Annotated in this window: 77 protein-coding genes, 1 pseudogene and 1 riboswitch; of the genes and pseudogenes, 18 read left to right on the plus strand and 60 right to left on the minus strand. The window is 73.1% G+C overall.

All coding sequences use genetic code 11. The features are described from left to right. Positions 1 to 41: 41 nt before the first annotated feature. The 3 genes from AB0D74_RS41940 to AB0D74_RS41950 all read right to left on the minus strand — a co-directional run bounded on the left by AB0D74_RS41940 (position 42) and on the right by AB0D74_RS41950 (position 5,763). Positions 42 to 2,231 carry an RICIN domain-containing protein gene (locus tag AB0D74_RS41940; RefSeq protein WP_362599230.1) on the minus strand — a complete coding sequence of 730 codons (2,190 nt, stop codon included), beginning with the start codon at positions 2,229 to 2,231 and terminating at the stop codon, positions 42 to 44. 28 nt (positions 2,232 to 2,259) lie between these two features. Beyond that, positions 2,260 to 3,621, minus strand: coding sequence for a ricin-type beta-trefoil lectin domain protein (locus tag AB0D74_RS41945; RefSeq protein ID WP_362599232.1), 1,362 nt, complete (start codon positions 3,619 to 3,621; stop codon positions 2,260 to 2,262). A gap of 276 nt (positions 3,622 to 3,897) precedes the next feature. Continuing rightward, positions 3,898 to 5,763, minus strand: coding sequence for an ABC transporter ATP-binding protein (locus AB0D74_RS41950; RefSeq protein WP_362599361.1), 1,866 nt, complete (start codon positions 5,761 to 5,763; stop codon positions 3,898 to 3,900). 237 nt (positions 5,764 to 6,000) lie between these two features. Here AB0D74_RS41950 and AB0D74_RS41955 point away from each other — a divergent pair, with 237 nt between their 5' ends. Beyond that, entirely contained in the window at positions 6,001 to 6,984 is a 984-nt protein-coding gene (locus tag AB0D74_RS41955) for a lysylphosphatidylglycerol synthase transmembrane domain-containing protein (protein WP_362599234.1), read from the plus strand. A 23-nt stretch (positions 6,985 to 7,007) separates the two neighbouring features. Next, positions 7,008 to 7,772 carry a crotonase/enoyl-CoA hydratase family protein gene (locus AB0D74_RS41960; RefSeq protein ID WP_362599236.1) on the plus strand — a complete coding sequence of 255 codons (765 nt, stop codon included), beginning with the start codon at positions 7,008 to 7,010 and terminating at the stop codon, positions 7,770 to 7,772. Here AB0D74_RS41960 and AB0D74_RS41965 read toward each other — a convergent pair. After that, a complete protein-coding gene (locus AB0D74_RS41965) occupies positions 7,759 to 8,004 on the minus strand; it encodes a hypothetical protein (protein WP_362599238.1) in 246 nt (81 codons plus the stop codon). The two genes, AB0D74_RS41960 and AB0D74_RS41965, sit on opposite strands and share 14 nt — an antisense overlap. Then, positions 8,001 to 9,452 (minus strand): FGGY family carbohydrate kinase, encoded by a 1,452-nt coding sequence (locus AB0D74_RS41970; RefSeq protein ID WP_362599240.1) that lies wholly within the window; start codon positions 9,450 to 9,452, stop codon positions 8,001 to 8,003. Before AB0D74_RS41970 ends, AB0D74_RS41965 begins: the two co-directional genes overlap by 4 nt. Positions 9,453 to 9,591: 139 nt before the next feature. On the opposite strand from AB0D74_RS41970, the gene AB0D74_RS41975 reads away from it, so the two are divergent. Further along, positions 9,592 to 10,671, plus strand: coding sequence for a mechanosensitive ion channel family protein (locus tag AB0D74_RS41975; protein ID WP_362599242.1), 1,080 nt, complete (start codon positions 9,592 to 9,594; stop codon positions 10,669 to 10,671). A 22-nt stretch (positions 10,672 to 10,693) separates the two neighbouring features. Here AB0D74_RS41975 and AB0D74_RS41980 read toward each other — a convergent pair whose 3' ends face one another. Next, complete coding sequence (locus AB0D74_RS41980) at positions 10,694 to 12,277, minus strand: M1 family metallopeptidase (RefSeq protein ID WP_362599244.1); 1,584 nt, start codon at positions 12,275 to 12,277, stop codon at positions 10,694 to 10,696. 211 nt (positions 12,278 to 12,488) lie between these two features. Between AB0D74_RS41980 and AB0D74_RS41985 the strand changes: the two genes are divergently transcribed. Further along, positions 12,489 to 14,705 carry an NADP-dependent isocitrate dehydrogenase gene (locus AB0D74_RS41985; RefSeq protein ID WP_362599246.1) on the plus strand — a complete coding sequence of 739 codons (2,217 nt, stop codon included), beginning with the start codon at positions 12,489 to 12,491 and terminating at the stop codon, positions 14,703 to 14,705. Positions 14,706 to 14,872: 167 nt separating this feature from the next. On the opposite strand, the gene AB0D74_RS41990 is transcribed toward AB0D74_RS41985, so the two are convergent. Next, positions 14,873 to 15,214 (minus strand): DUF5713 family protein, encoded by a 342-nt coding sequence (locus AB0D74_RS41990; protein ID WP_362599248.1) that lies wholly within the window; start codon positions 15,212 to 15,214, stop codon positions 14,873 to 14,875. Positions 15,215 to 15,295: 81 nt separating this feature from the next. Between AB0D74_RS41990 and AB0D74_RS41995 the strand changes: the two genes are divergently transcribed. Together AB0D74_RS41995 and AB0D74_RS42000 are read left to right on the plus strand one after the other, a co-directional pair. Beyond that, the gene (locus AB0D74_RS41995; RefSeq protein ID WP_362599250.1) at positions 15,296 to 16,087 is read left to right on the plus strand and encodes an N-formylglutamate amidohydrolase; all 792 of its coding nucleotides are present in this window, start codon (positions 15,296 to 15,298) and stop codon (positions 16,085 to 16,087) included. 68 nt (positions 16,088 to 16,155) lie between these two features. After that, on the plus strand, positions 16,156 to 17,433 hold the full coding sequence (locus AB0D74_RS42000; RefSeq protein ID WP_362599252.1) for a cytochrome P450: 1,278 nt from the start codon (positions 16,156 to 16,158) through the stop codon (positions 17,431 to 17,433). Positions 17,434 to 17,448: 15 nt separating this feature from the next. On the opposite strand, the gene AB0D74_RS42005 is transcribed toward AB0D74_RS42000, so the two are convergent. Genes AB0D74_RS42005 through AB0D74_RS42015 form a run of 3 tightly spaced genes read right to left on the minus strand, consistent with a single transcriptional unit; the run spans position 17,449 to position 20,062 of the window. After that, positions 17,449 to 17,943: a hypothetical protein gene (locus AB0D74_RS42005; protein ID WP_362599363.1), complete on the minus strand. Its 495-nt coding sequence runs from the start codon at positions 17,941 to 17,943 to the stop codon at positions 17,449 to 17,451. A gap of 41 nt (positions 17,944 to 17,984) precedes the next feature. After that, on the minus strand, positions 17,985 to 18,623 hold the full coding sequence (locus AB0D74_RS42010) for a sigma-70 family RNA polymerase sigma factor (RefSeq protein WP_293996526.1): 639 nt from the start codon (positions 18,621 to 18,623) through the stop codon (positions 17,985 to 17,987). Next, a complete protein-coding gene (locus AB0D74_RS42015) occupies positions 18,620 to 20,062 on the minus strand; it encodes a S8/S53 family peptidase (protein WP_362599254.1) in 1,443 nt (480 codons plus the stop codon). Before AB0D74_RS42015 ends, AB0D74_RS42010 begins: the two co-directional genes overlap by 4 nt. 151 nt (positions 20,063 to 20,213) lie before the next feature. Between AB0D74_RS42015 and AB0D74_RS42020 the strand changes: the two genes are divergently transcribed. After that, entirely contained in the window at positions 20,214 to 22,778 is a 2,565-nt protein-coding gene (locus tag AB0D74_RS42020; RefSeq protein ID WP_362599365.1) for a CHAT domain-containing tetratricopeptide repeat protein, read from the plus strand. Between the two features lie 209 nt (positions 22,779 to 22,987). Here the strand turns inward: AB0D74_RS42020 and AB0D74_RS42025 are convergent, their stop codons facing one another. Beyond that, on the minus strand, positions 22,988 to 24,757 hold the full coding sequence (locus tag AB0D74_RS42025; RefSeq protein ID WP_362599255.1) for a LuxR C-terminal-related transcriptional regulator: 1,770 nt from the start codon (positions 24,755 to 24,757) through the stop codon (positions 22,988 to 22,990). Between the two features lie 94 nt (positions 24,758 to 24,851). On the opposite strand from AB0D74_RS42025, the gene AB0D74_RS42030 reads away from it, so the two are divergent. From AB0D74_RS42030 to AB0D74_RS42055, 6 genes are all read left to right on the plus strand, one after another. Continuing rightward, positions 24,852 to 25,931, plus strand: a complete 1,080-nt coding sequence (locus AB0D74_RS42030) for a M12 family metallopeptidase (protein ID WP_362599257.1) — start codon at positions 24,852 to 24,854, stop codon at positions 25,929 to 25,931. A 678-nt stretch (positions 25,932 to 26,609) separates the two neighbouring features. Further along, positions 26,610 to 27,530, plus strand: coding sequence for an ABC transporter substrate-binding protein (locus AB0D74_RS42035; protein ID WP_362599259.1), 921 nt, complete (start codon positions 26,610 to 26,612; stop codon positions 27,528 to 27,530). A 107-nt stretch (positions 27,531 to 27,637) separates the two neighbouring features. Further along, on the plus strand, positions 27,638 to 28,675 hold the full coding sequence (locus tag AB0D74_RS42040) for an ABC transporter substrate-binding protein (RefSeq protein WP_362599261.1): 1,038 nt from the start codon (positions 27,638 to 27,640) through the stop codon (positions 28,673 to 28,675). Then, positions 28,672 to 29,433 (plus strand): ABC transporter permease, encoded by a 762-nt coding sequence (locus AB0D74_RS42045; protein WP_362599263.1) that lies wholly within the window; start codon positions 28,672 to 28,674, stop codon positions 29,431 to 29,433. The genes AB0D74_RS42040 and AB0D74_RS42045 overlap by 4 nt, the downstream gene beginning before the upstream one ends. Then, positions 29,430 to 30,191: an ABC transporter ATP-binding protein gene (locus AB0D74_RS42050; protein WP_362599265.1), complete on the plus strand. Its 762-nt coding sequence runs from the start codon at positions 29,430 to 29,432 to the stop codon at positions 30,189 to 30,191. Before AB0D74_RS42045 ends, AB0D74_RS42050 begins: the two co-directional genes overlap by 4 nt. Beyond that, positions 30,188 to 31,258, plus strand: a complete 1,071-nt coding sequence (locus AB0D74_RS42055; protein WP_362599266.1) for a phosphotransferase — start codon at positions 30,188 to 30,190, stop codon at positions 31,256 to 31,258. The genes AB0D74_RS42050 and AB0D74_RS42055 overlap by 4 nt, the downstream gene beginning before the upstream one ends. A gap of 3 nt (positions 31,259 to 31,261) precedes the next feature. On the opposite strand, the gene AB0D74_RS42060 is transcribed toward AB0D74_RS42055, so the two are convergent. From AB0D74_RS42060 to AB0D74_RS42110, 11 genes are all read right to left on the minus strand, one after another. Beyond that, entirely contained in the window at positions 31,262 to 32,386 is a 1,125-nt protein-coding gene (locus AB0D74_RS42060; protein WP_362599268.1) for an LLM class flavin-dependent oxidoreductase, read from the minus strand. Continuing rightward, a complete protein-coding gene (locus AB0D74_RS42065; RefSeq protein WP_362599270.1) occupies positions 32,379 to 33,461 on the minus strand; it encodes an LLM class flavin-dependent oxidoreductase in 1,083 nt (360 codons plus the stop codon). The genes AB0D74_RS42060 and AB0D74_RS42065 overlap by 8 nt, the downstream gene beginning before the upstream one ends. After that, complete coding sequence (locus tag AB0D74_RS42070) at positions 33,458 to 34,831, minus strand: NtaA/DmoA family FMN-dependent monooxygenase (protein ID WP_362599272.1); 1,374 nt, start codon at positions 34,829 to 34,831, stop codon at positions 33,458 to 33,460. Before AB0D74_RS42070 ends, AB0D74_RS42065 begins: the two co-directional genes overlap by 4 nt. A gap of 22 nt (positions 34,832 to 34,853) precedes the next feature. Continuing rightward, positions 34,854 to 36,068 (minus strand): LLM class flavin-dependent oxidoreductase, encoded by a 1,215-nt coding sequence (locus AB0D74_RS42075; RefSeq protein WP_362599274.1) that lies wholly within the window; start codon positions 36,066 to 36,068, stop codon positions 34,854 to 34,856. Positions 36,069 to 36,134: 66 nt separating this feature from the next. Beyond that, positions 36,135 to 36,230 carry a putative leader peptide gene (locus AB0D74_RS42080; RefSeq protein WP_350785419.1) on the minus strand — a complete coding sequence of 32 codons (96 nt, stop codon included), beginning with the start codon at positions 36,228 to 36,230 and terminating at the stop codon, positions 36,135 to 36,137. 62 nt (positions 36,231 to 36,292) lie between these two features. Further along, complete coding sequence (locus AB0D74_RS42085) at positions 36,293 to 37,051, minus strand: GNAT family N-acetyltransferase (protein WP_362599276.1); 759 nt, start codon at positions 37,049 to 37,051, stop codon at positions 36,293 to 36,295. 48 nt (positions 37,052 to 37,099) lie between these two features. Further along, on the minus strand, positions 37,100 to 38,125 hold the full coding sequence (locus AB0D74_RS42090) for an ABC transporter substrate-binding protein (protein WP_362599277.1): 1,026 nt from the start codon (positions 38,123 to 38,125) through the stop codon (positions 37,100 to 37,102). A 67-nt stretch (positions 38,126 to 38,192) separates the two neighbouring features. After that, entirely contained in the window at positions 38,193 to 38,981 is a 789-nt protein-coding gene (locus AB0D74_RS42095; RefSeq protein ID WP_362599278.1) for an amino acid ABC transporter ATP-binding protein, read from the minus strand. Next, positions 38,978 to 39,961: an amino acid ABC transporter permease gene (locus AB0D74_RS42100; RefSeq protein ID WP_362599280.1), complete on the minus strand. Its 984-nt coding sequence runs from the start codon at positions 39,959 to 39,961 to the stop codon at positions 38,978 to 38,980. Before AB0D74_RS42100 ends, AB0D74_RS42095 begins: the two co-directional genes overlap by 4 nt. 389 nt (positions 39,962 to 40,350) lie before the next feature. Beyond that, a riboswitch (SAM riboswitch) is annotated at positions 40,351 to 40,474 on the minus strand. A 77-nt stretch (positions 40,475 to 40,551) separates the two neighbouring features. Beyond that, a complete protein-coding gene (locus AB0D74_RS42105; protein WP_362599282.1) occupies positions 40,552 to 41,424 on the minus strand; it encodes a glutathione S-transferase C-terminal domain-containing protein in 873 nt (290 codons plus the stop codon). Positions 41,425 to 41,588: 164 nt separating this feature from the next. Continuing rightward, positions 41,589 to 41,720, minus strand: a complete 132-nt coding sequence (locus AB0D74_RS42110; RefSeq protein WP_362599284.1) for a hypothetical protein — start codon at positions 41,718 to 41,720, stop codon at positions 41,589 to 41,591. Between the two features lie 160 nt (positions 41,721 to 41,880). Here AB0D74_RS42110 and AB0D74_RS42115 point away from each other — a divergent pair, with 160 nt between their 5' ends. Next, on the plus strand, positions 41,881 to 42,138 hold the full coding sequence (locus tag AB0D74_RS42115) for a hypothetical protein (protein WP_362599286.1): 258 nt from the start codon (positions 41,881 to 41,883) through the stop codon (positions 42,136 to 42,138). A 118-nt stretch (positions 42,139 to 42,256) separates the two neighbouring features. Further along, a complete protein-coding gene (locus AB0D74_RS42120) occupies positions 42,257 to 43,072 on the plus strand; it encodes a hypothetical protein (RefSeq protein ID WP_362599288.1) in 816 nt (271 codons plus the stop codon). A gap of 1 nt (position 43,073) precedes the next feature. On the opposite strand, the gene AB0D74_RS42125 is transcribed toward AB0D74_RS42120, so the two are convergent. From AB0D74_RS42125 to AB0D74_RS42205, 17 genes are all read right to left on the minus strand, one after another. Next, entirely contained in the window at positions 43,074 to 43,412 is a 339-nt protein-coding gene (locus tag AB0D74_RS42125; protein ID WP_362599290.1) for a DUF2218 domain-containing protein, read from the minus strand. 557 nt (positions 43,413 to 43,969) lie between these two features. Further along, the gene (locus tag AB0D74_RS42130) at positions 43,970 to 44,884 is read right to left on the minus strand and encodes a hypothetical protein (RefSeq protein ID WP_362599292.1); all 915 of its coding nucleotides are present in this window, start codon (positions 44,882 to 44,884) and stop codon (positions 43,970 to 43,972) included. A gap of 126 nt (positions 44,885 to 45,010) precedes the next feature. Continuing rightward, complete coding sequence (ddaH, locus tag AB0D74_RS42135; RefSeq protein ID WP_362599367.1) at positions 45,011 to 45,844, minus strand: dimethylargininase; 834 nt, start codon at positions 45,842 to 45,844, stop codon at positions 45,011 to 45,013. Positions 45,845 to 45,859: 15 nt separating this feature from the next. After that, a complete protein-coding gene (locus AB0D74_RS42140; protein WP_362599294.1) occupies positions 45,860 to 47,149 on the minus strand; it encodes an MFS transporter in 1,290 nt (429 codons plus the stop codon). Further along, positions 47,146 to 54,174: an amino acid adenylation domain-containing protein gene (locus tag AB0D74_RS42145; RefSeq protein WP_362599296.1), complete on the minus strand. Its 7,029-nt coding sequence runs from the start codon at positions 54,172 to 54,174 to the stop codon at positions 47,146 to 47,148. The genes AB0D74_RS42140 and AB0D74_RS42145 overlap by 4 nt, the downstream gene beginning before the upstream one ends. Positions 54,175 to 54,210: 36 nt before the next feature. After that, a complete protein-coding gene (locus AB0D74_RS42150) occupies positions 54,211 to 55,242 on the minus strand; it encodes a TauD/TfdA family dioxygenase (RefSeq protein WP_362599298.1) in 1,032 nt (343 codons plus the stop codon). Positions 55,243 to 55,253: 11 nt separating this feature from the next. Beyond that, positions 55,254 to 55,463, minus strand: a complete 210-nt coding sequence (locus AB0D74_RS42155; RefSeq protein ID WP_361300713.1) for an MbtH family protein — start codon at positions 55,461 to 55,463, stop codon at positions 55,254 to 55,256. 125 nt (positions 55,464 to 55,588) lie between these two features. After that, positions 55,589 to 56,821 (minus strand): cytochrome P450, encoded by a 1,233-nt coding sequence (locus AB0D74_RS42160; protein WP_362599301.1) that lies wholly within the window; start codon positions 56,819 to 56,821, stop codon positions 55,589 to 55,591. Further along, positions 56,791 to 57,585, minus strand: coding sequence for a thioesterase domain-containing protein (locus AB0D74_RS42165; protein ID WP_362599304.1), 795 nt, complete (start codon positions 57,583 to 57,585; stop codon positions 56,791 to 56,793). The genes AB0D74_RS42160 and AB0D74_RS42165 overlap by 31 nt, the downstream gene beginning before the upstream one ends. Continuing rightward, entirely contained in the window at positions 57,582 to 59,459 is a 1,878-nt protein-coding gene (locus tag AB0D74_RS42170; RefSeq protein WP_362599306.1) for a non-ribosomal peptide synthetase, read from the minus strand. Before AB0D74_RS42170 ends, AB0D74_RS42165 begins: the two co-directional genes overlap by 4 nt. Before the next feature lie 38 nt (positions 59,460 to 59,497). Continuing rightward, positions 59,498 to 63,952 (minus strand): amino acid adenylation domain-containing protein, encoded by a 4,455-nt coding sequence (locus AB0D74_RS42175; RefSeq protein ID WP_362599308.1) that lies wholly within the window; start codon positions 63,950 to 63,952, stop codon positions 59,498 to 59,500. Between the two features lie 185 nt (positions 63,953 to 64,137). Beyond that, on the minus strand, positions 64,138 to 68,850 hold the full coding sequence (locus AB0D74_RS42180; protein ID WP_362599310.1) for an amino acid adenylation domain-containing protein: 4,713 nt from the start codon (positions 68,848 to 68,850) through the stop codon (positions 64,138 to 64,140). 190 nt (positions 68,851 to 69,040) lie between these two features. Beyond that, on the minus strand, positions 69,041 to 70,333 hold the full coding sequence (locus tag AB0D74_RS42185) for a glutamate synthase-related protein (protein ID WP_362599312.1): 1,293 nt from the start codon (positions 70,331 to 70,333) through the stop codon (positions 69,041 to 69,043). Continuing rightward, on the minus strand, positions 70,330 to 71,310 hold the full coding sequence (locus tag AB0D74_RS42190) for an asparagine synthetase A (protein WP_362599314.1): 981 nt from the start codon (positions 71,308 to 71,310) through the stop codon (positions 70,330 to 70,332). Before AB0D74_RS42190 ends, AB0D74_RS42185 begins: the two co-directional genes overlap by 4 nt. Next, positions 71,307 to 72,656, minus strand: coding sequence for a methylaspartate mutase (locus AB0D74_RS42195; protein ID WP_362599316.1), 1,350 nt, complete (start codon positions 72,654 to 72,656; stop codon positions 71,307 to 71,309). Before AB0D74_RS42195 ends, AB0D74_RS42190 begins: the two co-directional genes overlap by 4 nt. Next, positions 72,653 to 73,096 carry a cobalamin-dependent protein gene (locus AB0D74_RS42200; RefSeq protein ID WP_362599318.1) on the minus strand — a complete coding sequence of 148 codons (444 nt, stop codon included), beginning with the start codon at positions 73,094 to 73,096 and terminating at the stop codon, positions 72,653 to 72,655. The genes AB0D74_RS42195 and AB0D74_RS42200 overlap by 4 nt, the downstream gene beginning before the upstream one ends. Before the next feature lie 81 nt (positions 73,097 to 73,177). Beyond that, positions 73,178 to 74,434: a helix-turn-helix domain-containing protein gene (locus AB0D74_RS42205; RefSeq protein ID WP_362599320.1), complete on the minus strand. Its 1,257-nt coding sequence runs from the start codon at positions 74,432 to 74,434 to the stop codon at positions 73,178 to 73,180. A 265-nt stretch (positions 74,435 to 74,699) separates the two neighbouring features. On the opposite strand from AB0D74_RS42205, the gene AB0D74_RS42210 reads away from it, so the two are divergent. Next, positions 74,700 to 74,888, plus strand: coding sequence for a hypothetical protein (locus AB0D74_RS42210; protein ID WP_362599322.1), 189 nt, complete (start codon positions 74,700 to 74,702; stop codon positions 74,886 to 74,888). A gap of 96 nt (positions 74,889 to 74,984) precedes the next feature. Here AB0D74_RS42210 and AB0D74_RS42215 read toward each other — a convergent pair whose 3' ends face one another. Further along, positions 74,985 to 78,068 carry a BTAD domain-containing putative transcriptional regulator gene (locus tag AB0D74_RS42215; protein ID WP_362599323.1) on the minus strand — a complete coding sequence of 1,028 codons (3,084 nt, stop codon included), beginning with the start codon at positions 78,066 to 78,068 and terminating at the stop codon, positions 74,985 to 74,987. A 98-nt stretch (positions 78,069 to 78,166) separates the two neighbouring features. Between AB0D74_RS42215 and AB0D74_RS42220 the strand changes: the two are divergent. Further along, positions 78,167 to 78,346: pseudogene (locus tag AB0D74_RS42220) on the plus strand (CGNR zinc finger domain-containing protein); the annotation flags it as partial. Between the two features lie 93 nt (positions 78,347 to 78,439). Here the strand turns inward: AB0D74_RS42220 and AB0D74_RS42225 are convergent. The 20 genes from AB0D74_RS42225 to AB0D74_RS42320 all read right to left on the minus strand — a co-directional run bounded on the left by AB0D74_RS42225 (position 78,440) and on the right by AB0D74_RS42320 (position 98,817). Beyond that, positions 78,440 to 78,715, minus strand: a complete 276-nt coding sequence (locus tag AB0D74_RS42225) for a hypothetical protein (protein WP_362599369.1) — start codon at positions 78,713 to 78,715, stop codon at positions 78,440 to 78,442. A gap of 40 nt (positions 78,716 to 78,755) precedes the next feature. Beyond that, complete coding sequence (locus AB0D74_RS42230; protein WP_362599325.1) at positions 78,756 to 79,727, minus strand: glycoside hydrolase family 25 protein; 972 nt, start codon at positions 79,725 to 79,727, stop codon at positions 78,756 to 78,758. 169 nt (positions 79,728 to 79,896) lie between these two features. Further along, complete coding sequence (locus tag AB0D74_RS42235) at positions 79,897 to 80,715, minus strand: BTAD domain-containing putative transcriptional regulator (protein ID WP_362599327.1); 819 nt, start codon at positions 80,713 to 80,715, stop codon at positions 79,897 to 79,899. A 162-nt stretch (positions 80,716 to 80,877) separates the two neighbouring features. After that, entirely contained in the window at positions 80,878 to 82,533 is a 1,656-nt protein-coding gene (locus tag AB0D74_RS42240; RefSeq protein ID WP_362599329.1) for a hypothetical protein, read from the minus strand. A 40-nt stretch (positions 82,534 to 82,573) separates the two neighbouring features. Further along, entirely contained in the window at positions 82,574 to 86,065 is a 3,492-nt protein-coding gene (locus AB0D74_RS42245) for a hypothetical protein (RefSeq protein WP_362599331.1), read from the minus strand. Between the two features lie 9 nt (positions 86,066 to 86,074). Next, complete coding sequence (locus AB0D74_RS42250) at positions 86,075 to 86,710, minus strand: hypothetical protein (protein WP_362599333.1); 636 nt, start codon at positions 86,708 to 86,710, stop codon at positions 86,075 to 86,077. A 16-nt stretch (positions 86,711 to 86,726) separates the two neighbouring features. Beyond that, positions 86,727 to 87,371 carry a hypothetical protein gene (locus AB0D74_RS42255; protein ID WP_362599335.1) on the minus strand — a complete coding sequence of 215 codons (645 nt, stop codon included), beginning with the start codon at positions 87,369 to 87,371 and terminating at the stop codon, positions 86,727 to 86,729. An 8-nt stretch (positions 87,372 to 87,379) separates the two neighbouring features. Next, positions 87,380 to 87,988, minus strand: a complete 609-nt coding sequence (locus tag AB0D74_RS42260) for a hypothetical protein (RefSeq protein WP_362599337.1) — start codon at positions 87,986 to 87,988, stop codon at positions 87,380 to 87,382. Continuing rightward, on the minus strand, positions 87,981 to 91,220 hold the full coding sequence (locus tag AB0D74_RS42265) for a LamG-like jellyroll fold domain-containing protein (protein ID WP_362599339.1): 3,240 nt from the start codon (positions 91,218 to 91,220) through the stop codon (positions 87,981 to 87,983). The genes AB0D74_RS42260 and AB0D74_RS42265 overlap by 8 nt, the downstream gene beginning before the upstream one ends. Next, the gene (locus AB0D74_RS42270) at positions 91,217 to 92,545 is read right to left on the minus strand and encodes a baseplate J/gp47 family protein (protein ID WP_362599341.1); all 1,329 of its coding nucleotides are present in this window, start codon (positions 92,543 to 92,545) and stop codon (positions 91,217 to 91,219) included. The genes AB0D74_RS42265 and AB0D74_RS42270 overlap by 4 nt, the downstream gene beginning before the upstream one ends. After that, the gene (locus tag AB0D74_RS42275) at positions 92,542 to 92,991 is read right to left on the minus strand and encodes a hypothetical protein (protein WP_362599342.1); all 450 of its coding nucleotides are present in this window, start codon (positions 92,989 to 92,991) and stop codon (positions 92,542 to 92,544) included. The genes AB0D74_RS42270 and AB0D74_RS42275 overlap by 4 nt, the downstream gene beginning before the upstream one ends. Next, positions 92,988 to 93,302, minus strand: a complete 315-nt coding sequence (locus AB0D74_RS42280; protein ID WP_362599344.1) for a hypothetical protein — start codon at positions 93,300 to 93,302, stop codon at positions 92,988 to 92,990. Before AB0D74_RS42280 ends, AB0D74_RS42275 begins: the two co-directional genes overlap by 4 nt. After that, on the minus strand, positions 93,302 to 94,945 hold the full coding sequence (locus AB0D74_RS42285) for a hypothetical protein (protein WP_362599346.1): 1,644 nt from the start codon (positions 94,943 to 94,945) through the stop codon (positions 93,302 to 93,304). Before AB0D74_RS42285 ends, AB0D74_RS42280 begins: the two co-directional genes overlap by 1 nt. Before the next feature lie 34 nt (positions 94,946 to 94,979). Next, positions 94,980 to 95,348: a hypothetical protein gene (locus AB0D74_RS42290; RefSeq protein WP_359218907.1), complete on the minus strand. Its 369-nt coding sequence runs from the start codon at positions 95,346 to 95,348 to the stop codon at positions 94,980 to 94,982. 38 nt (positions 95,349 to 95,386) lie between these two features. After that, entirely contained in the window at positions 95,387 to 95,896 is a 510-nt protein-coding gene (locus AB0D74_RS42295) for a hypothetical protein (RefSeq protein ID WP_362599348.1), read from the minus strand. Between the two features lie 48 nt (positions 95,897 to 95,944). Continuing rightward, a complete protein-coding gene (locus AB0D74_RS42300; protein ID WP_362599350.1) occupies positions 95,945 to 96,259 on the minus strand; it encodes a hypothetical protein in 315 nt (104 codons plus the stop codon). A gap of 3 nt (positions 96,260 to 96,262) precedes the next feature. Further along, the gene (locus AB0D74_RS42305) at positions 96,263 to 96,655 is read right to left on the minus strand and encodes a hypothetical protein (RefSeq protein ID WP_362599352.1); all 393 of its coding nucleotides are present in this window, start codon (positions 96,653 to 96,655) and stop codon (positions 96,263 to 96,265) included. Between the two features lie 41 nt (positions 96,656 to 96,696). Then, positions 96,697 to 97,881 carry a hypothetical protein gene (locus AB0D74_RS42310; protein WP_362599354.1) on the minus strand — a complete coding sequence of 395 codons (1,185 nt, stop codon included), beginning with the start codon at positions 97,879 to 97,881 and terminating at the stop codon, positions 96,697 to 96,699. Further along, on the minus strand, positions 97,856 to 97,981 hold the full coding sequence (locus tag AB0D74_RS42315) for a hypothetical protein (protein ID WP_362599356.1): 126 nt from the start codon (positions 97,979 to 97,981) through the stop codon (positions 97,856 to 97,858). The genes AB0D74_RS42310 and AB0D74_RS42315 overlap by 26 nt, the downstream gene beginning before the upstream one ends. An 11-nt stretch (positions 97,982 to 97,992) precedes the next feature. After that, complete coding sequence (locus AB0D74_RS42320; RefSeq protein WP_362599357.1) at positions 97,993 to 98,817, minus strand: hypothetical protein; 825 nt, start codon at positions 98,815 to 98,817, stop codon at positions 97,993 to 97,995. Between the two features lie 656 nt (positions 98,818 to 99,473). Between AB0D74_RS42320 and AB0D74_RS42325 the strand changes: the two genes are divergently transcribed. Continuing rightward, complete coding sequence (locus AB0D74_RS42325) at positions 99,474 to 99,914, plus strand: hypothetical protein (protein WP_362599359.1); 441 nt, start codon at positions 99,474 to 99,476, stop codon at positions 99,912 to 99,914. The last annotated feature ends 90 nt before the right edge of the window (positions 99,915 to 100,004 follow it).

Below are 100,004 nucleotides of genomic sequence, written 5' to 3' on the forward strand. Positions count from 1 at the left end.
GTACGGCGGACGTCCGCCGTACCGGCCCACAGCCGTTCAGGTCACGGGTACGACTTCAGGTTCGCTACGTTGTTCGACGAGTTCGACGGTCCGCCCGTGTTGTTGACGACATGGCTGATGGTGCCGGTGCCGCCGAGGGAGACCGTCACCAGGCTGGTGAAGCGGACGCCCGAGGTGTTCGGCGCCTCGACGGCGTGCGCCGCGACCACGCCCGGGTTGACGTTGAAGTAGCAGTAGCTGCCCAGGCCGTACACCTGGTGGCTGGTGACCGAGTCGGCGACCTTGTAGGCCGCGTAGCCCTGGGTCGAGCCGTTCATCCAGGCCGCCTGGTTGGGCGGGTCGTAGGGCATCTCGTTCTGGTAGAAGTACGTCCGGCCGCCGTTGCCGTTCCAGAGGGTCTGGTACTTCTGGAAGTGCTCGACGAACAGGCCGTACATGGTGACGTCGTCGCCGTTGACGACCAGGCCGGTGTCCGCGGTGTTGCTGGTCCAGCCGACCCCGCTGCCGTGGTCGGCGCGCCAGATCCACATGTGGTCGCCGATGACGTTGTCGCTGTTGACGACGAGGCTGGTGGTGGCCTTGCCGACGCCCGCGCCGCCGACCCGGAAGTACACGTCGTGCAGGGCGGTCGGGTCCGCCGCGTGCGAGGCCGAGGAGCCGCTCGGGCCGACCTCCACCAGGGTCGAGGAGTTGGTGGTGCCGGCGTCGAAGAGCAGGCCCGCGATCTGGACGCCGTCGACGTCGGCGACCTTCATGGCGGTGACGCCGTTGTCCGGGACGAAGGTGGCGAGGCCGAGGCCGAGGACGACGGTGTCGGCCCGGTTGACCTGGAGCGTCTGGTCGAGGTGGTAGACACCCGGGGTGACCAGGAGGTTCTTGCCCGCCGCCAGGGCCGCGTTGATCTGGGACGCGGTGGCGCCCGGCTTCACGACGTAGAAGCTGTCCAGCGAGAGCGACGAACCGGCCGCGGTGCCCGAACTCCAGCTGGTGCCGGAGGTGTTGGAGCGGGTGGACGGGACGAACACCTGGTAGTTGCCGGAGCCGTCGACGTACAGGAACGGCTTCTCGCGGGTGACCGGGCTCTGCGCGACCGTGGTGTCCGGCGGGCTCGGGAAGGTGGTGCCCGGCACACCGGTGCTGCCGACGAAGACCATGTTCCAGTTGGAGCCGGTCCAGCTGCCGAGCTGCGAGTTGCGGGTCAGCCACTGCTGCTGGCTGCCGGAGTTGACCTGGCCGTCGATCTTGCTGTCGGCGATCAGGCCGCCGCTGGACCAGCCGCCGTCGTCCAGGGCGAGGTTGCCGCGCAGGTGCATCCGGCGGTAGGCCGAGGCCTGCGAGACCGCCCAGCGGTCGGAGCCGCCGGTCGGAGTGACGGACAGGTTCTCCGCGCCCCGCCAGAAGTTCTGGGTGGCGTTGCCCTGGAACCAGTCGGCCTCGGCGTGCACCGCGCCGTTGATGTTGACCGCGTCCGGGGTCAGGCCGAGACCGAGGACCTGGGTGTAGAAGCCGACGTTGACGTTGGCGCTGTAGGTGCCCGGCTTGAACATCACGGCGTAGCGCTGGGAGCCGAACTGGTTCGTCTCCTGCTGCTGGAAGATGGAGTCGAGGCGGCTCTGGATGGTCGACGCCGGCATCGACGGGTCGAAGACGACCACGTTCGGGCCGAGGTCGGGGTTGCCGGACGACGGCGGTGCCACGGCGGTCACCTGGAAGCGCTGGGCCGCGGTGCCGTTGCAGGCGTACTGGACCAGCTGCACGCTGTCCGCGGTCGAGGCGGCCGGGTCGTCGAGGCACTTGCCGCTGTTGCGGTTGACGAAGTGGTAGGCGCCGCCGCCCTCGTCGACCGGCAGCCACTGCTGGTTGGCCCCGCCGCCGTAGGCCCAGAGCTGGGTCGGGGCGTTGTCGGCGGTGGAGACGTCGGTGACGTCGACCACCTGGTTGGTGTTGTTGCCGTTGCCGATCCGGACGTAGCCGTCGCTGGTGGCGGTCAGGCCCCACTGCTGGGCGGTGGTGCCGTTGCAGGTGTACTGCTGGACGGCGGTGCCGTTCGCGGTGGCGGCGGCCCTGGCGTCCAGGCACTTGCCGCTGGCGGCGTTGGTGAGGGTGGCGAGGCCGGTGGGCAGGGCGGTGGCCGCCGCGTGCGCGGACGGGGCGGCGGTCAGCAGCGAGGCCCCGAGAACGGCCAGCACGGCGGCACTCGTCGGTCTGCGGCGCCAGGAAAGGCGGGGCACTGGGTCTCCTAGTCCTTGGTGTGGGGGGTCAGCCGGTGTAGCCGGCGAAGACGCGGGTGTAGTCCCAGTTGGACTGGCTCACGCCCGAGCAGCTGTCGGCGGAGCCGCCGGTGCAGGGCCGGTCGCGGTTGGCGGACCAGAAGGTGAGCCGGGCCAGGTGGTGCTGCTGGGCGTAGGCGAGGATGGTCCGGAAGTCGTTGACGGTCACCGTCTCGCTGTTGTCGGTGATGCCGTTCATGGACGAGATGCCCATGTCCCGGTAGGCGGTGTCGTCGCTGTAGCCGTACGCGGTCTTCAGCGCGTTCTTCAGCCCCTCGGCCGCCTGGGTGGTGAGGTTGCCCATGTTCTGGCCGGCCCCGCCGAAGTCGAACGGCATGATGGCCCAGGCGTCGACGGTCAGCCCGGAGTTCGCCGCCCGGTTGATCAGGCTGGTGTCGGGCCCGCTCTGGCCGGTGCCGATGGTGATGTACACCTTCGTGCCCGGGTTGTTGGCCTTCACCGTCTTCAGCGCGTCCACGACCCGCTGCTGCACGGTCCCGTTGCTGTACGCGTCGGCCTCCAGGTCGATGTCGATCGCCTTGAGCCCGCCGTAGGCGTTGATGACCTTCTGGTAGGCCGCCGCCAGCTCGCCCGCGCTGGAGCAGGAGCTCTCCAGCTTGTTGCCGCTGTAGCCGCCGAAGGACGGGATGACGTCACCGCCGTTGGCGCGCACCGTGTTGACGGTGCTCTGGTCGACGCCGCCGGTCAGCGCCCGGCTGCCGTCCCACTGCGGGTTGCAGTAGCCGTTGCTGAGCACGAACGCGAGCGTGTAGTACTTCACGCCGGTCGCGTTGGTGATGGTGGTCGGGCTCGGCGGGTCGCCCCAGCCGTTGTAGAGGTAGGGCGCCACGGCCATCGGCGAGGACGGGGTGGTGGTGCCGCCGGCCGCCGGGGCGGTCCACTTCTGGTTGGCGGTGCCCGCGCAGGTCCAGATCTGTATCCGGGTGCCGTTGGCGGAGCTGTTGCCGGTGACGTCCATGCACTTGTTCGCCTGCGGGTTGACGATGTCGTTCGCCGACGACACGGTCCACTGCTGGTTCGCGCCGCCGGAACACGTCCACAGCTGCAGCTTGGCGCCGTCGGCGGTCGAGTTGCCGGTCACGTCGAGACACTTGCCGAGCGCGCGGAGGGTGCCGTCGCCGCCGCGGGTCCACTGCTGGGCGGAGGTGCCGTTGCAGTCGTAGAGCTGAACGGCGGTGCCGTCGGCGGAGTTGGCGCCGGCGACGTCGAGGCACTTGCCGGCGAGGCCGGTGACGGTGCCGGTGGCGGCCTGCGCCGGAGCCGCGGTGAGCAGGCCTGCGGAGAGCGTCAGCGCGGCTATGGAGACAGCCGTGGGGAGAGTTCTGGCCATTGCGGGGGGTGGCCTTTCACGCGGGGGGATGCAACACGGTCTGTACGCAACGCCCTTGTTGTCACTGGGCGTTGCGTACATCCGTGAGGCTTTATTTAAGGCGTGAAGCTAAAGGTCCGGACCAGTGCAGTCAAGAGGCCCGCGCCAATTACCCCCGAAGTGGAGCGCCCCGAAAGGGGCGCGGGGCTGTGTCAATTGGCGGCTGCCGCCGCGCGGGCGCGACCAGCCACGGCGAACGCGCACCCGAGAACGGCCCGCACCCCTACGGCGCCCCCCTCAAACCGACCGCACCTCCGCGAACTGCGTCCGGTACAGCTCGGCATACCGCCCCTCCGCCGCCAGCAGCGACTCATGCGTGCCGCGCTCCACGATCCGCCCGCCCTCCACCACCAGGATCTGGTCGGCGGACCGCACCGTGGACAGCCGGTGGGCGATGACCACCGCCGTCCGCCCCTCCAGCGCCTCCGCGAGCGCCTCCTGAACCGCCGCCTCGGACGTGTTGTCGAGATGCGCGGTGGCCTCGTCGAGGATGACCACCCGCTGGCGGGCCAGCAGCAGCCGGGCGATGGTCATGCGCTGGCGCTCGCCGCCGGAGAGCCGGTAGCCGCGCTCGCCGACCACCGTGTCCAGACCGTCGGGCAGCGACCGTACGACCTCGCCGAGCCGGGCGCGGCCGAGGGCCTCCCACAACTCCTCCTCCGTGGCGCCGGGCCGGGCCAGGAGCAGGTTGGCGCGCACGGTGTCGTGGAAGAGGTGGCCGTCCTGGGTGACCATGCCGAGCGTGGCGCGCAGGGACCCGGCGGTCAGGTCACGGACGTCGGCACCGCCGATGCGGACGGCGCCCGCGTCGACGTCGTACAGGCGCGGCAGCAGCTGGGCGATGGTGGACTTGCCGGCGCCCGAGGTGCCGACGAGGGCGACGGTCCGGCCGGGTTCGGCGCGGAAGGAGACGCCGTGCAGGACCTCGCTGCCGCCGCGTGAGTCGAGGACGGCGACCTCTTCGAGGGAGGCGAGGGAGACCTGGTCGGCGGCCGGGTAGGCGAAGCGGACGTCCTCGAACTCGACGGCGACCGGGCCCTCCGGGACCTCACGGGCGTCCGGTTTCTCCTCGATCAGGGGCTTCAGGTCGAGCACCTCGAAGACCCGCTCGAAGCTGACCAGTGCGCTCATCACCTCGACGCGGGCCCCGGCGAGGGAGGTCAGCGGGGCGTAGAGGCGGGTCAGCAGCAGGGCGAGGGCGACCACCGCGCCCGGCTCCAGGGTGCCGCGCAGCGCGAACCAGCCGCCGAGGCCGTAGACCAGGGCGAGGGCGAGGGAGGAGACCAGGGTCAGGGCGGTCATGAACACCGACTGGGCGGTGGCGGTGCGCACGCCGATGTCCCGGACCCGGGCGGCGCGCGCGGCGAACTCCGCCGACTCCTCCTCGGGGCGGCCGAAGAGCTTGATCAGGGTGGCGCCGGGCGCGGAGAACCGCTCGGTCATGCGGGTGCCCATCTCCGCGTTGAGGGCGGCGGCCTCGCGCTGCATGCGGGCCATCCGGCCGCCCATCCGGCGGGCGGGCACCACGAACAGCGGCAGCAGCACCAGCGCGAGCAGGGTGATCTGCCAGGACAGGGTGAGCATGACGGCGAGCGTGAGCAGCAGCGTGACCAGATTGCTGACCACGCCGGAGAGGGTGTTGGCGAAGGCCCGCTGGGCGCCGATCACGTCGTTGTTGAGTCGGCTGACCAGCGCTCCCGTACGGGTACGTGTGAAGAACGCGACGGGCATCCGCTGCACATGATCGAACACAGCCGTGCGCAGGTCGAGGATGAGGCCCTCCCCGAGCGTCGCCGAGAGCCGCCGCCCGAGCACCCCGAGCGCCGCCTCCGCGACCGCGACCAGCGCGATCAACAGCGACAGCCGCACGACCGTGCCGGTGTCGTGCCCCGACACGATCGCGTCGACGACATGGCCGGCCAGCACCGGGGTGGCGACGGCGAGCAGGGCGGTGACCACCCCGAGGAGGACGAAACGGACTATGCCGCCCCGGTGCGGGCGGGCGAAGGCGGCGATACGGCGCAGCGTGGCCCGGTCGAACGGGCGCCGCTCCTGCTGGGCGGTCATCACGCTGTGCAGCTGCGTCCAGGCGGTGGTCTCCATACTCATGAGGGAGAACGTAGGACCTCAACCGTCGTTGAGGTCAATGTCCGCGCGCCGTCGCCCCGTACGAAGGACCCGATGAGCCCTCCGCACGCCCCGTCCGGCCCCGTGAAGCCCCGGGTGGGCCTCCGGTCCGACCTCCCGGTGGACCTCCCCCCTCACCCGCTTCCCGGTCGTCATCCGGCGTCTCCTCTTCCGCCACCCGCAGTTGGGGCGGCGCGGAAAACCTCTCCCGGTGTGACAGCGGTAAGAATCCCCGGCTTCCGTGAGAGCCGTCTCCCCCGGCTCGCCCGCCGTGTCCCCTGGCGGCACATCCTCACGCTCATTCCGCTCGTGCTGGTCGCGGTCATCGCGGTGCAGCACTGGCCGGTCCTCGTCGAGGGCTTCGCCCACCTGCGCGACGCCTCCTGGCCCTGGCTGCTGGCGGCCGGCGGTGCCACCTGCCTGACCTGGGTGGCCGCCGCCTTCACCCGGCAGGGCGCGGTCGTCCAGCCACTGCCCCGCTGGCGGCTGCTGGCCACCCAGCTCGCGGCGGGCTCGGCCAACCACCTGCTGCCGACGGGCCTCGGCTCGGGCGCGGTCAACCTGCGGTTCATGACCGTGTGCGGGGTGCCGCTCGCCACCTCCTCCGCCGCGCTGGCCCTCTACCTGCTCGCCGAGTCGATCGCCCGCGTGGGCCTGATGGCCGTGTTCTTCGTCGCCTTCCCGGACGCCCTGCGGCTCGACGGGCTGCTCCCCGACGGCGACGTCGGACCGGTCCTGGCCGTCGCCGGCGTCCTGGTGGCCGTGGCGCTGGCCGCGCTCTTCCTCGTACGACGGGTGCGCGAGCCGGTGTTCCGCTTCGTGCGCAGCGCCCTGGGCGAGGCCCGCTCGGTGCACACGCGGCCGTCCAGGGCGCTGGCGCTGTGGGGCGGCTCGCTTGCCTTCCCCGCGCTCCAGGCGGGCGGTCTGGTGGCGGTGGGCCGGGCGCTCGGCCTCGACGTGCCGCCCGCGCACATGGCGCTCGCGTACCTGGCGGCCACGGTCGCCGTCGCCCTGATCCCCACGCCGGGCGGCCTGGGTTCGGTGGAGGCGGCGCTGATCGTGGCGCTGGTGGCGGCCGGCGGCCCGGTGGCGGTGGCCACGGCCGTCGTCCTCGCGTACCGGATCATCACCGTGTGGGTGCCGTTGCTTCCGGGAGCCCTGACACTGGGAGCGCTGGTGCGACTGAAGGTCATCTGAGAGCTCGCCGCGGAGGAGAACACATGCCGGTCCGCCTGGAACGCCAGGGTCCTGTCACGACGGTCGTCCTCTCCCGGCCCGATGTCCGCAATGCGGTCGACGGGCCGACGGCGGCCGAACTGGCCGCCGCCTTCCGGGAGTTCGAGGCGGACGACGAGGCCCGGGTGGCGGTGCTGTGGGGCGAGGGCGGCACGTTCTGCGCGGGCGCCGACCTCAAGGCGATGGGCGCCGGGCACGGCAACCGGGTCGCCGCGGACGGTGACGGCCCGATGGGTCCGACCCGGCTGCGCCTGACCAAGCCGGTGATCGCGGCGATCGCCGGGCATGCCGTGGCCGGGGGCCTGGAGCTGGCCCTGTGGTGCGATCTGCGGGTCGCCGAGGAGGACGCGGTGTTCGGCGTCTTCTGCCGCCGCTGGGGCGTGCCGCTGATCGACGGCGGCACCGTACGGCTGCCCCGGCTGATCGGCACCGGCCGGGCGATGGACCTCATCCTCACCGGCCGCCCGGTCCCGGCCCCCGAGGCGTACGAGATGGGCCTGGCCAACCGGCTGGTGCCGCCCGGCCGCTCCCGCGAGGCGGCCGAGGAACTGGCCGCGTCCCTCGCGGCCTTCCCGCAGGCCTGCCTGCGCAGCGACCGGGCGTCGGTGCTGGACCAGGAGGGGCTGGACGAGCCGGCGGCACTGGGCGCCGAGATCCGGCACGGCATGGCCGTGCTGGCGGAGGGCCTGGAGGGCGCGGCGCGGTTCGCGGCGGGCGCGGGCCGGCACGGCTCCTTCACGGGCGACTGACCAGCCGCTCCGGCACCGCCCCGGCCGCCGCGGCGCCCTCGCGGGTGGCGGCCCGGACGTCCGGTCCCGGCCGCCGCAGACCGCCGACGGCGAAGACCCCAGGGCGGTCGGTGACGTCGAGGTGCGGGTGGCGGGCGAGTTCGCGGGCGGGCGCGCTGCCGACGGCTCCGGCGTCGGCGACCGTCACGTCGTACGGGACGGTCGGCAGGGGTTCCGCGGCGGTGACCGTCACCGGGGCGCGCCCGAGCCGGCTCCGGTCACCGGCCCGTCCAGCAGGGCGGCGACGGCGGCGCGGAAGACGCCGAGGCGGTCGGCGGCCTCGGCGGCGGAGATGCGCGGCTCGTAGACGGCCGAGGGGCCGCCGTCGGGCAGGAAGTCGAGCGGGTCGCTGCCGAGGTGGGCCAGCGCGCCCACCCCGAGGGCGGTGGCGTCGGGCAGCGTGGACACCTCGACGGGGCGCTGGAGCAGGTCGGCCTGGGTCTGCATGAGCAGGGCCGAGCGGGTCAGGCCGCCGTCGACGCGCAGGGCGGTCAGCGGGGTGCCGAGGTCGGCCTCCGCGGCCTCGGCGAGCTCCGTCACCTGGGCCGCGAGGCCCTCGCACAGGGCCCGCGCCAGCTGCCCGGGGCCGGTGTCGAGGCCGAGCCCGGTGAGGGAGCCGCGCACCTCGCCGCGCCACCAGGGGGCGGCGAGTCCGGCCAGCGCGGGGACGAAGGTCACCCCGCCCGCGTCGGGGACGGCGCCGCCCACCCGGTCCAGGTCGGCGGGGCCCGAGATCACGCCGAGGTCGGTGAGCCAGCGCACGGCGGAGGCGGCGGTGTACACCTGGCCGTCCAGGCAGTAGCCGGGCTCTCCGGCGAGGCGCCAGGCGACGCAGCCGACCAGTCCCGAGCCGCTGCGCCGGGGCGTGTCACCGGTGTGCGCGAGCAGGAACGCCCCGGTGCCGTAGGTGCACTTGGCGCCGCCGGGCCCGGTGATCCGCTCGGCGAGGAGGGCCGCCTGCTGGTCGACGGCGAGCCCGGTGAGCGGAATCCTGCCCCCGAACTCCTTCGTCGTGCCCACGAGTCGGGCGTTGTCGACGATCTCGGGGAGGCGTTCGGCGGACAGCCCGTAGAGGTCGAGGGCGCGGGAGGACCACTCCACCCGGTCCAGGTCGAGGAGGTGGGTGCGGCTCGCGGTGGCGGCGTCGGTGACGAAGGCGCCGGTGAGCCGGTGGACCAGCCAGGCGTCGGTGGTGGTGACGACCCCCTCGGTGGTGAGGTGCCGGCGGATCCAGGCCATCTTGGGCGCGGCGGAGCAGGGGTCGAGCGGGAGGCCGGTGAGGGCGCGTAACTCCTCGGCGTGGTCGGCGAGTTCGGCGCAGATCGGTTCGGCCCGGCGGTCCTGCCGGACGAGGGCGTCGGTGAGCGGACGCCCGGTGCCGGGGTCCCAGGCGAGGACGGTCTCGCCCTGGTTGGCCAGGCCGAGCGCGGTCACCGGTTCACCGGCCTCGGCGAGGGCCCGGCGCCCGGCCACGAGCACCGACTCGTACAGCTCCACGGGGTCGGCCTCCACCCGGCCGCCGGGCAGGTGCCGGGGCTGTACGGCGACGAATCCGGTGCCGATGACGCCCCGTTCGGGGCAGATCACCAGGGCCTTGGTACCGGACGTGCCCTGGTCGACGGCGAGCACCGGACCTGTCATCGAGCCTCCCTGACGATCACTGCGCGACAGCCTGCCGCAGGGGCCCGGGGCAGCACAAGCGCACCCGGATGCGGCTGGCACGAACCTCCGTGCGGATACGGCAGGATGAGCGGTTGCACGATCGAATGGGAGGTAACCGGTGGACCGAGCGCTCACCGTCGATGACCTGGTCCTGGCCGGGATCGCCCTCGCGGCGGGCCTGTTGCTGGCCTTTCTGTCCCGCGGGATGCTGCGCTGGCTGGCCAAGCACGCCAAGCGGACCCGCTGGAGCGGTGACGACGTCATCGTGGACGCGCTGCGCACGGCGGTCCCGTGGGCGGCGATCACGGCCGGGGCCGCCGCCGCGGCGGCGGTGCTGCCGCTGACCAGAACGGTCCAGCACCACACGAACCAGTGTCTCCAAGTGGTGCTCATCTTCGCGGTGACGGTGTCGGCGGCGCGGGTGATCGCCGGGCTGGTGCAGTCGGTCACCCAGTCCCGCTCCGGGGTCGCCGGTTCGGCCACGATCTTCGTGAACATCACCCGGGTGCTGGTCCTGGCGATCGGCTTCCTGGTGGTGCTGCAGACGCTGGGCATCTCCATAGCGCCGCTGCTCACCGCCCTGGGCGTGGGCGGTCTGGCGGTCGCGCTCGCCCTCCAGGACACCCTGGCGAACCTCTTCGCGGGCATCCACATCCTCGCCTCCAAGACCGTCCAGCCGGGCGACTACATCCGGCTGAGCAGCGGCGAGGAGGGCTACGTGGTGGACATCAACTGGCGCCAGACCACCGTCCGGCAGCTCTCCAACAACCTGGTGGTCATCCCCAACGGCCAGCTGGCGAAGACCAACATGACCAACTACACGCGTCCCGAGCAGCAGTTGACGATCCTGGTGCAGGTGGGCGTGGGCTACGACAGCGACCTGGACCACGTGGAGCGGGTCACCCACGAGGTCATCGCCGAGACCATGACCGAGATCACCGGCGCGCTCCCGGACCACGAACCCGCCATCCGTTTCCACACGTTCGGCGACTCGCGGATCGGCTTCACGGTGATCCTCGGTGTCGGCGAGTTCAGCGACCAGTTCCGCATCAAGCACGAGTTCATCAAGCGCCTGCACCGCCGCTACCGCGAGGAGGGCATCCGCATCCCGGCCCCGGCCCGCACGGTGGCGCTCCAGCAGGGGGCCGTGGTGATCCCGCACCAGCGCACCGCCGAGGATGTGCCGGCCGGCGACTAGCCCAGCCCCCTGCCGGTCGCGGCTACAGCGTGGCCGAGTTGTCGTGGTGGTGGCCGCCTCGCAGGCTGTGCGGGGCGGTGAGGGCCGGGGTGACCGGGGTGACCGTCCAGTCGGGGTGGCCGGGCATGCGCGGGGTCGTCGTGCCGTAGAGCCAGTCGCGGAGGAAGCCGGACAGGTCCTGTCCGGTGACCTCCGAGGCCACCGCGATGTAGTCCGCCGTCGAGGCCGAGCGGCGCCGGAAGCGGTCCAGGAAGGTGCGCTCGACCGCGTGGAAGGCGGCCTCGCCGACCAGCTCGCGGAAGGCGTACAGGACCAGGACGCCGCCGAGGTAGCGCTGGCTGTCGAAGAGGTTGGCCTCGTTCGGGGCGGCGACGGGGCCGGAGTCGTGGCGCCACTGGTCGCCGCGGGCGTAGGTGTCCTTCATCCGGGCCTCCATGGTGGTCATGCCCAGGGAGTCCGGCCAGCCGCGTTCGTAGCGGTAGAGCAGGCCGTAGAAGTCGGCGTGGCCCTCGTTGAGCCAGAGGTCGGCCCAGGTGGCGGGGGAGACCAGGTTGCCGAACCAGGAGTGGACCAGCTCGTGCATCATGTGCGAGCCGATCTTCGCCTCCTCCTGGAGCAGGAAGTTCGGCTTGTAGAGGGTGAGGGTCTGGGTCTCCAGGCCCGTGAAGTCGAACGCGTTCGGGTCGTCGGAGTTGCAGGGCAGCAGGCCGTACGTCTCGAACGGGAAGGCGGCGCCGAGCCGGTCCTCCAGCCAGGCGACCTGGCCCGGGGTGAGGGCGAGCGCCGGTTCCAGGGCGGCGGCGCGGGCCGTGGGGACGACGTCCCGCAGCGGCAGGCCGTGCGGGCCCGGCCGGTCCTTGACCAGGTAGTCGCCGACGGTGATCTGGACGAGCTCGGTCGCGATCGGCGACCGGGACCGGTACGAGTACGCCGTGCGGTCGCCCGGCAGGTTCTCGGTGCAGGTCAGCAGGCCGTTCGCGACGCCCCGCAGGCCGCCGGGGACGGTGACGCGGAAGGTGAAGTCCGCCTTGTCCGAGGGGTGGTCGTTGCACGGGAAGACGGTGTGCGCGGAGTTGGGCTGCGGGCAGATCGCGAAGCCGTCGGGGGTGGGCACCCAGGCGGTGTGCGGGAGGGTGCGGCGCGGGTCGGCCGTGTAGGTCACGCACACGGTGGCGTCGGCCCGCTCGCGCAGCGGCCGGGCGGGCGTGATCCGCAGCTTCTCGTCGGCCTGCTCGAAGGCGGCGGCCCGGCCGTCGACCCGGACGGCCGCTATGTCGAGGCCGAGCGCGTCCAGGGAGAAGCGGGACAGGTCCTGGGTGGTGCGGATGCGCAGGGTCGCCGTGGCGTCGACCAGGCGGGTCGTGGCGTCGTAGGCGAGGTCGAGGTCGTAGGCGTGGACCCGGTAGCCGTCGTTGCCGAGGGCCGGGTAGACGGGGTCGCCGAGGGTCTCAGGGCCCGGGGCCGGCGTGTTGCCCCCGGTCCTCGCGGCGCCGCTTGTCTCCCCCGCGGAGAAGGGACGCGCGAGGGCCGGGGCCCCCGTGGCCAGGACGGTCGCCGTGCCGAGCAGGGCAGCCGCCGGGGCCGTGACTCTGGTGCGATATCTCATGGTCCGCTTTCGCTCGGGCGGCCGGTCGGTCGGTCCGGCCGCCGGTCGATGGTGACTCGTTCGTCTTGACCACCCTTGTGACCGATCCGGTTGCCCGGCGTATGACAACCGGACAAGCGGATCTTCCGAGTCGCGGACCCCTGTCGAGCGAGGGCCGGTCACGAGATATCTTGATGTCGAGCAATGTTGCAGACGTGGAGCGGAGCACCCGGTGACTGACTCGACCATCATCTACACCTACACAGACGAGGCCCCGGCCCTCGCGACGCACTCGTTCCTGCCGGTGATCCAGGCGTACGCCTCGCAGGCCGGTGTCGCCGTGGACATCCGCGACATCTCGCTGGCCGGGCGCATCATCGCCCACTTCCCGGAGTACCTGAACGAGGACCAGCGCATCCCGGACGCCCTGGCCGAGCTGGGCGACCTGGCCAAGACGCCCGAGGCCAACATCGTGAAGCTGCCGAACATCTCGGCGTCGCTCCCGCAGCTCAAGGCCGCCGTCGCCGAGCTCCAGGGCAAGGGCTACGCGCTGCCGGACTACCCGGACGACCCGAAGACCGACGAGGAGCGCGACATCCGCGCCCGCTACGACAAGGTCAAGGGCTCCGCCGTGAACCCGGTCCTGCGCGAGGGCAACTCGGACCGCCGTGCCCCCGCCTCGGTCAAGAACTACGCCAAGACCCACCCGCACCGCATGGGCGCCTGGTCCGGCGAGTCGAAGACCAACGTCACCACCATGGGTGAGAACGACTTCCGCTCCACCGAGAAGTCCGCGGTGATCTCCGAGGCCGGCAAGCTGAAGATCGAGCTGGTCGCCGAGGACGGCACCACCACCGTCCTCAAGGAGTCCGTACCGGTCCTCGCCGGCGAGGTCGTCGACGCCTCCGTGCTGCACGTCGCGCAGCTCAACGACTTCCTGGCCGCGCAGATCGCCCGCGCCAAGGCGGAGGGCGTGCTCTTCTCGGTGCACCTCAAGGCCACGATGATGAAGGTCTCCGACCCGATCGTCTTCGGCCACGTGGTGCGCGTCTTCTTCCCGAAGACCTTCGCCAAGTACGGCGAGACGCTCAAGGCGGCCGGCCTGTCCCCCAACGACGGCCTCGGCGGCATCCTCAAGGGCCTGGAGAACCTGCCCGAGGGCGCCGAGATCAAGGCCTCCTTCGACGCCGAGATCGCCGAGGGCCCGGCCCTCGCGATGGTCGACTCCGACAAGGGCATCACCAACCTGCACGTCCCCTCGGACGTCATCATCGACGCCTCGATGCCGGCCATGATCCGCACCTCCGGCCACATGTGGGGCCCGGACGGCCAGGAGGCCGACACCCTCGCGGTGATCCCGGACTCCTCCTACGCCGGTGTCTACCAGGCCGTGATCGAGGACTGCCGGGCCAACGGCGCCTTCGACCCCTCCACCATGGGCTCGGTCCCGAACGTGGGCCTGATGGCGCAGAAGGCCGAGGAGTACGGCTCCCACGACAAGACCTTCGAGATCGCCACCACGGGCACGGTCCGCCTGGTCGACGCGGCCGGCAACGTCGTGATCGAGCAGCCGGTCGCCGCCGGTGACATCTTCCGCGCCTGCCAGACCAAGGACGCGCCGATCAAGGACTGGGTGAAGCTGGCCGTCACCCGCGCCCGCGCCACCGGCGACCCGGCCGTCTTCTGGCTGGACGAGGACCGCGCCCACGACGCGCAGCTGATCGCCAAGGTCGAGCAGTACCTGACGGAGCACGACACCGAGGGCCTGGACATCCGGATCCTGTCCCCCGTCGAGGCCACCAAGCTGTCGGTCGAGCGCATCCGCCGCGGCGAGAACACCATCTCCGTCACCGGCAACGTGCTGCGCGACTACCTGACCGACCTCTTCCCGATCCTGGAGCTGGGCACCAGCGCCAAGATGCTATCGGTCGTCCCGCTGATGGCGGGCGGCGGCCTCTTCGAGACGGGCGCCGGCGGCTCCGCGCCGAAGCACGTCCAGCAGCTGGTCAAGGAGAACTACCTGCGCTGGGACTCCCTCGGCGAGTTCTTCGCCCTGGTGCCGTCCTTCGAGCAGTACGCCGACTTCACCGGCAACGCCCGCGCCAAGGTGCTCGCCGACACCCTCGACCGCGCCACGGCGACCTTCCTCGACGAGGACAAGTCCCCGACCCGTCGCGTCGGCGGCATCGACAACCGCGGCAGCCACTTCTACCTGTCCCTGTACTGGGCGCAGGAGCTGGCGAAGCAGACCGACGACGCCGAGCTGGCCAAGGCGTTCGCGCCGTTCGCCGAGACGCTCACCGCCAACGAGCAGAAGATCGTCGACGAGCTGCTCGCCGTCCAGGGCTCCCCGGCCGACATCGGCGGCTACTACCAGCCCGAGAAGGCCAAGGCGGACGCGGTCATGCGCCCGTCGGCCACCTGGAACGCGGCGCTCGCGGCCCTCTAGGCCCACGGCCCTCCGGGGCCGCCTCGTTGCCGTCCCCGCCCCGGCAGGCACCCCGCCCGCCGGGGCGGAGCCGTGTCCGGTCCGTCCGGATCCGCTGTGGCTCGCCCCGGCGCAGGAGGGAGACCCGGCAGGTGGGCGCGCCGGTGCGGGAGCCGCCGGCCCGGGGCTCACCACTCCCGGGGCGCGATCAGCTCCTCGATGTCGGCGTCCTCGAAGCCGTAGGCCCGGGCGACGGCCCAGAAGTCGGCGGCTATCTCCTCGCGGGCCACGGTCTCGATCTCGCTGCCGGCCGCCTCGAACTCGGCCTCCAGGGCGTTGAACTCCTCGGTCGCCGCGTGGGTGAGGAGGTACAGCGCGGGCAGGTCGGCGGGGCGGTCCGCCTCGATGCGCTCGCAGAGGCGGACGAGCACGGCACTGCACCGGTCCACCACGTGGTCGGGGTAGTACCCGTCCCGGTAGAGCCCCGCCAGGAACGCGTGGCCGGTGATCCGGGGATTGCTGATCGGCATGCGGCTGCCCCACCCTTGTCGCTCGTCGACGTGTCACCTCGATCCTGCCCCCCGCCACTGACAACGCCCCCGGAGCCGCCCGTGTCCCAGCCGTCGTACGACCTCCTGCCCGGCGCCGCCGGGTCGCCCGTGATCCTCCATGTGCCGCACTCGGCGCGGGCCGTCCCGGCCGGTGTCCGGGCGGGCATCGTGCTCGACGACGCCGGTCTGGAGCGGGAGCTGGACCACATCACGGACGCGCACACGGCCGAGCTCGCGGAGGCGGCGGCGGGGTTGGCCGGGGTGACCCCCTGGCGGTTCGTCAACCGGCTGTCGCGGCTGGTCGTCGACCCCGAGCGGTTCCCGGACGAGCGGGAGGAGATGCTCGCCGTCGGGATGGGGGCCGTGTACACGCGGACCACGCAGCGGGGCGTGCTGCGGGACGAGCCGTACGATCCCGGGCCGCTGGTCGAGCGGTACTTCCGGCCGTACGCGCGGGCGATGACGGAGGCGGTGGCCGGGCGGCTGGCCGCGACCGGGCGGGCCGTGGTGATCGACGTGCACTCCTATCCGAGCCGGGCGCTGCCCTACGAGCTGCACGGGGCGGGACCCCGGCCGCCGGTGTGCCTGGGCACGGACGCCTTCCACACGCCGGCCGGGCTGACACAGGCGGCCCGCGAGGCCTTCGCGGGGTGCGGGGAGACGGGGCTTGACAGCCCGTTCGGCGGGACCTACGTGCCGCTGGAGTTCTACGGCTCGGACGCGCGGGTCGCCGCGCTGATGGTGGAGATCCGCCGGGACCTCTACATGACCGAGCCCGGCGGTCCGGCGGGCCCGGGAGCGGACCGGCTCGCCGCCGCCCTCGCCGCGCTCGTGGACGCCGCCGGGCGTTGACCCGCCCGGGCCCTCCGGCTGGAGCATTCCGGCAGGACACGGGGTGGGGGCCGTACGACCGTGGAGGCATGAGCACGGAGACCACCGAGCCCGCCACGACCACGGAGCCGGCCACGCCCACGGCGACGGGGCCGCTCCCGCCCGTCCGCGAGGCCGCGCCGCCGGTGCGGGACTGGCCCGCGCTCGAACTGGCGGGGACGGACTTCGACCCGGTGCTGGCGTCCCTGATGAGGGAAGGGCCGGTGACCCGGATCCGGCTGCCGTACGGCGAGGGCTGGGCGTGGCTCGCGACCCGCCACGAGGACGTCAGGACCGTCACCAACGACCCGCGGTTCAGCCGCGCCGAGGTCACCCGGCGCCAGGTGACCCGGCTGGCCCCGCACTTCAGGCCCCGGCCGGGCTCGCTGGCCTGGGCCGACCAGCCCGACCACAACCGGCTGCGCAAGCCGCTCGCCGGCGCCTTCACGGTCGGCGCGATGAAGCGGCTGCGGCCCCGGGCGCAGGAGATCCTCGACGGACTGGTCGACGGAGTCGTACGGGACGGGCCGCCGGCCGATCTGGTCGGGCGGGTGCTGGAGCCGTTCCCGATCACCCTGGTCAGCGAGGTGATGGGGGTCCCGGAGGCGGACCGGGAGCGGGTGCACGCCTGGACCCGGCAGATCATCTCCACCTCGGGCGGGGTCGAGGCCGCCGAGGCCGCCAAGCAGGGGCTGTACGGGTGGATCACCGAAGCGGTGCGCGCGCGGGCCGGCAGCGCGGGCGAGGACGTGTACTCGTTGCTCGGGGCTGCGGTGGCCCGGGGCGAGATCGGGGAGGAGGAGGCCGTCGGGCTGGCCGGTCCGCTCCAGATCGGCGGCGAGGCGGTCACCCACAACTGCGGGCAGATGCTGTTCCTGATGCTGACGCGGCCGGAGCTGACGGCGCGGCTGCGGGAGCGGCCGGCGGAACGCGGCCCGGTCCTGGACGAACTGCTGCGCTGGATCCCGCACCGCAGCACGGTCGGGCTCGCCCGGATCGCCCTGGAGGACGTCGAGCTGAGCGACGGCACCCGGATCGCGGCCGGCGACCCGGTGTACGTCTCCTACCTCGCCGCCAACCGCGACCCGGCCGTCTTCCCCGACCCGGACCGCATCGACCCGGACCGCGAACCCGGCGCGCACCTCGCCTTCGGCCACGGTACGCACTACTGCACGGGCGCGGTCCTGGCCCGGCTGGGGGCCGAACTGCTGGTCGACACCCTCCTCGACCGGCTGCCGGGCCTGCGGCTCGCGGTGCCGGCCGAGGGTGTGGCGTGGCGGCGGAAGACGATGATCCGGGGACCGCGGACGCTGCCTGTCACCTGGTGACGCGGGCCCCCAGCCTCAGGCCCGCAGCCACTCCGTCACGATCACGTCCTCGCCCGTGCGCAGCCGGAGCGCGAACGGGCCGGAGGGTGGGGCGTCGGCGGCGAAGCGGCCCATGGAGTCGACCGTGAGCGGACGGGCCGCTCCCGGGCCGCCGAGCACCTCGATGCGCGCGGACTGCGGTGGCAGCAGCTGGCCGAGCAGTCCGTCGCCGGTGACCTCGACGTCCACCGTCAGCGCGCCCGCCTGGAAGGTCAGCATGCGGGGCGGGTCCTCGGCCCCCCTGACCGGGATGGCGTCGACCAGGGAGTCGAAGGTCAGCTCGGCGACCCGGGCGTCCAGGTCGTGCAGCAGGTAGGCGTCCATGGCCAGTTGGAGCAGCTCGGCCGGGAGCGGGTCGAGGACGGCGGCAGCGCCGCGCAGCTCCTCCTCCAGGAGGTCCGCGTCGAAGTCCGCGTCGAAGCCGGCGTCGAACTCGGTGTCGTCCGAGACGCCGTCGAAGGTATCGCCCAAGGCCTCGTCGAGACTCTCGCCGGCCGGGAACTCGTCGTCGCTCACACCGCACCCCTCGCGTCGAGCCGGGCCCGCAGCCGGCGCAGACAGCGCTGGCGCAGCGGGCCGATGCTGCCCACGGCGATACCCAGCGCGACGGACACCTCGACATAGCTGGGCGGCGGCGAGGCCATCAGGACGCGCAGCAACTGCCTGCAACGGTCGCCGAGTTCCTCGAACTCCTGCCACAGCAGGCGGATCCGCTCCGCCTCGTCCGCCTGGTCCTCCGCGTCGATCAGGGACTGTTCCGGCGTACGGTCCTCGCTGATCCGGTCCAGCACCTGGGGATCGTCGGTGGGCAGCAGCCGGGTCAGGCCCCGGATCACCTTCAGGCACTCGTTGCGTGCCGTGCTGGCCAGCCAGGAGCCCGCCTTGTCGGGCTCCCGGATGCGGCCCAGGTGCTGGGCGAACCGGAACCACACGGTCTGGTACACCTCGTGCCCGTCGGCGTCGGAGAGCCGGTGCGCGCGCACCACGGACCACACCAGTGGGCTCAGCCCCTCCACGAGCGCCTTCCAGGCCGCCGCGTCGCCGTCGACGGCGGCCCGGACCAGCGCGCCGACCTCTGCTCGGTCCACGGTCCCACCCCTCGTGTACGGCAAGTCATGGTACGCCGTGGAGGGGAGTGTTCCGGAACTCAGGCCGTGGCAGCCGGCCACACCACCGGGACCGGCTGCCAGCCGGCCGGGCGGAGCACCGGCACATGGGCCCCGCGCACCTCGGCGTAGTCCGCGGTGCTCTGGAGGAGTTGGGCGCCCGCGGCGCGCGGGTCGCGCTCCTCGGCGGTGCTCATCCGGTCGGCGACGAGGCCGGCCACGATGGGGGTGGCGAACGATGTTCCGCTCCACTGTGCGAACCCTTCGAACATCACTTGGTCCGGTTTGCCGGGGCCGGTCGTCCCGGTTTCTGTCAACACGCCGGTGTGGCGCGGGTACTGGCAGGTGCAGGCGTAGGCGAAGCCGAACCGGCAGGCGTCGTAGGTGGTGTGCTGGTACACGTAGGGCACGGGTGCGTCGAAGCCGGCGATGGCGCCGATGAGTTGCTCACCGGGGGCGTAGGCCTTGACCCAGCTGCCGTAGTTGGTGAAGCAGGCGCCGTACTCGCCGTCGCTGCGCAGCGCGCCGACCGAGAGGACCGTGTCGTCGTAGCCGGACAGGTCGGCGCAGGCGGCGGGCCAGAAGTGGGTGGAGCTGCCGTTGTTGCCCGCGGCGGCGACGAGCAGGGTGGACTGGGCGCGCAGGGCGTCCATGAAGGCCTCGACGGCGAGCAGTCCGTCGGCGCTGCCGTTCGAGGTGCCGGCGGAGAGGCTGATGACGTCCGGCCAGCCGTGCTGGTCGATCGCCTCGAAGAGCTTGGCACCGAACTCGGACTCCAGGATGGCGCCCGCGTCGTTCAGGGTGTTGGTGACGGTGATGTCGGTGTTGGGGGCGACGGCGGCGATGAGGCCGGCGATGAACGTCCCGTGGCCGACGTACTGCTGGAGGATGCCGTCCGCGTCCGTCTCGCTGACCTGGAGGTCGCCCTGGACGCGGGCGAGGAGCGGGTAGGTGCGGTAGTCGTGCACCAGACCGGTGTCCATCACCAGGACTTTGACGGCGGTCTCCGGGTCGTAGCTCCCCTCCGCCGGAACGGGGTTGGGAGTCTGGGTGAGCAGGGCGGGGAGCGGTTCGCAGGGGTTGCAGGAGTTGGCGTTCGGGGTGGTGGACACCACGTGGTTGCGGCTGACCAGGCGGCGGCCGGCGCGGCCCTCCGACTCCCGCAGGGCGCGCAGCGCGTGGCCGACGGCGGGGTCGGCGGTGCGGTCGCCGTGGTTCGGGTCGCCGACCCGGATGCGGGTGACGCCGGTGCGGTTGGTCTCCGGTCCCGTCCTGCCCACGTGGTCGGCGACCAGGCCGGCGGTGGCGGTGAAGTGGGCGCGCACGGTGTCCTCGACGACCCGGGCCTCCTCGCCGTCGCGGGCGAGCACCACCCCCTTCTCGTACAGGAACTCGGCCGCGTCGTCCGGCCCCATCGCCAGTGGTACGTCCGGCATGGAGCGCTGGATCTGCTCGAACTGCTCGTGGAATCGCTGCGGTGCCATGGCCTGTCTCCTCCCCCAGAAACGGCGTTCTTCAGTCAGACTCGCGAGGCCGCCGCTTGATACAGCGTCAAACCTGTGGGGCATGTATGCCCAGGCCACTACCATCCGAGGGGTGACTGCGCGAGGCGATTCGGTTACGGAACTCCTGCCGATGGTGTTCGCCGCCCCCGGCGAGGCCCTGGCGCGGGCGGAGCATGTCCTGCGGTCCGATCCGTCACCGCTGGACGCGTCCGTCGCGCACCAGGTCATCGGCATCTGGCAGCGGGACTTCGGGGACCTGGCGGTGGCCCTCGACCATCTGCGGCGCGCCCGGGAGTGGGCGGCGCGCGCGGACTCGGCGGAGCGGGAGGCGGACGTCCTCGGCACCCTCGGGGTCGCCCTGGTGCACGCGGGGCGCACCCGGCAGGGGCTGGACGTGCTGGACCGGGGAGTGGCCCGGGGCAACGGGCACACCAGGGCGCGGGTGCTGTACCGGCGGGCGTACGCCGGGTGGGTGCTGGGCCGGCACAAGGAGGCCCTGGAGGACCTGCGGCGGGCGATCCCGGTGCTGCGGCAGGCGGACGACGTCATCTGGACCGCGCGGGCGCTGAGCGTGCGGGCCACCGTGCATCTGGCGATGGGCGCGGTGGAGCGGGCCGACGCGGACTTCACGGCGGCGGAGCTGCTGTGGGAGACGACGGGCCAGGAGCACGACAAGGCGGTCGCCGTGGAGAACCGGGGCCTGGCCGCGTATCGGTCCGGCGACATTCCGGCGGCGCTGCGGCTGCTGGCCGAGGCCAAGGAGCGGTACGACGAGCTGGGCACGCCCTCGTTCATGCTGTACATCGCGCGCTGCGACGTGCTGATGGCGGCCGGTCTCGCCCCGGAGGCGCTGGCCGAGGCGGACGCGGCGATCGCGGCCCTGGACCGGATCGGCGGGCAGTCCACCCGCAAGGCCGAACTGCTGCTGACCGCCGCCCGGTCCGCGCTGTCGACCGGGGACGCGCAGACCGCGATCGCCCGCGCCGCGGTCGCCGTACGGCTGTTCTCGGGGCAGCGGCGGAGCTGGTGGGAGACGCATGCGCGGCTGGTGCTGATCGAGGCGCGGGTGGCGGGCGGGGCCGCTTCGGGGCGGCTGGTGCAGGACACGGCGGCGGTCGCCGAACGGCTGGCGTCCTTCGGGGCACCGGCCGCGCCGGAGGCCTCACTGCTCGCCGGGCGGGTCGCGCTGGCACTCGGCTGGACGGCGGACGCGGAGCGGCATCTGGCGGTGGCCGCGCGCAGCCGGCACGTCGGCCCGCCGCTGGCCCGGATGACCGGCTGGGCCGCGCAGGCGCTCCGGGCCCGGGCGGCCGGCTCGGGCCGTGGCGTCCTGGAGGCGTGCCGGCGCGGTCTCGACGTCCTGGACGACCACCGGATGACCCTGGGCGCCTCGGAGCTGCGGGCCCGGGCCACCGCGCAGGGTGCCGAACTGGCCGCGCTGGCCCAGCAGGCGAGCCTCGCGCACGGCGGCCCGCGCCGGCTCCTGGAGTGGAGCGAGCGGTGGCGGGCCACGGTGCTGTCCACTCCCCCGACCCGGCCGCCCGCGGATCCCGCCCTGCTCGCCTCGCTGACCGCGTTCCGGGAGATCGCCTCCCGTGCGGAGGAGGCCCGCCGGGAGCGCCGTCCGGTGCCCGCGCTGGAGCGTGAACAGCGGCGCCTGGAGCGGGAGATCCGCGCCCGCACCCACCACACCCGTGGCGACGCCCCCGGCGGCGGGGACCGTTTCGACCCGGCCCGCCTGCTGGACCGGCTGGGCGAAGCCCGGCTGGTCGAACTCGCGGTCCTGGACGGCCGGGTGCACATCCTGCTGTGCGGTCAGGGCCGGGTGCGGCGCTTCGCGGGCGGCCTGCTGGCGGAGGCGGTAGCCGAGGCGGAGCACGTCCAGGCGGGCCTGCGACGGCTCGCGCACCCGGGGGCGGAAGCGCGGCTGCCGGTGGTCGAGGCGGCCGGGCGGCGGCTGGAGGAGCTGCTGCTGGGCGCGGCGGCGGGCCAGCTCGGCTCCGGCCCGGTGGTGATCGTCCCGCCGGGCGCGCTGCAGCGGGTGCCCTGGGCCCTGCTGCCCTCCCTGCGGGAGCGGGTGCTCAGCGTGTCGCCGTCGGCGTCGAGCTGGCTGCGGGCCCGGGAGACCGAGCCGCCGCCGGGAGGCCGCCATGTGCTCGTCCGCGGGCCGGGGCTGGCGACCGGCGGCGCCGAGGTGCCCGAGGTGGCCGGCCAGTACGCGGCGGCGCGGATCCTGGAGCACGACGACGCCCAGGTGCCCCGCGTCCTGGAGGAGTTGGACGGGGCCGCGCTGGCCCACATCGCCGCGCACGGCACGTTCCGCGCGGACAGTCCGCTCTTCTCGTCGCTGCGGATGGCGGACGGTCCGCTGATCGTGCACGACTTCGAGCGTCTCGCCCGCAGCCCCTACCGGATCATCCTCTCCAGCTGCGACACGGCCCGCCTGGCGTCGGTGGGCGCCGACGAACTCCTGGGCCTGGTCACGGCGTTGCTGCCGCTGGGTACGGCCGGGGTGGTGGCGAGCAGCGCCCCCGTCAACGACGCGGCCGTGGTCCCGCTGATGCTGGCCCTGCACAAGGGCCTGGGCGCCGGGCTGTCGCTGGCGGAGGCGCTGCGCGACGCCCGGGCCGCCCTGCCGGGCGACGCCCTCCACCAGGCGACGGGGTGGGCGTTCGCCGCCTTCGGCGCGGCGTGAGAGACGGGCGCCGCCCCCCTGAGGGGCGCGGGGCCCGTGTTGCTGTTGCACATGCGGCTGCCGCCGCGCGGGCGCGACCAGCGACGACGGCGCCGCAAGCGGCTTACGGCTTACGGCTTACGGCTTACGGCACAGCGCAGCACTTCCGGCGGACCGCTCAGGCGGGCCGCCCAAGCCGACCGCTCAGACCGACCGCTCAGGCCGACCGCTCAGGCCGACCGCCGGTCCGGCTGCTCGGTCAGCCACGGCAGCGCCGCCCGGTCGCTCGCGCCGAGGCGGGTGTAGGCGCCGTACAGGTGGTTGCCCACGGTCCGTACGGACAGGGTCAGTTGCTCGGCGATCTGGCGGTTGCTGAGGCCCGCGGCGGCGAGGGTCACGATCTGGCGCTGGCGGGCGGTGAGTTCGCCGAGCACCAGTCCGGACAGGGCCGGGGTGCGCGCGCCCTGGCAGCGGCGGGCGAGGGCGACGGCGCGGGTGCGGGACATCCGGGCGGCGCGCGGGTCCCGGTGGACGCGGACCGCCTGGGCGTGGGCCTCGGCCGCGAACAGCAGCAGACCGCGCCCCGCCAGCGCCTCGGCCGCGCGGTCCAGGGCGGGTCCGGCACCGCGGGCGAGCGCCTCGGCGTGCTGTGCCAGCACGCCGTCCAGCCGCTCCACGGCCCGCGCGGCCCCCTCGGGTTCGCCGAGCCGTACGGGGCCGTAGTGCGCGAGACCCCCGTCCCCGCGCACTACGGCCCCGTCCCCCCACTCGGCGGCGGCACGGGCGAGTTCGGTACCGCAGGAGGCGTCGCCCGGCGCCGCCCGCAGTCCCTCCCTCGCCCAGGCCGCCGCCTCTCGCAGCTCCCCCCGAAGCCACGAGTACCGGGCACGCACGGCCGCGTACCCGGCCGGTACGGGCAGGTCTCCCGCCGCCAGCCACTCCCCCACCGGGGCCGGCACCTCCCGTACGTCCAACCGCTCAATACGCTCGGCCAGTTGTTCCTGTTCGTCCTTGAGGGCGGGCTCGCACTGCTCGGGGGTGCTGGCCAGCCGCCGGGACCGCAGCCGACCCGCCGAGGCGCGCAGCGCCGGGCCGTGCAGGGGGTGGGCGAGGCGGACGGCGCCCCGGTCGTCGGCGTGGATGAGGCCGTCGGTCTCCAGCCGTTCGAGGACGGCCAGGTCGAGGGCGTCGTCGAGGCCGAGAGCGTCGTCGAGGCCAGGACCGAGGCGGAGCGGCAGCGGTTCGGCGAAGGCGAGGCGTTCGAGGGTGTCGCGCTCCCCCGGCCCGCGGCCGTCCAGCAGGGCGGCGATCCGGTCCCGTACGGTCGCGGTGAGGGGCAGCGGACCCCGCCAGGCCCACTCGCCGGTGTCCGGCACCCGGGTCAGCGGGCCGGACTCGCGCAGCGCGCCGAGCAGGTCGCGCAGCAGCCGCAGGTCACCCCGGCACACCCGGTGCAGCCGGCGCACGGTGAGCGGTTCCAGGCCGGCACCGGCGAGCAGCGCGGCCGTCTCGTCGTACGGGAGGGGTTCCAGGGCGAGGTGGGTGAGGAGTTCCCCGGTCCACAGCCGGGAGACCGCGCCGGGGACGGGTGCCGTGCCGGTGGCGGCGGCCACCACGAGCCGGGTGCGGCCGTGCACGGCGAGCTGGTGGACGAGGGCGGCCGAGGCCTCGTCGAGGAGGTGGGCGTCGTCGACGACCAGGAGCCGGACCCCGGACAGGTGCCGGACCGCGCCGGGCAGCGACACGCGGTCGGAGAGCAGGTGCGCGAACGCGGCGAACGGGAGGGCGCTGGTCTCGGGGGTGCCGGTCACCCGGACGCAGTCGGTGCCCCGGACGGCCTCGGTGATCAGCCGGGTCTTGCCGGTGCCGGCCGGGCCGGTCACCACGACTCCCTGCCTGCCGGTCACCGACGACCGCCTGACCAGCTCCAGTTCGTCCTCCCGGCCGGTGAACGGCCAGGGCAGTTCGAGGGTTCGCGCATCCCGTTCGTAAGTCGTCACGTGAGTATGAGTCGCGTTACTCAGCTCTGATACAGGGGGACTTGAGTAGCTTCCGACTCAGGCGTGGGACGGGGTCGAACGGCAGTCTGGGCGCATGACCCGACGCTACTGCTCGCTTCCGCAGCAGCCGGCTCCGGCGTTCGCGCCGGGACTGGCCGCCGAGCGGCTCGGCGCGCTCGTCGGCGGGCGGCGGATGTGGGTCAACGGGACTGCTCTGCACTACTACTTCTTCGACGCCGACACGGACGCCTCGGTGATCCCGGTACCGGGGACCGGGGAGACCCGCCGGGTGCCGTGGGCGGGCGCCAAGGAGCAGCGGGACGTGGTGCGCGAGTGCTTCCGGGAGTGGCAGGACCTCGGCATCGGGGTGACGTTCGCCGAGGTCTTCGACCGGTGCGAGGCCGAGCTGCGGATCGGCTTCCAGCTGGGGGACGGGTCCTGGTCGGCGGTGGGCCGGGACGCGCTCTCGGTGGGCGCGGGCGAGCGCACCATGAACCTCGGCTGGGACCTGACCGAGCCCGGCGGACGCTGGACGGCGCTGCACGAGATCGGGCACGCGCTCGGGATGCAGCACGAGCACCAGAGCCCGTTCGCGGGTGTCCACTGGGACGACGAGGCGGTCTACGCCGACCTCGCCGGACCGCCGAACCACTGGAGCCGGGACCGGACCCACTTCAACATCCTGCGGACGCTGGAGCCGTCGGAGGCGAACGGTTCGGTGTGGGACCCGCAGTCCGTGATGCAGTTCCCGGTCGGTCCGGGGCTGGTCCTGGAGCCGGAGCACTACCACAACGGTCTGTACCCGCCGGGGTCGCTGTCCCCGGCGGACAAGGAGTTCGTGCTCCGCTGGTACCCGCCGGCCGATCCGCCGGCCGTGCTGGTGCCGTTCCGCTCGGCACCGCTCAGCCTGGGGCCCGGCGGACAGGCCGACTTCGCCGTCGAGCCGCCGGAGACCCGCGTCTACAGCGTGGGCACCTTCGGGGAGAGCGACTCCGTCGTCGTGGTCTTCGAGGAGCGCGACGGGGAACCGCGCTACCTCGCCGGCCACGACGACGGGGGCACCCGGCACAACACGAGGATCAGGGTCAGGCTCGTCAAGGGCCGCCGCTATGCCGTCCGCGTCCGTCTCCATTCCACGTGGGGGTCGGGGGAGACAGCGGTCATGTGCTGGTGAGAGCACAGCCGCGACGCGGAGGGTCGGACCACTGTCCGGCGCCGGGGGGGAAGCGGCCGCGAGACGTCACCTTCGGGGGAGGGAGACGTCTCGCGGCCACACCGGTACCTTCTGCGCCGCCGCAGTAGGGGACGACGGGCGACGCGTCACCCGATTCGGCGGCATTTTCTTCGAGTTCGCCTGGCGGAAGCCCCCGTCCGGGAATGTCGGCGCTGCCCGGGACGTGCCCCCGCCGGCTGATCGCCGCCACCTCCTCGGTGTCCGACCACGGTCCGGGCCGCGGCACCGGCGTCACCGGCACGGCCTCGACCTGGCCGTCTCGCCGGTCGGGCAGCGGCGTCCCACATTCCGGATACCGCTTGCACAGCACGCGGGAGCTGCGGTTATGGTTTCGGCCATCTACGCGGGAGCCCCTCCCCGACCGGGCTGAGAGGGCGTCTGGGATCCGTGTGCCGCGAGGGCGGGCACGGTCCCCATGGGGACGCCGACCGCACCAGCAGCGCCATGCGCCCCGCGTAGGAGTTCACGTGTCCACAGCAGTCGAGCCGCGACCCCCGGCGCTTCGCCGAGCCGCCCGCTCCTGTTGTTGTCGCACGTGCTGCCGCCGGTCCCGCTGACCGCCACCGCTCCCTCTTCGCTCACCCCTCCGCGCCCACGCGCGCCGCCTCCGGAGTACCCATGTCGCACATACGGGTCATGCTCGACTATTTCCATCCCTGGCCGAATTCTGCCGGTCTGTACGTCGCCCGTGCCCGCCGCTGGTACGCGCAGGCGGGTCTGGACGTCGAGCTGGTGGTGCAGGACCCGGGCCGCGGGGACACGCTGGAGTACCTGGCCCGGGGCGAGGTGGACCTCGGGATCTTCCCGCCGAACCGGCTGCTCGCCCGCCGTGCGCTGCACGGTCAGCCGCTGATCGCCGTGGCCGCCGTCAACCACCGGGGTCTGGAGGCGGTCCAGACGACGGCCTCGACCGGCATCGCCCGCCCCCGCGACCTCGCCGGCCGGCGCCTCGCCTACAACCCGACCCCGCGCGGCCGGGCCATGGTCCGCCACCTGGTGGCGGCCGACGGCGGCGACCCGGACGCGGTGATCACGGTGGACGCGGGCGCCCGCGAGCTCACCGTGGACGACATCGAGGCGGGCGAGGCGGACGCCACCTTCGGCAACTACTGGTCCTGGGACGCCCTGCGCGGCGACCTCCCGGAGGACCGGCGGGTCACCTGGCCGGTGGACGAGATCGGCGCACCCCGCTACCACAGCTACCTGCTCGGCACGAGCGAGCGACTGCTCCACGAACATCCCTCCCTGGTACGGGAGTTCCTGACCGTGACGGCGCGCGGATACACGGCCGCCGCCCGGGAGCCCGACGCCACGCTGGAGTCGCTGGAGCGGGTCATCCCGTACTTCCCGCGCCCGCTGATCGCCCGTTCCCTCGCCCTGGTGGCCCCCACCTGGACGGACGGCGACGGCCGCTGGGGCGTGATCGACGAAGCCCGGATGGGCCCCTACGCGCACTGGCTCGCGGAGAACGGCGCCATCGCGCACGACCGCGACTGGGACCGGTCCTTCACCAACACCCTGCTGGACGTGACCGCGTGACCTTCCTGACCCGGCGGCTCGCCGTCGACTTCAAGCGGGTGGACAGCGCGCTCTGTCGGGCCTGACCGCCCCGCAGTCCGCCTCCCCTCCCCGTACGAAGGATCCGCATGCTCCGCCGCACCGCGCTGTCCGCCCTGGCCGCGACCGCGCTCCTCACCGTCACCACCGCCTGCTCGGCCGGCGCCGACTCCACTGCCGCCGCCAAGGACGGCACGACCACGGTCACGCTCGCCCTGGACTGGACCCCCAACACCAACCACACCGGCATCTACGTCGCCCAGGCCAAGGGCTGGTTCAAGGACGCCGGGATCGACCTGAAGATCGTGCCCTACGGCTCCACCGCACCCGAGACCCTGATCGCGAACCACAAGGCCGACTTCGGCATCTCCTACCAGGAGGGCATCACCACGGCCCGCGCGGCCGGCCAGGACATCACCTCCGTCTACGCCGTCACGCAGAAGACGGACGTCACCGTCTCGGTGCGCGCCGACCGCACCGACATCACCTCGCCGAAGGACCTGGACGGCAGGACCTACGCCGGGTTCGGCGCCCCCTACGAGAAGCCACTGCTGCAAAAGGTGATCAGGAACGCGGGCGGCACGGGCGACTTCAGGCAGGTCACCCTCAACACCTCGGCGTACGCGGCGCTGTACGCGGGCAAGGCGGACTTCGCGATGCCGATGCCGACCTGGGAGGGCCTGGAGGCCAAGCTCAGCGGGGAGCCGCTGAAGGACTTCCAGCTCTCCGACTACGGGTTCCCGGCGATCTACTCGACGCTGATCGCGTCCTCCGACCGGTTCCTGAAGAAGAACCCGGCGGTGGCGCGGAAGTTCCTCGCGGCCGTCGACAAGGGCTACCGCTACGCGGCCGGGAACCCCGACCGGGCCGCCGACCTCCTCATCGCCGCCAACAAGAGCGTGCTCACCAACACCAGGCTGGTGAAGGAGAGTTCGGAGCTGCTGGCCAAGGAGTACTACAAGGGCGCCGACGGCACGATCGGGACGCAGAGCGCCGCCCGCTGGAAGGCCTTCGCCGACTTCGAGTACGGCGCCGGGCTGCTCGTCGACGCGAACGGCAGGAAGCTGACGAAGGCGCCGGACACCTCGGCGTTCTTCACCAACGCCTACCTCCCGGCCGCCAAGTGAGGTCCGTCCTGCGGTCGTTGTGGCCGCCGCTCCTGGTGCTCGCCGTGGTGGTCGGCGGCTGGCAGCTGTACGTGACGGCGGCGGGCGTCGACCCGACGACCCTGCCGTCCCCCGCCCGGGTCCTGGCGCAGGGCTGGGCCAACCGCGCCGACCTGTGGGACCAGACGCTCCCCACCCTCCAGGAGACCCTGCTCGGCTTCGCACTGTCCTTCGCGGCGGCCTGGCTGGTGGCCGTCCTGCTGGACTTCTCCGCCGCCGCCCGCCGGGGTCTCTACCCCCTCCTGGTCGCCTCGCAGACCGTCCCGATCGTCGCGGTGGCGCCCCTGCTGATCATCTGGTTCGGCTTCGGACTGCTGCCGAAGATGCTGGTGGTGACGCTGACGACGTTCTTCCCGCTGGCCGCCAACCTGGCCGCCGGGTTCGCGGCCACCGACCGCGAGGCCATGCGGCTGCTGCGCTCGCTGGGCGCCGGACGGTGGCGGGCGTTCCGGCTGGTGCGCGTCCCGAGCGCGATGCCGTACTTCTTCGCGGGGCTGCGGGTGAGCATCACCTACGCCGTGGTCGGGGCGGTGTTCGCGGAGTACGCGGGGGCCGAGTCGGGGCTCGGGATCTACATGCAGGCGCAGAAGAGCGCGTTCCGCACGGACCTGGTGTTCGCCGCGGTCGCGGTGACCGCCGCGCTGAGTATCGCCCTGTTCGGGGCGACCTACCTGTTGCAGCGGCTGGTGCTGCCCTGGGAACGGAAGGCCGGCAAATGAGCAGTCTGCGCATCGAGGGCGTGGGCAAGTCCTTCGGCCCGCTCGAAGTGCTGCGTGATCTCGAACTCGCCGTCGAACCGGGTGAGTTCGCCGCCGTCATCGGCCCCAGCGGCAGCGGCAAGAGCACGCTGTTCAACCTGGTGTCGGGCCTGGACCGGCCCACCACCGGCCGGGTGCTGGTGGAGGACGAGCCGGCCGGGGTGGCCTCCGGGAAGGTCGCCTACATGCCGCAGAAGGACCTGCTGTTCCCCTGGCGGACGGTACTGGACAACACGGCGCTCGGTCTGGAGGCGCAGGGGGTGCGGAAGAAGGAGGCGAGGCGGCGGGCCGACGCGCTGTTCGCCGACTTCGGCCTCGACGGCTTCCAGCAGGCGTACCCCTCCCAGCTCAGCGGCGGTATGCGACAGCGGGCGGCGCTCCTGCGCACGGTGGTCCTGGAACGGCCGGTGCTGCTGCTCGACGAGCCGTTCGGGGCGCTGGACTCGCTGACCCGCACGGAGATGCAGCTGTGGCTGGCCGGCATGTGGCAGCGGCACCGCTGGACGGTCGTCCTGGTCACCCATGACATCCGGGAGGCGGTGCTGCTCGCCGACACCGTCCACGTCCTGTCCCCGCGCCCGGCCACCGTGGTGGACCGCGTCGAGGTCCCGCTGCCCCGGCCGCGCGGCGCCGACGACTTCACGGCACCGGAGTTCACGGCGACCGAGCGCCGGATCCTGGACGCCCTGCGCAGTACGACGGCGGTGAGCACGGCGTGAGTGCGCATCTGGCCCACGGTCTGGGCACCGAGTGGGTCGAGCCCGACTGGGCGCCGCTGACGGACGCCGAGGTCACCGGGGTCGTCGGCCCGGCGCGGGTGGTGTGGCGCAGCCCGCGGCCCCTGTCGGCGGCGGCCGTGGTCGAGCGGGACGGGCGCCGGCTCTTCGTGAAACGCCACCACACCCGCGTACGGACCCTCCGGGGGCTCGCGGAGGAACACGCCTTCCTGCGCCGTCTGCGGGAGCGCGGGGCGCCCGTGGTGGAGGTCCTCGACCTGGTGGAGCGCGGCGAGTGGACGTACGAGGTCCACACGGCCGGGACCGGCACCGACCTGTACCGGGACGCCCAGTCCTGGTCGCCCTTCCGGTCGGCCGCGCACGCGCGCGCGGCGGGCGAGGCGCTGGCCCGGCTGCACCTGGCCGCGCGGGACTTCGACGCCCCGCCCCGTCGAGCACAGCCACTGGTCGCGTCGTTCACGGTGTTCGCTTCGGACGACCCGCCCGCGGCGCTGGACCGGTACGTCGCCGCCCGCCCCGACCTCGCCTCCGCCCTGGGGGACTTCCCGTGGCGTGAGGACACCCGCCGCGTCCTGCTCCCCCTCCACGAACGCCTCGCGCCCCACCTCCCGGGCCTCGCTCCCCTGTGGACCCACAACGACTGGCACGCCTCCAACCTGCTCTGGGACGAGGACGGCGAGGTCGCCACGGTGCTGGACTTCGGCATGAGCGACCGCACGACCGCCGTGCACGACCTGGCCACGGCCCTGGTGCGCAACACCGTGCAGTGGCTGGACCCCGCCCGCCCGGTCCAGGAGAAGCACGCGGTCGAACTGCTCCACGGATACCAGTCGGCCCGCCCGCTCACCGCCGCCGAGTCGGCGGCCCTGCCCGCTCTTCTCCCCCTGGTGCACGCCGAGTTCGCGCTGTCCGAGCTGGACTACTTCCACGGCGTCACCCGGTCGCCCGCGAACGCCCGGCTGGCGTACGAGTACTACGTCGGCCATGCCGAGTGGTTCTCGGGAGAAGCGGGCCACCGGCTGCTGGAGCTGGTGGCCGCGCAGGTGTGAGCCTCAGCGCCGGCGCCACTCCGTCGCGAGGAGTTCGTACGAGCGGACGCGGTCGGCCTGGTCGTGGGTGATGGTGGTGATGAGCAACTCGTCGGCGCCGGTGGCCTCCTGGAGCTGTTCCAGGCGGTCGGCGACGTGCCGCGGACTGCCCACGAACTGGGTGTCGAGGCGGTCTTGGACCAGTTCCCGGTCCTCGTCCGTCCAGACGTGGGCGCGGGCCTCCTCGGGGGTGGGGAAGGGGATGGCCCCCTCGCCGGTACGGATGCTGCGGACCCAGGGGCCGTAGCCGGTGGCGAGTTCGCGGGCGGTCGCGTCGTCCTCGGCGACCACGACGTCGGCGGAGACGCTGACGTACGGCTTGTCGAGACCGTCCGAGGGCTGGAAGTACGCCCGGTAGCCGTCCACCGCCTCCAGGACCGTGGCCGGGCTGACGTGGTAGTTGGCGGCGAAGCGCAGCCCCCGCCCGCCCGCGACCCGGGCGCTCTCGCCGCCGCTGCTGCCCAGGATCCACATCGCGAGGTCGGCACCCTCGCCGGGGACGACGTGGGCCTCGACGCCGTCCTGGGTGCGGTAGGTGCCGGCGAGCAACGCGAGGATGTCGTCGACCTGTTCGGCGTACTCCTGGGACTCGGCGTTCGGGAGCAGGAGGAGCCTGCGATGGAGTGCGAACCGCGGGGAGCGGAGGAGGGAGGCGAAGGAGAAGCGGGGCGGGACGACCAGGCCGTTGGGGGCCCGGCCGTCGACCACCGGGGTCGCGGTCGGCGCCGTCGCCTTCTCCGCCGGCGGGCGACCGCCGGAGCGGCCCAGGCCCAGGTCGAGGCGGCCCGGGTACACGGCGTCGAGGAGGCCGAACTCCTCGACCGTCGACAACGCGGTGCGGTGTCCGAGCTGTACGGCGCCGGAGCCGAGCCGGATCGTGGAGGTCGCGGCGGCGGTCAGTGCCAGGACCACCGCGGGTGAGGTGCCGGCCGCCCCCGGATTGAGGTGGTGCTCGGCGAACCAGTAGCGGGCGTAGCCGAACTCCTCGGCGCGCCGGGCCAGTTCCACGGAGTTGCGCAGGGCGTCGGCGGCGGTGCCGCCGCTCGGGACCGGCACCAGGTCGAGGACGCCCAGCGGGATGTCAGACACGGGCGGGCTCCTCGGCGGCCGGGTGCACGGGTGCCCACGGGAAGGGCGGGTCGGGGATGTCCTTGCGCAGCACCGGGGCCACGGCCGACTGGAACAGCTCCAGCGAGTCGCGGTGCTGGGTGTCGGTGAGGCCGCCCGCGTCGGCGTGCAGATGCAGGACCGAGTGTCCCAACTGCTCGTGGTACCGGTGCACTTTCTCGATGACCTGCTGCGGGCTGCCGATCAGCGCAGAACTGCGCTCGACGAAGTCCTCGAAGGTCTCGAAGACGACCGGCAGTCCGGCCCGGCGGAAGAAGGCCAGGTTCGCCTCGAACAGCGGACGGTAGGCGGCCAGCGCCTGTTGGCTGGTGGGCGCCACCAGCAGGCCCGCCGTGCCCGCGCCGACGGCGATGTCCGCCGGGTCGTGGCCGTAGTGCTCCCAGCGTTCCCGGTAGTGGCGGACCAGCTCGGCGTACGGCTCCACCGGGTTGGTGACGTTCGCGGAGAACAGCGGGTCGCCGTAGCGGGCCGCGAGGTCGACGGACTCCTTGCTGGTGGCGCTGCCGTGCCAGACCCGGACCGGTCGCTGGAAGGGGCGCGGCCAGACCTCGGCGTCGGTCAGCGGCGGCCGGAAACGCGTGTCCGCGGTGACCTTGTCCTGCCGCCAGAGCTGCCGGAACACCTCGTAGCTCTCGGCGTTGCGGTCCCACTGGTCCTCGGGCGTGACGTGGAACAGGTCGCGCTGGGCGGAGCCGTTGCCCTTGCCGATGATCAGGTCGAGGCGGCCCTCGGAGAGGTGGTCGAGGGTCGCGTAGTCCTCGTACGCGCGGACCGGGTCCAGCAGGCTCAGCGTGGTCACCGCCGTGAACAGCCGGATGCGCCGGGTGAGGGCGGCGACATGGCCGAGCACGACGGTCGGGGAGGAGGAGATGAACGGGCGCTCGTGCCGCTCCCCCACCCCGAAGCCGTCGAAGCCCAGTTCCTCGGCGAGCACGGCGTTGTCGAGCACCTCGCGGAACCGGTCGTGGGTGGACTTCTGTCTCCCCGTGACCGGATCCGGGCGGTGCACGATCAGGGTGATCGCCAGGAACTTCACGACGCCACCCGCTCACCCCGCGGCTCGTCGGGGTGGGCGAGGCCCAGGTGGTCGCGGAGGGTGGTGCCCTCGTACTCGGTACGGAAGACGCCCTGCTCCTGGAGGAGCGGTACGACCGTGTCGGCGAAGGCGTCGAGGCCGCCCGGGGTGATGTGCGGGACCAGGATGAAGCCGTCGGAGACGTCGGCCTGCACGAAGTCGTTGACGGTGCGGGCGACGGTGGCCGGGGAGCCGACGAAGGTCTGCCGGTTGCCGGTGTTGATCACGAGGTCGCGGATGGACCACTTGTTGGCCTCGGCGAGCTCGCGCCACTCGCGGGCGATGGCGACCGGGTCGCGGTACATCCGGACCTGCGCGCGGCCCCGGGAGATGTGCTCCTCGCCGACGAGCGGGTCGACGTCGGGCAGCGGGCCCTCCGGGTCGTACGACGACAGGTCCCGGTTCCAGACGAACTCCAGGTGCTTGAGTGCCGTCGCGCCGCTGACCTGCTGCCGGCGCACCTGGTGGGCGATTTCCTCCGCCTCCTCGTCGGTGTCGCCGAGGACGAAGCTGGCGGCGGGCAGGATCAGCAGGTCCTCGGGGCGGCGGCCGTACTTGGCGAGGCGGGACTTCACGTCGGTGTAGAAGGCCTGGCCCGCGTCGAGGGTGGCGTACCGGCTGAAGATCGCGTCGGCACTGGAGGCGGCGAACTCGCGGCCCTCGTCGGACTCGCCGGCCTGGAAGATCACCGGGCGGCCCTGCGGGGAGCGCGGCACGTTGAACTGGCCGTGGATGTCGAACTGGGCGCCCTTGTGCACGAAGGAACCGGCCCTGGCGTCGCTCAGGAAGGTGCCGGTGGCCTGGTCGGCGACGATCTCGTCGCCGTGCCAGGAGTCGAAGAGCTCGTTCGTGGTGGCCAGGAACTCCTGGGCGCGGGAGTAGCGCTCGTCCTGCGGCAGGAAACCGCCGCGCCGGAAGTTCTCGCCGGTGAACGCGTCCCAGGAGGTGACCACGTTCCACGCGGCCCGGCCGCCGGAGAGGTGGTCGAGGCTGGCGAACTGGCGGGCGACCTCGTAGGGCTCGTTGAAGGTGGAGTTGATGGTGCCGGTGAGGCCGAGGTGGTCGGTGACGGCGGCCAGGGCGGCGAGGACGGTGAAGGTGTCGGGGCGGCCGACGACGTCCAGGTCGTATATCTTCCCGCCCTGTTCGCGGAGCCTGAGGCCCTCGGCGAGGAACAGGAAGTCGAACCTGGCGCGTTCGGCGGTCCTCGCGAAGTGCGCGAAGGAGCTGAACTCGATGTGGCTGCCCGCGGCCGGGTCGCTCCACACGGTGGTGTTGTTGACGCCGGGGAAGTGCGCGGCCAGGTGGATCTGCTTCAGGGGCTTGCTCATGACGGGGTGCGGTCCTTCCGGCTCAGGCGGTGGCAGCGGCGTAGCGGTTGGCGGGGCGGGCGAGCCCGAGCAGGCCGCGCAGGGTGTCCGCCTCGTAGGCGGTGCGGAAGCGGCCACGGCGCTGGAGTTCGGGGACCAGGTCCGCGGTGACGCGCGGCAGGTCGTGGCCGAGGACGGCGGGCCGCAGCCGGAAGCCGGTGAGGCCCGCGGCGGCGAACTCCTCCAGGAGGTCGGCGAGTTCGGCGGCCGTACCGGTGAAGATCCGGGCGTCGCTGGTGAATTCTCCGCCGTCGAGGGCGTCGAGGCGCTCCTTGCGGGCGGCGGCCGTGGCCCGGTCGTCGTCGAGGAAGACCACCAGGTCGCCGAAGACGTGCACGGTGTCGGCGGTCCGTCCGGCGGCCTCCTGCTCGGCACGGATCTCGGCGACGATCGCGCGGGCGTCGGCGGCGTCCTGCGGGGTGACGTAGCCGACGTCGGCCTGGCGGGCGATCAGCCGGTAGGGCACGGTCTGGTGGCCGAGGGCGGTGACGAGCGGCTGGCCCTGCGGCGGGCGCGGGGTGATCGAGGGCCCCTTGACGCTGAACCTGCCGCCCTCGAAGTCGATGTAGTGCAGCTTGTCGCGGTCGATGAAGCGGCCGGTGGCGGCGTCCCGGATCTCGGCGTCGTCCTCCCAGCTGTCCCAGAGGCGGCGGACGACCTCGATGTGGTCGGCGGCCTCGTCGAAGTGCTCGGTGAGCCGCTGCTGCCCGGCCGGGCTGCCGAGTTCCGCGAGGTCGAGCGGCGGGAAGGCGCGGCGGCCGAAGTGGTCCGCCTCGTGCGGGCGGGCGGAGATCTGCACCCGCAGCCCGGCGCGGCCGGTGCTGACGTAGTCGAGGGTGGCGATCGCCTTGGAGACGTGGAACGGCTCGGTGTGGGTGGCGATCACCGTCGGGACCAGGCCGATGTTTCGGGACAGCGGCGCGATCCGGGACGCGATCAGGACGGCGTCCAGACGGCCGCGGACCTGGTCGGTGCGGCCGTCGACCTCGCCGTAGTGGGAGGACTGCAGGCCGAGGCCGTCCTCGATGGTGACGAAGTCGATCAGGCCGCGCTCGGCCTCGGCGGTCAGGCCGGCCCAGTAGCCGGCGGTGAACAGCTCGCGGGGGCGGGCGGCCGGCTCGCGCCAGGACGCCGGGTGCCAGCCGGTGCCGTCCAGGGCGACGGCGAGGTGCAGGTGGGAAGCGGGAGTCGAGGACACAGTGGTGCCTTCCTGAGGGTCCGTACGAGGGCGCGCCGGAGACGGGGGCGCTGCGGGGACGACTGGTCAGGAACAACAGAGCGCGCCGGCCACGCGCTGGAGGTCGATGTGCGGCCGGGAGTGCAGGACGGTACGGCGGCTGGGGCTGAGGACACGTGTCACGTCCCGCTCCTCCCCGCTCGCCCGGACTGCTCCGCGTGGCTCTCGGCGGATCTCGTCGCGAGTCACAACAGACCGGGTTCGGTGGTTGTTCCCGGGCTGCGCAGCAGCAGGGCGCGACCGCGCAGCCGTTCGGTGAAGCCGATCGACTCGTAGAGCCGGATCGCGTTCGCGTTGCCGGGTGCCGCGTGCAGGAACGGGGTGTCGCCGCGCTCCCGGATGCCGGCGGCGACCGCGCGGATCAGGCGGGTGGCCAGGCCCCGGCCCCGGTGGTCCGGGTCGGTGCAGACGGCGCTGATCTCCGTCCAGCCGGGCAGCCGCAACCTCTCCCCGGCCATGGCGATCAGCCGGCCCCGGTGCCGGATGCCGAGATAGGTGCCCATCTCGACGGTCCGGGTGCGGAACGGGCCGGGTTCGGTGCGGGCGACCAGGTCCAGCATCTCGGGCACGTCGTCCGGCCCGAGCCGTACCGCCTCGGGGGCGGGCTCGGCCCGCAGTGCGGTGCCGACGAACTGGACGCCGGTCCCGCCGCCGACCACCTCCCAGCCGGGCGGTGCCGCCTCGACCGGCTTGACCTTCACGGTCGCTCCCGGGCCGACGAGCGTGCGCAGGTCGGCCCAGGCGGCCGGGTCGGTGGGGTCGGCCAGGGCGGCGTAGGCGTAGACGTCGTCGGGGTACCGGGCCGCCCGCCCGACCCGCTCGGCCAGGTGGGCGTGCGGGCCGGTGAGGGCCGACCAGACGGCGTTGTCGAGCGGGGACGTGCCGGGTGCGACGGGGGCTCTGACGGGGGCCCCGCCTCCGTGGAGGTCGGTCTGGAGGGTCACGGAGGCGTGGTCCTTTCTCGCCTTGCGGCGGTGCTGCTTGACGGGTGGTCAGGAGTTGTCGAGCGGCAGTCCGGGCGGGTTGACCTCGGACTTGGCGACGGCCTCGTCGGAGAGGTTGTAGGCCTTGAGCCACTCGGCGTACTGGCCGTTCTCGATCAGATAGTTGATGGCGTCCGCCAGAGGCTTGGCGAGGCCGCTGTCCTTCTTGGCGGTGGCCGCGATGAGGCCCTGGAGGGTGGCGCCCGCGCCGGAGAAGGTGCCCGCGGTGCGGGTGGCGTTGGGCTTCCCCGCGGTCTGCTTGTTGTGGTAGGCGAAGCCGGGGTTGGGGCCGAAGGAGGCGTCGATCTTTCCGCTGTCCAGCGCCAGGAAGGTGCTGGTGCTGTCCTGGAAGTACTTGACGGTGAGCTTCTTGCCCTCCTTGGCGAGCTTCGCCTTCCACTCCAGGAGGATCTTCTCCTGGTTGGTGCCGGATCCGACCGCGATGGTCTTGCCCGCGAGGTTCTCGTAGTTGCCGTCGAAGTTCCAGGTGCTCTTCTTCGGCACGAGGAAGGCCAGGTTGTCCTGCCGGTAGGAGGCGAACTCGTACTTCTTCTTGCGCTCCTCGGTGTCGGTCACGTTGGAGAAGGCCACGTCGACCTTGCCGCTGTCGATGCCGACGAACATGTTCTCCCAGGTGGCGTTCTGGATCTCGGGCTTGAGTCCGAAGACCGCGGCGACCAGGCGGCCGAGGTCGGGCTCGGAACCGGTCAGGGTCTTCTGGTCGCTGCCCACGAACGCCAGCGGCGGGAATCCGGCCGGCAGGGCACCGATGCCGATCTCCAGCCTGCCGCTCTTCCTGACGGCGGCGGGCAGTTCGGCGCTGATGGACTTGACCTCGGAGACCTTGATGGTGGTCTGGGTGGCGGCGCCGTTGGAGACCTGTCCCACGACGACCTCGCCGGTCTTCGCGGCGGAGGTGGTGGTGGCCGCGTCGCTGTCGCCACCGCAGGCGGCGAGCCCGGTGGCGAGGGTGGCGACGGCGGTGGCCGCGGTGATGCCTCTGATCAGGCTGCGTCGGGTGAAGTGGGTAGACATGGCCGTTCCTTGTCGGTGCTGGTGATGAGGGTGTGGTGGTGTGGGGGGAGGTCTGGGGCAGGGCGGGTCAGAGGACCTTGCTGAGGAAGTCCCTGGTCCGCTCGTGCCGGGGCTTGTCGAGGACCTCGGACGGCGGGCCCTGCTCGACGATCTTTCCGCCGTCGATGAAGACGACCCGGTCGGCTGTCTCGCGGGCGAAGCCGATCTCGTGGGTGACGATGACGAGCGTGGTGCCACTGGTCGCCAGGTCCTTGATGACGGCGAGGACCTCCCCGACGAGTTCGGGGTCCAGGGCGGAGGTCGGCTCGTCGAAGAGGATGACGCCGGGGCGCAGGGCGAGGGCGCGGGCGATGGCGACGCGCTGCTGCTGACCGCCGGAGAGCTGCCGGGGGTAGGCACCGATCCGCTCGCCGAGGCCGACCCGTTCGAGGAGTTCCTTGGCCAAGGCCTGGGCGTCGGGCTTGCTGAGCTTCCCGGTGGCGACAGGCGCGGCGGCCACGTTGTCCAGCACGGTCAGATGCGGGAAGAGGTTGAAGTTCTGGAAGACGAAGCCGATCCGGCTGCGCTGGCCGAGAATGGTCCGCTCGCTCAGCTCCTTGAGCCGGTCGCCCTGCCGCTTCACGCCGATCAGCTCGTCGTTGATGCTGACGTAGCCGATCTCGGGCTTCTCCAGGTGGTTGATGACCCGGAGCAGGGTGGACTTTCCGGAGCCGGACGGGCCGATGATCACGGTGACCTCGCCGGGCCGCACGGTCAGGTCGACGCCGTCGAGGACGCGGTGGGTGCCGTACCACTTGTGGACGTCGTGGATCTCCAGGGCGGCGGGGGCCGTTTCCAGGGTGTCGGTGGTGCTCATACGGCGGCCTCCCGGCGGATGCGGGCGCGCAGGTCGGCGACGCCGGCCCGCAGTTTCTGCAAGGGGGTCGGCGGCAGGGAGCGGGTGGCGCCCCGGGCGTAGTACCGCTCGACGTAGAACTGGATCACGGAGACGATGCTGGTGAGGATCAGGTACCAGACGGTGACCACCAGCAGCAGCGGCACGATGTCGCCCGGGTAGGTGGAGCCCATGCTCTGGGCGGTGCCGAACAGGTCGAGCAGCGAGACGTAGAAGACCAGTGAGGTGCTCTTGATCAGGCCGATCAGCTGGTTGACGTAGTTCGGGGTGATCGACCTGAGCGCCTGCGGGAACACGATCTTCCGGAACTGGTAGCCCTTGGGCAGGCCGAGCGCGGCGGCGGCCTCGTGCTGGCCCTGGTCCACGGAGAGGATGCCGCCGCGGACCACTTCGGCCGCGTAGGCGGCCTCGTTGAGGCTGAGGCCGATGACGGCGATCGCCATGTCGGTGGCGAGCTTCGACTCGTCGAAGGAGAAGAAGGCGGGCCCGAAGGGGACGCCGATGCTCAGCGTCCTGTACAGGGCGCTGAAGTTGTAGAGGAAGAGCAGGACCACGATGAGCGGTATGGAGCGCAACGCCCAGACGTAGGTCCAGCTGACCGCGCGCAGCACGGGGCTCTTGGAGAGCCGGGCCAGGGCGAGCAGGACACCGCCGAGCAGGCCCAGCACCGCGCTGTAGGCGGTGACTTCGAGGGTGATGACCAGTCCGTCGAGGATGGCCGGGCGCAGGAACCAGTAGCCCCAACGGTCCCACTGGTAGAAGGGGTTGGTCACCAGTCCGTGTACGAACTGGGCGACCAGAACCAGGACGACGGCGGTGGCGATCCACCGGCCCGGTTTGCGCAGCGGCTGAACTCGCTGCGCTGTCAAGGGCCTTGATGGTTCGTCGGCGGCGGTCGGCGCGTCGGGGGCGGCGATCGTGGCGCCTGGGGGTTCACTCATGGCGGGCTCCGGCGGAGTCGGACACCCACGTGTTCCCACGGCGGGGGCCGCGCACCGGGCCGTGTGCGGGCACGGAACGGTGCGCGGGGGCGCGCGGGGCACGGGGCGGGGCGGACGGCGGCACACCGGGCGGCCGGTGTTTCGACGGGGACGCTGGGGTGCGGAGCTGCGGGAAACCGGCGGAAAGGCCTGGTCAGACCCGACAGCGGGCACAGCCCGGTGCGGTACACGCGCTACACAGGGCGCTGTTGACACGGAGCAGGTCGACGGCGCGGTCGGCGACGAGCGGGCTCGGGTACGGGCGTACGCAGCCCTCGGCACGGCGCTGGGCCGTCCTGGAAGCTGCGTACATGTCCGTCACCTGTCACTGTCGTGCCGGCCCCGAGGGGCACTCGCGCTTACCGAATCGTCGCTTGCCGAAACGTCGTCGGTCCGGTCGTCACCTGGGGCACCCCACCGCGGTGCGAGGGTTGCCGGTCAGCTAGCCAGGGCTTGATGCTGACGCTCATGACCGTTCTGGTCCGTAAGTAACGCAGTTGCCCGAACGAATGTCAACGCCTGTCCGATGGGCGAAACGGTTCAGACCGCTCTCACCTGCGCCGACCGCGCGGAGCGTCCGCCGCGTGGCCTGCCCAGTCCAGGATCTGGACAGCCGCGCCGGCGGCCTCCAGGCCCTGGCAACGGCCGTGGTGGCGGCGGGCGATGCCGTCGAGGTCGAGGTGCGCGCCGAAGGCCGGACGGGCCGCCAGCCGCCGGGCGTAGGCCCACAGCACCGGATGGCCGGCGATGGCGTGCACGGCGGCGGCGTCCAGGTGGTTGCGGTGCACGGTGTCGAGTTGCACGAGGGTCACCCACAACTCGATGTCCGCGGCGGTGAGTTCTCCGCCGACCAGGAACTCCACCCCGGTCAGCCGGCGCTCCAGCTCGTCCAGGGCGGCGAGCAGCACCTCCAGCGCCTCCGGGTCGCCGCCCTCGCGCCCGGCACGCTGCGCGGCCTGTTCGACGTCCTCGGCGCACAGCCGCTCGACGGCCTCGATCTCGGCCTCGGCGCCGCACGGGTAGAGCCGGGCGACCCCGTCGCCGAAGTGCTGGTCCAGGTCGCGCAGGATGTCCCGGCTGTGCGTGCTGACGATCCGGCCGGACCAGCCGTCGCTGAACACCGGTGCGAGGGCCGGTCCCGAGTAGCGGTGCGCGCTGGCCTCGTACAGCGGGCGCAGCACCGCGTGGCTGCCGTCGGGACAGTCCGGGACGGCGGGCAGGTAGGTGACCGGACAACAGTCGTCCAGGGCGAGCAGGCTGTGGCCGACGGCGATGCGGAGGCCGTCGGGACAGGCCGTGGAGAGGTGCAGCCGGTAGCGGCGCGGCACGGCGTAGTGGCCGCTGCGCGCGTCGCGGCCGATGCGGCCCCGGAAGCCGGGGGCGGTGCGGACGGACGGCAGGGCGGCGAGTGGAGTGATGGACATGCGTCTCCCCGGGGGCGGGCGGGCGCGCGGACGTACGCGCGGCGGAAGCGTTCGTCGGTGGGTTCTCGGTGAGCTCTGGGTGAGCCGTTGCTCGGTGAGCTCTGGGTGAGCCGTGGTGGCTCCCGGCGGGTGGGGGCCCGCCGCGTGCGGCCGGGACCGGGCGCTCAGCCTCTGCGGCCGGTCGCGCCGCACATCCGCAGCAGGTCGATGTGCCGGCGGGAGGTAAGCAGGGGGGCCGTCCAGGGTGCGGGGCTCTCGCGGCGCTGTCTGCCGGTGAGCGTGCGCAGGCGACCCATCGTTCCCTACCTTTTCACTAGGATTCCCACCTGGAGTGTCGATCGGCCCCCGCCCGGCGTCAAGGGGGCGTCCACGCCTGGGACACCCGGCCCCGACTTGCCGTCGGCCCGCAGGGGCGGTGCGCTGGTGGCGGAGGCCGAGCGACAGGAGTCGGAGCCGATGACCGAGCCCCCGGGTCCCGGGCCGGTGCCGGGTGCCGTGCCCGAGACCTTCGCGTTCCGCTGCGGGCGGTGCGGCCACGGCTGGGAGGCCGCCTTCCAGGCGGTGTTCTTCACCGACCCGGTCGCCGATCCGGAGCTGCAGACCACCCTGGAGTACGTCGACGAGGCCGGCCGTGCCGTGCCGTCGCCGCTCTCGGACGCGGTGTGCCCGCGCTGCGGCAGCCGGCGGGTGCGGGTCTCGGCGGCCGGGGCATGACGCCGCTCACCCGAATGGCACGTGCGGGTGGTCGGCGCCCGTGGCCGGTGGTGGCGTGGAGGGACGTACCGGTGTCGTCCGTCCGGCGACGTACCGCGTTCCCGAGGAGGCAGTCGCGATGACCCGTCGTCCGTCCCGACCCGCGCGTGTGCTCGCCACGGCCCTGGCGGCGGGGACCCTGCTCGCCACGGCGGTGGCCTGTTCGGACGGCAGCGGCTCCCCCGAGGCCGCGGCCGTCTCCCCCGCCGCCGAACGCTCTCCGTCCCCGTCGCGCACCCCCGCCCTCACCGGCCCCGGGGCGCAGGCCGCGCTGATCACGTCGGCCGACATCGAGGACGACTGGCAGCCGGCCAACGACGCGGCCACCTGGCGCAACCAGATGCTGGTCGGGAAGGTCGACGTCGCCGACTTCCTCAACGCCAAGTCCGACGCGGCCGACTGCCAGCGGCTGCTGGACAGCCTGTACTCCGACACCCTGCTGGGCCGGGCCACCGGCGCCTCCGGGCTGCGCGGCTTCGTCTCGCAGGACTCCCGGCTGCTCTACCAGGTGGGCGACTACGGCCAGGCCGGCATGGACGCCACCCTCACATGGCTGAAGAAGCTCCCCACGGAGTGCAACCAGTTCTCGGCCACCGGCTCGGACGGCGGCAAGCGGACCGTGCAGGTCGTCGAGTACAAGGAGCCGCCCAAGGCGGGCGACGCGCTGGCGGCGCTCACGGTCACCGTCCAGGGCACCTCGAACGGGCAGCCCGCCACGACCACCCTGGACGTCGTGGCGTTCCGCGTCGGCGCCTCCGGGGCCGCGGTCACCAACGGCGGCCTCTCGGGCGTCGACCACGACAGCACCGCGCTGGCCGTGCAGAACGGCGCCAAGCGCCTCAAGGACGTGCTGTCCGGCAAGACCCCGGCACCGCTGCCGAGTCAGTTCGACTAGGTCAGTGGGGTTCCGGCTCCCCGGAGTTGCGCTGGGTGGTGCCCGGTTCCCCGTTGTCGCGGTGCCAGGCGACGACGAGTTCGTCGCGGGTGCCGAAGCGGACCAGGTGCCGGCCGACGACACCCTCCAGGACATCGAGGTTCTCGGGGTCCGTCTCCACGGTGAGCAGCAGGGCGCCCTCGGTCGCGGTGAGGGTGCCGGTGCCGTTCTGGAAGACGATGCCGCCGGTGCCGCTGTCCTCGTCCCAGCTGGTCTGCGAGCGGCGGCCCAGGTGCGAGGCGAGCTGCTTGGCGTAGCGGGCGGGCCGGTCGGTGGGGACGCGGGCTTCGGAGCGGGCCATCTGGGACTCCCGGTGGTGCGGGGCGGGCGTAGGGCGACGGGCTCACGCTACGTCGGGGCGGGGGGTCCGGCGCCGTACCCGGGGCCGCAACCTTTGCATGCCGGGTGTGTGGGACTGTCCTTCGACGCCGACGGCACCACGCTCGCCGCCCTTGCGGGCCAGGGAGCGGTACGGCTCCGGGACCTGACGGCGGGAGGCATGCCACGACAGCCGGCTCCGCAAGGGGCCGTGCACCTGCGGGACATGACCACGGGTACCGTCCGGCGGACCCTCGGCGGTCCCGAAGGCCCTGTCATCGCAATGGCGTTCGGCGGCCCACGGCTCGCCACCGTCGGCAGCGACGGGACCGTACGCATCTGGGAGGCCCTCACCGGCGAGGTACTCACCAAGATGCGCACGGACACCCCCCCTGCGATGCCGCGTCCGGGCTCCGGACGGGCGAGCGCTGTTCGCCGGTGGCCCGGGAGGTCTGTTCGGCCTCACCTACCGGGCCGGCGCAATCGGCCCGTGACCGGCCGGCGGACGGGCGCCACCGGCCGGAGCGCACGGCGGTGGCGTCATCGAGGGCCGTCGAGCAGCACGACGTGGACCAGGTAGGGAAGTACCTCGTTGACGCGGGGGTCCTGGTCCAGGAGTACCGCGACCGGGGTTCGGCCCTGGGCGCGCAGGGCGTCGAGAGGCCGGGACCAGTGCACGGGGGCGGACGGTCCGGCTCCGGGCGGCGGGAGTTCCCGGTCCGGGCCGATCGCGGGCAGCGGGCGCGGGCCGCGGCCCGCGGCGGCGGCCAGGGCACGCGCGGCGGCACGGCGCAGGGCCTCGGCGCGGGTGGCACCGGTCGCGACGACCGTGTCCGGGCGGGGGTCCAGCCGGATCGCGCAGCCGGGCAGGGAGAGCAGCCCGGACAGGTCGTGGGCGACGGGTTCGCCCGTCGCGTAGAGGGGACGCGAGACGCCTGTGGCGGTCCTGGCGCAGTCGTTGGCGGTGCACCGGCCGTCGCACAGGCCCGCGGCGCACAGGCGGTGCACCCGGGTGCCGGGCTCCGCGAGGCGCCGGGCCAGCAGCGCCTCGCAGTGCGCGGCCATGCCGGCCTCCAGGGCGCCTACCCAGGTGAGGCCCGCCGCCACTCCCACCGCGGGGGTTCCGGCCGGGTCGGCCGGCACGGCCAGCCGCTCGGCGGGGACCCGGCGCAGGACGCCGGTGTCCAGGTCGAGCCCCCACACGGTGGCCTGCGGGGGGACCGTGCCGAGGCGGGACCGGCCGGCCAGCTGCCCCGCCAGCGCGGCCAACAGGATGTCGAGGTCCTCCTCGCCGCAGCCGGTCCGGGCCCGGTCCCCGGTGACGGCGGGCGGCAGCAGGGCCGCGGCCCGGTCGATCAGTACCCCGGCGTCCGCCGCCGCCCCGGCCGCCCGGGACACGAAGGCGGCCCGTGCCTCCTCCTCGGTAGGAGGGTGCGTGAACTCCTCGGTAGTCATGCCTGGTCGTTCCTCTCCGGGCTCCCCCGTCGGAGACCCTCATCGTTCGATGAAACCGGGGAGCGATCTACAGCGGATGGACGCTCGATCCCGCCACCTGTCCGGTACCCGGGTGTCCGCCGCATGTCAGCCGAGCGCGGGGCGGTCACGGATCTCCAGCGTGCAGCACTTCACGCTGCCGCCGCCCTTGAGCAGTTCGGACAGGTCGAGGCCGACGGGTTCGAAGCCGCGTTCCCTCAGGCGCCGCGCCACCCCGGCGGCCGACTCGGGCAGGACGACGTGGCGGCCGTCGCTGACCGCGTTGAGGCCGAAGTGCTCGGCGTCGGCCTCGTCGACCTGGATCGCGTCCGGGTACAGGCGGCGCAGGACGGCCAGGCTGTGCGGGGCGAAGGCGCCCGGGTAGTACATGATCTCGTCGTGGTCGAGGACGGTCAGGGCCGTGTCGAGGTGGTAGAAGCGCGGGTCGACCAGCTCCAGGCCGACGACCGGGCGGCCGAGGAACTCCTCGGCCTCCGCGTGGCTCTCGGGGGCGCTGCGGAAACCCGTGCCGGCCAGCAGCCGGTCGCCGGCGAGCAGGAAGTCGCCCTCGCCCTCGTTGACGTGGACCGGGTCGTGCACCAGGTATCCGCGCTCGCGGAACCACTGCAGGTAGGCCGGTCCCTCGGCCGCCCGCTCCACGTCGCGGAACCTGGCCCCGAGGACCCTGCCGTCCACCACCGTGGCGCCGTTGGCCGCGTACACCATGTCGGGGTAGCCGGGCAGCGGGTCGATGAGCTCGACGTGGTGGCCGAGCCGCCGGTGCAGGGCGAGAAGCTGTTCCCACTGGGTGACGGCGAGTTCGGTGTCCACCGGCTTGCCGGGGTCCATCCAGGGGTTGATCGAGTACGTCACCTCGAAGTGGGTCGGACGGCACATCAGGTAGTGCCGGGTGCGGGCGGAGCGCTGGGTGCTCGGTTCCATGACGGTCATCAGTCCTTACGGCATCCGGGGAAGGTTGCGGAGGGTGCGAAGAGGGCTCGCGAGCAGGACGAGGGCGGCGGACAGCAGCACGCCGGACATGATCCAGATGGTGGGTCTGCTGCCCACGGCGCCGCCCAGCCAGCCGCCGAGCAGGGCGCCGACGGGGATCGCCCCGTAGTTGACGGTCGACGCGCTCGCCCGGACCCGGCCGAGCAGGTGGGAGGGGCAGTAGGTCTGGTAGAAGCCGGCGACGATGACGTTGCCCGCGACCACCCCGCACACCGCGACGCCCCAGGCCAGGGCGCTCACCATGAGCGGCAACTGCCGTCCCGCGAAGGGCAGCAGGAAGATGAAGGGCGCCACGACCAGCATGCACAGCAGCAGTCCGCGTGCGGTGCCGAACCAGCGGGCGACCCGTCCGGCGACGGTGGCCCCGGCCAGGCCGCCGACGCTCACCACCGCGAACACGGTCCCGACGGCGCCCGGTTGCAGGCCGACGTCCCGGACCAGGAAGACGGTCTGTACGGCCTGGATGCCGTTGAGGGCCAGGTTGGCGAGGGCGCCGAAGCCCGCCAGGGTCCGCAGGTACGGGTCGCGGGCCACGAACCGGACGCCTTCGGCGATCTCCCGCCGCAGCGCCCGGCGTTGCGACGGCTCCGGCGGGTTCTCCCGGACGTCGATCCCGCCGAGGCAGAGCGCGGAGACCAGGTAGGTCGCCGCGTCGAGGAAGACCCCGGTGACCGCGCCGAAGGCCTGGGTGACCAGGCCCGCCACGCCGGGTCCGGCGACGTCCGCCGCCGATTCGGCGCCGTGCAGCTTGGCGTTGGCCTCCAGGATGTCGTCGTCGGCCACGAGCGCGGGCAGCAGCGCGGTGTAGGCGGTGCTGAAGAAGACCTTCGCCGCGCCGGAGAGCAGGGCGACGAGCACGACCTGGGCCAGTGTGAGCACCCCGAGCCAGGCGGCCACGGGAACGCTCCCGAACAGGACCAGCAGCGCCAGGTCGCAGACCAGCATGATCCTGCGGCGCGGCCAGCGGTCCACCCAGGCTCCGGCCGGGAGCCCGATGAGCAGCCACGGCGTCCAGGCCGCCGCGGTGAGCACGCCCATCATGAGCGGGGTGGCGTGCAGCGTGACCACCGCGACCAGGGACAGCGAGACATGGCCGACGGCGGTGCCCAGGCCGCTGGTGGTCTCGCCGAGCCACAGGTTGCGGAAGTTCCGTTCGGACCACAGTCCCAGACGGCCGCGGGCGGGCCGCCCCTTCTCCCGCCCGGGTGCGGCGGGACCGGCGTAGGCGCGGCTCATCGGTGGTCTCCCGGCTGTGCGGAGCGGAGTTTCTTGGCGACGGCCTCCGCGATCAGGGCGATCGGGCCGGGCCGGGTCATCGCGCCGTGCTCGCAGGCGAGCAGGTCGTGTTCGATCAGGCCCGTGACGTACGGCCGCCAGGCGCTCTCGTACGGCCAGTCGGCGGGCTTGTCGAGCGCGGCGCCGATGAACAGGGCGTCTCCGCGGTAGACGCCGGGCTCGTGTGCGGCCAGCAGCCTGTCGTGGTCGGCGAAGACCCGGGGCAGGGTGTCGGCGGCGTCGCCGAGCATGGCCCGCAGGGCGTCCGGTACGCCGCCCTCGACGGGAAGGCCGAGGGAGGTGAGCAGGGCGGCGAGCGGGTCGGTCGGCTGCCCGGGGTCCGCGGCGGCGCCGGGGTCGGGGACGGCGGACGGCGGGTAGCCGTCCAGCAGGATCAGGGCACCGGGGTCCTCGCCGGCCGCCCGGAGCCGTACGGCCATCTCGTGGGCGACGACGGCGCCGAAGGACCAGCCGAGCAGGTGGTAGGGGCCACTGGGCTGGACGGACCGGATGTGCCGCAGGTAGGTCGTGGCCAGCGCGCCGACGCTGTCGGGGGTGGCACCGCTCTGGAGGCCGGGGGCTTGCAGGCCGTACACCGGGTGGGCGGCGTCGAGGTGGCGCAGCAGGCCGGAGTAGACCCAGCTGATGCCGGCTCCGGGATGCACGCAGAACAGCGGGGTCGCGGTGCCGCCGGTCCGCAGCGGCAGCAGGATCCCGAGGGAGTCCTGCGGGCCGCGCTCGGTGTCGAGGTGGCGGGTGAGACCGGCCGGGGTGGGGTGTTCGAACAGGGCGCGGATGCCGATGTCCTCGCCGAGGACGGCGCGGATCCGGCTCAGCAGCCGGGTCGCCAGCAGGGAGTGGCCGCCCAGGGCGAAGAAGTCGTCGTCCGCCGAGACCGACTCCAGGCCCAGCACCTCGGTGAACAGACCGCACAGGGTCTCCTCGCGCGGGCTCGCGGGCGCCCGCCCGGCAGCCGTGCCCGCGAAGCGCGGCGCGGGCAGTGCCGCGCGGTCGAGCTTGCCGTTGACGTTCAGGGGCAGCGCGTCCAGCACCGTCACGACCGCCGGGACCATGTACCCGGGCAGCAGGCCCGCCGTGAACTCCCGTACGGCGGTGCCGTCCGCCGTCCCGGTCACGTAGCCGGCCAGTCTCCCCTCGTGGGCGACGACCACGGCCTGCGTCACTCCGGGGCAGCGGGCCAGCACGGCCTCCACCTCGCCGAGTTCGATGCGGAAGCCGCGGATCTTGACCTGGTGGTCGGTGCGTCCCAGGTACTCCACCGCCCCGTCCGGGCGGCGGCGCACCAGGTCGCCGGTGCGGTACATCCGCTCGCCCGCCGCGAACGGGTCGGCCACGAACCGCTCGGCGCTCAGACCGGGGCGGTTCAGGTAGCCGCGGGCGATGCCCGCGCCGGCCAGGTACAGCTCGCCGGCCACGCCGACCGGGACCGGGCGCAGGTTCTCGTCCAGCACATGGGCCCGGGTGTTCGTCAACGGCCCGCCGATCAGCGGGTTTTCGTGCTCGGCCAGCCGGGCGTGGAGGGCGTCGACGCTGTACTCGGTCGGGCCGTAGAGGTTGTGGCCGGTCACGCCGGGGGTCGTGCGCACGGCGGTCCACAGGGCCGGGCCCGCCGCCTCGCCGCCGAGCATCAGGACCGGCAGCCGCCGTCGCTCCAGCAGCCCTTCCTCCAGGAGCTGTTCGGCGTAGGTCGGGGTGACGTCCATCGCGTCGATGCCGGCTTCCGCGACGTAGCGGACCACGGCGGCGGCGTCGCGGCGGCAGTCGTCGTCGAGCAGGTGCAGTTCGTGCCCGGCCACCATCCAGAGAATTCCCTCCCAGGAGGTGTCGAAGGACAGGGACGCGGTGAGCGCGAACCTGAACCGCCGTCCCGGGTGGGCGCGTTCGGCCTCCGCGATGGTGGTGGCCCGGTGGAACGCGTACAGGTTGGCGACGCCCCGGTGCTCGATCACCACGCCCTTGGGCCGGCCGGTCGAGCCGGAGGTGTAGATGAGGTAGGCGGCGTTGCGGGCGCCGGCCCGGGGCGCGGGCCGGGCGGGGTGGGCGGGTACGGAGCCGTCCTCCTCCAGCGACAGAAGGGGCACGCCGTCCAGGATCTCCGGGAGGGGCCAGGGGGCGTGGGTCAGGGCGAGCAGCGGAGCGGTGTCGCGGAGCATGTGGGTGAGGCGGTCGGCCGGGTAGTCGGCGTCCAGTGGCAGGTAGGCGCCGCCGGCCCTGAGCACGGCCAGGATCGCGACGACCGAGTCCGCCGAGCGGTCCAGGGCGAGGGCGACGACCTGTTCGGGGCCGACGCCGGCGGCGGTCAGCCGGTGGGCCAGCGCGTCGGCGCGGGCGTCCAGTTCGCGGTAGGTCAGCGAGGTGTCACCGCTGACCAGGGCCACGGCGTCGGGGGTCCGGGCGGCCTGTGCGGCGAAGATCCCGGGCAGCAGGGCGGGTGCTTCGGGGAGCGCGGTGTCGTTCCAACGCGCCAGCGCCGTACGGTCGTCGGACGTCAGGAGGTCCAGGCTGCCGACGGGCCGTCCGGGGTCGTCGGCGACCTGGGTCAGCACGGCGGTGAGGGCGGTGGTGAGCCGCTCGGCGGTGTCCCGGTCGAACAGGTCGGTGGCGTACTCGAGCGCACCGCCCAGTCCGGTCGTGGTGCCGTCGGATCCGTGGCGTTCGGTGACGTTGAGGCACAGGTCGAACGGGGAGGCCGTGAAGTCGGTGGTCACGTGCTCGGCGTGCACGCCGGGGAAGGAGATGTCCGCCTCGGTGGTGTTGTCGTAGGCGAGCATCACCTGGAACAGCGGGTTGCGGGCCGCGGAGCGGACCGGGTTGAGCTCCTCCACCAGGCGTTCGAAGGGCACGTCCTGGTGGGCGTAGGCGGCGAGGCCGACGGTGCGGACGCGGTTCAGCAGGTCGGTGAAGCTCGGGCGGCCCGAAAGGTCGGTGCGGAGCACGAGGGTGTTGACGAAGAAGCCGACCAGGTCGTCCAGGGCGCCGTCCGCCCGGCCGGCCACGGGGGTGCCGACGGGGATGTCGTCCCCGGCGCCGAAGCGGTGCAGGAGGGTGGCGAACGCGGCCTGGAGGACCATGAACAGGGTGGCGCCGTGGGTGCGGGCCAGGTCGGTGAGCCGGGCGTGCAGGGCGGGGCCGAGTTCGAAGCGGACGGTGTCGCCGCGGTGGCCGGGCACCGCCGGGCGGGGCCGGTCGGCGGGCAGGCTGAGTTCCTCGGGCAGTCCGGCGAGGGCGGTCCTCCAGTGGGCGAGCTGCCGGGTCAGGAGGCTGTCGGGGTCCTGGTCGGTGCCGAGCAGGTCGCGCTGCCAGAGCGCGTAGTCGGCGTACTGCACCGGCAGCGCCCGCCAGTTCGGTGCGGCGTCGGCGCGGCGGGCCCGGTAGGCGGTGGTGAGGTCGTCGAAGAGCGGGCGCAGGGAGGCGCCGTCGGCGGCGATGTGGTGGAGGACCAGGACGAGGATCTGTTCGCCGGGTCCGGCCGGGATCAGGTGGGCGTGCACGGGGATGTCGGTGGCAAGGTCGAAGACGTGGCCTGCGGCGGCGGCGACGGGGATGTCCGCGACGGTCAGCAGCGGGGCGGGCGGTCCGTCGAGGACGTGCTGGTGGGGGACGCCGTCGAAGGTGCGGTAGACGGTGCGCAGGGCCTCGTGGCGGGCGACGACGTCCCGCAGGGCGGCCTCCAGCGCGGTGGTGTCCAGGGCGCCGCGCAGCCGCAGGGCCAGGGAGACGTTGTAGGTGGCGCTCGGGCCCTCGGTCTGGCCGATGAACCAGAGCCGCTGCTGGGCGAAGGAGAGCGGCACCCGCTCCGGCCGGTCGGCGGGCCGGGGTGCCGGGCGGGCCGGGGTGCCCGCGGTGCCGTCGGCGAGCCGGCCGGCGAGGCCCGCGGGCGTCGGTGCCTGGAACAGGTCGGCCAGCGGGATCTCGGCGCCCAGGACGGTGCGGATGCGGCTGACCAGCCGGGTGGCGGTCAGGGAGTGGCCGCCGAGGGCGAAGAAGTCGTCGTCGACGCCCACCGAGGCGAGGCCCAGCAGTTCGGCGAACAGGCCGCACAGGATCTCCTCGCGGGGTGTGCGGGGCGTGCGTCCGCCGGCCGGGCCACCGAGGTCGGGGGCGGGCAGGGCGGCGCGGTCCAGCTTGTCGTTGGCGGTCTGCGGGAGCCGTTCGAGGACCATCACGTGCGGGACCATGTAGCCCGGCAGGGTGTCGGCAGCGTACCGGTGCAGTGCGGCGGCCAGGTCCTGCCGGTCGCCCGCGGGGGTGCAGTAGGCCACCAGCCGCTTGTCGCCGTCGTCCTCGCGGACCACCACGGCGACCTGGCCGACGCCCTCGTGCCGGGCCAGTACGGCTTCGATCTCGCCGGGTTCGATGCGGAAGCCGCGGATCTTGACCTGGTGGTCGGTGCGGCCGAGGAACTCGATGGCGCCGTCGGCTCGGTGGCGCACCAGGTCGCCGGTGCGGTACATCCGTTCGCCCGGCTCGAAGGGACAGGCCACGAACCGTTCGGCGGTCAGGGCGGGCCGGGCCGCGTAGCCGCGGGCGAGGCCGGCTCCGGTCACGTACAGCTCGCCGTGGACGCCCGGCGGCACCGGGCGCAGGCCGCCGTCCAGGACGTAGGCGCGCATGTTGTCGAGCGGGGTGCCGATCGGCACCCGGGCGCCGGTCAGGTCGTCGTCGGTGATCCGGCGGAACGTGGCGAAGGTGGTGGTCTCGGTGGGGCCGTAGCCGTTGCCCAGGACCAGGCCGGGGCAGGCGTCCAGGACCCGGCGCAGCATGGCCGGCGCGGCGGCGTCGCCGCCGGTGGTGACGGCGCGCAGTCCGGCGAGGGCCTGCGGGCTCTCCTCGGCGACGACGTCGAAGAGGCCCTTGGTGAGCCAGGCCGCCGTCACCGCGTGGCGTTCGACGACCGCGCGCAGGACGGCCGGGTCGAGGTGGCCGGGCGGGGCGACGACGACGGTGCCGCCGGACAGCAGGGGTGCCCAGAGTTCGTAGGTGGCGGCGTCGAAGGCGTGCGGCGAGTGCAGCAGGACACGGCGGTGGTCGGCACCCTGCCAGCGGTGGTCGGTGGCGAGGGCGACGACGTCGCGGTGGCGGACCGCGACGCCCTTGGGCAGCCCGGTGGAGCCGGAGGTGTACATCACGTAGGCGAGCTGGTCCGGGTGGGCCGCCGGCGGCCGGAACCCGGGCACCGGATCGCCGTCGGGCCGCATCACCAGGGCGTCCGGGACGAAGCCGAGGTCGTCGCGGTCCGTCAGCAGCACCGGCGCTCCGGCCTGGGCCAGCACCCACTCCAGGCGGTCCGGCGGGAGCGAGGCGTGCAGCGGCACGTACGCCCCGCCCGTCAGCACGATCGCCAGCGTGGCGACCACGACCTCGGCCGAGCGCTCCAGCAGCATGGCCACCGGCGTCTCGGGTCCCACGCCCAGCGCGGCGAGCCGGGCCGCGAGGCTCTCCGCGCGGGCCTGCACCTGCGCGTAGGTGTAGGTGACGTCGTCCGACACGACGGCGACGGCGTGCGGGGTGCGTGCGGCCTGCCGGGCGAACGCCTCGGTCAGGGTGGAGTCGCCCGGCACCGAGCGTGCCGTGTCGTTCCACTCCCCCAGGATCCGGGCCCGTTCGTCCTCGCCCAGCAGGTCGTGCCGGCCGACCGGTGCGCCCGGGTCGGCGACGGCCGCTTCGAGCAGCCGTTCCCAGCGGGTGGCGAACGCCGCGACCGTCCCGGTGTCGAAGAGGTCGGCGGCGAACTCGACGGAGCCGGTGATCCCGGCCGGGGTGCCGTCCGGGGCGTGGTTCTCCTCCAGTCCGATGTTGAGGTCGAACTTGGCGACCCTGAGCCCCAGCGGTTCGGGCGTGAAGTCCAGGCCGTCCGGGCCCGCTTGGGCGCTTTGGGTGTTCTCGTTGCTCTGCAGGACGGCCATCACCTGGAACAGCGGGTGGCGGGCCGTCGAGCGGACCGGGTTGAGTTCCTCCACCAGGCGTTCGAAGGGGACGTCCTGGTGGGCGTGGGCCTCCAGGTGGGTCTCCCGGACCCGGGCCAGGAGTTCGGTGAAGGACGGGTCGCCGGAGACGTCGGTGCGCAGCACCAGCGTGTTGACGAAGAAGCCGACCAGGTCGTCGAGCGCCTCCTCGGAACGGCCCGCCACGACCGAGCCGACCGGCACGTCGGTGCCGCCGCCCAGCCGGGAGATCAGCGCGGCCAGGGCCGCCTGGAGGACCATGAACACGGTCACCCGGTGGGTGCGCGCCAACTCCAGCAGCGCGGCGTGCAGTTCCGCGTCGAAACGGATCGGCAGCGCGTCGGCGCCGCCGCCCAGGGCGCGCGGCCTGGGCCGGTCGGCGGGCAGGGTCAGTTCCTCGGGGAGTCCGGCCAGCTTGGTCCGCCAGTAGTCCAGTTGACGTGCCATCAGGCTGTCCGGGTCGCTGTCGTCGCCGAGCAGTTCGCGCTGCCAGACGGCGTAGTCGGCGTACTGGACGGGCAGCGGCTCCCAGTCGGGGGCGCGGCCCGCGCGCCTGGCCGCGTGGGCGGCGGCCAGGTCGCGCAGGAAGGGTCCCCTGGACCAGCCGTCGCCGGCGATGTGGTGCAGCACGGTCAGCAGCACGTACTCGTCCGGGGCGAGGACGAACACCCATATGCGGACCGGGAGTTCGCCGCGCAGGTCGAAGGGTTCGGCCGCCGCCGCGTCGCGTCGCGCAGGATAGCCGCCGGGGTCGGCCGTGCAGTCGACCACCGTGAAGGAGAGATCCGCCGCCGCCCGTTCGGCGGGCACCAGCTGCTGCACGGGGACGCCGGCCACGGCCGGGAAGACCGTGCGCAGCGCCTCGTGCCGGGTGACGACGTCCACGGCCGCGGCCCGCAGGGCCGCCGGGTCCGGGACGCCGCGCACGCGGACCGCGAACGGCAGGTTGTACAGCGGGCCAGGCCCTTCGATCTGGTCGGTCAGCCACAGACGCTGCTGCGCGAAGGAAACCGGGATCACGGATCTGTCCTTACGTCACGGGCCACGGGGGCCTGGTCAGGCGGTGGGCAGGGGTGCGGCGCGGAACGCGGCGGGCGGCACGCCGGGTCGGCAGTCCAGGACGTCGACGGGCGATCCCATGGCGACCGCGATCTTGCGGTCGCCGCCGAACGGGTCGCGGCCGTGGGCGGCGAGGATGTTGTCGACGAGCATCAGGTCGCCGCGCTGCCAGGGCTCGCGGACGGTGGCCGCCTCGTAGACGGCGTTGAGGGTGTCCACGTCGTCCCGGGTGAGCGGGGCTCCGTCGCCGACGCCGGTGTTGAAGGGCAGGCCGTCGGGGCCGAACTCGTCGGTCAGGGCCTCGCGGATCACCGGGTCGAGCGACCACTCGTTCCAGAACGCGAGGTGGTTGAACCAGACCTCCTCGCCGGTCTCCGGGTGGGTGATCGTGCCGGGCCGCAGCTGGCGGGTGCGCAGCCGGCCGTCCTCCCGCCACTCCCAGGAGACGAGGTTCTCCGCGCAGTACGCCTCGACCTGCGCCGGGTCGTCGGTCGCGAAGGCGGTGCGCCAGTCCAGGGAGACGTACTCCGAGTAGTTCCGGGTGAGCGTCCAGCCGCTGGCGCGCACCCGGTCCACGAGGCCGGCGGGCAGGTTCGCGAGGACCTTGCGGCAGTCGGCGACGGGGGTGGCGCCGCCCTCGGCGGGCGCGGTCAGGCAGGCGAAGAGCAGCTTGCCGGGGAAGGTGAGCGTGTAGCTGTTCTCGTTGTGCATGCGGATCGACTGGTGGGGCGGCAGGTCGGTCGAGGAGAAGATCCCGTGGCCGAAGTCGCTGCGCGGGGTGGCCTTCTCGCGGTACGGGGTGGGCTCCGGCAGGAGCACGTCCCGTACCCGCGCGACGTCCTGGCCGGCGGCGACCGGCAGGCCCCGCAGGAAGATCACGCCGTGCTCGGCGAGGGCGGCCCGCAGGTGCGGGCCGTTGTCCTGGAGCCAGTCGACGGCCGCGTCCATGTCGTGGACGCCGGTCACGTGGGTCAGGGCCGGGCGGCCGGGAGCGGTCTCCCAGCGCGGTGCGGTCGGTGCGGTCGACACGGCGGCGCCTCCTAGCGGCCGAGGGCGGCGAGCAGGCTCGCCGGACGGATGTCGGTCCAGTTCTCCTCGATCCAGGCGAGGCAGGCCTGCCGGTCGGCCTCGCCGAAGGCGACGGTCCAGCCGGCCGGGACGTCGATCCACGCGGGCCACAGAGAGTGCTGGTTCTCGTCGTTGACGAGCACCTTGTAGGTGCCGTTCTCGTCTTCGAAGGGATTCGTCATGATGGTTTTCCTCCGTCGTGAGCGGGGCGGGAGTTTCGGAATTCCCGGAACTCCGTCCGGACTTCTCGAAGTTATCGGCGCACGACCTGACCGACAGGCAGGAGTTCCGGCAGGAGAGCGGAAGTTCATCCGGCTCGGCGGGCGATCAGGCGCACCGGGAAGTGGTCCAGGCCGAAGTTGATGATCGAGCGGTTGTACTGGACCGGTCCGGTCGGCTCGATCCGGTCGACGTGTTCCAGAAGTGCCGTGAAGAGCGCGCTCAGCTCCGTCTTGGCCAGCGGCGCGCCGATGCAGTAGTGGGCGCCGAGGCCGAGCGCCACATGACGGTTGGGGCTGCGGTCGAGCACGATGTCGTGCGGGCGGTCGAAGGCGGCCGGGTCGTGGTTGGCGGCCCACGTCCAGACGACGACGCGCTCGCCGCGCCGGATCTCGTGGCCGCCGAGCACGGTGTCCCGGGTGACGGTGCGCAGGGTGTGCAGGCCGACCGAGGTCCAGCGCAGCAGTTCGTCGAGGGCCGGCCCCATCTCGGCCTCGCCCCTCTGCAGTTGCCGCCACAGCTCCGGGTGCCGCACCAGTGCGAGCAGCCCCATCACGGCAGTGTGACGCACGGTCTGCACGCCGCCGACGACGATGTTGTCGAGGTTGAGGACCACGTCCTCGACGGGCAGCAGCCGTCCGCCGATCCGGTACGTGGCCATCATGCTGATCAGGTCGTCCCGGGGGTCGGCCCGCCGTTTCATGACCTGGTGCATGAGGTACGGGATGAGCCGCTGGTGACCGGCCCTGCGTTCCTGGGCGGTGCGGCCGAGGAAGGCGTCGTCGCAGACCTGTACGACCATCTCGCGGTCCTGGTCCGGGACGTCGAGCAGGTCGCACATCACGGTCAGGGGCAGCGGGGAGACGATGTCGACGAGGTCGGCCTCGCCCTGTTCCACGGCCGCGGTGACGATCCGGCGGGACAGCTCGGTGATGCCGGGCGCCGCGCCGCGGGCGCCGCCGGGTGAGAGGAACGGCGAGGCGGGGGCGCGGAGTTCGCGGTGGCGGGGCGGGTCGGTCAGGGCCATCATGCGGCCCGCGCCGACGGGCGTGTTCCCGGCTCCGGCGCCGAGCAGCGAGCCGCCCTCCGAGCTGTAGGTTGCCGCGTCCTTGAGGACCTCGACGGCCAGGTCGTAGGAGAGCACCGACCAGACCGGCCCGTCGTCGGCGGTCCGGATGCGCTGGACGGGGCCCGCCTCCCGCAGCCGGTCGACGACGGCGGGCAGGTCGGGGCGGGTCCACAGGCCCGGGTCGCTCAGGTCGACGCGGCCGGCCGGTGCCGGGGCGGGGGTCAGCGGACGAGGGACTGTGCTCGTGGCCATCGGGGCTCCCTGGGGGTCGGTTCGGGCCGGTGCCCGACGATCGAGGTCAGCAGGCCCACCGGTCCGGGCCGTTCAACGGTCGCCAGCAGGTGTCCGCCGGGGACCACCGTCCGGTCGAAAGCGCCCGAGGTGTGCTCCGCCCAGCCCGCGAGCAGGGCGGCGTCGAGCAGCGGGTCGGCGTCGCCCGCGACGGCGTGCAGGTCGGTGTCGAGGAGCGGGACCGGCCGGTACCGGTAGGTGTCGCGCACCGCGAGGTCGCTGCGGATGGCCCGCAGCGCCAGCTCCCGCAACTCCGGTTCGGCCTGCACGAGTTCGCTCATGCCGCAGGTGCGCAGCAGTTCCTCGGCCTGGTACTGCGGCGGGGTCGGGGCAGACCAGGTTCCGGGCGCGGACGCGGAGGCGGCGATCACCGTCTCCGGCCGCTGCCCGGCGGGCAGGGCGCGCGCCACCTCGTAGGCCAGCAGGGAGCCGAAGCTCTGCCCGTAGAACCCGAAGCGGCCGTTGAGGTGCGGGAGGAGGGCCTCCGTCACGGTCCGCACCAGCAGGTCGAACGTGGCGGGCATCGGGTGCCGGCTGCGACCGCCCCGGGCCGGCATGCGCAGCGCCCACACCTCGGCGGCCGGGGCGAGCGCGTGGGCCAGCGGGGCGAAGGCGGTGGCGTCCCCGCCGGCGTGCGGGAAGCAGAACAGCCGGTAGGGCCGGTGGTCCTGGGGTGCGGGCACCAGCAGCCAGTCGCCCTCGATCCGCGGTCGTGGGGATGTCACCTGGCACCTGCCGTGCCGCCGACGAGGGCGGGGCGCCGGGGTGCCGGGGCCAGGACCGCCGTGCGGACCGCTTCGGTGAAGTCAGCGAGGTCGCGGGCGTCGAGCAGGTGACGCAGCTGGAGTTCGGCGCCGAGGGTGCGGCGCAGGACGTGGATGACCCGCAGCGCGGCGATCGAGTGGCCGCCGAGGGTGAGGAAGTCGTCGTCGGGGCGGATGTCGTCACGGCCGAGGACGGTCCGCCAGACGTCGGCGACCTGTTCGGCCAGGCCCTTGTCCGCCGCACCGGTGTCCGCGGCACCGCTGTCCGCCGCGCCGTCGGCCGCCCTGTCGGCCGTCTTGTCGGCCGTCTTGTCGGCCGTCTTGTCGGCCGTCTTGTCGGCCGACCCGGGCCGGGACGCGGTGGCGAAGGCCGGTGCGGGCAGCGCCGCGTGGTCGAGTTTGCCGTTGGGGGTGAGCGGCAGCGCGTCGAGGACGACGGCCGCGGACGGGACCATGTGGACGGGGAGCAGGGTGCGAGCGTGCGCCAGGACGCCGTCGGCACCCGGCTCCGCGCTGCCGGACGTGGTGACGTAGGCGATCAGCCGCTGGTCGCCGGGGGCGGCTTCGTGGACCTTGACGGCGGCCTCGCGGATCCCCGGATGGCGGGTCAGGGCGCCCTCGATCTCGCCCGGTTCGATGCGGAAGCCGCGCAGCTTGAGCTGGCGGTCGGCGCGGCCGGCGAACTCCAGGGTTCCGTCGGGGCCGCGGCGGGCCAGGTCGCCGGTGCGGTACATGCGCGCACCGGGTGCGAAGGGGCTGGCCACGAACCGTTCTGCGGTCAGGCCCGGCCGGCCGACGTATCCGTGGGCGACGGCGGGACCGGCGACGTACAGCTCGCCGGTGGTGCCGGGTGCCACCGGCCGCAGCTCCCGGTCCAGCAGGTGCACGGCCGCGAAGGGCAGCGCGTCGCCGAGGTGCGGGCGGGGCCCACCGATCGGGGTGGTGGTGGAGTCGACGGTGCACTCGGTGGGGCCGTACAGGTTGAACGCGTCGGTGCCGCCGGCGGTGATCTCGTCCCAGGTGGCCTGCGGTACGGGTTCCCCGCCCATGAACAGCCGGACCGGGCGGGCCGCCAGCGGCTCGCGCAGCAGCTCCCAGTGCGAGGGCGTGAGGTCCAGGTCGGTGACGCCGTGCGCGTCGAGCAGGGCGGCCAGCCGGACCGGGTCGGTGCGGGTCCTGTCGTCCACCACGACGACGGTGTCGCCCCGGCAGATCCGCGCCCACTGCTGGACGGAGGCGTCGAAGGACACGCTCGCGCTCCAGCCGACCACGCCCGGTGCGGACCGGTACAGGCCGCGTTCCTCCAGGCCGGCCAGGAGGGCGGCGACACCGCCGCGGGTGGCCTCGACGCCCTTGGGACGGCCGGTGGAGCCCGAGGTGTGGATGACGTAGGCCGCGTCCAGCGCGGTGACCGGGGTGTCCGGGCCGGTCTCCCCCGTCGCGTCCGGGCCGAGGACCGGGATGCCGCCGGGCAGCGGGACGGCGCCCGGCTCGGCCGAGAGCAGCAGGGCCAGTCCCGCGTCGGCGGCCATGAAGGCGAGCCGCTCCCGCGGGTAGGCGGGGTCGAGCGGTACGTAGGCCGCGCCCGCCCGCCACACGGCGAGGAGCGCCACCGGGAGGTCGGCGGTGCGGCGCAGGTGGATGCCGACCCGGTCGCCGCGGCCGACGCCGTGGGCGCGCAGGGCGCCCGCCAGCTCCGCGGTGCGGCGGGCGAGTTCGGCGTAGCTGAGCCGGCCGTCGGCGGCCACCACCGCGGTGCGCGCGGGGGTGGCGCAGGCGGCGGCCAGGAACCGGGCCAGCGGGTCGGCCGGACGGGGGCCGTGCATGTCGGTCATGGGGCGTGTCTCGCTCTCTGGTAGGTCTGCGCGGGTGGTCACAGGGCCGCGTCCATCGCGTTCAGGGCCGCCTCGTAGGCGTCGAGGAAGGCCTCGGCGAGCGCGTCCGGCACCACGGACCGCTGGTGGTCGACGGCCAGCAGGACGCGGTCGGAGACGGGGTCCTGGATCAGTGAGGCCCCGAAGGCGAAGCTGTTGGGCTCGTGCCGCAGGGTGGGCTCGCAGCCGATCCGGTCGTCCTCGATCCGGGCGTCGCCCAGGTGTCCGAGGGCGTGGAAGCGCAGGAAGCCGAACTGGCTGTCCAGCCGGGTGCCGGTCATCAGCCGGGCCAGCCGGGCGATCGGGACCCGGCGGTGCGGCATCATGTCCAGTTCCTCGCGGTGCACCTGGCGCACCAGGGCCAGCGGATCGCCGCCCGTGCCGCCCGTGCCGTCGTCCCCGGCCACCAGGGGCACGGTGTTGAGGAACAGGCCGTACACCTCGGTGCCGCCGCGCCGCTCCAGGCGGCCGTTCATCGCCAGTCCCGTGGTGATCCGGCGGCGGCCGGTGATCTCCCGCAACGCGTGCACGTGGGCGGCGAGCGCCACGGACTTGACGGGGACACCCGTGGCGTCGGCGACGCGCCTCAACTGGCCGGGGGCCTTCGGCAGCACCCGTTCCGACACGCGGGCCAGTTCGTGGGTGTCGCCGGCGCCGTCCCACAGCTCGCCGCTGACGCCGTCGAGCTTGTCGCGCCAGTACGCGAGGGACGCGGGGTCGGCCGCGGCCTCCCGTTCGACGGCGACGAAGTCCCGGTACCGGGAGCCCGGCGGGGCGGCCGGGGCGCTGGCCGGGTCGGCCGACAACTCGGTGTGCCGGGCGAGGAGTTCGGCGAGAAGCGAGGTGAAGCTCCAGCCGTCGAGGATGGCGTGGTGCTCGGAGACGGTGAGCTGGAAGGAGACGTCCGTCAGCCGCTGCACGGTGATCCGGAAGAGCGGCGGCGCCAGCAGGTCGAAGGGGGTACCGCGGTGCTGTTCGAAGACCGCGGTGACCGCCTCGTCGCGTTCGCGGGCGGTCAGTCGCCGAAGGTCGCCGAAGGTGACGGGCGGCGCGAGCTCGCCGTGCACGAGCTGGAGGGGTTCGGCGTAGCCGGAGATGTCCAGGCCGGTCCGCAGGACGGGGTGGCGGGTCATCGCCTCGGTCACGGCCCGGCGGAAGGCGTCCTCGTCGAGCGGCGCGCTGATCCGGTAGCTGTTGACGTTGTGGTAGCTGTCGGTCGATCCGGCGATCTCCATGTGGAAGACCATGCTGAGCTGCATCGACACCATCGGGTAGGCGTCCACGACGCCGGCCGGGAGTTCGGCCCGGGTCTCGGCGTCGATCAGCGCGAAGGGGCCGTCGGCGGTGTCCGCGCCGGCCACCGGGCGGGCCAGCAGCGCCAGGGCGGCGATGGTCGGGGCGTTGAAGATGTCCCGCAGGGTGACCGTCCAGCCGGCCTCGTGCAGCTCTCCGGAGAGCTGCACGGCGCGGATCGAGTCGCCGCCGAGGTGGAAGAAGTCGTCGTGCACGCCGATGCCGGTGACGTCCAGGACCCGTGACCAGACGGCGGCGAACTCCCGTTCGGTGGCGTCGCGAGGCACCACGTGTCCGGCCGCCGCCACGGACGACGCGGCGCCGTGCGGGCTCGGGTCCGGCAGGGCGCGGCGGTCGACCTTCCCGTTGACGGTCAGCGGCAGGGTGTCCAGGACGGTGACGGTCGCCGGGATCATGTAGTCGGGCAGGGAACGGGACAGGAACTCGCGCGTCCCGGCCGGTTCGCGGCCGGTGACGTAGGCCGCGAGCCGCTGCTGGTGGACGGTGACCACACAGGTGTCGACGTCCGGGTGGGCGGCCAGCGCGTTCTCGATCTCGCCGAGTTCGATGCGGAAGCCGCGCAGCTTCACCTGGAAGTCCGCGCGCCCCAGGTACTCCAGGCCGCCGTCGGGCAGCCGCCTGGCCAGGTCCCCGGTGCGGTACATGCGGGCTCCGGGCGCGGTGGCGTAGGGGTCGGCGACGAAGCGTCCGGAGGTGAGGCCGGGCCGGTCCCAGTAGCCGTGGGCGAGGCTGCCGCCGCCGACGTACAGCTCGCCGGGCACGCCCACCGGGCAGGGCCGCAGCCAGTCGTCGAGGACCATCGCACTGAGGTGCGGCATCGGGGTGCCGATCAGGCTGCGGTCGAAGTCGTCCGCGGCGGGACCGAGGTCGTGGGTGGTGACGTGGACGGTGGTCTCGGTGATGCCGTACAGGTTGCACAGCCGGGCCGGGGGCAGCGGGTCGAGGGCGTTCCAGCGCTGTACCACGGCGGGGTCGAGGGCCTCGCCGCCGAGCATGATCTGTTTCAGCGCGGGCAGGGCGCGCGGCCGTTGCCGCAGGGCGAGTTCGAGCTGGCGCAGCGCGGACGGGGTCAGGCAGAGGAAGGAGACGGCCTCGGCGGCGAGCAGCTCGGTGAACTCCTCGGGCGAGCGGCTGGTCAGGTACGGCACCACGACCAGCCGTCCGCCGTGCAGGAGGGCACCCCACAACTCCCAGACCGTCCAGTCGAAGGCGTAGCTGTGGAAGAGGGTCCACACCTCGTCGGGACCGAAGGCGAAGTGCCGGGCGCCGGCGTCCATCAGTCGGCTGACGTGTTCGTGGGCGACCGCGACGCCCTTCGGGCGGCCGGTGGAGCCCGAGGTGAAGATGAGGTAGGCGGTGTCCGCGGGACGCACCGTGACGGCGGGGCGAGTGGCCGGAAGCACGGCCGACCCGGTTTCGCCCACGGCCGGTTCGAGGCGCTCCCAGGGGCCGTCCGGGACGCGGTCGGGCCGGTCGGTGACGACGACGCGGACCCCGGTGTCCCCGAAGACCATCGCGGCCCGGTCCGCGGGGGCGGTCAGGTCCACGGGCACGTAGGCCGCGCCCGTCTTCAGCACGCCGAGCACCGAGACGGGGATCTCCTGCGTGCGGTCGAGCAGCAGGCCGACCCGGTCACCGGGGCGGACACCGCGGGCGATCAGCGCGTGGGCCAGCCGGTTGGCCCGCTCGTCCAGCTCCGTGTAGGTCAGCGACAGGTCGCCGGAGGTGAGAGCCGTGCGGGTGGGATGGGCGTCGGCGGCCTCCTCGAACAGGCGGTGCAGGGCCTGGCCTTCGGAGATGCGGACCGGGGCGGCGGGCGGCCTCGGGTCGGCCGCGCGGGTCAGGTCGCGCACGGTACGGCCGGTGTCGTCGAGGGCCGCGGTCAGCAGGGCCCGCCAGTCGTCGGTCATCCGGCGTACCGTCGCGGTGTCGAAGAGGCCGGTGCCGAACTCGACCTCGCCGCGCAGCTCTCCGTCGTCGTAGACGGACCAGGTCAGGTCGAACTTGCTGGTGCCGTTGGCGTGCACCCGCCGGTCGGCCGAGGCGGGCCCGAACGCGAGCGGCGTCCGGTTCTCGGTGTGCGAGCCGAAGACGACCTGGACGAGCGGCGGGTGGGCGGCGGAGCGGTCCGGGGCGAGCTGGTCGACGATCGTGTCGAACGGCACGTCGAGACAGCCGTACGCCTCGAAGGCCACGTCCGAGACGTGGGCGAGGAGTTCGCGGAAGGTGGTGCGGGCGCCGAGCCGGATGCGCAGCGGCAGCAGGTTGACGAAGTAGCCGACCAGGTTCTCCAGTTCGGGCCGGTCCCGGGTGGTGACCGGGGTGCCGATCACCATGTCCTCGGCGCCGGTGTGACGGTTCACCAGGAGTGCGAAGGCGGCCAGTTGCACGGTGAACGGCGTCACCCCCTCGCTCTCGGCCAGCGCGCGGACCCGGGCCGCGGTGCCGGCCGGCAGGGCGAAGGCCTCGGTGCGGCCGTGGTGGTCGCGCTCGGCCGGGCGCGGCCGGTCGGCGGGCAGCTCCAGCAGGCCGGGGGCGCCGTCCAGCCGGTCCTTCCAGTAGGCCAGCTGGTCCTCGAAGGAACGGCTCTCCTCCTCGGTCGCGAAGTCGGCGTACTGGAAGGTCAGTTCGGGCAGCCGGGGCGCGCGGTGCTCGGTGAGGGCGGTGTAGGTCTCCGCGAGTTCCGTCTCGAAGACGTCGGCCGACCAGCCGTCCCAGACGATGTGGTGGACGACGAGGACGAGGGTGGTCTCGGTGTCCGACCGGAGCAGGGCCGTCGCCCGCAGCAGCGGTCCGGCGGCGAGGTCGAAGGGCGCCGACGCCTCGGTGGCGAGCCGCTGCCCGGCCTGCCGTTCCCGCTCGTCCGCGGGCAGCTCCCGCAGGTCGACGACGGTGAGCGGGATCTCCGGGTCGGAGTGGACGAGCTGGCGGGGACCTTCGGCGGTCAGGGTGAAGGTGGTGCGCAGCGCCTCGTGGCGGGCGACGACGGTGCTGAGGGAGCGTTCGAGGAGCCCGGTGTCGAGCGGGCCGGTGAACTCGAAGACCCAGGGCGTGTTGTAGGTGGCGGTCCCGGGGTGCCAGCGGTCCAGGAACCACAGGCCGCGCTGGAGACCGGAGAGCGGTGCGGTCCTGGCGGGCACCGGGACCGACGACGGGACCGGAACGGTCGGCGGGACGGGAGCAGACGGCGCGGCCGGAACGGGCGGCGGGGCGGGAGCGGGCGGTGGAGCCGTGTCCGTGGGCGAACTCACTGTCGTTCTGCCTTCCTTGTCGGGGAGCGGAGGGGCGGGACCGGCGCGGGGCGCGGACCCGGGTTGCCGGGCGCTCAGGCCGGCAGCAGTTCGGCGATCGCGCTCACGGTCCTGGCGCGGAACACCAGGTGCGGCGGGACGCGGGTGCCGGTCTCCCGGGACAGGCGCATCGCGACGCGCACGGCCGACAGGGAGTTGCCACCGATCCGGAAGAAGCTGTCGTGGCGGCCCACCTCGTCGAGGCCGAGGATCTCCCGCATCACGTCGGCGACCAGCCGTTCCCGGCCCGCCAGCGCGGCGTTGCCGCCGTCGTCCCCGCGTCCTCCGGTGGCCGCCGCCGGGGCGGGCAGGGCACGGCGGTCGGCCTTGCCGTTGGCGTTCAGCGGCAGCGCGTCCAGGACGTCGACGGTGGCCGGGACCATGTACTCCGGGAGCCGCCCGGACAGGTATTCGAGGAGGGCGTCGGCCGTGGCGGGAACGCCGGCCGCGGTGGTGACGTAGGCGGCGAGCCGCCGGTCGCCGGGCGAGGGTTCGTACACGGCCACGACGGCCTCCCGGATGTCCTGGTGGCGGGTCAGGACGTCCTCGATCTCGCCCGGCTCCACCCGGAAGCCCCGAATCTTGACCTGGTCGTCGGCCCGGCCGGTGATCTCCAGCAGGCCGTCCGTCGTACGGCGCCCGAGGTCCCCGGTCCGGTACAGCCGCCCGCCGTAGCCGCCGGGGTCGGCGACGAAGCGGGTGGCGGTGAGGCCGGGCCGGCCCGTGTAGCCGAGGGCCAGGCCGCAGCCGGTCGTGTAGAGCTCGCCGGTGACGCCGGGTTCGACGGGCCGCAGTGCCTCGTCGAGGACCAGGACGTCCTTGCCGTACAGCGGCCGGCCGATGGGGACGGACGCGGCGGTGGCGTCCTCGGGCACGACGGTGTGGCAGGTGGTGAGGCCGAGGCTCTCCACCGGGCCGTAGCCGTTGGCGACCCGGAGGCCGGGGTACATCTCCAGCGCCTTGGCGACGTGGGTCACCGAGGCCCGCTCGCCGGCGGTGAAGGCGGTGCGCAGTCCGGCGAAGGTGTCCGGGAACTCCTCCAGGAGGAAGTTGAACAGGCTTGCGGACAGCTGGAGCTGGGTGACCCCGTGGCGGCGGGTCAGGTCGGCCACGGTCTGCGGGTCGGGCCGCTGCCCGGTCTGCAGGACGCAGGTGCCGCCGAACATCAGGGCGCCGTACAGCTCAAGGGCGAAGGCGTCCCACGAGACCGGGGAGCACTGGAGCCAGACCTCGTCCGGGCCGAACCGTGCGTAGTCCTGGCCCGCGTAGGTGCCGGTCAGGGCGCGGTGAGGCACGGCGACGCCCTTGGGGCGGCCGGTGGAGCCGGAGGTGAACATCACGCAGGCCAGGTCGTCTCCGGTGACGGAGAGCACGGGGTCACCCGCCGGCTGCCGGGCCAGCTCCGCGGCGACGGCGTTCAGGTCGATGTGCGCGCCCTGCCAGGCGAACGGCACCGGCCGGCCGCGATGGGTGACCAGGTGTGCGGCGCCGCTGTCGGCGACCGCGCCGGCGAGCCGCTCGGCCGGGAAGTCGGGGTCCAGCAGGGTGTATCCGGCCCCGGTCTTCAGCGCCGCGAGCAGGGCCACGACGAGGTCGAAGCCGCGTTCCACCAGTACCGCGACGACCGTCCCGCGCCCGGCACCCCGCCCGGCGAGGAGGTGGGCGAGCCGGTTGGCGCGCATGTTGAGTTGCCCGTACGTGAGTTCCTCGCCGCCTGCGACGAGAGCGACGGCGTCCGGGGTACGGGCGGCGGCGGCCTCGAACAGGGTGTGCGCGGGGGCGGCGACGGCCGCGGCCAGGGTGCCCAGCCAGCTGTCGCAGAGCCCCGCCATGGTCGTCGCGTCGAACAGGTCGCTGTCGTACTCGAACCGGCCGGTGAAACCGGTGCCGAGGTCGTCGACGGAGACCGACAGGTCGAACCGGGAGACCCCCTGCACGTGGAGCTCACGGGTGACGGGGATGCCGTCGACGTCCAGCGGGCGGGTGTCCAGCGGATGCAGTTCGAGCAGGACCTGGCAGAGCGGGTTGCGGTCGCGGGGCGGGTCGGTGACGGTCCGGTCGACGATCGCGTCGAAGGAGGCGTCCTGGTTGCGGTAGGCGCCCACCGAGACGTCCCGGACGTGGCGTACCAGGTCGCGGAACGGCAGGTCGGGGCCGACGCGCAGCCGCAGCGGCAGCAGGTTGACGAAGTAGCCGATCAGCCCGGCGGCCCCGGCCCGGCCGCGTACGTTCACCGGCGAGCCGATGACCATGTCCCGCTCCCCCGACCGCCGGTGCAGCGTGGTCGCCAGCGCGGCGAGCAGCACCATGAACGGGGTGGCGTCCTCCTCGCGGGCCAGCCGGCGCACCGCCCGCGCGACCGGCTCCGGCATCGTGAAGCCGTGGTGGGCGCCCCGGAACGCCTGCAGTTCGGGGCGCGGCCGGTCGGTGGGCAGCGCGGTGGTCTGCGGCGCGTCCGCCAACTGCCCGGCCCAGTAGGCAAGCTGGGCGTCGGTGGCGGCGGCCACCGCTTCGTCGTGCTGCCAGCGGCTGTAGTCGGCGTACTGGGCGTCGAGTTCGGGCAGCCGATGCGGGCGGCCGGCCCGCAACGCCTCGTAGACCTCCTTGAGTTCGGTCTCCAGGACGGGCAGGGAGCCCTCGTCCCACACGATGTGGTGCAGGACCAGGAGGAGCACGGTCCCGGCGCCCGGCACCCGCCAGACGTGGGCGCGCAGCAGTGGTCCGGTCTCCAGGTCGAACGGCTCGACGGCGGCTGCCGCGACCAGCTCGCCGACACCCTCCGCGGGTGCGTCGCCGACGCTGAACGGCACGGTGACGCGGTCCCGGACGACCTGCCGGGGGCCGGTGTCGCCGAGGACGAAGCAGGTACGCAGGCTCTCGTGCCGCGCGACCAGCGTCTGCAGGGCCCGGTGCAGCAGGGCCGGGTCGGGATCGGCGGCGAAGCGGAACACCCAGGGCACGTTGTAGGTGGCCGAGCCGGGGTTCCACTGGTCGAGGAACCACAGGCCGCGCTGGTACGCCGAGAGCGGTGCCTCGGTGTGCCCCGACCGGGTCAGGGCCGGCAGCCGCTCGCCCTCCGGCGCGGTGGCGACGGCGGCGAACTCCGCGAGGGTCGGCGCCTCGAAGATCGCGTACGGGGAGACCACGCCGAAGACGTCCGCGACCCGCCCGACGACCCGCACCGCGGTGAGCGAGTCGCCGCCGAGATGGAAGAAGTTGTCGTGGACGCCGACGTCGGGCACGCCGAGCACGTCGGACCAGACTCCGGCGAGCAGCCGCTCGGCCTCGGTGCGCGGCGCGACGTACCCGTCCCGCACGCCTGCGTCCGCGCCGGGCCGCGGCAGGGCGGCGCGGTCGACCTTTCCGCCCGCGGTCAGCGGGAAGGCGGCGAGGACGGTGAGGCCGGCGGGGATCATGTGCTCGGGCAGCCGCTCCGCGAGGAAGGCGCGGACCTCCTGGTACGTGGGCGGAACCGGCGCGCCGGAGGTGACGTGGGCGGCGAGCCGGCCCTCGTGGGCAGTCACCACGCAGGCGGCGACCGACGGGTGCGCGGCCAGCGCCCGTTCGACCTCGCCGGGCTCGACCCGGAAGCCGCGGATCTTCACCTGGTGGTCGGTGCGCCCGACGAACTCCAGGGCACCGGCGACCCGCCGCACCAGGTCGCCCGTGCGGTACATGCGGGCACCCGGTACGGCCGAGAACGGGTCGGCGACGAAACGTTCGGCGGTCGCCGCGGCCCGGCCCCAGTAGCCGGAGGCCAGCAGCGGGCCGCCGACGTGGAGTTCGCCCGCCGTGCCGTCGGGCACCGGACGCAGGTCATCGTCCAGGACGTACAGGGCACGGTCGCCGAGCGCGTCGCCGATCGGGACCCGGCGCTCGCCGTCGGCCCCTTCCGGCAGCTCGTGGACGTCCTGGACGGTGGCGGTGACCGTCGTCTCGGTGGGGCCGTAGGCGTTCATGAGCGGCACGCCGGTGAGTGCGGTCCAGGCCGCGGCCGTGTCCGGGTACAGCCGGTCGCTGCCGGAGATCATCAGGCGCAGCGATCCGGGGACGCGGGCACCGGCACGCAGGGCGGCGACGACCTCCTGGAAGTAGCCGGCGGACAGGTTGGCGACCGTGACCTCCTCGGCCGCCAGCAGGTCGAGGAGTTCACCGGCCGCCAGCAGGCCCCGCTCCGGTACGACCAGGCAGGCTCCGCTGGTCAGGGCAGTCAGGACCTGCTCGACGGCCACGTCCACGGAGGGCCGCGCCAGGTGCAGGACGACGTCCCGGTGGGTGATGCCGAACCGGGCGGTGGCGGCCTCGATGTGCCGCGCCAGCACGGACGCCTCGACATGGACGCCCTTCGGACGGCCGGTGGTGCCGGAGGTGTGGACGAGGTAGCCGGAGCCACCGGCCGGTCCGGACGCGGGGGCGGGGGTGGGGGCGGCGAGTTCGCCGTGGGTGAGGAAGGCCGTCGCCCCGGCGTCCCGGACGATGAACTCGGCGCGCTCGGCCGGGGCGTCGGCGTCGACGGGCAGGTGGATCGCGCCCGCCCGCAGCACGGCCAGCAGCCCGACCACGTGGTCGAGCCGGTCCCGGCCGGAGACCGCGACGACCTGGCCCGGGGCGAGGTCCGCCGCCAGGGTGCCGGTCAGCGCGTCGAGTTCCGCGTAGCTGAGGGTCCGGCCCGCACAGCGCACCGCCGGCCGGCCGGAATGGCGGCGTACGGCCGCCTCGAATGCGAAGGGAATACCGTCTGAGGACATGGGTTCACCCCGATGATGGAAAAGCCCGCGGAATGGCGACGCGAAAAACGCTAGGCCGCGCTCATTCGGTGGACGGGCAGTTGGAGAGGAAGAAGAACGGCACTTTCGAGCGCCTGGATCAATTGCTGTCGCCGACTCAATCGCCGTCACGGGCTCAATTGCTGTCGCCGGCCCCATTGCTTTCCCGGGCTCAGCTGCTGTCCTCGGCCCGGTCACCGTCGGGTGCCCAGACGTCCTGCCGGTCGAGGGTGTCCGGGGCGTATTTGCCCAAGGCGCTGATCAGCAGCCGCATTTCCAGGGCGAGGCATTCCGTGAAGCGGATCAGCCCCTGGTCCGGATCCTCCGCGACGGACAGCAGCGCGGCCCGGCCCAGCCCGACGGCCCGGGCGCCCAGCGCCAGGCTCTTGACCGCGCGGGTGCCCTCCCACATCCGGCCCGACACCAGCAGACAGGGCGGCGGGGCGACGGCCAGGCGTCGCAGGCACTCGGCGAGCGGCAGCCCGACCCCGCCGGTGAAGGCGAGGGGCGCCCAGCCGGTGCCGCCCTCGGCGCCGTCCACCGTCACCGCGTCCGCGCCCGCGTCCACGGCCACCCGGGCCGCGTCGGCCACGTCGCGGCCGGGGTGCAGCTTGACCCAGACCCTGGCCCGGGGGAAGTTGTTGCGCATCAGCCGGATCTGCTGGCGCAGGATCTCCGCCGTGAAGGTGCCGGGGCTGCTGGAGCGCAGCACGTGTCGTTCGCCGAGGGCCGTCGCGTCCAGGCCGTAGCGGTCGCCGAACCGCGCCGCCGTCGCCGTGTCGAGGACGGTCATCCCGCCGAGTCCGGGCTTGGCGCCCTGTCCCGTCTTCAGCTCGAAGGCGAGCCGTCCGGAGTCCAGCAGGGGCCGGGCGGCGGGGTCGCTGTAGACGAGGTTCCAGACCTCGGCGTCGGCGTCCTCGGTGCTCTGCTGCACGGCCACCCCGCCGACGCCGTCGGGCAGTTCACCGGCGTAGGCACGCAGCCGGCCGAGCAGGGTGGTCGAGGCGCCGGCCCTCGGTCCGTCCGGTGCATCCACTCCGTCCGGCCTGTCCAGGCGCCCGTAGCCGTGGACCGGGACCACGTTCTCGCCGATGACCATGGGCAGTCCGAGGCGGGCGGCCTGGCGGCTCAGCGCGAGGCCGGGATCGCCGGCGGCGGCCCGGGTGGAGCCCAGTGCCGAGACGTACACGGGCAGTGCCGAGGTGAAGCCGCCGATGCCGGTGGTGAGTTCGACGTCGTCGTACATCGGCTCGCGGCCCAGTTCGATCAGTTTCTTCAGCCGCTCGGGCATGAAGACGGGCGGGACGAGACGCGTCCGGTCCAGGCCGTCCTCGGGGGCGGTGGGCGTGCGTCCTCCGAAGAGCACGTGCCCGTAGTCCTCGGCGGACGGGAACGCGGCGGCCGCTCCGGACCGGGCCCGGCGCCGGACCTCGTCCTCGGGGAAGGCGGGGGCGACGGGGCTCACGGCGAGACCACCCCGGGCAGCTTGGGGAAGGCGCTGGCCTGCCAGACCGCGTCGCGTCCGGCGACGTACCGGGTCAGGCGCTCGACGCCGATGCCGAAGCCCGCGCTGGCGGGGACGCCCTCGCGCACCAGGTCGAGGTACCAGCGGTATTTCTGCGGGTTCTCGCCGGTCTCCCGCATACGGGTGACGATCTGCGCGTAGTCGTTGGTGCGTTCGCTGCCGCTGCACAGCTCGCCGAAGCCCTCGGGGGCGATGAGGTCGAAGTTGCGCAGCACGCCGGGCTCGGTGCGCGACTCGCGGTCGTAGAAGCCGCGGGATCCCTTCGGGTAGTCGGTGACGAAGAACGGGCGCGCGGCCTTGGCCGACAGCAGCGCCTCGCCCGCCCAGTCGATCTCGGCGTCCGGGTTCTGGTCGTGCCCCACGGCCCGCAGTTCGGCGACCGCCTCGGCGTGCGTGAGCCGGCCGAACGACCCGTGCAGCAGCTCGGTGAAGGCGTCGACGTCCCTGCCGAGGTGCTCGAAGTCGGCGGGCAGCGTGTCGCGGGCGGAGCGGACCATGTGGACGACGAGGTCCTCCAGGAGTGCGGTGATCCGCTCCCGGTCCGCGCCCGCCACCTCCACGTCGAGCTGGTGGAACTCCGCGAGGTGCCGGTCGGTGTCGGTGGTCTCCAGCGGCTCCAGACGGACGTTGGGGGCGATGCAGAAGATCTTGCCGAAGGCCAGCAGGGAAGCCTGCTTGTAGAGGATGGCGCTGGTCATGAGCTTGTAGCGGTGGCCGTAGAAGTCGATGTCCACCTGCTTGGAGCCGCGGCTGCCCGGGTCGGTGACCGGCCCGATGACCGGTGCCAGCATCTCGGTGAACCCGGCCGTCGTGAGGTACTCGCGGGCGGCCGCGATCAGCTGGTTCTGGATGCGCAGGGTGCTGCGGGTGGCCGGGGAGCCGAGGTGTGCCCGGGGGTCGGGCAGGTCGTGGTTCATGGTCGCTGATCCCATCTGTCGGTGGTCGGGGCGTGGCCGGGGTGGGACCGGGGCCGGGCGGCCTCGGTCCGGGCGCGCTGGTCGAAGGTGCGCTGTACGTAGGACAGGGCGGCCATCAGGCCGTCCGCGCCGAGGATCGGCGCCCGGCCCAGGTCGGGACGGGCGGGCAGCGGCATCGCTCCGGCGGCGGACCAGTACAGGCGGCCGTCGGCGTCCAGGCCGCTGCGGGCGCGGCCGGCGTTGTCGGGGTGGAGGCAGAACGGCACGTCCAGGTAGCCGCGGGCGAAGGCGGTCACCAGGGCGCGGCCGATGTCCCGGTCCAGGTCCAGGACGGCGTCGACCAGGGCGCTCGCCTCGGCGTGGATCCCGGTGTCCGTGACGTCTGCCGTGCGAGGCGCGGACGCCTCGGCGCGGGCCGCCGCCGCGGCCGTCTCCAGCGCCCGGACGTTCTCGGTGACGGTGGGGATGCGGTGGGCCTCGGCGGTCGTCTTCACGATCAGCCGGGCCGCGCCGGTACGGACCGCCAGCCGGGCCGCCTCTTCCAGGAGCAGCCGCGCTCCGCCGGGGCTCTGCGGGTACATCCCCATGTGCGCGTAGACGACGATGTGCCATTCGACGTCGGGCAGCAGTGCGGCGGCGAGCCGGGACAGCGCGGTGACCGACTCCTCGTCCTGGCGGGCGTTGGCCTGCTGCGCGTAGCTGAGGGAGACACTGCGCAGCCCGTGCTGCCGGAAGAAGAGGGCTTCCAGCACGCTGAGCGCGATCAGCAGGCCGGGCGGGCAGAGCTGGCCCATCATGCAGCCGCCGAACGTCTCCAGGTGCGGGTGGGCGCCGGTGTGCCGGGCCTCGGCGAGCAGCGCGCAGCTGCGTTCCCAGGAGGCCACGGCCACGTTGAGCGGGACCCGGCTGTAGGGCAGGCAGTAGGAGACGGGGCCGCCCTCGGTGGCGTCGAGCCCGGCGGCCAGCAGCGCGGTGACGATCCGCTCCGGGCGGGCCGAGCCGTGCCGGACCTGCACCGGGAATCCGTCGTCCGCGACCCCGCGCAGCACGTGCCGGGTCACGGCCGGGTCGTGGGTGGTGATCGGGTAGCCGTTGAGCGCCACGCCCAGGGTGACGGCTTCGTGGGCCGCCACGGCGTCGCCGGTTCTCGTGTAGCTGTCCACGGTGATGGTGCCGACCGTGGTGGCCGCCGCGCCGCGGGTGGCCCGCAGGCCGTCCCGCATCCGGTCGGGGCGGCTCATGCCCATCCGCGGCTGCACCACCAGCCGGCCCCGGTCCTGTGCCCGGGCCACGAACCGCCCGAACGGCACGGCCGGTGCGGTCGGACGGGCGGTCGCACCGGTCATACCGGCACCGCCCGGGCCAGCGCGCGGACGAACGAGCGCAGTTCGTCGGCGGAGGCGCTCTCCTCGAAGACCTTGTCGAAGCCGGCCGCCCGCAGCGTCCTTGCGACCGACCCGTCGTCGGCACCGGTGATGCCCAGCTTGCCGCCGATCACCACCTGGGTGCGCTCCAGTTCGGGGCAGGCGCGCAGTCCGGGGATGACCCGCTGGGCGTCGATGAACCCGTGTCCGTTGACGCTGCTGAGGACGATCAGGTCGGGGGCGAGCCGCCGGCACTCGCCGATCAGGTCGGCGTCCGGGACGCAGGCGCCCAGGTTGGTGACGCGGTGGCCGAGTTCTTCCAGCAGCAGCTGCAGGAAGACCAGATTCCAGGTGTGTGCGTCCGACGCCATGGTCGAGACGACGACGTCCAGGCCGACGTGCTCGGCCTTGCCCAGTTCCACGGGGATTCCTCGTTGGTTCAGTAGGGATGGGGAGGTGGGGGGGGAACGGCGGAGCGGCGAGGTGAGGGAGCTCGCGGCGGGTCAGGAGACCAGCGCCGCCGGGAACGGGGTGAGGGGCAGGCCGGGGGTCCGGTACCGCTCCCGGCAGACCGTGCGGACGAGGTTGAGCACGGCGAATCTGGCGCCGCCCGGCTCCGGGGCCAGACGCAGCAGACCGCGTGAGAGGAGTTCGTGTACGGCCTGGTGGCAGTGCTGGGCGCTTCGGCCGCCGGCCGCCGCGGCCTCTTCCAGGGACCAGTCGGTCCCCGGGTCGGACAGCAGTCGTACGAAGGCCAGCTGGTCGGCGGTCAGCGAGTGCAGGGCCTCGTCCAGGGCCTCGCGCACGTCACCCCGTTCGCAGTGCGTGACCGGTGGGGCGGCCAGCCCGAACGGGGCGGCGGAGAGGCGTTCGGTCAGCCGGGCCGGGGATTCGAGCAGCGTCCAGCCCGCCGCGTACTCCAGGGCCCGGGGCAGTCCGTCCAGGTAGGCGCAGAGTCCGGCGATGGCCGGGAGGTCGGAGGGTTCCAGGGTCAGACCGGGGCGGAGCCGCCGCATGTGGGCCAGCATCAGCCGCACGGCCGGCACCTCGGCCAGTTCCCGCGCCGCCGTGTCCGGACCGGGCGTGTCCAACGGCGCGAGCGGGACCACCTGTTCGCCGTCGAGCGACAGCGGCGACCGGGTGGTGATCAGTACCCGCAGGCCGGGACGACGGCTGAAGGCCCGGTCCAGCAGGGTGTGGTCCAGCCCGTCGTCGGCCCCGTCGAGCACCAGCAGCGCGGGCCGGACGCCGGCCACCTCCGCGAGACCGGCACCACCGGCGAGCGCGGCCAGGGCACCCCGGTCGCCGCAGGACACCCAGTGCACCGGCCAGCGCCCCGAGTCGTGGACGCGCCAGGCCGCCTCCAGGGCCAGCCGGGTCTTGCCCACCCCGCCCAGGCCGACGACCGACACCAGCCGGTCGCCGTCCCCGGTGAGGCAGTGTGCGAGCGCCGCGGTCTCCCGTTCGCGCCCGACGATCGCGGTGCGCGGCGCGGGCGGGGCCGCGGGTTCCTCGGCGGACGCCTGCCGCCGTGCCGCCGCCTCGAAGGCGGAACGCGCGCTGCCGGTCAGCCGCAGCGCGTCGGCCATCAGTCGTACGGTCCCGTGCCTCGGCCGCCGGACCCGGCCGGCCTCCATGTCCCGTACCGCACGCACGCTCAGCGTCGCGTGATCGGCCAGGCACTGCTGGGTCATCCCGGCGCGTTCACGCCGGTATCTGAGCAGTTCACCGAAGCCGGACACCGGCTGCCCACCATCCATGCCGATTTCCCTTCACATCACCACACCGACGATCGGGCGGAGGCCGGATCCGGTCGCCGCCTGGAATGGATGGTGGTCGGGACGGATATACGGGGGATCATCAGCCGTCCGCGGCGGCGCGGACGCGGCGGTGATCGGGCCTCCATCCCGTGTAGATCGGCCCTCGGCAGTCTTGGACCAGAACGAGGCACACGGCCTCACCGGGGCTCCCCCCGGTACCCGAGACCCAGCTCCTGGGTCCGATCCCGAAGGCGGACGGCACCTCATGAAGGCATTCCCGAAGTCCCTGGTCCCGCGCAAGGCGGCGCTGCTGATCGCCACTGCCGGGTGTGCCGCCGCGCTGACCGTGGCGGTGGCGGTGGACACCCACGCGGACGCCCCGAAGCCGGCCCACCACGCCACGACCGTGCTGGCCGACGGCGGTGCCCCGGACGAGTGGAACAGCACTGGCTGACCCGGGACAGCCCCCGTACGGGTCAGCGGCCCAGCCGGTCTCCGGCTGGGCCGCTTGTTCGTTCAACGGGCGTTCTCCGGTGCGGGGTTCCCGCCGTCACGGGCCCGGTGGGGCCCCCGGCAGCCGGGCCGCCAGCTGCGCCGCCTCGTCGGCGTCGGGCAGTCCCAGGCGGGTGAAGACGGCGACCGCCTGCCGGGCCCGGGACAGCGCCGCCGGGTTGTCGCCGAGGTCGGCGAGCGCCCGGCCCAGGACCAGCAGGGCGTTGCCCTTCTCGCGCTCGGCGCCGAGTTCCTCGCACAGGGCCAGGGCCGCCTCGCCCTCGGACAGCGCGAGGTCCGGCTTCCCCATGACCCGCCAGGTCGCCGCGAGCCGGGACCTGACCTGCGCCTCGCGGCCCCGGATGCGGAGCTCCGTGCAAGCCTCCAGGCACCTGGTGTAGCTGGCGACGGCGTCCGGGTGGCGTTCGAGTTCGTGCAGTGCCATGCCGTGGACGTACCACGCGTAGGAGGTGCCGTGCGGGTCCGCCACGTCCCGCAGTTCGGCCAGGACCTCCTCGCACATGGCGGCGGCCTCGTGCGCACGGCCGCTGCGCAGCCGCGCCTGGGCGGCGTTCAGCCGGGTCACCAACTCGCCCGAGCGGTGGCCCAGTTCCCTGGCGAGTTCGATCGCCCGGTCGTAGGAGTCCGCGGCGTCGGCGTACCGGTGCTGGAACTGGGCTATCAGGCCGCGGTCGTTGAGGATCTGCCGCAGGATGACGGTGTCGCCGGCCCGCCGGCAGGCCTCGGTGGCCAGCCGGGTCTGCGACTCGGCCTCGGCAAGCTGGGTGTTCTGCAGCGCGGCGTTGCCGCACACGAACCGGGCCCGGCCCTCGGCCTGGTCGTCGCCCCGCAGTGCGGCGGCCTCGGCGACCACCCGGGCCGCCGTCGCGAGTTGCGCGAACGGGATGTCCCTGCCGAAGGGGGTGAGCGCGACCAGCAGATCGGTGGCGGTGCGCAGCATGGGGGTGTCGCCGCCGAGCGCGAGCCTGGCGGCGGCGGTGACCGCGTTCGTGGTGCAGTCGAACTCCGAGGTCACCCAGGCACGTGCGTCGGCCAGCGTGGCGAAGCGGTGTCCGGACGGGGCGCCGCCGCCGAGGATGGCGCCGACCGGATCCCCGGGCACCATGGTCTGGAAGGCCGAACAGGCCACATCGAGCAGGTGGCCGAGGAGCCGACCCAGGGCGGCGGTGCCCTCGGCCGCCGCCGGGCCGGACGGCTCTGCGGTGCGCTGTGCCGCGGCGGGGGCCGTCAGCTGGAGCGCGAAGGACCGCAGCAGGTCGTGGTAGCGGTACCGGCCGGGCAGCGGCGCCTCCAGCATGGCCGCGTCGACGACCGACTCCAGCAGGTCCTCGGCCTCGTACTCGTCCAGTTCGAGCACCACCGCGGCGGCCTCGATGCCGATGCCGGGCCGTGCGAGCGGCGCGAGCAGCCGGAAGGCACGGGCCTGGTCGTCCGTGAGCTGGCGGTAACCGAGTTCGAAGGCCGCGGCCACGCCCAGGTCCCCGGCGCGCAGTTCTCCGATGCGCAGCCGTTCGTCGGCGAGGCGGGCGGTCATCGCCTCGATCCGCCACCGGGGACGGGCCGCGAGCCGGGACGCGACGATCCGCACGGCGAGCGGCAGGTGTCCGCACAGGGCCACCAGCTCGGCGGCCGACCCGGGTTCCGCCGCGACCCGCTCCGCTCCGGCGATCGAGCGGAGCAGGGCGAGGGCCTCGTCGGTGTCGAAGACGTCGAGATCGGTCTGGAGGATGGTGGGCAGGCCGCTCAGTCGGCCCCGGCTGGTGATGATCACCCCGCAGTCGGCCGAGCCGGGCAGCAGCGGCCTGACCTGGGCGGGGTCACGGGCGTTGTCCAGCATGAGCAGGATGCGCCGGCCGTCGAGGGTGGTGCGGAAGAGGCGGGCGCGGTCCTCGGTGGCGGCGGGCAGGCTGTGTCCGGGGGTGCCGAGCGCGGTGAGGAAGCTGCCCAGGACGGCTGCCGGGTCGGCGGGTTCCAGGCCGTTGCCATGCAGGTCGGCGTAGAGCTGCCCGCCGGGGAAGTCCGGTTTGGCCCGGTGCGCGCCGCGCAGGGCGAGTGTGCTCTTGCCGATGCCGCCCATGCCGCTGATGGAGACGACGGGCAGGGCCACCCGGGCGGGGTCGGTGAGGGCACTGCACAGCGCCTCGACCTCGGCCGTCCGTCCGGTGAAGTCGGCCGCGTCGGCGGGTAACTGGGCCGGCCGCAGCGGCGGGGCGGGCGCGGGCACCTCGGCGGGCGCGGTGGCTCCAGCGGCTTCGTCCGTGTCGGCCGCGGACTGCGTGACCTTCGTCGGTCCGGCCGCGGCCGGGCCGACCGCCGCCGCAGGCCTGGCGGTGTCCGTGGCACGGCCGGCCGCGGGCCCCATCAGCTGCGGGTCGCCGGCGAGGATCCGGGCGTGCAGGCCGGCCAGTTCCGGGCCTGGGTCGATGCCCAGTTCCTCGGCGAGCACCTGGCGCGCCATGCCGAACACCGCCAGCGCCTCGGCCTGGCGTCCGGCGGCGTAGAGCGCTCGCATCAGGAAGCCGTAGGGTCTCTCCTGCATCGGGTGTTCGTGGGTGAACGCGATGAGGTCCGGGATGACCAGAGCGTGCTGCCCCTCCCGGAGGCGGTGCTCGAATCTCTGCTCCATCAGGGTGAGCCGCAGCGCGCTGAGCCGGGAGCGCTGCTGTTCGGCGAACGGCCCCGGCACACCGGTCAGGGGTTCGCCGCGCCAGAGCCCGAGCGCCTCGTTCAGCAGGCTGCCGCACTCCGTCTCCCGGCCGGCGTCCCGTGCCCGCAGGGCTTCGGCCGCGAGCGTCTCGGCGCGCACCGCGTCCACCGACGCCGGCGGGACCGTCAGTTGATAGCCGTCGCGCAGCGACACCAGGAGCTTGGGCGCGGCCCGGTCCTCCTCCATGACCTGCCGCAGTCTCCACGCGTAGGTGCGCAGCGTGGAGAGGGCGGAGTCCGGGGGTTCCTCGCCCCAGACCGCGCTGATCAGCTCATGGGCGGAGGCCCCCCGGCCGGACCTGAGCAGCAGGGCGGCCAGCAGCGCCTGCTGCTGGGGGGACCTGGTGGGGAGGGCCGCCCCGTTCCGCAGTACCTGTACGGCCCCGAGCACGACGAACCGAATGCCCTCGGCCATTCCCTTCCCCCTGACCCCCAGCCTCCCCGCCGGGCGCATCCCGATGCTCTGCCAGCCCCCACTCACCTGCAAGCCAACAGACCGATAATCGAGATCTTTTGACCGAAAATAGCACTCGATTCCCGCCAGTCCGGCGCCGTCCACCGCACACGCGAAAAGGGCCCCGCAGACTCCCGCCCGCGAAGACCCTTCACACCGCCGGGACGACAGGGGTCGTCGACCATTCCCGGTCGGGAAACCGCCCCTGGTGCGACGAGCCGACCTGCGGCGGGCGAGCCGAGGCCGCACCTGCCGGCGACGTCGTGCGCAGCACCCGCCGCGACGGCCTCACGCGCCCCCGCCGTGTCCGGCAGGGCGGGGACGCCGGTGGGTCACGCGGTGCCCGCGGCGGCCGTGGCCGGGTAGTCCGGCGGGGTCGCCCAGCCCAGCAGGATCCCGGCGACGGCCGCGAGCGGCCGGTTCCGGATCTTCACCGCAAGGGTCTCCAGGAGCCGGAACAGGGTGTAATAGGCGCCCGTCAGGATCGCGGTGACCACGCTGGCCACCGCCGCCGAGTCGAAGGTGACACCGATACGGACCAGCAGGGTCAGTACGAGTCCGGCGACTATCGGTACGACCGTACGCATGAAGCTGACAAAGAGGTTCACCGGGAGAGTCCTTTCCGTGCCTCGCGGGTTCCGGGTGCCGTCAAGGGGCGGTGTCGAGATGTACGACGACCTTGCCCACGGCCGTCTCGATGGCCGCGGTGATGGACGAGACCAGGGCGGCGGGGTCGATGTTCTTGTCGAACTTCGCTATGGCGGCGGCGAGTTGGGTGATGGCCGCGTTCTGCGCCGCCTCGGTCGCCTGGACGGCCCGCAGGCGGAGGTTGGTGTCCTTGATGTAGGACCGGAGCTGCCAGTAAGGGTTGCTCTTCGCGTCGGGGGCGCCGGCCGGGGCGGCGATCAGGCCGTCCATGGTGAGTACCGCCTTCGCGGAAGCGGTGGCGATATTGGCGATGTCGGCCGCGGTGATCGGCATCTCGGTCTCCGTTCCGGCGGCCCACGTGCGCAACGCGGACTCGCTCAGGTAGCAGATGGATCGGTCGAGCGGGGTCGAGGTGAACTGCCAGAACAGCGGCGTACGGCCGGCCGGGACGGGCCGCGCGTGTGCCTCCGCCTGTGCGTAGGTCGCGGCACCGGACCAGGGGTAGGCCGGGTACCACAGCGGCGCGTCGGTGGGAGCGTGGCCGGCGGTCAGGTCGCTGCCCGAGGTGTAGACGCCGACGCGCTGGCCGGGGAACGCGGCTTGGACCGCTGTGATCCACGCCTCGGCGTAGGACAGGATCCCGGCCGCGGAGACGCCCGCGTAGTTGGCTCCGTCGGACCGGCGTTCCAGGTCGAGCCAGTGCACGAAGCCGGGCCGGGCGTGGGGTTTCACGGCGGCCACGTAGTTGGCCGCCTCGGTGGTGGCGCTCTGGTTCGGCCAGCCGAAGTGGTAGGCGCCGGGGACGAGCCCGGCGTCGATGACGGCGGTGATGTGCTGGGCGAAGCGGGTGTCGTGGGTGTGCTCGCCCTCGCTGGCCTTGGCAAAGGCGAAGACGACGCCTTCGGCCTTGCGTGCGGCCCAGTTCTGGGCTGTCTGGTACACGGAGACGTCGACGCCACGGCATGTGGCCATGTGGGCATTCCCCTTTCAGGTCGTCGTACGGCGTGAGTGGTGGCCGGGTCCGGTCGGCGGCCCCTGCGCCGGAACCGGTCGGCCTTCGCCCGTCGCGGGAACGATGGCAGGCACCCCGTGACCGGGACGTCACAGCCGTATCAACACGATGCCGTCGGGCCGGTCCCGGTCATTCCGGGCGGTCGTGCCGCTCGGGTGTCGAGGCCGAGGGCGACGGGGTACGGGCAGCGCCCGTGGCGCGGTACGGAATCATGCCCGCGAAGCGTGCCGAGGGTTCGATGCCCAGCTCCGCACGGAGCAGCCGCCGGAACGCCTCGTAGTGCCGGATCGCCTCCACGACATTGCTCTCGGCCAGATGCACGGTCACCACCGCGCAGTGGGCGCTCTCGCGGAGGGGCTCGATCGCGACGCAGGTGAGGGCGGCCTCCAGCGCGAGTGCGTAGCAGCCGCTGCGGGCATGCCGGGCGCTCAGCGATTCGAGGGCGTGCAGGCGGAGTTGGCGCAGCCGCTCGCGCTCGGAGCAGATCCACTCCTCGTCCCATCCGGGGAGGAGTTCGCCTCTCGCCAGCAGGCCGAGCGGAGGCAGCGCGTCGCCCGGATCGTGCGCGGAGCCGGTCAGGCGCAAGGCGGCCCGGGTGAAGTCGTCGACGTCGACGGACACGCCGTCCGCGAGGTACAGGGTGTCGCCGTCGCTGCCGACCGCCGGGTACCGCACCCGGCGCAGCCGCCAGAGCGTCGTACGGAGGCTGCCCTGCGCGTGCTCCTCGCTGACGTCGGGCCACAGGGTCCCGGCGACCACCGACCGGGGCGCGCGCTGGTGCAGTCCGAGATAGGCCAGCAGCCGCTGCTCGTTGGCCGGGACGGCGATGCCCCCCTCGGTGCCCTCCAGCCTGAAGGCGCCGAACAGACGCAGTCTGGCGAGCCCCGGGGGCTGTTCCGTCGTGTCTTCGTGTCTTCGTGATTGCGCGGTCAGTTCGTTCCAGGCCATCGCCGTCCCCGTCTCCCCGTGTGGCGACCGCCGGTTGAACGGCCCCCGTGTGCTCAGGCCGGCGTTCGCGCGGGTCTGAGATGACCAGCGTGGCGAGGCGGGACAGGGGCTGTCATATGCCGTTCCGCTCATCGGACCGGAAATGGGCCCCTGCCCGCCGGGTCACGGGCTGGGCGGCACGTTGGGGTACGGGAGGGTCAGGTCGTCGCCGGGAGAGAGCCCCAGGTCGTAGAAGAGTTCACGGTGGATGACCCAGGCGATGGTGTTGCGGGTGGCCTGGTCGAGGAGCGGGATCCGGTCGACCGCCGTGAGCATCTCGGCGTACAGCTGCGCGACCTTCACCCGGGTGTCGCCGGCCCGGCGCCGTGCCATCGCCCAGTTCTTCCAGTGCTGGTCGAACGCCGTGTGGACCCAGGCGGGGAGCAGCGCGGTGGGGGCGTCCCGGCGGCTGTAACCGGGCACGTCCCGCAGGAAGGAGGTCGGGCCGGCGTGCGCCGACTGGACCTGTGCGCCCGACACCCCGTACGCGCCCCGGACCGCCGACGCGTCCGCGTGCCGCTGCACCGCGAGATCCGCCGTGCCCGGCGCGCCCTGGGGACCGATCAGCCCCGCCGCCCGCGCGTCGGCCACGGCAGCCGCCGGGCCGGTGCCGCTCGGTGCCGCCGTCGGCAGGTGGGCCAGCTCGTTGCCGATCTGCGCGAACACGTCCTCGGTGGTGAGCGTGGGCTCGGTCAGGTCGAACCGGCGGGCGGCGGGCGCGGTCGGCTCCGGTGCCCGGGCGGCCGGCGCGGGTTCCTGGTCCGGCGCCCGCGGGCTCGTGCCTTCCGGTGGCGCCGGGCGCGGCTCCTGAATACGGGGCGGGGCGGTCGGCGCCGGGCTCGTTTCGGTCGGCGCGGACGAGGACGCCGCCACCCTGGTCGGGGGCAGCGCCGTGTCCGTGCCGACCATCGCCCGGTCCACCCCGACCCGCAGGGCCCACCCCCGCGTCCACGCGAGGAAGCCGCCCGGGGCGGACGGTGTCCCCGGCGGGGGCGGGGGCACCTCGGCGGCGGGGAGCCGGGGCGAGGCGGGAATCTCTTCGGGCGCGGGGGCCCGGCTCCCGGCCGTCGGGACGGATACCGCCAGCGCGGCGAGGGCGAGCGGCTCCAGATAGGTCTTCAGGGCCCGCTGGGCCCGAGCCATGTCGAAGGCCGCCTTGTTCAACCGGGCGAACGTGACCGGCCTGCCCAGCAACTGCTGGCCCTTGAGCCAGCGAAGGACATCCGGCATCGCGGAGACCATGAACGTGCAGAAGTCCCGGTCGTTGGCAGCCGCTTCGTACGCGGGCCCGAGCGCGTCCCGTCGTCCGTTCTGGAACCGGTCGAAGTTGCGGCTGAAGGCAGGGGGATTCCTGCGCCAGACGTCTTCCCTGATCTTCTCGGCGAGCTCGTGGGCCCGGTTGTGACGGGCCGTCCAGTACGCGATCCAGATGTCGTACATCTCGTCGGCCGTAAGGATGTTGTGCGGGTTCGCCGGATCGCGCGGCGACGGTCGGGGGCCGCCGGCCGGGGCCGGAGACGGGGAGGCCACCGGTATGCCGACCTTTTCGCCGCCGTTGTCGTAACTCGGCACGGCGTGAAGGCGGTTGTCGGACCCGGCCGCGCGCTCGCGCGGACGGGGACGCGGGCTCACCGGCGGTGGCACCGTCTGTCCGGGCGCCGTGTAGCGCACCGCGCGGCGTACCGCCGCCAGGACCGTGACGCTCAGCCCTTGGCCGTCCTGGGCCGACAGGCCCTCCGGCAGCGCGATGTCGGTGGGCAGGTGGTAGCGCCGTCGCATGGCCTTCGACCTCCGGGTGGGCAGGGCATCGGTTCGCTGTTCATGGCACCCGCAATCCGGCGCGCAGGCGGTAGACCGCGCTGGTGTCGTCGGCGGTGATCTCGAAGACGATGTCCGGGTGGAGTGCGCTGAGCCGGCTCAATACTCCGGCCCGGGGCCCGCTGCCCAGGCTCGCCGCGCAGATCGAGCAGACCTCCTGGTCGACGCGGATGTACACGGTCCTCCCGGCCGCGGCCTCCCGCTCGGCGGCCGTGAGGCGGGACAGGCGTGCGTCCAGCTGCTGGCCGAGCGCCTGCTCCGCGTGGCCGTGCGCCTGCGGGACGACGACGCCCTCCGGCGGCCTGATGTCGTGTGCGGGGTCGTAGGTGCCCAGGGCCCGGGGCGACCCTCCGGAGAAGCGTTCGCCGTTCAGTGCGGGAATGTCCGAGCGGGCGACCGCGATCGTTCCCTCGTACCCGGCCGCCTCCTTGGCGGTCGGTGGCACGCTCTGTTCGCCCGCCTTGGTCCGGCGGATCCGCCAGCCGGCGCGCTCCCGGGTGGAGGGTTCGCGCAGGCCCGCCTCCTCCAGGCGCCGCCGCTCGGCCTCGACCGTGGCGCGTGCCTCGCCCAGGTCCCCGCGAAGCCGATCCTGCATCGCGGGGTCGGTCGGACGCTCGGGCCGGAAGGGTCTGCGCCGTCCGCCCTGGCGTGCGTCGAGGTGTTCGGCGGCGACCGGGTCATGAGCCTCGCGAGCGCTCAGTTGCTCGTCGCTCGCGGTTTCGTACCAGTTGCTCGTCTGGCCTGCCTCCGGGTCCGTCGCGGCGGCCTCGTCGAGTTCCTGCCGGTTGGGCCGACGGGGCGGGGCCTCACCGCCGCGCTGGGCGGCCGGTGCGGCCTCCGGACGCTGCGGCCCGCCGCCGGTCCTCAACTCCCCTGGTGAAGCTCCGACTTGACCGCCGACGGACTCGGCCGCCGTCCGCTCGGCCGCGGTCTGCCCGGGTGCCGGAGGGCGCCAGGCCCGCATCTCCGTCAGAACACCCTCGAAGGCGCCGTCGCCGGCGGCCCGTCGGGCGGCGAGCCGGTCGATGTACCCCATGAGGGTGGCCTCGTCCATCCCGCGCTTCGTGCCGAGGTCGGCGACCTCCCGGACGTGCCGGAAGGCGAGTTCGAGTTCGGCGCGCTCGGCGCCGGTCAGACCTGTCACGTCGCCCAGGAGCGCGAGCAGCCGGGCGTCCTTGCGGAGTTGGGTGAACCTTCTCGCGCCGGTCCTGACCGCGTAGTACAGGCCCTTGAGCAGTGCGGTCGGGTCCCCTCCGGTGAAGGCCCGGCCGAGGGCCTGGCCGACCGCCCGCTTGAGGTCGAGTGCCGCCGCGGCGTGCGCCCGGAGCGCGGCCCTCACTTCGGGTCGCAGCCCCTCGACCGCGTCGATCCGTTCGGTGAGCGTCCTGAGCCGGGCCGCGGCGGTCTCGGCGTCCGTGGCGGCGGCGAACTCGCGCAGCGGCGCCTCCAGCGCGGCCATTCCCTTCGCCGATTGCGCCATCAGCGCGGCCACCGTGCTGTTGAGGTCGAGCGCCGCCGCCGCGACGGCGATCCCGACCCAGACGAGCGACGGCTCCTGGTCGACGAACGACAGCCGGTACTCGACGGCCTGCTGCCGGTACTCGTCGATCGCCTCCACGGCCTGGTAGGTGCTCAGCGCCGTGTTCGCGAGCAGCGCCGCCGCGGCGACCCAGCCGCCGCCGGGCACGAGTGCCGCGAGGACCAGGGCGAGGATGCCGAGGACGACGGCCGAGAAGATGTGCGCGGACGGCTTGTGGTCGCGGATGATCCAGGCGTAGATGGTGTCGTCCTGCACGCCCTGGTGTTTCCTCGCCGCCTCGATGAGGTTCGGCTCGCTGAAGACGCGTTCGGGGTCCTGCTTGAACTCCGCTCGGGCCTTCGCCGTGTCCGACAGCCGCTTCTGGACGAGGTCGAGCAGGTAGCGCTGGGCGGCCTGCGCGTCGAGTCCGGTGAGTTTCCTGCGGTCGGTGTCCCGGCCGAGCCGCTTGGGGTCTACGAGCGGGTCGCCGCCGGAGCCGGTCACCACCGCCTGTTCGGCCGAGGCCCAGGAAGCGTCGGATTCCACGATGAGGCGGTCGGCGGCTTCCGCGTTGGCCTTCAGCTGCTGGAGCGGCAGCGCGTCGGCACTCTGCTCCAGCAGCTTCTCGGCGAGCGACCGCTGCGTGGCGGCGTTCGCGTAGTCGCCGGCGGCCGTGGTTCTGGCGATGCCGGCGAGCATCTTCTCGACGGTGCGGATGTTTTGGAGCCTGACGCGTTCCTCGTGGAGGGTGTGGTCGTAGTGGGCGAGGATGTCGGTGCCGAGGGTGGCCGCCTCGTTCCGGAAGCGGATCCGGTAGGCCTCCATCGCGTCGAGGAACGCCCGCTCGTGGGGGAACCGGTGGCGTGCCAGCGCGGCCGTCAACCTGCCCTCCGCGTCGATCAGTTCGCCCAGGAGGGCGGCGCCCTCGACGGAGGAAGCGGCCTCGTCGGCGTACGCGGTGCTCGCTCTCAGTTCGTTCCTTCGGGCCCAGAGGAGGTACAGGTCCTCGCACCCGAAGAGCGTGCTCGCCGCCTCGTCGGTGTGGCGGGCGTCCGACCCGTGTTTCCGCTCGGCTTCGAGGTACCGGTCCACGGAGGCGTGCAGTGCGGCCCAGTCGTCCGTCGTCGAGTCGACCCGGGCCAGGTAGTCCTTGCGCTGGGCCTCGGTCAGACCGGTCAGCTTCCGCGCGAGGCGGACTACGGTCCCGTAGTCCTTCGGGGTGATCGGCCGACCGCCCGCGAACAGGATCTTCCTGATGTCGTCGGGCAGGGCGGCGATGTCCCGGCGCAGGCCGTGCTCGTGCAGGACGTCGGCGCGGGCCGCGAGCCAGCGGGCCCGCAGGACTTCGTCCTCGGGGCCGGTGCCGAGCTTCGCGTCGGGCGCGAGAGCGTTGTCCCGGCGCAACCGGTCGTCCGCCGCCGCGTTGATCTCGGCCCGCTCCGCCTCGGACAGCCGGTCCATCGCGGTCTGCGTGACGTCGGTGACGTGCAGTTCGATGAAACCTCGGTCGACGTCCTGGACGGTCGCCGACCGTCCGCGCGGGTTCTGCCAGTGCCACAGGGGCAGCCGCCGGTTCACCTCTGGTTCGTCGGTGGCCCGGTAGTACTGCCGGACGAACTCACGCAGCAGCTCCGGCGGTGACATCACCCCTTTCACCCGCAGCCGGAACGTCCGCGCCCGCCGCCGGGCCGGGGTCCGCGCGCCCTCGCGCACCGGGACCGCGACCGGGTGACCGTGGTCGTCGTAGGAGGGAACGGCGTATCCCCCGGCGCCGTCCCGGCCCGGTTCGTACGGATCCCGGATCTCCAGCGGCGTGGCGCCGCGGTGACCGTGCCGGTCGGCCAGCAGGCGTTCGGCCTCGGTCAGCCGGGCCGTGACCGCGCGGGTCAACGCCCGTCCTGCCGCCTCCAGTTGGTCGTCGGTGGGCACCCCGACGATCCGCAGGGTGATCGGAACGTGGCAGTCGATCCGCATGGCGCCGGCTCAGCCCGCGGTGTAGGCGAGTTGGACGGTGGCGAGGCTGGTGGCGCCGACCACCTGGATGGCCGAACCGGTGGCCACGACACAGTAGCGGTACGTCTGCGGATCGACGGCGGCGAACGCCGCATCGACGGGCACGGTGATGTCGTACGGGTTGGTGATGGCGGACGTCGCCGTACCGATCACGGCCAGCTTGTCGGGAGCGGCGCTCGCGTTCGCCAGCGGGGCCCTGGTCAGGGCGATGCTGAAGGCGGCCGGAGTGCCGAACCAGAGGCCGACCGCGCGGAACGAGACCAGCCTGACGTTCGCCGGCAGGCTGAGGCCCATCACCGCGACGCTGTCGGGGCCGTTGACGGACGGGTACGCCGCCCCGCTCTCGTCGTACAGCCAGCCGTCGCCCGAGCCCGGCAGCGATACGAGGTCGAGGCCGGGCGTGAGCAGTTGCTGGCCGGTCGGCACTCCGACGGGCTGGGCGAGCGCGGTGTCGATCTCGGTGACCACGGCCGCCGCCTGGTGGAGGTCGCTCGCGATCGCGTCGAACCGCACGTTGAAGCCGTTCGGGCCGTCGGCGGTGATGCGGCTGACGTTGTCGATCCAGTCGGTGGGCTTGAACGTGGGGGTGTAGCTGAGGTCGGTCACAGGTGTCCCTTCCCGGTCAGGACGGCGAGGCGAAGGTGAGGTGGACGGCCTCGATCGACATGCCGCCGAAGAGGACGGTCTCGAAGGTCGCCGTGAGGACGTAGCGGAAGACGCTGGTGTCGATCAGGGCGCGTGGCGCCGAGACCGGTATCTGGAGGTCGAAGGGTCCGACGGACGTGAAGTCGTCGTTGACCGCCAGCGGTTCGGGGGCCGGGGCCGGGACGACGAGCCGAATCGGTGTGCGCGCCAGCGAGACGGCACCGCCGACGCCGTGGGAGGAGCCTCTCTGCATGTCGCCCACGACCCGTACCGAGGTCAGCCGAAGCCCGTGGGGCAGGGTGAGGTTGGCCACCCCGGTCATGGCGAGGGAGTTGGCGTGGGCCACGCCGTTCCTGTCGTAACTCCACGCGCCCCCCGACAGGAGTCCGGTGGGCCGGAGGGACGGTGTGAAACTGAGCCGCTGCGGCTGCGGGGGCGGCACGGCGTTCGTCGCGTCGATCGCCGTGCCGATGTCGGTGACCGCGGTGGACAGGTGGCCCAGGTCGCTCGCGATCGCGTTGAAGCGCACGTTGAACCCGTTCGGACCCGCTGCCTCCACCCGGTCCTTGCGGTCCTCCCAGAAGACATGGCGGAACGTCGGGGTGTAGCTGATGTCGGCCACGTTGACTCCTAGCTGCTCGTGTAGGCGATCTGGAAGGCGGCGAGAGTGACCGTGGTCCCGGAATTGATCAGGGAGGCCTGGACGAGGTAGCGGTACGTCGCCGTCGCGGTCACGGCCTTCGACAGGTCCACGTCCGCGGACCTGTCGAAGGGGTCGGTGTCGCCGCTGACCGTCGCCAGCACCTCCGGAGTGCCGCCGGGGATCTTGACCCGGGCGAGGGAGACGGCCAGACCCACCACGTTGACGCCGACCTGGCCCATGACACGGAACGAGGTCAACTGGACGTTGTCGGGAAGCGTCACCTCCATCTGCCCGTACACGTCCTCGTCCTGTGCCTGGGCCGCGCCGCCGGGGGTGATCCTCCAGCCGACGCTGCCCCCGTCGGCGCTCGTCAGCATCGGCGCCAGGGTGAGCACATGCCCGACCGGTCCCGTGCCGCGTCGGTCCACGGCGGCGTCGATCTGGGCGACGACGGTGGACAGTTGGCGCAGGTCGTTCTCGATGGCGGCGAACCGGGCGTTGAATCCGTTCGGTTCGTCGGCCCTGACCCGGTCGCCGTCGGGGCCGTCCACGAACTCCTTGTGGACGAAGGTGGGTTGGAACACGATGTCAGCCATCGGCGGGCCTCCTGGCTCGGGGCGGCAGTGGGCCGCGGACACGGAACCTCGGGTAGGTGTAGTCGGGGTTCGCCAGCGAGAGGTCACCCTGGAGTTCGACCACATGGGCGCGGATCGCGGCGGTGTTGACCTCCACACCGACCGGATGCAGCACATTGAGGACGTTCATGATCAGGTCGTGCTGGTCCTTGGTGATGACCGTCGCCGGGGTGTCCGCCTCCGGCCGCAGCCGCACCTGGAAGGTGTACGGGACCGCCTGCCCGCCGATCAGGTAGCTCGCCTGCACCCAGGCCATGCCGGCCGCGTCGGCCTGCAGGGTGACGGTCTGCCGGGTGCTGGACGCCACGGTGATCGCGGCGTCGTCGTAGGTCCCCGACGCCCAGCCCAGGCGCGGTCCCTCGCCGGGGAACTGGCCGACGAGACCGGCGAGGGCGGCGGGCGGCGGGGTTGCGGTGAGGTCCATGGTGGCGCCCTCGTCCAGTTCGATGACGGCGCCCTGCTCGGTGCCGGAGGGCCCGCGCACCTCGACGAGCTGCCCGGGGGCCTGGCGCACCTCCAGGGCGTCGCCGCTGTTCAGGAGATACCCGAAGCCGACCGCGAACGCGGGCCCGGCCAGCGCTCCGGGGTCCAGGGAGCCGTGCCGCAGGACGAGCCGGCGCCCTGCGGCGGCGGCCGGGTCGGGAGGGTCTCCGGTGGCGTCGAAGCCGGCGGTGACCGTGAGGCGTCCCGTGACCGACCGGCGTGCCAGTTCGGCGAGCAGGGCGTCCAGGAGCTCGGCCACGGCCGGCTGCATCAGGTGGGCGCCGTCGCCGCCGTAGTCGACCCGGGGGTCGTCGTGGCGGACCAGGAACGCCGGGTCGAAGTAGGTTCCCGGGCGCTCCACGCTCGACGCGGGCACGCCGCGCGTTCCGTCCGCGGCGATCGTGGCGCCGTCGTCCAGACCGGCCAGGCCGACCCGCAGGGTGCGGGTCGCCGACGCCGAGACCGTGTGTCTGCCCCGGGCCACATCGGCCTTGACGATCAACTGGCCGGGGGCGGTGGCGTCCAGAGTCGCGGTCCGGTGCCGGGAGCCGGCCCCGCTCTCCGGCGACAACAGGCCTCGCCCTGAACCTCCGGGCACCACCAGCCAGTTGACGAACGCGTCCGCGGGCGGCGCCGGACGCAGGGACAGGGTCACGAGGGTGCCCGGGTCCAGGTCGGTCGGGTTCGGAGTGACGGGGGCGGCGACCGCGGCGGGGTCCGTCGGGGCAGCGCCGCCGGAAGGAACGGCAGTCGGGACGACCGGGACGGGAGTGACGTCGATCCTGAAGTAGTCGCCTTGCGCTGTGGCCGCGTAGACCTCCCCCGCTCCGCCCCGGTAGGTGACGTGGTCGAAGCCCGCCCGGTGGGCCAGCGCCGCGAGTCGCCCCGGGGGCACCGAACTGTGGCGGAGGAGCACCGCCCGGCCTGTTGCCCGCAGGTCGTCCGCCAGGGGGTCGTAGGCGGCGTCGACCAGCAGGCGGCCGGGCGGTGCGGTCTCGGCACCTGCCAGGGTGACCAGCCGGTCGAGACGCTCGGCGACCCCGACCTGGACCAGGTGCGGGTCGGCGGGGGCCGGCGCCGGGGTGAAGTCCACCCCGGCGTGGTCGTACCGGAACAGGTAGGCCGGGTCGAAGGTGTCCTCCTGGGCGGCGGTGCCCACCACGCTCGACTCGGTCGTACGGCGCCGTCCGGTCGCGTCGATGCTCTCGCCGGGCAGCAGGGCGTACGGCCGGATGTGCACGAGCCGGGTGCCGCGGACCAGGGTGGCGTTCGTGTCGTCGACCACCAGGGCGTCGGGCTGCCCGCCGATCGGTCCGGCGAGCCGGTTGAGGAGGGCGGTGAGGTTCGCCGGGGTCGGCAGGGTCCAGCGGCGGAACAGTTCGAGCCGGCGGCGGTAGTGGTCGTCGTCCTCGCCGAGGGCGGGTGCGAAGCCCGTCCTCGGCACAGAACTGATCCGTACCTCGTCGACGACCCCGCGAAAGCCGCCGCCGGCCGCGCCGATGCACAGCGGGGCCGTGTTCGCCACCGCGCCGAGCGGGTACAGGAACCGCCAGTCCCGCAGTCGGCCGTCGAGGAACAGCTTCACCCGGCCGCTGGTGCGGTCGAGCACCGCCGCCATGTGCGTGAACGCGTCGGTCGGCAGACTGGTGTCCGCGAACAGGGTCACGTCGTGGTCCGGGTCGCCGTCGCTGATCGTGAACCGTACGTTGCGCGGGAGCCCGCGTCCGAAGTCGCCTATCGCGAACTCCCAGCCCGGGCCCCGCTTTTTGCCGGGGTCGGGGCGGCGGCCGAGCACCGGCCCGTCGTGGGCGCGGGGGTCGGCATCCGGATCGGGGGCGGGGGCGGGGTCGGGGCGGACGAAGCACTCGAAGGTCGCGTCGTCCCACTCGCCGATGTCGAACGTGGTGTCGGTGTCGGCCACGATCACCGCGTCGGCGGACCGGAAGCCCATCGCCCGCCCGTACCGGCCGGGGAGACCGACCTGCACCGGGCCCTGGAGCACCCCGTGATGCGCGGTCCGGCCCAGGTACGCGGCGGTCGCGTCCGCCACCTGTGGGGTGGCCCCGGCGTCGTCGTCGAGGTGGTAGAGCGCCACGGTGTCGGTGTCGAAGCCGTACGCCAGCGCGGGGAAGCGCGGTACGCCGAGGTCGGCGCCGATCAGGTCGAGACTCAGGCCCAGGGCGGACGGCAGGTGCCGTTGGGCGAGGGTCGTGGCCGCGTGCCGCCGCAGCCGGTCGCGTTCGGCGCCGGTCACCCACAGCAGCTTGGCCGTGGTGCCGAGCAGCGCGGTCAGCGTCCAGCAGTCCTGGGGCCGGTTGTCGAACGGTGACGTGCCCATGGTGAGCAGGAGCAGCCGGGCGGTCGCGGTCACGGGTCGTTCCAGCAGGAACGAGGTGCCGGTGACCGTGCCGGCCGGCACGGTCACCGAGGTGTCCACCGCACGCGCGCCCGGCTCCTCGTAGGTGATCGTCACCGTGATGTCGACGTCGATGTCCCGGGTCGTGGCGAGGACGTAGCGCGGCTCGGGCGGTACGCCGAAGCGGGCCTCGTGGTCGGCGAAGTCGTAGCTCTCCACCGCGGCCTGGGAGCTGTTGAAGGGCAGCAGGCGAAGGTCGAGGACGTCCGCGCCGCGGGCGAACGGTGTGGTGAGCCGACGCGCCATCGTGGTGGCGGCGAGCACGGGTGCCGGGGTGAGCTCCTCGGTGGTCATCCGGTCACCACCGTCACGTCGAAGGCCTCGCCGTCGACCACGAAGGTCGCCAGTTCGGTCGGGCCCATCACCAGGTTCTCGCCCACGGCGCCCTCCGCGAGCACCCGTTGGAAGGGCACGTCGCCGAAGGTGATCCGGCCGAACGCGGCCGGTGCCCTGCGCAGATGCAGCCCCTGGACGTCGAGCACGCCCGGCTGTTCGACGAACGCGCTGACCACCTGCGCGTACAGGACGTCGCCGCCCAGGCGCAGTGCCCCGATGTCCGTCGCCAGCCGGCGGCGCACCGCGGAGAGCAGGGCGACACCGTCCGAGCCGGGCGCGATCACGAGGGTGGCCCGGACCCCGACCTCGATGTGGTCGGCCTCGACGATGTTGGCGTGGATGCCGATCGGCCGTACCGCGTCGACCGCCGCGCCGACCCGCTCGAAGATGCCGGGCACGGAGCCGGTGGTGTGCCACGGCCAGCGGAAGTCGTGCGCGACCACGACGGTGAAGAAGTACTGCTGTCCGACGCGGCGTTCGCTGCTGAACGCCCGCTGGTCGAAGTGGAACAGGTCGAAGTAGCTCTGCGACACGTCGACTCCGCCGAGCGGGTCGGACAGGACGACGTCGAGGACGCCGCGGACGCCCTGGGCCGCCTGCGCCACGGCTTCGACCGTCCAGAGGTTGCGGGCGATCCCGAGCAGCCGGCCGCGGTAGGTCCCGTCCGGTTCCTCCTCGGTGCCGTCGGTCGTCGCGGCCTCGTTGGTCACCTTGAAGTCCGCGGCCCCGAGGTCGGTCAGGTAGACGGACCGGTAGGTCGGGTCGATGGCGGTGATCTTGTCGGCTTCGACGTCGCCGTCGGGTCCCGGCTCGAACGCCACCACGCCGACGTCCGCGGTGGGGGTGTCGCGGCTGTCGAGCACGACCGGCGCCACCGTGCCGAACGACTGGGCGGGGAGGCCGGGTTGGGCGGCGGTCACCAGGATCGCCCCCTGGGGCAGGACGTAACTCCGGCCCTCCACCCCGTTGTTCAGTGTGACGGTGACCGTGCCGGTGCTCGCCAGCGGCGCGCGCTCCAGGCCGGTGTCCTCGCCGAGCAGGTCGAGGGCGTCACCGACCGCCGTGGACATGAAGTTGGCGTAGTAGAGGTCCTCCAGCCGTTTCCACAGCTCGCCGTCCTCGGCGGCGGCCGTCTCCAGGATCTTGCGCAGTGCGCTGGTACTGGTCAGGTCCGCCCCGGGGAACGCCGCCCTGGCCCGGTCGAAGGACTCGCTGAGAATCACGTCGACGGGCTTGAGGACGAACCCGTCGGCAGTCACCCCGTAGTCGGTCACGGTCGTCATACCTCCACGTTCACGCGCAGCGTGACCGGAACCTCGGCCACCGTCTCCAGGTCGGCCTCGACCGTCCACGCGCGGCGGACCTGTGCGGCGCGCGCCTGTGCCATGGCGCCGGGACCGGCGGCCAGGCGTTCGGGATCGTCGTCGAAGGTGACCTGTCTGACCTCGCTGACCCGCGGGTCGGTGCCCAGCGTGCCGACCAGGTTCAGCTTCAGGAGCTGCTTGACGACGCGGGTGCCGTTCGGTTCGGTGAACGCCTGGGTGACGTCCAGGCCGTAGCCCGTGTTGAACCGGTCGGAGCCGAAGGGCGTCAGGACCCGCAGGGTCAGCGCCTGGGTGAGATTGGCGATCCCGGTCAGCTCGGCCAGGTCCCCGCCGTCGAGTACGAGGTCCCCGTCGTCCACGCGCAGGCCGCGCCCGAACGGGTCCGGGGACGTCGGCGTTGTCATGTTGCCTCCAATTTCGTCTGGCCGGCCGAGACGACCCGCCAGGGCGTGGCCGTCAGGGTCGGTCCCTGTGCGGTCTCCAGTGCCACCGGTTCGCCCCCGACCTTCAGCGTCGTGGCGAGGCCGGTGTCGATGGAGGCGACCGCGCCGCACGGTGGTTTGTTCGGGCAGGCCGGGACGGTCGCGGTGAGCAGGTCGGCGCGGGTGAGGACGGGTTGGCCGTCCACGGTGAGCAGGTGTCCGGCGGGCACGATCAACAGCGGTGCGCCGTGCGGGCATTGGAGCGTGGACGCGGCGGTGAGAACGGCGGCCATCACGACACCGCCACGGCGGAACCGTCGAGGGCCAGGCCGACCGTGCCGTTGGTCAGCCGGATCGGCTGGTCCTTGGTGGTGATGGTGACCGCGCCGTCGGCGCCGACCGTGATGGTCGTACCGCTGTGGTGCTCGATGGTGATCGTGTCGTCGTCCGGCGGCTTGGGACGGGTGCCCACTTCGGGCAGCAGGTCCTTGCCGACCACGATGTGCAGGCCGGTCGTCTGGATGATCCGGTGGCCGCCCGCGTCGGTGAGGTCGTTGGCGCCGGGGCCGGCCGGCCGTCCGTCGTCGCCGAGTGCGGTGGGCAGCGCCAGCCAGTAGTCGCCGGGCTCGTTGGCCGGGCGCCGCGTCGCCGGGTTGTCCGGCCAGAGGAACCCGGCCAGGACGGCGTCGTTGACGGCGCCCCGGTTGTGGGCGAGGAGGGCGCGCATGCCGGGGTACACCGGCACGACCAGGCCCGTGCGGTCGAACGCGAACACCGAGGCGATCGGTTTCTCGTGCATGCTCGCGCCGGTGTCGACGGGGCTGGCCACGCTGGGCGCGACCACTCCGGGGTCGGGGACCTGGGCGTAGTGCAGGGACGCGAGGTGCTTGCCGGCGCCGGCGGCGTACTCGGTGACCTCGCCGACGTCGACGGCCGGGTGGTCGTCGCGAGCCCGGTCCACCATCCCCCGCACGCGGTCCACCACGACCTGGACACCGGTGGTGACCTGGGCCCGTTCGCCGGCGGCTGCCGCGATCAGGCCGAGGTCCGCGGTGTATCCGCCGGAGGTGGTGAACCGGTGCACCACCCGGGTCAGCCGCAGGGTGCCGTCGGGCACCCCGGACAGTCCGGTGATCTTCGCGACCTGGCCGACCCGCAGCCGCGGATGCCCGAGCACGGCCAGGTTCACGGTGGCCCGCACCGGCGGCGCCAACACCCCGTCGGTGTCCTCTCCGTACGAGCTGTCCAGCCACACGATGTTGGTGTCGGGGTCGAGCGCCACCGGCGCCGTGTCCCGCGCGGCGCCGACCGCCGCACCGAGGTAGACCGTGCCGTCGCGGACCACCAGCGGCGCGTTGCCCCGTTCGGCCAGGGTGCGCAGCGCGTCCAGGGTGGACCCGCTGCGCACGGTGAAGCCGCTCAGGTCTCCCGGCAGGGTCGACCCCGCCGCGACCGGCACGTCCGCCTTCTTCAGCAGGTTGAAGGCGAACAGCTGCGCGCTCGTGCCGGCCGGGCTGCCGACGGCCACCGGCTTGTTGCGCAGCAGGTAACCGCCCTGCTCCTGCCCGTACAGCACCGTGCGTGCGTAGCCGTCCTGGCCGACGGTGCCGGAGATCCTGGTGACCCGCCCCACGAGGACGCGGCCGGCGTCGCCCGTCGTGGTGGACGGGTCGTCGAAGTACCCGAGCCGGATGGAGACGTTGAGCGCCGTCCGCGCCTGGACCGCGCGGATCATGCCGATCACGTCGGTCGGCAGGTTGATGAGCGTGACCTCGAACGTGTCGGTGGCGGCGCCCTCCGTCATCGTGACGGTGATGTCGGCGTCGAGCACGAAGGAGCCGGCCAGCACGTCGTTGGACACGGTCAGCGGCAGTCCGGGCCCGCCGGGTTCCAGGGGCGCGGAGATCTCGACCTCGTACCGGATGACGAAGCTCATGTCGCCACCTCCCGGCGGGAGTTCGCCCGTTGGTTCATCGCAGGGCCACCCCTCCGACGACCCGGGAGCCGAACGAGCCGGCGCCGTTGAGATTGCGTGGGTCCAGCAGCATCGTGGGGAACGTCAGGGCCAGTTCGGCCGCGTGGTACTCCACCCCGGGCGCCAGCTTGCGCCGCAGGATGGTGGTCAGTCCGGCCGGCTCCTCGCGGTCGACCGACAGGACGAGGAACGCCCTTCGGGCCGGCAGGTCGAGCAGGTCGCCCGAGGCGTCGTCGAGGAGGTCCTCCGCCACGTTGGCGTAGAGCCGGAACCGGTAGGAGCGGACGCCGAGGGAGAGTCGGAACGCCTGCGGGAACCCGTCGGCCGGGTCGATGGGCAGGGCGAGATAGTTCAGGGCCGCCATATCCTGCCTCCTTGGTCATGACGGGGTGCGTCGCGGACTTACAACAGGCCGCCCGGGACACGGGCGATGGGACTGGCCACCGGTCCGGTGGGTACGGCCGCGGTGCCGACGGCGAGGACGAGGTCGCCGATCTCGCCGAGTACCGCGGTGGTGAGGGCCGGCGGGATCTGCTGGAGCGTGATCGACACGTCCAGCGCGTCCCGCTTGGCCACTCCCTGGGTGAAGCGGAGATCGGTGACCTGCATGTTCAGGCTGGTGGTCAGTCCCGACACCACCGGGATGCCGACCGCCGACTCTCCCCGGGCCATGGCGGCGACCAGCAGCCGCGAGGTGAGCGCGAGCGCCTCCAGGGCCTTCTTCTGCTCCAGCCGCTGCGGGCCGAGCAGGACGGCCTCGATCGCGATCGTCTTGTTCGTGGGCTGGGTGGCCTGGGAGAACCGGCTGCCCATGATCCGCTCGATGCGGTAGCCCTCGTTGATGGTCATGCTCTGCACGTACAACAGCTGCACAGGGCCCACCAGCACCGGCAGGTTCACCGCATCAGCCATCGGGTTCCTCCCCCTTCACATCCGTCGGGTCCGGCTCGTCGGCATCGGTCAGATCCGGGTCGCCAGTTCGCGGTCGAGCTGGTCGAAGACGTAACCGGCCACCCGTTGGACCTCGGTGTCCGGCAGTGTCCCCACGACCTCCACCTGGACCGGGAAGTAGTAGTTGACGACCGCGGACTCGCTCTCCGGCGAGATCACGGCCTCGCTGCCGGCCTGCGGGACGATGTACTCGCCCTCGTGCACCAGCGCGATCCCGGTGCGTTCCACCCGGCCGCCGGTCGCGAACCCCGGTACGGGGAACACGTCCTGGCCGCCGGGACCGCTCTCGACGCCGTCGGGACCCTCGTCCGGGTCGCCGTCCACGGGTTACGCCTCGACCCCGACGGAGAGCGCGAGGCAGGTGAAGCTCGCCTGCGGGACGCCGTCGATCACCACGTTGCTGGGGTTCGCCGACGTGACGACGCAGCGGGCGAACTTCATCGAGTTGAAGGCCCAGTCCGTACCCTGCTTCTCGGCCACGATGATCTGGAACTCGGTTCCCTCCGTGGCGAGTTGGGTGAGGTCGGCGACCGCGGTCGCGACCGCCGGCACGCCCATGGTGAACGTGAACGTCGCGGGCTGGCGGACGAACCCGACGTTGTCCGCCTCGACGCTGTGCAGCACGGTGTGCGGCGCGTTGAAGGTCGGGGTGAACGTCGAGATGGGGGTGATGGTGGAGTCCCCGAGTTTCACTTCGAGGCGTGTGTTCCAGTCGGCCATCAGGTGTGCCTTCCTAGTGGGATGTGGCTGGTCGAAGTTCCCTACTCGAACTTCAGGTCGATGGAGATCCGGTGCACGGCGCCCGCGTACTCGACGGCTGCCAGCACCTGCACGAGGCGCTGCACCTCGGCGGTGTGGATCCGGTTCGCCTCGTCGGTGGTGAGCGTGGCCGGGTCCTTGTCCAGGAGGGCGAGGACGGGGACGACGATCTCGAAGCTGTTGAGGACGCCGGCGTCCACGAAGGGGCTGAGCACCGCCTCCATCTGGGCGACCAGGGCGCGCAGCCCGGACCTGCTGATCCGCACGTTCCCGATCGAGCCGATGAGCTGTGCCTTGAGCAGGAAGGACAGGTGGTCGATGAAGCGGCAGACGTCGATGTACTTCTTGGGGCTGCCGGGGTTGCCGGTGTAGCCCTCGCCCATGTAGACGCCGTTGCCGGGGATGAGCGCCGGAGTTGTCAGCCAGTTGACACCGGCTCCCGTCGGGCCCGATCCGGAGACCTCCGTCGGTCCGTTCAGGGTGTCGATGTCGGTGGGGTTGAACGGCGGGCTCTCGATGTTCACCTGCTTCAGCAGCAGCGACACGAAGGGTTCGTAGCCCGCGATGGTGCCGGTCACGGCCACCGCCGCGTCCTCGTCGCTGTTGTGCGCGATGTAGACCATCCGCTCGTTGGGCAGGATCACCTTCGGGTCCGCGCTGCCCTTGGGCAGCATCGCGACACCCATGCGCTCCATCCCGTCGGCACCCGTGTCGGACACCGAGGTGACGTGGGCGGAGAGCAGGCCTATGGGGCCGTCGGGGGCCTTCGAGGTGGCGTCGATCGGGGTGTTGGCGACCACGACGAGCTGGACGTTCAGGCCGGCGACGGCCGAAAGCGCGCCCTTCCAGTCCGGCGCGGTGGCGTCGACCGGGACGCCGTAGACGAGAGTCGGGCCGGGGCTCTGCTTGAAGACCAGCGTGAGAGCCTTGCCGAGTTCCCCCGGGAAGGTCTCCTCCGCCTTGTCCGGGCTGGTGAACGCGACCGGCGTGGGCGGCACGGCCGCTGCCGCGTCCGCGGCGGCCGACTTCTTGGCCGACGCCGACGCCGAGGCCGAGGCCGACGCGGACGCGGGCGAGGTGGGGGCCGGGGTGGTCACGCGGCCCACGATCGCGATCGTGCCGAACGCGCGGACGGCCGGTGCGAACAGGTTGACGGTCGGGTCAACCCGTATATACCGAACGGGCATCAGGGTTCTCCTCCATGGCGGGGCCGGTCAGGCCGAATCGGTGGCGGATAGGGGTGAGCCGGGTCCCGGGCCGGTCGGCCCGCTCCTCGGTCGCTGTCATGACGGGCTTCCTCACGAGGCCGGCAGGAAGAGGCTGACGACGCCTTCGGCGGCACAGAGCCGTTCGACGTCCGCCGCGGCGAGCCCGTCGGGCAGGCCGTCGGCGGCGATGACGAGGGCCGTCGCGTAGGCCTCGGTGGCCTCGGCCGGGAGCCCGGCGGGGACCGGGCCGGTCAGGGGCCGGGCCGCCTCCCGTACGAGCCGGGTGGCGCGCAGCCCGCCGGCCAGGTCGAACGGGTCGACGACCACGGCCGCCAGGGTGACCGGCAGGGTGTGCGTGTTCGCCGGGTCGCCGGGGTCGAAGGGGGGTGGTGTGCGCAGCTGTATGTCCGCGACCACGTAGTGGAAGGCGTCCTTCAGCTCCTCGACCGTGCTGATTCCGTGCTCGGCGAGGAAGGCGTCGAGATCGAAGAATGTGAACCTCGCCCGGAACTCGTCGAAGGTGGCGAAGTCGTCGAACGCCCGGGCCACCACCGATTCCGCGCCGGCCGGGTCGATCTCGGCGACCAGCGTGACGTCGACGGTGGCGCGCAGGTCGATCCAGACCGGCCGGGTGGGCTCGGGCACGGTCAGGGTCAGTTCCGTACGTGTGTAGGACGGTACGAGTTGCGACCACGCCCCGTCCCGGCGGCCGGTCGGGAACAGCGGCCGTTGCAGGGCGATCTCCCGCACCCGTGCGTCGGTGATCGTGTCGAGCCGGACGGCCGACAGGTCGTAGACCGAGGCCAGCATGGTGCGGACCCGCTGGTCACCCGAGCCGTCGGTGGGCGACAGCAACGCCCCCAGAGCGACAGGGTCACTCAGTGCGAGCAGCGCCCGGTCCCCGAATGCCGACATGATTCCCCCGCTGGTAGTCCGGTCCCGGCGGGTCGTCCAGGCCCGTCCGGCGATGGCTACGTTGGCAGGGGGACCGTTACGGAGGCGTCACCGCGGCATCAGCGAGGGCTCCGGATCGCCTCCGGGCGAGCAGCCGACCGGGCAACGGGAGTACGGGCCGCCTCGGAGCTCGGACGCGGCCGTACGGCTTGAACGGTGAAGGGGCGGCCCCGGATTTCTCCGGGACCGCCCCTTCACCTACGACTCCATCGAGTCGGGACGACAGGATTTGAACCTGCGACCCCTTGACCCCCAGGAGTAGAGGTCAAGCGTATTTTATGTATATAACAGACTTAATCAGGATGGATAGCGTGCATAGCAGGCTCCGTCGTGCACCATCGCGCACACCGCCTGGTCCCCAAGCCATCCCGTAGAACCCTGCAACGTGACCCAGACCTCGCCGCGCTCTCGCCAGGCTGGCGCCGCCGCTCCGCCGACCGCTCACTCGCACAGCAGCCGCGACTTCGACCTGCCCCAATCATCGGGCCCTCTCGGCCCTGACGCGGTCATGCATCACGTCTGTCCGCCCCGATCGTGGGTGGGCGGCTGATCAGGGCTCACGACGTACCCACCGACAGAAGGGGCCCGTTGTCAGTGGTGTGGGAGAGAATCCTTGTGTGGCGACTTTCCCTGAGACCGAACGCTATATCCAGTTTCTGCGCGAGCAGTTGGCGGGCCGCAACGAGCATCACGTGTTCGAGCAGATCGTGTTTCAGATTGCGCTGCGCCAACTGAGCAGCAACATCGTGCCGGCTACCGGTCCGGTGAGTGCTGGCGGGGACCAGGGACGTGATGCCGAGTCGTACTACACGAACCTGCCACACGAGCTGCCCAGGGCGGACGGGTTCGTCGGGCGCGCCACCACGGAGCCCTGGGTCCTGGCGGCATCCGTACAGAAGGCGCCGTTGGACGGGAAGATCCACGACGACCTGAAGTCGATCTGCACTCGCGGCGAACCCGTGCGCAGGGTGGCTTTCTTTGCGGTACACGAAATCCCGGTGGCGGCACGGCACCGGCTGCAGCAACACGCGCGCGAGATACCTACGATGTCGCCCTAGTACTCCAGTTGCAGTTCGCTATTCCTGCTGGTCAGGGGTGTGTTCGTGAGTGTACTGGGCTGATGCGCCGTCAGGTGGCGGGAGTTCGTG

Origin of the sequence: Streptomyces sp. NPDC048278, assembly GCF_040652195.1 — a bacterium.
Classification (GTDB): Bacteria; Actinomycetota; Actinomycetes; order Streptomycetales; family Streptomycetaceae; genus Streptomyces.

Excerpts from the sequence above, each read along its gene's own strand:
- AB0D74_RS41945 (WP_362599232.1), bottom strand. The coding sequence starts at position 3,621 with ATGGCCAGAACTCTCCCCACGGCTGTCTCCATAGCCGCGCTGACGCTC.
- AB0D74_RS41950 (WP_362599361.1), bottom strand. The coding sequence starts at position 5,763 with ATGGAGACCACCGCCTGGACGCAGCTGCACAGCGTGATGACCGCCCAG.
- AB0D74_RS41960 (WP_362599236.1), top strand. The coding sequence starts at position 7,008 with ATGCCGGTCCGCCTGGAACGCCAGGGTCCTGTCACGACGGTCGTCCTC.
- AB0D74_RS41970 (WP_362599240.1), bottom strand. The coding sequence starts at position 9,452 with ATGACAGGTCCGGTGCTCGCCGTCGACCAGGGCACGTCCGGTACCAAG.
- AB0D74_RS41980 (WP_362599244.1), bottom strand. The coding sequence starts at position 12,277 with ATGAGATATCGCACCAGAGTCACGGCCCCGGCGGCTGCCCTGCTCGGC.
- AB0D74_RS41990 (WP_362599248.1), bottom strand. The coding sequence starts at position 15,214 with ATGCCGATCAGCAATCCCCGGATCACCGGCCACGCGTTCCTGGCGGGG.
- AB0D74_RS42000 (WP_362599252.1), top strand. The coding sequence starts at position 16,156 with ATGAGCACGGAGACCACCGAGCCCGCCACGACCACGGAGCCGGCCACG.
- AB0D74_RS42015 (WP_362599254.1), bottom strand. The coding sequence starts at position 20,062 with ATGGCACCGCAGCGATTCCACGAGCAGTTCGAGCAGATCCAGCGCTCC.
- AB0D74_RS42020 (WP_362599365.1), top strand. The coding sequence starts at position 20,214 with ATGGTGTTCGCCGCCCCCGGCGAGGCCCTGGCGCGGGCGGAGCATGTC.
- AB0D74_RS42030 (WP_362599257.1), top strand. The coding sequence starts at position 24,852 with ATGACCCGACGCTACTGCTCGCTTCCGCAGCAGCCGGCTCCGGCGTTC.
- AB0D74_RS42035 (WP_362599259.1), top strand. The coding sequence starts at position 26,610 with ATGTCGCACATACGGGTCATGCTCGACTATTTCCATCCCTGGCCGAAT.
- AB0D74_RS42040 (WP_362599261.1), top strand. The coding sequence starts at position 27,638 with ATGCTCCGCCGCACCGCGCTGTCCGCCCTGGCCGCGACCGCGCTCCTC.
- AB0D74_RS42050 (WP_362599265.1), top strand. The coding sequence starts at position 29,430 with ATGAGCAGTCTGCGCATCGAGGGCGTGGGCAAGTCCTTCGGCCCGCTC.
- AB0D74_RS42070 (WP_362599272.1), bottom strand. The coding sequence starts at position 34,831 with ATGAGCAAGCCCCTGAAGCAGATCCACCTGGCCGCGCACTTCCCCGGC.
- AB0D74_RS42090 (WP_362599277.1), bottom strand. The coding sequence starts at position 38,125 with ATGTCTACCCACTTCACCCGACGCAGCCTGATCAGAGGCATCACCGCG.
- AB0D74_RS42095 (WP_362599278.1), bottom strand. The coding sequence starts at position 38,981 with ATGAGCACCACCGACACCCTGGAAACGGCCCCCGCCGCCCTGGAGATC.
- AB0D74_RS42100 (WP_362599280.1), bottom strand. The coding sequence starts at position 39,961 with ATGAGTGAACCCCCAGGCGCCACGATCGCCGCCCCCGACGCGCCGACC.
- AB0D74_RS42105 (WP_362599282.1), bottom strand. The coding sequence starts at position 41,424 with ATGTCCATCACTCCACTCGCCGCCCTGCCGTCCGTCCGCACCGCCCCC.
- AB0D74_RS42110 (WP_362599284.1), bottom strand. The coding sequence starts at position 41,720 with ATGGGTCGCCTGCGCACGCTCACCGGCAGACAGCGCCGCGAGAGCCCC.
- AB0D74_RS42115 (WP_362599286.1), top strand. The coding sequence starts at position 41,881 with ATGACCGAGCCCCCGGGTCCCGGGCCGGTGCCGGGTGCCGTGCCCGAG.
- AB0D74_RS42120 (WP_362599288.1), top strand. The coding sequence starts at position 42,257 with ATGACCCGTCGTCCGTCCCGACCCGCGCGTGTGCTCGCCACGGCCCTG.
- AB0D74_RS42125 (WP_362599290.1), bottom strand. The coding sequence starts at position 43,412 with ATGGCCCGCTCCGAAGCCCGCGTCCCCACCGACCGGCCCGCCCGCTAC.
- AB0D74_RS42130 (WP_362599292.1), bottom strand. The coding sequence starts at position 44,884 with ATGACTACCGAGGAGTTCACGCACCCTCCTACCGAGGAGGAGGCACGG.
- ddaH (WP_362599367.1), bottom strand. The coding sequence starts at position 45,844 with ATGGAACCGAGCACCCAGCGCTCCGCCCGCACCCGGCACTACCTGATG.
- AB0D74_RS42140 (WP_362599294.1), bottom strand. The coding sequence starts at position 47,149 with ATGAGCCGCGCCTACGCCGGTCCCGCCGCACCCGGGCGGGAGAAGGGG.
- AB0D74_RS42155 (WP_361300713.1), bottom strand. The coding sequence starts at position 55,463 with ATGACGAATCCCTTCGAAGACGAGAACGGCACCTACAAGGTGCTCGTC.
- AB0D74_RS42160 (WP_362599301.1), bottom strand. The coding sequence starts at position 56,821 with ATGGCCACGAGCACAGTCCCTCGTCCGCTGACCCCCGCCCCGGCACCG.
- AB0D74_RS42170 (WP_362599306.1), bottom strand. The coding sequence starts at position 59,459 with ATGACCGACATGCACGGCCCCCGTCCGGCCGACCCGCTGGCCCGGTTC.
- AB0D74_RS42180 (WP_362599310.1), bottom strand. The coding sequence starts at position 68,850 with ATGTCCTCAGACGGTATTCCCTTCGCATTCGAGGCGGCCGTACGCCGC.
- AB0D74_RS42190 (WP_362599314.1), bottom strand. The coding sequence starts at position 71,310 with ATGAACCACGACCTGCCCGACCCCCGGGCACACCTCGGCTCCCCGGCC.
- AB0D74_RS42195 (WP_362599316.1), bottom strand. The coding sequence starts at position 72,656 with ATGACCGGTGCGACCGCCCGTCCGACCGCACCGGCCGTGCCGTTCGGG.
- AB0D74_RS42205 (WP_362599320.1), bottom strand. The coding sequence starts at position 74,434 with ATGGATGGTGGGCAGCCGGTGTCCGGCTTCGGTGAACTGCTCAGATAC.
- AB0D74_RS42210 (WP_362599322.1), top strand. The coding sequence starts at position 74,700 with ATGAAGGCATTCCCGAAGTCCCTGGTCCCGCGCAAGGCGGCGCTGCTG.
- AB0D74_RS42215 (WP_362599323.1), bottom strand. The coding sequence starts at position 78,068 with ATGGCCGAGGGCATTCGGTTCGTCGTGCTCGGGGCCGTACAGGTACTG.
- AB0D74_RS42230 (WP_362599325.1), bottom strand. The coding sequence starts at position 79,727 with ATGGCCACATGCCGTGGCGTCGACGTCTCCGTGTACCAGACAGCCCAG.
- AB0D74_RS42235 (WP_362599327.1), bottom strand. The coding sequence starts at position 80,715 with ATGGCCTGGAACGAACTGACCGCGCAATCACGAAGACACGAAGACACG.
- AB0D74_RS42240 (WP_362599329.1), bottom strand. The coding sequence starts at position 82,533 with ATGCGACGGCGCTACCACCTGCCCACCGACATCGCGCTGCCGGAGGGC.
- AB0D74_RS42245 (WP_362599331.1), bottom strand. The coding sequence starts at position 86,065 with ATGCGGATCGACTGCCACGTTCCGATCACCCTGCGGATCGTCGGGGTG.
- AB0D74_RS42260 (WP_362599337.1), bottom strand. The coding sequence starts at position 87,988 with ATGGCTGACATCGTGTTCCAACCCACCTTCGTCCACAAGGAGTTCGTG.
- AB0D74_RS42265 (WP_362599339.1), bottom strand. The coding sequence starts at position 91,220 with ATGACCACCGAGGAGCTCACCCCGGCACCCGTGCTCGCCGCCACCACG.
- AB0D74_RS42270 (WP_362599341.1), bottom strand. The coding sequence starts at position 92,545 with ATGACGACCGTGACCGACTACGGGGTGACTGCCGACGGGTTCGTCCTC.
- AB0D74_RS42275 (WP_362599342.1), bottom strand. The coding sequence starts at position 92,991 with ATGACAACGCCGACGTCCCCGGACCCGTTCGGGCGCGGCCTGCGCGTG.
- AB0D74_RS42280 (WP_362599344.1), bottom strand. The coding sequence starts at position 93,302 with ATGGCCGCCGTTCTCACCGCCGCGTCCACGCTCCAATGCCCGCACGGC.
- AB0D74_RS42285 (WP_362599346.1), bottom strand. The coding sequence starts at position 94,945 with ATGAGCTTCGTCATCCGGTACGAGGTCGAGATCTCCGCGCCCCTGGAA.
- AB0D74_RS42290 (WP_359218907.1), bottom strand. The coding sequence starts at position 95,348 with ATGGCGGCCCTGAACTATCTCGCCCTGCCCATCGACCCGGCCGACGGG.
- AB0D74_RS42295 (WP_362599348.1), bottom strand. The coding sequence starts at position 95,896 with ATGGCTGATGCGGTGAACCTGCCGGTGCTGGTGGGCCCTGTGCAGCTG.
- AB0D74_RS42305 (WP_362599352.1), bottom strand. The coding sequence starts at position 96,655 with ATGGCCGACTGGAACACACGCCTCGAAGTGAAACTCGGGGACTCCACC.
- AB0D74_RS42310 (WP_362599354.1), bottom strand. The coding sequence starts at position 97,881 with ATGCCCGTTCGGTATATACGGGTTGACCCGACCGTCAACCTGTTCGCA.
- AB0D74_RS42315 (WP_362599356.1), bottom strand. The coding sequence starts at position 97,981 with ATGACAGCGACCGAGGAGCGGGCCGACCGGCCCGGGACCCGGCTCACC.
- AB0D74_RS42320 (WP_362599357.1), bottom strand. The coding sequence starts at position 98,817 with ATGTCGGCATTCGGGGACCGGGCGCTGCTCGCACTGAGTGACCCTGTC.